This window comes from Actinobaculum massiliense (assembly GCF_001457435.1).
Taxonomy (GTDB): domain Bacteria; phylum Actinomycetota; class Actinomycetes; order Actinomycetales; family Actinomycetaceae; genus Actinobaculum; species Actinobaculum massiliense.
The window spans coordinates 288,358-403,700 of the sequence record NZ_LN881717.1 but is presented as its reverse complement, the minus strand read 5'-3'; the positions used below and the strand labels follow the sequence as shown (position 1 = coordinate 403,700).

Below are 115,343 nucleotides of genomic sequence, written 5' to 3'. Positions count from 1 at the left end.
CTGCGTACTGGGTTACGTGCTGACGGCAAGCTCGCCTATGCTGGGCGACGTCACCTGGCAGGATGCCGCCCGCCTGGCAGGATCGCTCTGGTTGCTCGCCTTTGGCACCCCGATTGTGGCCGGCGGGGCGCAGGTGAGCTTAGCTCCGCTTATTCTTACCGCAGTTATTTTTATAGCGACGGTGAAATTCCTCCGCTCGGCTCGCATTGATGATTGGCAGGATGTGCTGATTGCCGGGGGTACCGGGGTGGTAACGGCGGGACTGATCGGGACAGCGTCGTTCTCTTTCATACTCTGGGCACTGATTGCCGGTGGCGTGCTCGCCGTTCTCGCCGCGCAACTGGCCAGGACGGAGATTCTCGAAAACTGCTACATCGACTATTTGCGGCGGGGCTGGCAACGGGTGTGGCCGCTCGCGGCCGCTCTCGCCGGCTTGGCGCTAGTTTTGACGCTGGTGGCTTTCTTCGCCGGTTTCGACCGTATTAGCGCCATTCAGGCCGCCTACCTCACGAACTCTACCGGCACGGTGTTCATGACCCTTGCCCAGCTTCTCTTCCTCCCAGCGGCGGGAGCTTGGGCGCTGGCTTACGCAAGCGGAGCCGGCTTCACCGTAGGTGCGGGGAGCGTTTTTTCCGCACTGGGTGGGCAGGGCGCACCCATTCCTGCCATCCCGATTCTTGGCGCGCTTCCCGACCCGACCACCCGCCTTCCCTGGCTGGTGGCGATTGTTGTTGCCCTCGGGGTTTCCGGCGGCGTGTGGGTGTGGTTCCGTTTCCGGGCCCGCCTACGCGAGCCCGATACGTGGGTGGTGCTGGCGGTTGGTCTGGCGGAAGTGCTGGTGGCTGTCTCGGTGTTGGGTGCGCTGTCCAGCGGCGGGATCGGCCCGGGCCGCCTGGAAGCCGTCGGCGTGCGCGCTCCCGTGCTCACGGGTCTGATCTTCCTCGAGGTGGGGTTGCCTTTCCTGGGCGTGCCCGCTCTTATTGAGACGACGCGGTGGTGGTTGGCGCGGCGCGCGGAAAGGAAACAGGCGACGACGCCGGACGCCGGTGCGGCTGGTGAACAGGTGCCAGCTGGCCCAGAGTCGGCTGCTGAACTCGGACAGGTCGGCGCGAGCGAAGTATCACCCACCGCACCAACGGCGCCGTTGGCTTACAGCGCGATGAGCGCGCCCAGCGCGGCAAGCGCGGCCAGTGCACCTAGTGCAGTGAGTGCATCCAGCCCCGCGGGCGTGGCCAGTGCGCCCAGTGCACCCGGCACAGCAAGCGCGGACCACCCCGCCAGCGCGGTAAGCCCTGCGGAAGGCGAGGAGCAGGCCTAAGTCGCGGCCGGGCTTTCTTAGTCGCCCATTGCCGCAGCCAGAAAGCTACCTACGATCTTCCCGGGAAAAGTCTGGAAGTCATCTTCTGGGCGGAGAGCGACGATCGCCGGCGCGCGCTGAGACTTCATACAATCTCGAATCGTGATGAGACTCGATTCTTCTGCGACCCTGGTGATGGTCGCCGTTTTAGCGATCGTTTTGGCTGTGATCGCGGTGTGGGCCCTGCGCAAAAGACGCGGGCTGTGGGGAAGTATCCTCACTGTTTTCCTCCTTTTGTTAGTGCCGTTCACCGGAGCGCTAACCATTGGCACCGCCATGAACACGCATCGCCATTACGCACCCACCTGGCACGCACTCGCGTCGCTTATGGGAATCGCAAAGTCTGAAGACACCGGGCAAATCCCGACCGGTCAGCCAAGTTACGAAGATGAGGAGACCGCGGCCGCATCGACTCAGCAAGCCCTCACCCGTCCGGAGGGAGCGGAGTGGAAAACTAGCTTCCAGAAGGATCCGGCTAACGGCGCGCTTAAAACAGTTTTCCGCGGGCCGCACTCGGGAATTGAGATGCCCGTCTGGGTGTGGGTTCCACGCGACTACGATCCGGCTAAGGAATACAAAGTCGTGATGCTCCTGGAGGGGTACCCCTCCGATACGGAGCAGATCCTGCGCTACCTCGACCTCGATAACGAAATGGGGGCCTCGGGCGCCAATACCATCGTTGCCCTGCCCAAACTGGGGGTCGATAATGAGTCGCCCGACTGCGTGGATATCGAAGGTCGGCCGGCGGTAGGCACCTGGGTAACGCGCGACGTCGTCGGGATGCTTCGCGCTAATTTCAACACCTCCTCGCAACGTGAGGATTGGGCGATCGCCGGGGCGTCCTACGGAGGGTGGTGCGCGCCGGTGCTCGGGCTTACTCACCCTGAACTTTTTGGAAGCGTGATTTCACTTTCGGGCTACAATCGCCCCCTCACCGGGCGCTTGCAGACCAACCCGCAGGCGGCGAAGGACTTCTCCGTCCTCGAGCTGATGAAGAATGCTACCTGGCCGCAGCGTTTTTACCTCACCGCCACCGGGAACGACGGCGATGCGGTGGCCCTACTCAACGGGGCGCAACAGATTGGAAATCCGGATCTGCCGGTCGATATATATCGCGATGCGACGGGCTCGCATAACTGGAGAACCTGGCACGATCACTTCCCGCGAGCGATGTCCTGGTGGCGCGGGGAGCCGCAGCCGGCCGATCCTGAAGGGGTGACGGTTCCCCGTAGCCGGCCCATTTTCACCAGTCCCGTCACTCCGGCGGTGCTCGGGATTATGACACTTGGCGCGGCGATATGCGCGGCGTGCCTGGGGGAGCGGTGGCGCCGCCGTTTTCTCCTGCGCAGCGGCGCGGTGCTCGGTATAGCCATTGTGGGGATCTTGGCGCTTCTTTTCACCGTCAACTTGTTCTTTGGCACGGTATCGGATGCGCGCTCAATCGGGGCGTTCTTCGCCCTCTTCCACGGCTAGCCACGCGCGGCAATGCGAGGCGGGGTAGCGGTGCGCGGCAGGCGGCACCTTCACCATTGGCTAGGCGGACCATCCATCGGCTAGGTGGACCGGCTATTGGCCAGCCAAAACTTGCAGTTTGGTGACCTAACGATCGCGCTCCGCGGACGGTAGAAGAATGCGCATTTGCCGCCGGGTGCGGGAGACTTCGCGAGGCGAATCAACGGCCAGGAGGCCGGCGAGTTGCGCTTCAGAAGAATCCTCGCCGCGCGTTTCTTCGGCATACCAGCTGAGTGTGAAGCCGTTGTCGGTAGCTGTATAAACCGGCTCGGGGATTGGCTCGGAGGCCGGGCGCGGTGAGGCGGGGGAATTGGGGACCGAATTGAAGTGATTGCGGCAGGCGGCGGGGACCTTCCCGAAGAATGCAATGTGGTGGCCGAATTGTTCGGAAAAAACCTCGGGAGCCGGAATAAAAGACGGCGGCTCGGTGCCGGTTAGGCTTGCGGCAACGCGCTGGGCATCGGCGAGCGCGCCGGTCCAATGCCCACCGCTCAGAAGCTCCTTCGGGTGCCCCTCCCCGCCCAGGTCGATATCGCAACAGTCGCCGGCCGCGAAAAGGCCCTCGATGGGGGAAAGGTTGCGGTCGAGCACCTGGCCGGTAACATCGACCACCACCGCGCCGCGGGCCGAAAGCAATACAGGTTCGCGCAAATAACCTAAACCGGGTGCCGATCCAATGGCCTGGATGATGAGGTCGGGCTTTTCTCCGCGCAGGCCGCGCAATCCCGGATAGCGTTGCGGACGCAACCGGACCCCAGCTTCTTCCAGCCACTCTCCCCAAATGGAATCGACCGCTCCGCCAAATACCTTGCCGAGGATATGGCCCGACCGTGCCCAGAGCTCCACCCGGGCGCCGAACTTGCTCAGGGAGCTGGCTAGTTCGGTGCCCAGCCAGCCCGCGCCGACCACGTGAATGAGTGAGTTCGGCCTCACCACGGCGCGAAGATACTGGGCGTCGGCCGCGCTGTAGAGCGGGACGGCATCCGGGATGGAAAGGCGCGGTTGAGTTCCCGAGGCGAGAACGACGGCGTCGAGCGTTTTCTCCGGACCAGCCGATTCAACGTGCCAACCATTGGCCGCCGCAGGGCGGAATTTATCGTGGCGCCAGAGGCCGTCAACCGGTTCGTCAATCACCGTGACGTCGAGCTCGGAAAAGGAACCGTAACCGGCGTCCGCGAGCGGCTGTTCAAAATTCCCAAGGAGCTCTTTAGACAGTGGCGGGCGGTCGTAGGGGGCGCGCCGCTCCAGATCCCATGCCGTGATTTCACCGGCAAAGCCGCGTCCACGAAGCTCCGCGGCGGTGCGTAGCCCCGCAATTCCCGTACCTATAATCCCAATACCCATGCGCCTAGGGTAGCGTGCTCGGCTGAACCAGACGAACCGCGCGCAGAGCGCGATGGCGGCTTCCGAGTAAAGTTAGCCCCGTGAATACTCGTATGGCCCATCCCGCATATCATTTCGTAGCCGCTGTGTGGATCCTCGGTTGCGTGGGCGCGGCCTTCCTTTGGTCGGCGCGCTACGCGGTGTTTGGGCTGGTCATCGGCATGATTGTAGCGGGTATTTTGCGTCTGGTCGCGCCGGAGGGAACTGTTCCGCGGGTGCGCCACCGCTGGGTGGACGCGGGCACGCTTTTTGCTTTTGCCGCGGTGCTTTTGTTCCTTTCGCGATTCGCCGCAGCCCCGCCAATCGTCTAAGCGGCGGAGCTACGGCGTCGTCGAAAAAACCGCCCCTAATCGGCGAGGTACTCGCGGTTATACATCTCAATGGGGCGCTGCTCGCCGCGCCAGAAACGCTCACCCACGGTGTACAGAACCGGCAGAACGCTCAGCCACCACGGGTCGAAGGGCAGGCGAGTTTCCATATTCATTTGCTCGTCCATGTGGAGGATCGGCTGAGCCTCAAACGTCCCCTCAACCTGGCCCACGTAACGCGCGGCGAAACGGCCAGATTCGAACTGCCGATCGATCTCCTCGAATGCCGTATCCACCAGTTTGACGGCCAGGCTACGGTCGTAGGGGCTAGGCTCCCCGCCCTGCTGCTGGTGGCCAATAATATTCGAGCGGACGTCGAACAGGTCCCCACCCTCTTCCTCGAAAATGTTCTGCAAAAGCTCGGTGGTGTAGTACTGCGAGGCGTCCTCATTACGAATCACCAGGTAGAGGGTCCGGGTTCCCTGGAAGGAACGGATCATGCGCTGGCAATCATTGGTGAGTTGCTCGAGGGTAATCCCCAACTCGTTGAGGTACACCTGCTCGGCGCCGGTGGCGATACCGCTCATAAGCGCCAGGTAACCCGAGCGTCGGCCCATGGTTTCTACCACGAAGCATCGATTCGTTGCCGAGGCCGATTGGCGAATCGCGTCAATTGCGGTGACGTTTGTGTTGAGCGCGGTGTCGGTGCCGATGGTCAGATCCGCGCCCGGCAGGTTGTTGTCGATGGTGGCCGGCACGCACACGATCGGGATATCGAAAGCGGGGTAGCGGTGGCGCTCCTGGGTGAGGTTGAGCGTTGCCTCGTAGCCCGCCAAGCCGCCAATAATAATGATCGCGTCGATTTCGTTGGCCTCAATTGAGCGCGCCAGCGAGAAGTATTGGTCAATTGAGGGGGTGGCGCGGCGGGTGCCGAGTTCCGCTCCACCTAGGCCAGCCCAGGAATCGACGTCCATCCACTTCAGCTCGCGCACATCGCCATTGATAAGGCCCGGGAAGCCGCCCTCAATACCCAGCATGGTGTAGCCGCGGCTAATTCCTAGGCGCACCGCGGCGCGTGCTGCCGGGTTCATTCCCGGTGCCAGGCCGCCCACGTGCATAATCGCCACGCGCGGGCTTCGTCCATCGGGGCGCGCGGCCGGCTTGGGGAAGGGCGCAGAAAGAATCTCAAAGAGTTCAATCATGCGCTTGTAGCCGCTACCGCGGGCGCTGACGGCCGCCTCATAATCCCCGTTTTCCAGGTATTCGGCAACCTTCTGCGTTTTTGCCACCGACTCCACCAGGGGCAGGCGCTGCAGCCCGTTATTGCGGATCCCAATAATGCAGGATTCGTCTCCGGGATGCATTTCCATCAGTTCGACGGCGGCGGTGTACCCGAGCAGGGTGGGCATCCAGCGGTCGTACGCCGAGGGAGTGCCGCCGCGCTGCACGTGGCCGAGGGCGGTAATACGCGGAGATTCCTTTAGTCGCTCGTCAATGGCCTGCTGAATACGCTGGGCTGTAATGCGCTCGCCGTGGCGATCTTCGCAGCCCTCCGCCACAATAATGATCTGCGCGCGGCGCCCGGCTTTCCGCCCTTCCGTGATCTTCTTGCACATCTCGTCTTCCCAGCCATCTTCGGGCGGAAACTCCGGGATGATCACGTAGTCGGCGCCGCCGCCAATAGCGGCTTTCAGAGCCAGGTAGCCGCACCGGCGTCCCATTACTTCCACAATGAAGGTGCGCTGGTGGGAAGCGGCGGTGGAGGTGATGGCGTCAATTGCGTCGAGGATGCGGTGGAGGGCGGTGTCCGTGCCCACCGTCATATCCGAACCTACCAGGTCGTTGTCAATTGAGCCGACGACGCCGACCACCCGCAGTTCGGGATGGGCCGCCGCCTCTTCTTCCGTAATATCGCCGGATTCGACCAGCTCGGAAAGAAACTCGGGCCACCGCTCATGGAAGATATTTGCACCGGTGAGCGAGCCGTCTCCACCAATGCAAATGAGGCGGTCAATGCCGGCTTTGATGAAGTTCTTGGCCGCCTCGCGCTGGCCTTCGCGCTCGCGGAACTCCTTGGAGCGGGCCGAACCAATGACGGTGCCACCCTTATCGAGGATCGATGAAGCGTTTCCCCACACCACCGGTTCGATGAAATCTCCGCCGGCGATAGCGCCTTTCCAGCCCTCGTGGATCACGAACGGCTGCGCCTTCGCTTGTAGCGATGTGCGAATGGCGGAGCGGAGAACCGCGTTCATGCCCGGCGCGTCGCCACCCGAAGTGAGGATCGCCAGCTTGGGGCGATCCAGGTGAACGATCCCCGGCCCGGAGAGTTCTGCCACCGTAGGTACGTTTTCCTTGGACGAGTTGCTTTTCCGAATCGAATCCAGATCTGTCATGGCTCCACTCCTTGCTCTCTTCTTCTTTGATTCTCGCAAACAACCGCCCCGAATGGGAACGCGAATTATCGATGGAAAGCGAAGCGACGCCCGGCAGGCCCGGGAATCCGCCGCCTTTGCCTACTAAGATAGAAGCGATACATATCTTCAGTGTGGAGGAATGATGGAAAAACCAATCGATCCGACGAGCACGGCCGCCTGGTCCAAGCTCGTAGAGCTGTTTTCGAACTTCGACGCGGATTTCGCCGGCTGGTTCAGCGCGGATCCGAAACGCGTTGAGACCTTCACGTACACGGCTGGTAGCTTGCACGTTGATCTCTCAAAGTCCTACCTCACCCCCGAGGTTCGTGATGCGCTCCTCCAACTCGCGGAAGAAACGCAGGTCTTTGACCGGCGCGATGCCATGTACGCGGGCGAACACATTAATGTGACCGAGGATCGCGCGGTTCTCCACACCGCACTGCGCCGCCCAGCTGACGATGAGCTCACGGTGGATGGGCAGGACGTGGTTGGTGATGTACACGAGGTGAAGAACCGCATGTACGACTTCGCTCGGCGCGTGCGCTCGGGTGAGTGGAGGGGCGTGACAGGCAAGCCGATTCGTACCGTGATCAATATTGGTATTGGCGGTTCGGACCTGGGCCCGGTCATGGCCTACGAGGCGCTTAAGCCTTACGTGAAGGACGGCCTGGAATGCCGCTATATCTCCAATATCGATCCAACCGATGTGGGGGAGAAGCTACGCGGGGTGGACCCGGAAACGGCGCTCTTTATCGTTGCCTCCAAGACGTTCACCACGCTGGAAACCCTCACCAATGCCCGCCAGGCACGCGCGTGGTTGCTTCAGCAGCTCGCCGCCCGCGGAGTTGAGGATGCCACAGCCGTTGCCAAACATTTCGTGGCCGTTTCCACCAACCTGGAGAAGGTGGCGGAATTCGGGATCGAGCCGGAAAACGCCTTCGGTTTCTGGGATTGGGTAGGCGGCCGGTACTCGGTTGATTCTGCCGTGGGGCTTTCCCTTGCGATCGCCATTGGGCCGGATAACTTCGACGACTTCCTGCACGGCTTCCACCTCATCGACCAGCATTTTGCGAGCGCTGATCCCGCCGAGAACGTGCCGCTTCTGATGGGCCTGCTCAATATCTGGTACGTGAATTTCTTTGGAGCCAAGACCCACGCGGTTTTGCCCTACTCGCAGTACCTGCATCGTTTCCCGGCCTATCTGCAGCAGCTCACGATGGAATCCAACGGAAAGCGCGTGCGCTGGGACGGTACTCCGGTAACGACGGCGACCGGTGAAGTCTTCTGGGGCGAGCCGGGCACCAATGGCCAGCACGCCTTCTACCAGCTCATTCACCAGGGAACGCAGCTGATCCCGGCCGATTTCATTGCATTCGCGAATCCTACCTACGCCCTGCGCGACGGCGAAGCCGATCAGCACGAGCTTTTCCTCGGCAATTTCTTTGCTCAGACGAAGGCCTTGGCTTTTGGCAAGACGGCCGATGAGGTTCGTGCTGAAGGCACGCCGGAGGAAATCGTCTCGGCGCGGGTCTTCCCCGGCAATAAGCCCACGGCGTCGATTATGGCTCCGGCGCTTACCCCTTCGGTTCTTGGCCAGCTCATTGCCCTCTACGAACACATCACTTTCACTCAGGGTGCGGTGTGGGGAATTGATTCCTTCGACCAGTGGGGAGTGGAACTTGGCAAGCAGATGGCAAAGGATCTCGGACCGGCGATTGCCGGCGACGAGGCGGCCCTCGCCGAGCAAGATCCTTCCACCAAGGCGCTTATCACCTACTACCGCAAGCATCGCCAGTAAATAGGGAGCGCGCTGGCTTCAACCCTAAGGGCCTCGACGGGAAACCCTTTCCGTCGAGGCCCTTGCGTGTGCGTCCTTGCCGCGCGTCGAGAATTATCTAGTGCGAAGAGATGATTTCCCGAATTGAATCTACGTTCTGAATAAGGGTCTCCAGCGGGGTGCGAAATGCCAGCGCCGAGATGCTAATTGCGCCGGGGGTCCTATCGATACCACGTATTGCAAGCGGGACCGCGATGCAATTAATTCCCGGCTCGTTTTCCTCTCTATCGAGGGCGTACCCGAGGCGCTTGATTTCTTGGAGCTCATCCCACAGCGCGCTGACGGATGTGATCGTATGCTCCGTTCTTGCCTCAAAAGTACGCTGGCCCACGATCGCTTTGAGGTCTGCCAGCGTTTCTGCTTTTCTTGCTAGAAGCAGTTTTCCTACCGCGGTGCAGTGCGCGGGATTTGCTCCGCCAATCACGGAAGTGAGTTTGACGGAACGGCCGCGTGGATCGGCTTTCGCTCGATATATAACCTGGGTGCCTTCCAATATCGCATAGTGGGCTGTTTCCCCGAAGCGGGCTACTAGGTCTTCGAGGATGGGCTCCACCAGACGGTTGATGGGTCGAGCTTCCGCATAGGTGAAGGCTAGGCGTAAGAATTCATCGCTTAATTCGTATTTTCCGTATCTGGGACTGGTTGCGAGTCCAGCTTTGACCAGAGATGCAAGCGAACGGTGAACGGTAGAGCGAGGAGCATTTACGAGTTTGGCCAGCTGGTCGAGGGTGCTTCCTGCTGGCTCGTTCGCCAGCAGTATGAGGAGGGCAAGCACCCTCTCGGCGCCCTTGGGGGACTCGCCCAACCGGTCCGCTGAAAAAATACTTTGCGAGCTCATGCCACCAGGCGAATTTCCACCGTTAAGGACCATTATTTTCCTTTCGCTTTCGCAAACTCCATCGACAGTATCAATTATCGCTTGCCAGGTGGGGGAGTGGCCCAAATGAATCATATTTACGCAACACTCGGGTTGTTTAAATGTATTTCCGTTGCCACTCCGTTGTTCTCGTAATAATCTCAGGTTAAATTCCAATAGATGGTTACCGATTCCAATAATCGGAAACTAGCATTTCAATGGTGAAAGGAAAGAAATGGCTGGCGTAAGTCTCGGGGTTCTTCCCCTCACGGCCGCAGCGACCGCGGGTGCGGGTCAGCTTGTTTTGGCGGCATTGCTGGGTATTGCCCTCATTATTCTGCTCATTACCGTGCTCAAATTACACCCCTTCCTCTCCCTCCTTTTTGGTTCGTTTGTGATGGCCTTGGTGGCGGGAACTCCGCTGATTGACGCTTTTTCTTCGTTCACGAAGGGACTCGGGTCAACCGTGGGCGGTGTCGGCATTCTGATCGTCCTCGGATCCATGATTGGTGAGTTGCTTATCCGATCAGGCGGGGCGGACAGGATTGTAGAAACAATTATTTCTGCCGCCGGAGTTAAGCGTTTGCCATGGGCGATGGCTCTGATCGCGTTCATTATTGGAATTCCGCTCTTCTTCGAAGTCGGTGTGGTTCTTATGGTGCCCGTGATTATGATGGTGGCTCGCCGAACCAAGCAGCCGATTATGCTCCTTGCTCTTCCCGCGCTTTCCGGTCTGGTGGTGCTGCACTGCTTCGTGCCGCCACACCCCGGCCCGCTTATCGCAATTGATACTCTGGGCGCGAACCTGGGCCTCACACTTGGTATTGGCCTTCTCATTGCCATTCCGACCGTTATCATTACCGGTCCGCTTATCGCTCCGCGTATGGCGAAGATAGTTTCCAATCACGCGCTTAATGAATCTCGTGACGAAGAAGCTACCACGTATGAAAATCAGCCGGGCTTTGTTGCTTCGTTGCTTATCGTCCTCATTCCAGTTGCCCTCATGCTTCTTCACTCCATCTTCGAGATTGGCGGGTGGCAGATCGCAGGGCTAACAACCGTGGTGGCTTTCTTCGGTCAACCTTTGGTCGCGCTTTTGAGCGCGGTTATCTATGGAATGATTGTCCTGGGACTATTCCGCGGTAAGAGCTTCTCGGACGTTTCGAATATTATTGGCGGATCTTTTGCGCCGGTCGCATCTGTTCTACTCATTGTGGGCGCCGGCGGTGGATTTAAGCAGACTCTGGTCGATTCCGGAATTGCGGACGTCATTGGCGGATGGCTCGCTTCTCTGCCTATCTCTCCGCTTCTGGCGGCCTGGCTCGTTGCAGTCTTCATCCGCGTCGCCACTGGTTCTGCCACCGTAGCAACGATCACCGCGGCTGGAATTGCGGCACCGCTTGCCCTCGAAATGGGATCGGTTGAGCTTGCTCTCATGGCTCTAGCGATTGGTGCCGGCTCCACGTTCCTTTCCCATGTTAACGATGCTGGCTTCTGGCTTATCAAGGAGTACTTCGGATTGTCGGTTGGGCAGACCTTCAAGACGTGGTCCGTGCAGACTTGCCTGGTTTCGGTCCTTGGAATTATCTGGATTCTCCTTATTCACCTCGTTATCTAGTCGGTAGCGAAGAAAGGTATAAAAATGTCTGCAAAGTTTTTATCCCCCTCAATTACGGCTTTTACTGAGTCAAGGGATGTCGACGAGAAGGGGTGCCTCAGTCAGTGGCAACGCCTTATCGAAAACGGAGTTGACGGTCTTCTCATACTTGGTAGCATGGGCGAGTTTTTTGCTCTCACGAGCAAGCAAAAGCGCCAACTTATCGAGCTGGCAACGAGCCAATTGGCGGGAAAGACGCATCTTATGTTCGGTACCGGATGTAACGGCGTCGAGGAAACTGTGGAGCTTTCGAATTTCGCATTTCAAAAGGGGGCGGATAGCGTCATCCTGATCGCCCCGTATTATATGGCGCTCTCGGAGGACGATCTTTTTGCCCACTTCTCCTCGGTCGCTCATCGTGTGTCCGGTCCGATCTACCTCTATAATTTCCCGGCCCGCACGGGAAATCCGATCACTGCGAGCTTGCTCGTGCGGCTTCTGGCGGAGAACGAAAACATTGTGGGGATCAAGGACACCATTCCCGATGTTGCTGGCACGAGAGCGCTAATGGCCGCAATCAAGGAGGAACGCCCCGGGTTCGAGTTCTTCTCCGGTATGGATGAAAACTTCTTCCACAATGCTCTCTCGGAAGGAGCGGGTTGTATTGCTGGCCTCTCGAACGTATTCCCCGAATTGACGTCAGCGGCGGTAAGAGCTTTCGCAAACGCTGATTTCGGTGGAATGTCAGAGATTCAGCGAGCGATAAACGAGGCGTCGGGCCTCTATAACATCGTCAGTTTCTTCCCCATGGCAATCAAAGAGGCTACTCGCCTCAGGGGCGTGGCTATCGAGCCCTACAGCGCAGCAACGCCTACCGTACTTTCCTCGCGGGAACGCGAGCAGGTGGTCGCCGTTGTCCAACGGGTCGAAACTCTCCTGAACTCCATCAACTAGGAACGCATTAGGAAATCAACATAGGCAGGGATTTCAGTGTCTTTAGATCAAATCTACAAGCAGCAAGATGATGAGTTCTACCAAGTTCGAACTCATGTGAAAGGGCCGGAGGGGAAACTTCCGCTCTCCAGTGATCAGCTCCGTAACTCGCCGTCTGGTGAGCTATTCTCTCTTACCCAGGGTGTAGGAATGGGTTGGAGCCCGGAGGAGATCAATCGCGACGACGTCATGATTTTCTCGACCTTGGGCGGAATGCGCCGCGAAGACGGCACACCGACCGCTCTGGGTCTCCATACCGGCCATTTTGAACTTGGGATGCTCGTTGAGGCAGCCGCAAATCAACTGGCTGAGGAGGGCGATGTACCCTACGCCACCTACGTGTCTGATCCGTGTGACGGACGTTCGCAGGGAACCGTGGGTATGTTCGATTCGCTCCCGTATCGAAACGACGCGTCTATTGTGATGCGCCGCCTGATTCGTTCTTTGCCAACGCGTAAAGCGGTTATGGGGGTTGCCTCGTGTGACAAAGGGCTTCCCGCTACCATGATGGCTCTTGCGGCTCAGCACGATACGCCGACGATTTTGGTTCCTGGTGGTGCTACGCGCCAACCCACTAAGGGTGAGGATCTAGGGACGATTCAAACTATTGGTATTCGTTACGCGGCGGGTGAGATCGACCTCGACTATGCCTCGCTCGAAGGGTGCCGCGCCTGTGCATCTGGCGGGGGCGGATGCCAATTCCTCGGCACCGCGGCTACTTCGCAGGTGGTTGGGGAGTCGATGGGCCTCGCCCTGCCGCACTCGGCCCTCTGCGTTTCCGGAGAGCCGATCTGGAAGGACTTGGGAACCTCTTCGGGCCGTGCGCTTCATCTCCTGAAGGAGAAGGGGATCTGCACTCGTGATGTCATCACCGATAAGGCGATTGAGAACGCCATGATTATGCACGCCGCCTTTGGTGGCTCAACGAACCTCCTTCTTCATCTAACCGCTATCGCTTATGAGGCGGGTTGCAAGGTCCCGACCGTGGATGATTGGTCTCGCATTAATCAAATCGTGCCGCGCATTGTGTCTGTTATGCCCATCGGGCCGGCTATGTTCCCCACGGGTGTGGTGTTCATGGCGGGCGGTGTTCCCGAGGCAATGCTCAAGCTACGTAGCTTGGGGCTTCTCCATGAGGATGCTCTAACGGTTTCGGGTCAAACGCTAGGCGAGAACCTCGACTGGTGGGAGAAGTCTGATCGGCGCCGCCAGGTTCAAGAGCGTCTGCGGACCAAGAACCATATTGATCCGGGCGACGTTATTATGGATATCGAGGTTGCTAAGGAGAGGGGTCTGACCTCTACAGTTACCTTCCCGAAGGGCAATATTTCGCCCGAAGGGTCCGTGGTCAAGTCGACGGCTATCGATCCTTCGGTGGTTGATCCAGACGGCGTCTTCCGTCAGACGGGACCCGCGCGAGTATTTGCATCCGAGAAGGCCGCCATCAAGGCGCTGAAGGATGATCAGATCAAGGCGGGCGACGTGATGATTATTGCGGGTGTCGGACCGCGCGGAACAGGTATGGAGGAGACATATCAGCTCACCTCTGCCCTCAAGCAGTTACCGTACGGAAAGCATGTTTCACTAATCACCGATGCGCGTTTCTCCGGGGTGTCTACCGGGGCATGCTTCGGGCATGTTGGCCCGGAGGCTCTGGCTGGGGGACCAATTGGGAAGATCCAAGAGGGAGATCTTATTGAAATCGTGGTCGATACCGTGAATCTTGAGGGAAGCCTCAACTTCATCGGAAGTGAAGCGGAGCCGCTCACTTATGAAGAAGCGGCAGAAGCTCTTGCCAGCCGGCCCTCAAATCCGGATCTGCATCCGGACCCCGATCTGCCGGAGGACACCCGTCTTTGGGCGGTTCTGCAGGACGTTTCTGGTGGCATCTGGCGAGGATGCGTCTATGACGTAGACCGAATCGTGGAGACCCTGGAAGCGGGGAAGGCTGCATTGGAGGCTAAACAGTAAATTCCACTCTTCGGTTCTAGAAGTCGCGGCGGGTAGAGCAAAAGCTCTACCCGCCGCTTTTATTTGGGGCGTGCGGCAGGCATAGCGAGCCTGGCGCGGGCGGTCGGCATAGCGCGCGGGGAATGGTGGAATTAATGCGTTCCTAGATATCAGGGTTGATCTAGGGCGCGCGTTGGGCGTAGCCGCACCCGCGGCTTGCGCGAAAACTTGAATAGTTATGTACATAGTTTGAAGTCTGTCACAAAAAAGCGTGAAGGGTGTGTGCCTACGCTGAAGTAGGTTACGGTTGCGTAAAGTTACGGTCGGGTGACTAGTTAGGGGGAGCCATGAAAAACACTCCGATTCGCGAGGCGCAGGATGAATTCCCGCAACTCGCGGAAGTTAGCGGTGATGTGCTTTTCACCGAGCTCACGGGATCGACGCAAGATGACCTCGCGGAGTTGTGGACGCGCGCGGATTCGGGAGTGGGGCACGCGAGCGTGCTCATTGCCGATCACCAATCGGCCGGCCGCGGGCGGGTGGGACGCCATTGGTTCTCCCTGCCCGGCGGTTCCCTCCTCATCTCGGTCGTTATTGAAATCCCCGCCCGGCTGCGCGAGCAGGTGGGTTGGGTGACGCTGGCGGCGGCCGCCGCGGCGCGCCAAGCGCTAGCCGACTTCGATATTCCCGCGCTTATTTCCTGGCCGAATGACATCGTCCTGCATCCCGGAAAGCCGCTAAAGATGGCCGGAATCATTGGCGAAATCGCCGGGGAGCGCGAGGGCGTTCTGGGAACCGTGGTGGGAATGGGAATGAACTTGCGTATTCCCGCTCATCAGCTCCCCACCCCGGTTTCTACTTCGCTGGCTGCGGAAGGTCTCCCGGTACCGGAACGCGACGCGCTTGCGGCCGGGTATGTGTCCGGGCTGCTCTCCCGCATGGAGGGGTTAGTGAGCGCCGGAAATGCGCAGGAATCCGGGCTAGTGGGGGAAATTAACCGCTATTGCGAAACCCTGCGGGCGGGCGTCGTCGTCAATCGACCTCACTCCACCCCGGTCAACGGAACTGGCGTGCGGGTGACGGCAAACGGCGGGCTCACCCTGCAGACCGCAGACGGCACGGTGACAGTGACGGCGGGCGAAGTATCCATGATCGAAAGTATTTGATGACAATCTCAAAAATTCTTGTTGCGAACCGCGCCGAGATTGCCGAGCGAGTCATTCGCACGGCCAAGGATATGAATCTGAAATCGGTGGCGGTGTACGCGGATTCTGATCGCGAGGCGCGGTTTACCCAGATGGCAGACTCGGCCTACGCGCTACACGGCGCAACGTATGCCGAAACCTACATGAACAGCGAGAAGCTCATTGCGCTCGCGCTGCGCTCGCACGCTGATGCGATCCACCCGGGTTACGGTTTTCTTTCCGAGGACCCGGAGTTCGCGCAGGCGGTAGCCGAAGCGGGGCTGATTTGGATTGGCCCCAACCCGAGCGTGCTCAGCCGACTGGGCGATAAAATCCAGGCGCGCCGGCTAGCAGAGTCGGTGGACGTTTCCCCGGTGCCGGGCCTTTCCGAGCCGGTTTCGGGGCGCGCTGCGGTGGACGATTTCGTTTCCCGCTTCGGTTTCCCGATTGTGACGAAGCAGGCCGACGGCGGTGGCGGGCGCGGTATCACCGTGCACAATAATGCCGCGGACCTAGATCGCTTCTTCACAATTCACGGCGAGGACCTCGGGAACTTTTTCGTGGAGCGTTTTATTCGCACCGCCCGGCATATTGAAACCCAGTCGGCGCGCGATACGCACGGTAATTTCGAGGTGATTTCCACCCGCGACTGCTCGGTGCAACGCCGCAACCAGAAACTCATTGAAGAAGCCCCCGCGCCCGCGTTGCCCGGAGATTCCGAAGAAACGGTGCGCGAATGGTCGCGTCGGCTTTTCGAGGCCGTGGATTACACCGGGTTGGGGACCTGCGAGTTTTTGGTCGAGCCCGATGGGCGAGTGAATTTCCTCGAAGTCAATCCGCGCCTGCAGGTGGAACACACGGTCTCCGAGGAAGTCTCGGGGATTGACCTGGTACGCGAGCAAATCCGTATCGCCAACGGCGAGGATCTGACCCCGGTCGGCGTCCCGCGCGCCCATAGTTTCGAATTCCGCATTACCTGCGAGGATCCGGCCAACGGGATGGTCCCTTCCACCGGCGTGATTCGCCACCTGCGCTGGCCGGAGGGCCACGGGGTGCGAATCGAATCCGGGATTGAGGAAGGCGACGAGGTGACGGCCGGTTTTGACCCCATGCTCGCCAAGCTGATCGTCACCGCACCGGATCGCGAGCAGGCCATTTCCCGCGCCCACCGGGTGATTGCAGAAACCCAAATCCGCGGGGTTGCCACGCCTCTTTCCCTTTACGACGCCGTTATTGCCCGGCCAGAGTTCGCCGCGCACGCCCCCTCAACGCGCTGGTTTGAAGAAAGGATTTTGCCCGCGTATATGGAAAGCGCCGCGCGCGAAAGCGTCCCCTCCGAGCTCCGCACCGACGCGGGCGCCGAGGGTAGCGGAGCAGAGCCTAACGAGCTGGAAGATCTGCACAGTTTTGTGATCGAAGTGAATGGCAAGCGCATGCAGCTTTCGCTTCCCACCAGCCTGGTGCGCACCGGCGGGGTAGCCGCCCGGCGCGCTCTACAGCCGCGCCGCGCGGTGAGCGCAAATCGCCAGGTGCAAGCGGCAAATACTCATTTCGTGGATGCCAATGGCACCGTGAATTCGCCCATCCAGGCAATTGTGGTGCGCTGCGTCGTCGAACCTGGAAGCAGGGTTACGAAAGGCGACCTACTCGTGGTTCTCGAATCAATGAAAATGGAAAGTTACGTCAACGCGCCCGCCGACGGCACGGTGGCGGAAGTGCTGGTGGAAGGCGGCCAAAACGTGGCGGCCTTCCAACCGCTCCTCCGGATAGAGGCCGCACCAGCCAGCAATCAACAAACCAGTGAGGAGATTTAGTTGTCTCTGACTAATTTGCGATCCATGCACGAGTGGCAAACGCTTGATACCACCGCGCGGGAGATTGACCGCGGCTCCTTCGCGGAATTTGAAACCGACATTTCCCAGCGGGCCGAGGAAAAGGCGCGGACGCGCCAGCACAAGCTGGCGAAAAACACCGCCCGGGAGCGCATTGATATGCTCTGCGATCCCGGTTCGTTCCAAGAAATTGGGCGCTTCGCCGGCGGAAATATTGCGGACGGTTTTAGCGGCTGCGCGGTGGTGACCGGAATTGGCACCATCGACGGCGCGCACGTGGCCGTCTACGCCCAGGACTTCTCGGTCTCCGGCGGAACGCTGGGAGAGGCCGAAGGGGATAAAATCCTGGCGCTGATGGATAAAGCCCTAGCGCTGCGCATTCCGATCGTCTCCATGCTCGATTCGGGCGGCGCCCGGATTCAAGATGGCGTGGTGGCACTTTCCCAGTACGGTCGGATTTTCAAGAAGACCATTGAGGCGTCCGGCATCGTCCCGCAGATTTCCTGCATCCTCGGGCCGTGCGCGGGCGGAGCGGTGTACGGGCCAGCGCTCACCGATTTCGTGGTGATGACGAAAGACAACGCCCACATGTTCGTCACCGGCCCGGACGTGGTAAAAGCGACGACGGGGGAGGACGTCTCCTTCGATGATTTGGGCGGAGCCGAACTCCACTCCTTCCAGTCCGGTGTAGCGCATTACCTGGCCAGCGATGAGGAAGACGCGCTCGACTACACCCGAACCCTGCTGCGTTATCTTCCCCCGCATTGCGATGCTCCGGCGCCCGAATGGGATTATATTGAAGGCCCAGAAGATGCCGCGGCGGCACGCGAACTGCCCAGTCTGGTGCCCGAATCTTCCAAGCAGTCATACGACATGGTGAATGTGATTAGCCATATCGTCGACTATGGCGAGTTCGTGCAGGTGCAAGAGTTCTTTGCCCCCAATATTGTGGTGGGATTCGCGGCCCTGGATGGCCAGTCGGTAGGAATCGTCGCCAATCAACCGCTGTGCGACGCCGGCACGCTGGACGTTGACGCCTCGGAAAAGGCCGGCAGGTTTGTGCAGTTTTGCGATGCCTTCAACGTGCCGATAGTGACGCTGGTGGATGTGCCGGGATATCGGCCCGGAACCGCCCAGGAGCAATCCGGAATTATTCGCCGCGGCGCGAAGCTGATTTGGTCCTACGCCAATGCCACTACCCCTCTGGTGACGGTTATTTTGCGGAAGGCCTACGGCGGGGCATACATCGTCATGGGCTCGAAATCCCTGGGCGGAGACGCTAACTTTTCCTGGCCGGGTGCCGAGATCGCGGTGTTGGGTGCCGACGGCGCCGTCGCGATCACCGGACGCAAACGCCTGAAAGAAGCCGCCAGCAACGGGGAAGACGTGGCGAGCGTACGTAAGCAACTTGCCGATGAATACACCAGGAAGAACGTCAACCCCTACCTGTCCGTGGCGCGCGGAGAACTCGACGCAATTATTTGCCCGGAGGAAACCAGGGCCCGGTTAGTGACGTCATTGCGAGTGTTGCGTTCCAAGAACGCCGACCATCCCGGCGAGCGCCGGCACGGGAATATCCCCATGTAGTTGCGGGAATAACGCCGCGTAGCGCATAGAAACCCGCGCGCTCCGAAACTTCTCAAACTTCAAACCACTGACCCCAGTTGGGGACTAACAAAGAAAGAAAACTTATGCCTTCAGTTATCGATTCCCTTCGTTCTGGCGCCCGGTGGATTATGCAATTTTCCGGGCAAGGAACTCCGTGGCGCAGCGAATTGGACGCCACGATCGAAGACTCGCGCCTGCGCGAAAAACTACAAGAGCTGGACGCGGCGGCAGAGAAAATTCTAGCGCCGGTGCTACCTGAGCTCACGGTGATGAGCGCTGGGCGCCTCGACCTGCTCGGGACGCGCGGTCCGGCAAGTTTCGGGGTAGCTCCCCACACCTCGGTGCCGGGAATTCTCCTCAGCCAGTACGGTGCCGCCCTTGACGTGGATGCCCAGCCGACGGCGATTATTGGTCACTCCCAGGGAGTACTGGCAGCGGCGTTGCTCAGCGCTCCGGCCGAGCAGCGCCCGGCGGTGTTTGCCCTGGCGCGCCTCATTGGAGCCGCGGCCTCTAAAATCACCGCCGCGGCCCACATGAACCCGGACGGTCAGGCCACGCCTATGCTTTCCGTGCGGGGAATCCCGGTGGATCAGCTCCAGGCGCTGATCGCCCAGTTCGCCGATATTGACCTCAGCATTATTAATACGCGCCAGGCCTGCGTTGTTTCCGGCTCCCCGGCAGCGCTGTCCGGGCTGATCGTGACGATTAACCGGGCGGCGGAAAAGTCCGTGGCAGATCGCGAAGCCAAGCGAATGGGCGGCGAACCGCTGCGCCCGGTTACCGAGTTCCTCGAGGTGGCCGCTCCCTTCCACTCGCATTTGCTGGAGCCGGCCGTGGCTTTGGTGGACCAGTGGGCCGAAGCCTGTGAGTTGCGGGTAGCGCAGGCAGAAAAGCTCGCTCGCGCGGTTCTTACCGATCACCTGGATTGGACCGAAGAATTCTCCGCCGCGCTCGCGGATCTTTCCCAGTCCGGGAGCAACCAGAGCGAGGCGCACTACGTGGTGGACCTCGGTCCGGGAGTGGCCTTGAAGGCGATTACCCGCGCGAATCTTGCCGGAAGCGGGGCCGTCTACGTGGAGGCCGGTACCGCCTCCGCCCGCGACGATTTGGTGGCGGGCTCGGCGCGCGAATATCCGACCCACGACTGGTCGAGTTTTGCACCCAAGCTACGCAAAATTGACGGCAAAACCTATCTGGATACCGCGTTCTCGCGCCTGACCGGCCGTTCGCCGGTAATGCTCGGCGGCATGACGCCCACCACCGTAGATCCGGAAATTGTGGCCGCGGCGGCCAATGCCGGCTACTGGACCGAACTCGGCGGGGGCGGGCAAACCTCCGAGGCCGTGCTCACCGAGAATCTGCGCGGCCTGCGCCGCCAGCTGGCTCCGGGCCGCACCGCCCAGTTCAATGCCATGTTCCTGGATCGCTACCTGTGGGATCTCCAGTTTGGTGGGCGCCGGTTGGTATCCCGCCAGCGTCAGGGCGGGGCGCCGCTGGACGGCGTGACGATTTCCGCCGGTATCCCCGAGCGGGACGAAGCCCTGGAGTTGATTAACCGCTTGCGCGGGGAGGGCTTCGCCTACGTTGCTTTCAAACCGGGCACGGTGGCCCAGATTAAGCAGGTTGTCGATATTGCGCACCATGCCGAAGGTGCGCCGCTGATCGTGCAGGTGGAAGACGGCCACGCCGGCGGGCACCACTCGTGGGAGAACCTCGATGATCTGCTTTTGAGCACCTACGCGGATATGCGCGAAGCGGGCCTGGTTATTACCGTGGGCGGCGGCCTGGGAACCCCGGATCGGGCGGCAAAGTACCTGACGGGCGAATGGTCGCGAAGCTACGGCCTTCCCGCCATGCCGGTGGACGGAATCTTTATTGGAACCGCTGCCATGACGGCAAAGGAGGCCAAAACCAACCCCGACGTTAAACAACTGCTGGTGCATATTTCCGGCGTTGCCGCCGAAGAAAACGGCGGTTGGGTGGCTGCCGGTGAGGTGCGCGGAGGAATTACCTCCTCGCAGTCCTCCCTGCACGCTGATATGTACAACGTGGAAAATTCCGCGGCCCGCGCCGCGCGCCTGCTCCTGGAGCTGGACGGCAAGCCGGAGGAAATCCAGCGCCGCCGCGATGAAATTATCGAAGCTATTAACCGCACCGCCAAGCCGTACTTCGGCGACGTCGACAAGATGACCTACGCCCAGCAGCTGGACCGCTACCTCGAGCTTTCCTACCCGTGGGTGGACGATTCGGTGGCGATTCGCTACTTCGAAATGCTGCAGCGGGCCGAAGCGCGTCTCTCCGATACCGACGCGGGAGAAATCCCCACGATCTTCAGCGAAGAGGATGCGGCAGATGACCCGCACGGATGTCTGCAGCGCTTGCGCGAGTCTTATCCGCTGGCGGATGAGGAAAAGGTCTGCCCGCAAGACGCGGCCTGGTTCCATCACCTGTGCGATAAGTACCCGAAGCCGGTACCGTTCGTTTCCATCATTGACGAGTCGGTGCTTCGCAACTGGGGCCGCGATTCGCTGTGGCAGTCCCAAGATCCGCGCTACACCGCCGATCAGGTACGCATTATTCCCGGGCCGGTTTCCACCTGCGCGATCACCTCGGTGGATGAGCCGGTAGCCGATATTCTGGGCCGCTACGAAAATGCCGCGGTGGAGGATGTGGCCGCGCAGGGTACGCCTGCCGTCGAGGCCTTTTCCCGCAACGCCGCGGATCGCGATGCGTTCTTGCGCAATGCGCCGTTTATTCTCTGGCACGGCCACCTGGCCGCCAACCCGGCCGCGCTGATCGCCGAAACCGAGATTCGCGAAACCGAATCCGGCCTGGAGCTTTACGTTCCGCTCGACACCGCCTGGCAGGGGACCGGCGCCACTCAGCACGCGGTGACCGAAATGCGCGTGCCGCTGGTTTTGCCGGAGGACGTACACACCGGCGGCCTGCCGGTGGTCGACGACGCACGCCTGGCTGATTCAATGCGCGCGGTGCTCGCCGGAATGTCCGGCGTGGGTACTACCACGATTGGCGGCACGCCGATTATCGAGCAGCCGCGGATGGTCGACGGCGTTGCCAGTCTCACCTTCGCGGTTTCTCCCGAGATTGGCGAACTGCACTCGGGTATTACCGCGCCGGGCGGACGTGCCCCGGTGGCGGTTCCTTCCGCCCTGCTTGGTTCGTGCTGGCCCACGATTTACTCGGCCATGGGTTCGGGTGAGGCTGAGGGCTACCCGATTATTGAGGGGCTGCTGTCGGGTGTGCACCTTGACCACAGCGAAAAGATCAACGCGCCGATCGATGAAATCTTGCAGATGGGCGAACTGACGGCGCATTCGTGGGTGGAATCGGTGGAGGAATCCTCCGCCGGGCGCGTGCTTACCATCCGCACCAAAGTGACGGCTGAAGATCACAATGCCGGGAGCGGCGGCGTCGTGCTGGAATTCCAGGAACGCTTCGCCATGCGTGGGCGCGCTACCACCACCGCGCTTCCGGTGGACCCGGCCCCGCGCGGTGGAAACGAGGCCGAGGTCATCGATACGCCGCGCTCAGTGCTACGCAAGGTGACGCTTTCCGCGCCCTCCGATATGACGGCTTTCGCGATTGTTTCCGGGGACTTCAACCCGATTCACGTCTCCACCCGCGCCGCCCAGGTGGCCGGAATGGACGAGCCGCTGGTGCACGGAATGTGGCTGTGCGCCGCCGCCCAGCACGCGGTGGCGGATCCCGAACCGGGCAAGCCCGCGCTCCACATCACCGGTTGGACCTACCGCATGTTTGGGATGGTGTCGCTGAACGATCGGGTAGAGATTACCGTCGAGCGCACTGGCCGGCTGGCCGGGGGAGACCTGGCACTTGAGGTGACCTGCCGCGACGGCGAAGAAGTGGTGGCGCAAGCAACCGCAACTGTGGCCGCACCGCTTACGGCTTACGTCTACCCCGGGCAGGGAATCCAGGCGAAGGGCATGGCGCTCGAAGAACGCGCCGATTCGCCGGCCGCCCGTGACGTTTGGCAGCGCGCCGATCAGCACACTCGCGCCAAGCTCGGATTCTCGATTCTGGCGCTGGTGCGCGATAACCCCACCGAGCTGGTGGTGGGCGGGGAAACCTTCCGTCATCCGGAAGGTGTCCTCAACCTCACCCAGTTCACCCAGGTGGCGCTGGCAACCGTCGCCATGGCGCAAACCGCTCGCCTACGCGAGCAGGGCGCACTCATTAGTGGCGCTTACTTCGCCGGGCACTCGCTGGGTGAATACAATGCGCTGTCCGCTTATTCGGCGGTGTTTAGCCTCGAGGACGTGTTGGAAATCGTTTACCAGCGCGGAACCACCATGCACCACCTGGTGCCCCGCGATGCGGAGGGCCGCTCGAACTACCGGATGGGCGCGCTTCGCCCCAACCAGTTCGGCGTGACCGACGCAAACGTGCGCGAGTACGTGGAATCGGTTGCCCGCGAAAGCGGAGAGTTCCTGGAGATTGCCAACTACAACCTGGCCGGCCAACAGTACGCGATTGCCGGAACCGTGGCCGGGTTGGCGGCGCTGGAGGCGGACGCCGGCCGGCGTGCCAAGGAAGCGGGCGGCAAGCGCCCCTTCATGCTGGTACCGGGGATTGACGTTCCCTTCCACACCTCGCGCCTGCGCGAGGGCGTGCCGGAGTTCCGCCAGACGCTGGCGAATACTATCCCAGAGGACATCAACCTGCGGGTTCTCCAGAACCGCTATGTGCCGAATTTGGTGGCGCGTCCCTTCGAGGTAAGCGTCGAATTCTGCGACGCAATTCTGGACGTGGTGCCCTCCGAGGCGGTACGCGAGATCCGCGCCCAACTTGAGCGTGACCCGGATGCCGACCGCCTCCCCATTGCTCGCGATTTGCTTATTGAGCTTCTCGCTTGGCAGTTTGCCTCGCCGGTGCGTTGGATTGAAACTCAGGAGCTCCTTATTAGCCTGGGCGTTGAAGAGATCGTGGAGGTTGGGCTGGCCACCGCGCCGACCTTGGCAAATATGGCGGCCAAGACGCTCGCTTTGCCGGCTCACGCCAATGACGAGGTGACGGTCTTGAACGTCCAGCGCGATAGCAAACGCGTTTTGCGTGAGGATGTTTCCCGGGTGGAAGAGGTAACCGACGACGTCGCCGCTCCGGCCGGGCCCGCCGCGGGCGAAGCCGCGGTCGCCGGCCAAGCTGAAAGCGCGGGCGAAGCTGATAGCGCTGGCGAAGCTGAGAGCGCCGGCCAAGCCGATAGCGCTGGCGCGGCGCAGGGGGCCGGCGAACCGGCGGCGGATGCTAACGGAACCGCGGCGCCCGCGCGGGCATCCGTTCCGGCAACCGCTCCGGCGGGTGCCCCGGCCGGGAAGGCGGCAGATCTGCCCTTTAGCGCCTCGGATGCGCTCCGCGCGCTGCTCGCTTACGAAACCAAGATTGCCCCCGAACAGATGGGAAGCGCGGACTCGGTCGAAACGCTGACGAACGGCGTTTCTTCCAAGCGCAACCAGATCCTCATGGATATGACGGCCGAATTTGATTTGGCCTCCATGGATGGGGCAGCCGAAGCGCAGGTATCTGATTTGGCAATCCAGGTGGACCAAGCCGCGCATTCCTACAGAGCCTTCGGCCCGGTGTTGGGTGAAGCGGTGACCGACCGCCTGCGTTCGCTCACCGGCGCCGCGGGCGCGAAGCCGGCACATATCGCCGAGCGCGTGAGCGGAACCTGGCAACTCGGAGAGGGCTGGGTTTCCCACGTGCAGGTAGAGCTCCTGCTCGGTACCCGCGAGGGCAAATCCACTCGCGGCGGAGAACTAGCCACCCTGGGGAGCACCGGTGCAACCTCGGCCGGCGCGCTCGATGCCCTGATTGACGCCGCGGTGAGCGCGGTGGCGCAGGCGCGCGGTATCGCGGTTGCGATCCCGAGCGAAACCTCGGGTGGAGCGACTGTCGATTCGGCGGCGCTGGATGCCTTCGCGGAAGAACTCACCGGGGCGCTGGCGGAAAACGCCCGCGATTTGCTCAGCCGGCTCGGCCACGCGGCCAGTCCGGTGGAGAATCTCGCTCCGGATAATTCCCTACGCGAAGCGATGGAAGCCGAGCTCGGTTCGGGCTGGGAAAAGTTCGTTACCCCGGCCTTCGATCCCAATAAGGCAGTTCTTCTTGACGACCGCTGGGCCACCGCCCGCGAGGATGTTGCCAAGATTGCCTTCGGCAAGATCATCATCGGATGCTTTACCGCCACCGGGGCGGAAGTGGCTCGCCAGGCAAGCTGGCAGGCTGCCCGCAATCCCGAACTTCGCGCGCGCTTTGAGGAAATTGCGCGGGAAGCAACCCGCCAAGACGCCGGTATTTACAGCGGGAAGATCGCCGTCGTCACCGGCATGGCACCGGGATCCATTGCCGGTGCGATGGTGGCCGGGCTACTCGCCGGCGGCGCCACCGTGGTTGCCACCGCCTCGCATATTTCCCCGGCTCGCCTGCTGTTTGCGAAGAATCTTTACCGCGAAAATGCGCGCGGGGATGCCGCTCTCTGGCTGGTTCCGGCCAATCTCGCTTCCTTCCGCGATATTGACGCGCTGATTGAGTGGATTGGCTCCGAGCAGAAGGAAACCGTGGGGGCTACCACCAAGCTGATCAAGCCGGCGCTTCTTCCGGATCTGCTGGTTCCGTTCGCGGCCGGGAAGGTTTCCGGCTATGCCTCGGATGCCGGTCCGGAAGCCGAGAATCAGGCACGTATTTTGCTCTGGGGCGTGGAGCGCCTGCTCGGCGGTCTTGCCGCTATCGGCGAGGACTCCGCCGTCGGCCACCGTATGCACGTGATCCTTCCCGGTTCGCCTAACCGCGGGCTGTTTGGGGGCGACGGCGCCTACGGCGAGGTCAAGGCCGCGCTGGACGCGATTGCCAATAAGTGGCGCGTGGAGCCGTGGGGCCAGCGCACCACCATTGCGCACGCCAAGATCGGTTGGGTGGCCGGCACCGGGCTGATGGGTGGAAACGATCCGCTCGTCGCCGCGGCCCAAGCCAAGGGCGTACACGTGTGGAACACCGCCGAGGCGGCGCAAGAGCTCCTGACTTTGTACACTCCGCAGGCCCTCGCCGAAGCCGCGAACCGTCCGCTTGAGCACGATATGACGGGCGGCCTCGAAGATATCGACTTGGCCGCACTGCGCGGTGAAGTCACGGTGGAAGAATCGCCGGGTCACGCTGCTCAAGGCAAGACCATTAAGGCACTTCCGCTAGCTCGCGCGCCGCGTCAGGCCCGGGCGACGACGGCGGACTTTGCCGGAACCGTGCGGCCGGAGGAGACGATCGTCGTCGTCGGAATTGGGGAAATCGGACCGTGGGGATCCTCGCGCACCCGCTGGGAAGCGGAAGTCGGGGTGCAGCCGGACGGTAGCTTCGAGCTGACGCCCGCCGGCGTGCTCGAGCTCGCCTGGATGATGGACCTGCTCACCTGGCACGACACCCCGAACCCCGGGTGGTATGACGCCTCCGGGAACCTGGTGGAGGAAGCTGATATTTACGATCGCTACCGTGATGAAGTGGTGGCGCGTTCAGGAATCCGCGCCTTCGTGGACGACGGGCCGCTCGAGGATATTGGCACCGTGGATCTGGCGCCGGTTTACCTGGAAAAGGACGTTACGTTCTCTGCTAAGGATCACGCCGAGGCGCTCGATCACCTGAATGCGGACCCCGAATTCACGCGGATTTACGAGGAAAACGGGGAGTGGCGGGTAATCCGCCTGGCGGGCGCGCGCACCTATATGCCGCGGCGCACCACCCTGAGCCGGCGCGTGGGCGGGCAATTCCCCACGGATTTCGATCCGGCGAACTGGGGTATCCCGCAGCCGATGATTGAGGGCGCGGATCGCCTCGCGGTCTACAACCTCATGACGGCGGTGGACGCCTTTGTTTCCGCGGGATTCTCGCCGGCAGAACTGCTCGAGTACGTACATCCAGTGGAGGTGACCTCCACCCAAGGCACCGGCTTTGGCGGTATGACCTCCATGCGGCGCCTCTTCGTGGATCGGTTTACCAACGGGCAGATTCCGAGCGATATCTTGCAGGAAGTGCTTCCCAACGTGGTGGCGGCCCACACCATGCAGTCCTATGTGGGCGGCTACGGTTCCATGATTCACCCGGTGGGCGCCTGCGCCACCGCGGCGGTTTCCGTGGAAGAGGGCGTGGATAAGATTCGCACCAATAAGGCGCAGTTCGTGGTTGCCGGTGGTATCGACGACGTCCAGGTGGAATCCCTCATCGGCTTTGCCAACATGAACGCCACCGCTGATTCGAACGCCATGGCGGACAAGGGCATCAACCCGCGCTTCTTCTCCCGGCCCGGCGATCGGCGCCGCGGTGGCTTCGTGGAAGGCCAGGGCGGCGGAACCGTGCTGCTCGCGCGGGGTGACCTCGCCATGCAAATGGGTCTGCCGGTGCTCGCGGTGGTTGGCTACGTGCGCTCCTTCGCGGACGGGATCCAGACCTCGATCCCTGCTCCCGGCTTGGGCGCGCTCGCGGCCGGCCAGGGCGGAACGAATTCGCAGCTGGTGAAGGACCTCGCGGCTCTGGGCGTTACTCCCGACGATATTTCCGTCCTTTCCAAGCACGACACGTCCACCAACGCGAACGACCCGAATGAAGCTGAGCTTCATCACCGTCTTTTCAAGGCCATTGGGCGCCAGGAAGGAAACCCGCTCTACGTGGTTTCCCAAAAGTCGCTGACGGGCCACTCGAAGGGCGGAGCGGCGCTGTTCCAAATGGCGGGGCTGTCGGAAATCTTTAGCTCCGGAACCGTTCCGGCCAACCGGGCTCTGGACTGCCAGGATCCGGTGATGGAAAAGGACGAGTTCCTCGTGTGGCTACGCGACCCGCTCCAGGTGGGGACCGTCAAAGCCTCGATCCTCACCTCGCTCGGCTTTGGCCACGTTTCGGCGCTCATGGTGCTGGTGCACCCGGCAGCCTTCCAGGCCGCGATCGAGCGAGCACACGGAGGCGAGGCAGCGCGCGAATGGTTGGAGCAGGCGGATATTCGCCTGGCTGAAGGCGCCCGGCATCTGCAGGCCGGCATGATCGGCCACGCACCGCTCTATGTTGAGACGCCGGTTCGCTATTCCGAGCACGACGACGAAGCCGCGATGCTTCTGGATCCGGCGGCGCGCGTGAACTAGGGCGATTTGCGCACCGGCGGGCTACGGCGACGGTGCAAGTGGGCATCCCGGCGCGGGGCAGGCTTCGGCCCGCCCCGCGCCTTTTTGCGCGCGAAGCGGCTGGCGATCATTCCGCGATTGTTCCGCGGAGAGGCTAGCGCGATCGAAGCCCGATGATGATTGATGTGGCTTGGATTAGAGTAAAAGCGGCGAGTCGCGCATAAACGGAGCGATAGCTCCTTGGGGAGGCAGAAGATGATTCTTGGCATCGGCGTCGACAATGTAGCGATCAATGAATTTGGCGGACAACTAGGCCAACCTGGTTCGCGCCTGCGGGAGGTCTTCACCGCCCGGGAGATGCGCTACGCGCGCGAGCGTACGGAAAAACACCTGACCGGCGAGGCTTTAATGGCGGATATGGCGCCCAGCCTGGCAGCGCGATGGGCTGCAAAAGAAGCTTTTGTCAAGGCGTGGTCCACAGCCCTTTTCGGGCAACCGCCGGTAGCCGAAGAAAACCTCTGGTCGCAGATCGAGGTCATTAACGATCGCTGGGGGAGACCGGCGATACGGCTCATTGAACCCTTTGACGACGTCGTGCGCGCCTCGGTGGGCGATTTCCGCATTCTCGTCAGCCTCACCCACGACGCCGACCTCGCCACGGCTTTCGTCGTGATTGAACAGACGCCTACCGGATCTGCCCCGCGCGGCGAGGGCGCAATGCCCACCGATCTTGCCCTGGCCGGAGATCGCGATATACCCAGCGAACGCGGCCTGCCCAATGACAGCCTCACCAAAGAAGTGCGCCGGCACCGCCGCAGGCGCCTGCTTTTCTAACGTCGCGCCGCACTCCTTTCTAGCGGGCGGTGGCCCAGTATTGGCGGAAGAAGGGGCTGCCCGGAACACCGGAGCGCCCCGCGGCCCGGCCGGATTCGCTGGGAACTAGTTCTCTGCCGCCTCGATCCTTGCCAGGCAGTCCGCTACCGCAATAGCCGAAGCCGCTGCCCAGGCTTGCGGACGGCAGGAGGCGGGATAGGGAAGCGGGTGGCTAAGCGAACCGTCTCCGGAGAAAAGCTCGGGAAGGCGATACTCGAAGGCCTCGGCCGCGCGTAAAAGCGAATCGATGAGGGTCTTGGCGTGATGCTCGAAGCCGGCACGCATTAAACCGACAATCGCGATGGCGGTATCGTGGGTCCACACCGATCCGCCGTGATAACTCAACGGCCAGTACCCGCCGGCCGTAGTAGAAAGCGTGCGCAAGCCAAACCCGGAGTTCATATCCTCACCAATCAGCCGCTCCGCCACGATTCCCTCTTCCTCATGGGTGAGGATTCCGGTCCCGAGGAGATGCCCAATATTGGAAGTCAGCGAATCAACCGGCCGCTTGGACTTGTCCAGCGCAATCGCCGGGTAGGGGCCCACCTCGTCCTCAACCCAGAACTGCGCATGGAAATTGGCTTTAATTTCTTCGGCGCGGGCGCGATAGGCCTCACCGTCGCCGTCGAACTTTTCCAGTAGGCTCGCGCCCTTAAGCAGGGCCTCGTAGGCGTAAGCCTGCACCTCGCAGAGCGCAATCGGCCCTTCCGCTAAGTCTCCAGAATTCCACTGGATCGAATCGCCGGAATCCTTCCATCCCTGGTTAGCCAGCCCGTGGCCTGATTCGTCTATGTACTCGAGGAATGTATCGCCATCAGAGTCGGCGTCGTTCACGATCCAATCGAGAGCACGACGCAGGTTGGGTAAAAGAGCTTCGACGTCGGAAAGTGGCATGCCGGCCTTGTGGGCATCAAAAAGCGTGGATATCCAGAGCGGGGTGGCGTCAATCGTGCCGTAGTAGAGCGGAGGGAGGCGCACGCCCTCACCCGGGATATTGAAATCTTCGAAGCGTAGCTCGTGCATGATTTTTCCGGGTTGCTCAGCGGTGTCGGGGTTGTTTCGCGTGCCCTGGAATTTCGCCAGCACCGCCAGGGTGGTGGCGGCGACGCGCCAGGTGGCCGGCAAAACCAGGCGTGCGGCCCACAGGGAGTCACGCCCAAAGAGCGTAAAGAACCACGGCGCACCCGCGGCAAAGAAAGGCAACTCGGGTTCGGCTCTCACCGTCATCAGGAGATTTTCCAAATCCGGTTCGGCCTGTTCGAGCCATCGGATGGCGCGCGCGTCGGCAACCTGGGGACGGAAAGAAAGATTCGCAGTGATGCCCGCCGGCCCCACCGGCAACTCGCTGTCTACCAGCACGATTTCCCACTCGCTGGTCAGCGAAGAGTGGGCGGGGACCTTCACCTTCCAGACGAAGCTGACCTCACCACCCGAATGCTCAGCCTCAGCGCCCTCAGCCGTGATTTTTGCGGTGATTCCCGCTCCCGAGACCTCGCAGGAGGCGCCTCCAGCCAGGGTGATGCCGGGATCGTCGGTGGGGGAATTGCCGGCTTTAATAGCGGACATGGTGTCGAGGCTAACGTGGAGATTCACGCAGAGCTCAGTTTCCAGCGCTTCGGCCAGGCCGTTGTGGATCGTGATGCGCTCGCGGAACCCGGATTCGCTAACCGAGCGCCGGGTGCGAACGACCACGCGCGGGTCCGCTCCCGAGGTGTCGAGATAGCGCACGGCTCCGGAGAAGACGGCCTGGCTACCGCCAACGATCGCTGAGTCGAGGTGCTCGGGATGGCGGTCTGCCACCCGTAGTTCGCGCGCCGAAATAATTCGGGTGTCTCCAACAAAAACGCCGTCGGCGGGCCTCGTCATATTCCCGTCGTGACGGCTCCAGGCCTGGAACGGTGCTTTGAAAGTGCATACGCCGTCGTGCAGCAGAGGCTGGAGCGGGAGATCATGGGCGGAAGTAGGCATACTGAATCCTTTGCATGAGGTATGAGGTGAGAAAAGATGAGGGATTTCCCGGGAAGGCCGGGGCGGCGCTCCCCGGGAAACCATGCGCGGCGCCTTAGCCCTTGACCGCGCCTTCGGAGGTGTTCATTATCCGTCGCTGGAAAATGAAGAACAGCACGGCCACGGGAATCGTCATAATCAGAGCCGCGGCGAGCTTGATGGGGTACTGGGTCCCCTGGGAAAGCTGCCCGGATGCCAGGCTTGCCACGCCCTTGGTGAGGGTGGTGAGTGCGGGATCCTGGGTTGCCACAATGAAATGCGAGAGCTCATTCCACGAACCCTGGAAAGACATAATCGTGATCGTCACCAGGGCGGGCACAGCCATGGGAAGAACGATTTGCCAGAAGATTCGGAACGTTCCTGCCCCGTCGACCTTCGCCTGTTCCTCCACGCTTCGCGGAATTGATTCAAAGAAGTTCTTCATAATGAAAACGCCCGCGGCATCCACGAGAAGCGGGAAGATCATGCCCGCGTAGCTGTCGTAAATGCTCAGCTGATTGATCACCAGGAACTTCGGAATGAGGAGAACCACCGCGGGAACGCTCATTACCGCCACCAGGGCGGCGAAAATAACGTTGCGGCCACGGAAGTTCAGGCGCGCCAGAGCGTATCCGGCCAGCGAATCGAAGAAGACACGTCCCAGGGTGACGAAGAGCGTCACGATCACAGAGTTCTTGAACCAGATGGGGAAATCGGAGTTCATGAAGAGGCGCTCGTAGGCAGCCGCGGTGAAGGTTTGGGGTATCAGACTTATTGGGTTCGACGCCGCCTCTGCATCCGTCTTGAACGACGTAGCGATTTGAATGAGGAACGGCATGATGTACACCAGGGCGAGGCAGATGAGGAGCGCATAAAGAAGCGACTTCCCACCCAGCCGGCGCAAGCTAGCCGAGGAGACCCGCGGCTGGCTTTCCGCCGGGCTTACCTCGGTGGTTTTCCCGTGGACGACCGTTGAATTGGTGGTGCTCATGAGAGATTCCCCTTCACTCCAACTACTGCCTGGACTTGCGCCTGCGAGCCGGCGGTCGCCTGCGAGCCGGCGGTCGTCTGCGAGCCAACCTGGTCTTCGGCGCCTGCCGGTTCCGCCTTGGACTTGCAATTCCGGAGGCGGCTAAAGAGGCTCTTCTTCCCGGTGGTTGCATCACGCTCGGCAAGGGCTCGGCGCTGCAGCCAGTTCATGGCGATGATAATGACGAAAAGAATGAAGGCGATCGCGGCACCGCGGCCCCATTGCTGATTCCCGAATGCCGCTGAATATGAGAGGTATGCAGGGGTCAGAGTAGTCTTTGCCGGGCCGCCGGCCGTTCCGGTGTAGATCTGGTCGAAGACCTGCCAGCAACCAATAATGCCGAGGGTTACCACGGTGTAGATCGTTGGCTTGAGTTGCGGAACGGTGACGCGCCAGAAGCGCTTCCACGCATTTGCGCCGTCGACCATGGCCGCCTCATCGGTGGAGGGGTCGATAGCCTGGAGCGCAGACAGGAAGAGGAGCATAAAGGTGCCCGACGTCGTAAATACCGCCATAATCATGAAGGCGACCATGGCCGGTGAGGGCCCCGCTAGCCAGTCAGACCAGCTCAGATTGAGGAAACCGTGATTGGCGAGGGCAGAGGGTGGATTGCCGCCCTGCAGGAAGGCGAAGATCCCGGTGGGCTCGTTGAACCAGTTCGGTCCGTGAATTCCCAGCCACGAAAGCGCCTTGTTGACCGCACCCGTGGCGCTGAAAAGGAAGAGCCACAGTACGGTGATGGCCACACTCGAGGTGACCGAAGGGAAATAAAAAGCGGTTCTAAACAGGCCGCGGCCCTTGACCTCTCGATTTACCAAAACCGCTAGGAATAAAGCTAGAAGCGTTTGTACCGGCACCACGATAATCGTGTACCAGAAGCTGTTCTTGATGGAAATACCAAAGTCTCGCGCTGCCAGGCCTTCGTCGAGGAGTACGTCCGTGTAGTTCTCGAAGCCTACGAAGTTCACGCCGGGGGCGAAGGGTGATCCTCGCCCGCCCCAATCTGAAACGCTCACCCACAGGGCCATGAGCATGGGGATCACGAGGAAAATGCCGAGGATAATAATGACCGGGGAGATAAATAGCCACCCGGTTCTGGCCTCAGCGCGCTTTGCGGCGTTCTTCGGGAGCCGCTTGAGTCCCGCCTTTGTCGGTGTTGCATCACCGTCTGTCGTAGCCATATATCTTCCTCCCGACGGGGGCGAGGGCGGAACCCGCCCTCGCCCCACCGGGCATCGTCGTTACTTGACGATTGCCTCAAAGTTCGACTGAACCGTGGAGAGGATCTCCTTGGGATCCTTACCGGAGAGGCCTTCAATCTGAGCATTGAAGTCCTCAATCACCGCCGAGCTACCGTGCAGGGTAGGAACGGACTTGGCATAATCTGCACCCTTAAGGAAGGCTTCCTTATCAGGGTTGGCACTGGTCCAAGCATCGGCGGCCGATTCGACGGAGGGCATCACGCCGAAGGCCTTAGAGAATCCGAGTTGCTGATCCGTAGCCGTTAGATATTCGACCAAATCTAGCGACTGCTGCTGGGAGGGAGAATCGGTTGCGATGCCCCAGCAGTTGGAGAACTGAAGCGTTCCCTTTCCGCCCGGGCCGGCAGGCAATTCCACCACGGTGTACTCAAGATCGGGGTAATCGCTCGAGAGCGTGCCGGTAAGCCAGTTTCCTTCGATCACCATGGCCGCCTTGCCGGTGCCGAAGGCTTCGCCGCCCCAGCCGGCCCCGAGATCAGCCGCGTAGGCGGTGTTACCGGAAGCGAGGAGTTCCTTCACTTCCGTCAGAGCCGCTACATTCTCTTCGGAATCCGCGACGGCCTTGGTCTGATCGTCGGTCAGAAGCGTGCCGCCCGCCTGGGCCATAAAGGCCCCCAGGCGCTGGTATTCGGCGCCGAAGGAGAGGCCGGTGTGGCCGTTGCCGGTGAGCTTGGTGGCGACGGTCTCAAGCTCGTCCCAAGTGGTGGGGTAGTCCTGATCGGTCAGGCCGGCGGCGGCCCACTGTTCGTTATTAATGAACAGTGCGAGGGTGGAGAAGTCTTTGGGGGCGCAGTAGAAATCGCCATCGTAGGTGAAGTTACTGACCAGGGACGGGTAGAAATCGTCCTTATTGGAAAGGCGATCGCCGTAGGCGAGCACTGAACCGTTCTCCGCAAAACCGGCCAGCGAATCAGTGGAGAGGTAGAAAACATCTGGAGGAGTCGAGGCGGCAAATCCCTGGGAGAGCTGCTGGTTGAGGTCGGAGGCGGCAATAACCTCGGCCTTGACTCCGCTCTCTTGCGACCAAGCCGCGACCGCTTCTTGAACGGCCTTGGTCTCTGAATCGCCCGAGGATCCGATCATCACGGACAGTGACCGGCTGGAATCGTTGGTGAGCTCTCCGGAATCAGCCGATCCCTTGGAGTTATCCGAGAATCCCGAGCCGCCTGAGCAACCGGAAAGCGTGAGTGCGATGGCAGCCCCGAGGGCCATCGCGGATGTGATCGTGCGACGCTGCATGGAGTCCTCCCGTAAGTAGACACGTGGTCGTGGTTTTCACGGCCGGGTGGCCTCCTCGCCACCCGAATTTGAACGTTCAAACCGTTGCAACAATGGTGCCACCCCGCGCGAAATTTTGCAAGGAAAAAACTTAGGTATTTTTATCTAGATTATGCTGTTCTTTTTTCCGCGGCGTGAAATTAGCGTGCGGATCAGTGGGTGGGAGGCGAAATTTAACCAAAATGGCTGATCGTTGTGTTTGCCGGGTTCTGCTACATTCGTTTCAGACTGGTAAATCGATAGCGGTGAGGGAGGGGAGATGTCCAAACAGAGAGAAAAACGAGCATCGATCGTAGACGTAGCCAAGCGCGCGGAGGTTTCGCGCCAGACGGTCTCGAACGTTATTAATCGCCCCGAGACGGTTCTTCCCGCCACGCGCGAACGTGTTTATGCCGCCATTAGCGAACTCGGATATCGGGCCAACCAATCGGCCCGGCGCTTGCGCACCCAACAGACCGCGACGGTGGGGATCCGCGTGGATGACGCGCCGGATAATTTGGCCGGGATGATCTATGACAAATTCCTTCATCACCTCACCGTTTTCGCGGGCGAAAGCGGGCGCCGCATTCTTCTGTTCGCCTCCCGCGGCTACGGGGACGAGATCGCCGAGTACCGGGCTCTTACCTCCTCCGACGACGTCGATGCGTTCATCATCACGGACACCGCGGCCGGCGACCCGCGCGTGGACTGGTTCATTAAAAACAAAATCCCGTTCGTCTGCTTTGGGCGCCCGTGGGGGAGGGATTCGCTACTTGATGACGAGGTTCCCTGGGTCGACGTCGATGGAAAATACGGGGTTGCGCTAGGTACCAAGGAATTGCGCGATCGCGGTTGCAAGCGGATCGGGTACGTGGGGTGGCCGAGCCCTTCGGGCACTGGAGAAGACCGCCATTTAGGGTGGCGGGAAACAGTGACCGAGTGGGGCTACAGCGAAGCCGAAATGGAGAGCCTGTCCATTTTTACGTCCGAAAACATCGAAGGTGGAATCAAAGCCGTACAACAGTTTTGCACCTTGGACGCCGATCAGCGCCCCGACGGCGTCGTCTGTGCCTCAGATCTTCTGGCTGCCGGCGTTCTTCTTGGCAGTAACGGAACTATTCCCGCCATTGGATTTGATAATTCGGCGCTCGCCATGTCACTCGGGTTTGACAGTATTGAGCAACCACTGCAGCAGGTGGCGGATGCAACCGTCCGTATTTTGGACCGCGTGGCGCCCCTCAACTCTTCAAAGCGACCGGCGGATTCGGATCTGCACATTCTGCTTCGCCCCTGCCTAGCCTGCAATTCCGGGCTCCGCCCGCGCCTTTCCGCCCCCGCGCTGAAACCCCAAAACTGAGACGCAAAGCGGTGTTAAGGGAAAAGCGCTACTCTTTTGTCCAACAGTTGGGCGGGCTATCAATCGAGCATTGATACTCGCGCGCTGGGCAAATTATCTTTAACGCCGACCCGTACCGAAGCCAGGTCTCAAACGAAAGGAAAGATCATGGCGCGTTTGCTCGACGAACCCCTTCAAGCCGTAGATCCCGAAATTGCGGACATCCTTTCTGGGGAACTGTATCGCCAGCAAGAAGGCTTGGAAATGATTGCCTCCGAAAACCACGTGCCGCGCGCGGTAATGGAGGCGCAGGGCTCGGTACTCACCAATAAATACGCGGAAGGCTACCCGGGTCGGCGCTACTACGGCGGTTGCGAATGGGTAGACAAGGCGGAGGACCTAGCTCGGGAGCGAGCCAAGCAGCTTTTCGGGGCGCAATACGCCAATGTGCAACCGCATTCGGGCGCGCAGGCGAACCAGGCGGTTTATACCGCGCTTGTCCAGCCCGGAGACACCGTGATGGGCCTCGCCCTCGATCACGGCGGGCACCTCACCCACGGATCGAAAGTGAATTTCTCGGGTAAGTCCTACAATATCGCCGCCTACCACGTGGATCCCGAAACCTTCCTCCTCGATATGGACAAGGTCCGCGAGGAGGCCCGCGCCGCCCGCCCTAAGATGATTATCGCGGGCTGGTCCGCCTATCCGCGCCATCTCGATTTTGATGCTTTCCGCTCGATCGCGGACGAAGTGGGCGCGGTGCTATGGACGGATATGGCGCATTTTGCCGGGCTGGTGGCCGCCGGCTTGCATCCTAATCCTGTCCCCGCTTCCGATGTGGTGACGACGACGATCCACAAAACCCTTGGCGGCCCGCGCGGCGGAATGATTCTGGCGAAGGATAGCGAGCCGTATGGAAAGAAGCTGAACTCGGCGGTATTCCCGGGCACGCAGGGTGGCCCGCTCATGCACGTGATTGCGGCGAAGGCCGTGGCCCTGGGGATTGCGGCTAGCCCGCAGTTCAAGGAGCGCCAAGAGCGCACCCTGGCCGGAGCAAAGATCCTCGCCGAACGGCTGTGCGCCAAGGATGTGCAAGAAGCCGGAATCTCGGTGGTCTCGGGCGGAACTGATGTGCACCTCGTGCTGGTTGATTTGCGCCAGGCAGCTATTGACGGCCAGCAGGGTGAAGACCTCCTGGGCCAGATTGGGATAACCGTCAACCGCAACTCGGTTCCCTACGATCCGCGGCCCCCGCGGGTGACTTCCGGATTGCGCATTGGAACTCCCGCACTGGCTACTCGCGGTTTTGCCGAACCGGAGTTCCGCGAAGTGGCAGATATTATTGCGCAGGCACTCGTTGCGGGCCCGAGCGCGGATGTGGAAGCTCTCAGCCAGCGAGTAAAGGCGCTCGCCCATGCCTTCCCGCTGTACGAAAATCTATAAGGAGACAACTGCGTGGTCGCACAGATTCTGGACGGAAAGAAAATCGCCGCAGACATCAAGCAGGAGCTTCGCTCCCGGATTGAAACCCTCAAGCAGCACGGGATCGAGCCGGGCCTGGGCACAATTTTAGTGGGAGACGATCCTGGTTCCCGCGCTTATGTAGCTGGAAAGCACCGCGATTGCCAGGAAGTGGGGATCACCTCCTTGCGGATTGACCTCCCCGCGGACGCTCCGGCGCAGGCTGTGCGCGAAGCGATTCTGAGCTTTAACGCCGATCCGGCGTGTACGGGCTACATCGTGCAATTGCCGCTTCCGGCAGGAATGCCCTCGAACGAGCTGATTGAACTCATCGATCCGCAGAAGGATGCTGACGGCTTACATCCGGTGAATTTGGGGCGCTTGGTACTACGAGTTGGGGAGCCGCTTTCGACGTCGTTGCCTTGTACGCCCGCGGGAATTCTGGAACTTCTAGAACGCTACGGGCTCTCTTTGGAAGGTAAGCGGGTGGCGGTGCTCGGGCGCGGCGTAACGGTCGGGCGCCCCGCCGGGCTTCTGCTCACGCGCCGTGAAATTAACGCCACCGTAACTCTCTGTCATACCGGTACCCCGGACGTGCCGCAAATTGTGCGCGAATCCGACGTGGTGATTGCCTCGGTGGGACAACCGCATTTCGTGAAACCCGAGTGGATCAAGCCCGGGGCGATTGTGCTCGACGTCGGAGTAACGCGCGTGCCAAACCCGGAAACCGGGCGCTTCAAGACGATTGGAGATGTCGATCCGGGCGTGGCCGAGGTTGCCGGCTGGGTTTCCCCCAATCCGGGCGGCGTGGGGCCTATGACTCGAGTCATGCTCCTGCGCAATATTGTGGAGACCGCCGAGCGGCAATACTCCGCTTCTTAGCGGTAATCTGCCCCGGAGCCACCGCGTAGCGGAGAGGTTCCGGGGCAGATTTTTATTTCTACAAGCCTTACCTCTAGAAGCCGTCCGTCAGCAGGTAATCCGTGAGCAGATCAGCCTCAGCCGTCCAGCCTTGCTGGGTGGGGTGGACGTAGCCCAAGACATCAAAGGACGAGAAACTCGGAACGATCCACGAGTGATCCTGGCGCGCTCCCATCCGCGGGTCAAAGCCGTGCCCGGTAAATGCGGGTTGCACATCCACGAAGGTAAAGCGATTGGATTCGGTCCGCGCGTTCATTTCCTCAATAACGCCCCGCTGGAGCTCATTGGCGTGCTCTTGCATCCCGCGCAAAGTCTTTCCGGCGTCGTACCACCCCGCGGGCCCTTCGGGAAGAACGTAGGAGTCCTCGCTAATAAGTACCGGATAGCCCAGCAAATAAACGCGCGCGTGGCCCTGCGAGGCGCGATCAATTTCGGTGAGCACCGAGTCGATTCGCTGACGAAGCTGGGGGAAGATCGCGTTCGCCGTGGTGAGCCGGTTTTGGCAGGAATTGGCATTGCGGGCCACGAAGCAAGAGATAATAATGCCTACAAAATTGGCGTCATTTCCGCCAATTGTGAGGAAAACAGCGTCGGTGGCCGGGCTGACGGCTTCGATTTGCGGCTTGGCCCATAAGTAGCAGGCCACGCTAGCCGTGAAAATCGATCCGGCGGGGGCGGGGGCCACCATTCGGTATTCGTAGTACATATCGTCGGCCGGCGGAGCCCCACACACGCCCTCCGCCTCCACGCGCTTTTGCCATTCGGCGGCTTGATCGGGATACGCGTAGGTCGGTAACCAGTAGCTGCGGGTCGCTCCGCCCTTCCAGCCCAGGCTCCGCGGCTGGGTAATATCGCGCGTTACCGCGCCCGAGCACGCCACGTTCGTGTAGAGCGCTCCCACCGCTTCGGCCGCCCTCGCCCCGTAGTTGCGCGAGGAACGCATGCAGTTCGTTTCCTCGTAGGTTCCGGTGCCGTTTCCTGCCGAATACGAATCACCGAGTTGCACAATGTTTGCCGACGCCGTAGCGGGCAGATTCTGGGCGGAATCTTCATCCGCCACCGCCGTGAGTGAGATACTCACTAGGCTCAGGCACAGAGCGGCTAGAGCGCCGAGTATACGTCGCATAGTAGACCGGTTTCCCTTCGTAGCTTTATTCTCCGGCGTGGGCCGGCCCGGCGGTAGTATCCTAACCCGCTTCGGTTACGGCTTGCGCCAGGGCTTCGCCTTGCTTTTGCCAACCTTCACGCGTGGGATGCATGATCTCCCGGAAGTTTTCCATAGTTAGGTCAGAGACCTCAATGGTATCCAGGAGCAGGGAAAGATCGGTTACCTGCGCGTGGAACCACGCGTGGCTCTGATCGGCGTTATTGCGCGGGTCCACCTCGTGGCCGGCGAAAACCGGGCGGCTATCGAAGAAATGGAAACGCTCGCGCTCACCCGTAGCGCGAGCCTTGCTATTTGCGCGCTCTACCGCGGTCTGCATCACCTCCGCGCCGTTATCCACGCTGGATCGAATCGCGCTTCCGGCGTCGTAGTCATCTCCCAAGCGGCGCAAATGGTACGGAACGTCCGCTACCAAGTACGGGTAGCCAACCAGCCAAATATCTGCGTTCCCCGCTGCCGCGCCATCAATATCCGCCAGCAAGCCGTCGAGGCGTTGCCCGATTTTGGGGAACTCTTCATTAGCACTTTTAATGCTCGCCTCGCACAGCCGGCTCTGATCCAAAACCAGGCAGGTGGCGATGATCTTGGCAAATCCGGCGTCGTTACCGCCGATTGTTGTAAACACCAGGTCGGTTGCGGGGGTGACGGCAGAAACTTGCGGCCCGGTAACGAGCGTGCAGTCCACCTGGGCGCTCACAAACCAGGGATTAGCGGAAACCTTGCCGCTGGGGGTGTATTCCATACGGCTTCCGGCGGGAACTTCTCCGCATACCTGCGCCAAATTAGCCCAGGTTTGCCAGCGCGAGAATTGCTCCCCATCCACCAGTTCCGGCACCCAGAAGGTCGCCTCGGCTGAGCCGGCATCGCTGCTTTCAGAAACCGTGGTGAGGTCTTCCAGTGTGGCGGCGCTGCAGGAGGCATCGCGCACAGAGCCGCCCAATTCTTCCGCGGCGACGTGGGCGTAGTTGTGCGGGGAGCGGTAGCAATCATCGCGATAATCACCCGCCCCATTTCCGGAGGCAAAAGAATCACCGAGTTGCACAATACGGGGTTCTTCCGCAGCTACGGCGCCCGTTGAGGAAGCCAATAAAAATCCCGCCAAAAGAGTTGCCAATACCCCTCGCATCGCTACCTCCTTGCCTTTATTTGCCGCTGGCGCCTCGCGCTCGCGGTGCTGGTGCTCCGAGCGCGATCCGAATGCTCCTGCCGCGCGCGGTTCGGGTGCCCGCCGCTCGCGGTGCTGGTGCGTCCGGTGCTCGCCGTTCGCCACGATGCACAGATGCGCCCGGTTTTAGTGCCCCGGCGCCCTGGCTATGCTCCTGCGCGTTGCCCCCTTGCGTTTCGCTTTGGCGTCGTCCATTGGCGCAGAAAACGAAATCACTGTGACCATGGTAGCCGCCGCGGCACCGATCTTCGTCTACCCGCTAAGCTAGCTGGGCGAGGGAAAGGGAAGTATGCGAATTACAACCGTCAACGTCAACGGACTGCGGGCGGCGGCCCGCAAAGGAATGCTCGATTGGGTAAACGCCCAGCAACCAGATGTGCTCCTCATGCAGGAGGTGCGCGCGCCGGAAGAGGCGATCGAGGCTATTTTTGCCGATTCTTGCTACCTGGTGGTGAACGAGATTTCTGAGCTGAAGGGGCGGGCAGGGGTTTCCATCGCCATTCGGGACGGCCTGGAGATTGCCGAAGTTCGTCGCGGTCTGGTGCCGGAAGAAGAGCCGGTGGATACCGGACGCTGGATCGAGGTGGATCTGGTGGATCCCCCGCTGACGGTCATCTCGGCTTACCTTCACTCCGGTGTTGCCGATAAACCCGAGAAAATGGCGGCAAAATACGCGCATTTGCAGCGCGTGAGCGAACGGCTGGCGAGTGTCGATCCGGCCGGCCACACCCTGGTAGCGGGCGATTTCAATATCGTGCATACCGAGCGGGATATTAAAAACTGGAAATCGAACCACAATAAAACCTCCGGCGTGCTCGATCCGGAGATCGCCTATCTGGATCAGTGGTTTGGAGCCGGGTGGGTTGATGTGCAACGCCGGCTCCTCGACGGCGCGGGATTTGTGGGAAATGGGCCCTACACCTGGTGGTCTCAGCGTGGCAAAGCCTTCGATAACGACGCCGGCTGGCGCATCGACTACCAGATGGCGACCCCGGCCCTGGCCGAGCGGGCGGGGGAGTTCAGCATCGGGCGCGCGGCGAGCTACGGCGAGCGCTGGTCGGATCATGCCCCGCTTACGGTGACCTACGAGCTCTAGCGCCGCGGGCGCGAGGGCGGCTTTGGGGTTCCTCGAGGGCGGCTTGGAGTCCCAGGCGGGCGCGAACGAAAAAATGAAAAGTGCTTCTGCGCATCCTCGCAAACCGTTACTCTGGACGAGTGAGCGATAATAAAGAGCAGGTAACTGTCCCCACCGACGCCCTTTCCGCGGTGCTCGGGGTCGATCCGCAAGGGCGCGAAGCGGTGTACACGGTGAGGGAAGAGCGGGTATCCGATTCCCAACCGACGCCCAGCCTGGTGGAGCGAATTAAGGCCCTCGTTTCCTGGGTGCAAGGCACGCGGATTATGCGCGGGATGAGCCGCTACGGCAACGCGCGCGGCGGCCTGCTGGCAGGCGGTATCGCCTACTCGGCGCTGTTTTCGATTACCGCCGCGCTGACGGTGGCATGGACGATCTTCATGGCCACCCTCGGAAATAACCCGGAAATGCGCGAATCGGTGATCGGGGCGATCAACACCGCCCTCCCGGGAATTCTCGACGACGGATCCAATGGCGGTCTGATCGATCCGGATGCGCTGATATTGACAGGCGGGTTGAGCATAGCCAGCATTATCGCCGGTGGGGTTTTGCTGTGGACCGCGATCTCAATTATGACCGGACTATCGCGGTCAATTCGTGCCATGTTCGGCATAAACCAAGTGGTGGAAAACGGCGTCGTCAATATCCTCCGCAGCTTCGGAGGGTTCGTGGTTCTGGCCGCCGGGATCGTGGTCAGCGGCGTTTTCGCTGCCGGCGCCGGTGCGGCGGGGACCTGGCTCTTTGGGAAACTGGGAATCGAAAGCTCGATCTCGCAGTTCTTCATCAAACTCGCTGTTTGGGCGGTGGCGATTTGCCTCGATGGTTTGATTATCGCCTTCCTGGTGAGAGTAATGGCGGGAATGCGAGTGCCGCGGGCAGATCTTCTTCGCGGCGCGGTGCTGGGCGGCCTTATTATGACCGTCATCAAGATTGCCGGTACTTCCGTGGTTTCCAGCGTCTCATCTAATCCCTTGCTCGCACCTTTCGCGGCTCTGGCCACCCTGCTCCTGTGGCTCAACCTCACGGCCCGCATTATGTTGATGGTCAGTGCTTATATGGCCAATCCGCCGCGCGTATATACCCCGGAGGATGCGCGGGAGTTGCGCGGGCACACCACGCCCAACTTCGTGACACTCACGGTTCCAGAATCACTCGAATGGCCGCATGATCCCATCACTGGCGCGCTTCTTCCCGAGCCTAAGTTGCCGCTCCAAGAGGAAATCGAAGAGCTTCCCGAATGGGGAGGTTTGCAAGGTAACTGGGCCCGCAAGCGCGCCGAGAAATTGGAAGATAAGGCGCGCAAGGCCAGCGAAGATGCGCGCGCGGCGCGAGAGAGGTACCGCGACGGTCAGCGGCAAGTGCAAGCCCAGCAGGCCAACCGGGAAAAGAAGCACTAAGGGAGAAACAGCACCGTGGAATTTCACGTTATTATTCCCGCCGGTGGAGCGGGCACACGGCTCTGGCCACTTTCGCGGGCATCTCACCCGAAGTTCCTGGTGGATTTGCTGGGTACCGGGCGCACGCTTCTGCAATCGAGCGTTGATCGTTTGCGCCCGCTGGCCGATTCGGTCACCGTGGTAACGGGCCGTGCCCACGTGGAGGCGGTACGTGAGCAATTGGGATCTGATTTTTCCCGTCGGGCCGCCATTATTGAGCCCTCACCGCGCGGCACCATGGCCGCCATCGGCCTTGCCGCCGGGGTCCTCGAGCGTGAATTTGGGGACTGCCTGGTGGGATCCTTCGCCGCTGATCACGCCATTGCGGATAACGTAGCCTTCCATGCGGCGGTGGAGGCAGCCATGCGCGCCGCCGAGGCGGGCTATATTGCTACCCTCGGAATCACCCCGGACTATGCCGCCACCGGATTCGGCTATATTCGCGCCGGTGAAGACCTGGCGGATCTGCCCGCCGCGCGCGAGCGCGATCTGCCCGCCGGGAGCGGTTCTGATCTGCCCGCCGCGCGCGAAGTCAAAAAGTTCGTGGAAAAGCCTGACGCACCTACCGCGGAAAGCTACCTTGCGGATGGCGGGTACTTCTGGAATGCCGGTATTTTCATTATGCGGGCCAAGGTTTTGCGCGAAGCACTTGAGCGCTTCCGCCCCGATATCGCCGCCCCGCTTGCCCGCGCGGTTGCCGGCTGGAACCTGGACGCGGACAAGCAACGCGCTGAGGTGCTCCAAGCCTGGGAAGAGATTCCTCGCGAAGTTATTGATCGAGCAATTGCGGAACCGCTCGCCGCCGACGGTGGGGTAGCGGTGGTCCCGGCCTCCATAGGCTGGTCAGACATCGGCGATTTCCAATCCCTGGCGGAGCATATTCCGGCCGTTCAGCGTAGCCTTCAGCAGGTTGATGCCGCCGCCCCCGCCCAGCCGGTGATTGCCGTAGACAGCGAGGGGGCACTTGTTTATACCTCGAGCAAACCCATTGCTGTGGTGGGCCTGCCGGACGCCGTCGTCGTCGACGCGGGAGACGTGCTCCTGGTGACCACGCGCTCGCGGGCGCAGGGGGTCAAAAACGTTGTGGAGCGGCTCGGTGAGGTGGGTCGGGAAGATCTACGCTAGGTGAGCGGATGATCGTAATACTCCGGCGAGGGCTGGAATTTCTGCCCTCCGCCTGCGCTATCCGCGTGGCGAAATGAATGGGGAAGGCCCCTTCTGGCTGGAAAGATAGGTTTCATGACTCGAGAAGACTATAGGCGCGGTGCGCAAATTAGGCGGGGAAAGCAGATTCCCTCGATTACCGCGGATACCAAGCTATTCAACGAGCCCGAAAACGGGGATTGGACGCGTACCGATCCTTGGCGCGTGCTACGTATCCAGGCGGAGTTCGTGGAGGGATTTGGAGCCCTGGCTCATGTGCCGAAATGCGTCTCTGTGTTCGGTTCAGCCCGCATCCGCGAGGGCAATAAATACTACGACATCGCCCGCGAAGTGGGCCGGAAGGTCGTCGAGGCCGGATACGGCGTGATTACCGGGGGCGGCCCGGGCATTATGGAAGCGGCCAACCGCGGCGCAAAGGACGCGGACGGGCTTTCAATTGGCCTGGGAATTGAGCTCCCGCACGAGCAAGGCCTCAATAATTACGTGGACCTGGGTATCGAGTTCCGTTACTTCTTCGTCCGCAAAACCATGTTCGTCAAGTATTCCCATGGCTTCATTGTGATGCCGGGCGGATTTGGCACCATGGATGAGCTTTTCGAATCACTGACGCTTGTGCAGACCGGTAAGGCGATTGAATTCCCGGTGATTTTGGTGGGCTCGGAATTCTGGGGGCCGCTGGCGGACTGGATCAAGAACTCCCTCGAGGAGAACGGGCTCATTTCTCCCGGTGACGACGAGTTGTTCACCATCGTGGACACCGCGGAAGACGCGGTGCGAGTGCTACGCAAATGGGAGGGTCCGCGCGATGAAAAGCGAGCGACAGAAAGATCACGCCGGTCGAAAGCCTCGCATTCCTAGTAGAATAAGAGCAACTGAGTCGAAAACGCCGGGTTTTCGACAGGAAGGAATGCACAATGGCAGCTATGAAGCCTCGCACTGGCGATGGGCCGCTCGAAGTTGAACGTGAAGCCAAAGGCATTGTGGTTCGCATCCCTGTAGACGGGGGAGGTCGCCTGGTTTTGGAAATCAATGATGACGAAGCAAAGGCCCTAAGTGAAGCTCTTGCGGGTATAGAACGCTAAGTGCCCTCACTCTTTGTTCCCCGGATTTTCCGGGGAACATTTTTGTGTCTAAGTTGCGGGTTTTCGGCGGGCGCGGCGCGCTGGGTTTATAGGTGCCCGCCGCGCACTTGGTGGCGTCCGCTGCGCGCTGTGTGCGGCTCCCTCCCGCCGATGCTTGGCGCGTTGTTTATCGGCCGCCAACCCGGGCGATAAACAACCCGTCTCCCACCGGAAGGAGCGAGGTCTCAATACCTTCGGTCTGGGCGAGCCGCTTAATGAGGTTTCGGGTGGAGACGACGTCATCTTCACGCCGTGCCGGATCGGCGACTTTACCTCCCAGTAGCGCGTGTGCCACCACCAGCGTTCCGCCCGGGCGCAGCAGGCGAAGCGACTCGGCCGCGTCCCCCTCCGCTTCCAGGGGATTGCCGTCGAGCAGAACAAAATCGTATGAACCAGTGGCAAGGCGCGGGAGGATATCGGCGCTGGCGCCGTTAATAAGACGCACCTTTCCCGCGCGAGCACCGGCGGCCTTGAAGAAATCGCGGGCGTAATGCTGAGCCTCCGCATCGAGGTCAATCGTGGTGAGGGTGAGGTCGCCGTCGCCGATGAGGTAGAGTCCGGACACTCCGGTGCCGGTGCCAATTTCGACGGCGGATCTCACTCCGGCTGCACCAATGAACAGGCGCAGGAAATTTCCACTGGCTGGCGAGATCGTCTTAATTCCGAATTCGGAGGCGAGGTCGCGGGCGCGAGCAATTTCCTCGGGTTCGGCAACCGCTTCCTCCGCGTATGCCCACGCCTGTACAAAATCAGCCATTGTGAAAACTCCTCAATTACTCGTGCGCGCCTCTCGCCCGGTCCGCGATGCCCCCGCGAACACGTTCCTTATCTTATGCGAGAGTGCGCGCTCGCGCGGGCGGTTCAACGCGCTTGCTAGGTTACGGTGCCGACCTAGTCCCATTGCGAGTTGAGGCCAGTGCTAGCTGAGGCCCAGTGCTACCTGAGGCCCACTGCGAGCTGAGACACGGCGCAAGCCAAGGCACGGCGTCAGCCAAGCCTGCGTTTTAGCCAGACGGCCGCGCTAGCTGATCGTCCGCGCGATTTTCTGGAACTCCGCCTTTGCCGGAGAGTCAAGTAGCGAGAGGACGGCCGGAGCTCCGGCATCCGCACCTTCGCGGATAGCACTTTCGAAGGGGATTTGCCCCAAAAGCGGGACGCTATAACCCAGCCGCTCGGAAAGGACCGCCGCAACCGTCTGCCCGCCGCCGCTGCCGAAAAGGTAGTTGCGCTGGCCTCCGGGCAAATCCATCCAGGACATATTTTCGATAACGCCAATTACATGCTGGCCGGTTTGGCTGGCCATTGAACCGGCACGTTCTGCCACATCGGAGGCGGCGGGCTGCGGCGTCGTCGTCACCAAAAGCTGGGAATTGGGAAGCAGGGAGGCGACGGTCAGGGCGATATCTCCCGTTCCCGGTGGTAAGTCGAGCAGGAGCACGTCAAGGTCGCCCCAGTACACGTCTGCGAAGAACTGCTCGAGCGCCTTCGCGAGCATGGGACCGCGCCACATAATCGCCTGATTTCCCTTGACGAACATTCCAATGGACATGACTTTCACCCCGTGGGCGACGGGCGGAATGATCATGCCGTTGATTTGCTGGGCGGGGGTATCGACCCCGAGCATTGCGGGGATGGAAAAACCGTAAATATCGGCGTCCACCAAGCCGACCCGGACGCCCTGGGAGGCCATGGCGGCGGCGAGGTTGGCGGCGATAGAGGATTTGCCTACCCCGCCTTTTCCGGAGGCGACGGCAATAATCTTTGTGGGCGAATCGGGCGCGGCGAAGGGGATCTCGCGGCGCACCCGTTCGCCGCGCAACTTTCGCGTTAGTGCCTGGAGCTGGGCGGGGGTCATGGGGGAGAGCGTGACGTCGACGCCGTTGACCCCGGCCACGTCCGCTACCGCCTGCGTCACCTCGCGCTCAATGATGCTCTTGCGCGGGCAGTTCGGAGTGGTGAGAAGAATGGTGATGGCGAGGCGGCCGGATTCGGCAATATCGATCCGATCGACCATATTGAGTTCGGTAATGGGGTGGCGCAATTCCGGGTCGATAACCGCGGATAGAGCATCCATCACAGCCTCGCGCGTAACCATGTGGCTACCCTACCTGCAAGCGGGCCAGCCGCGGCGGCGACTAAGCCCACATCTGATGTAAGGAGGTGGCTATACGTGCGCGGCGCTGGGTGCGCCGCTGAGCGGGGTGAGGAGCAAGGCACAACAGGGGAGAAAAAGACTGGTTGAGAACTCATCCAAAAGGATGAAAAAGGGGCGTCAAGAGGCTTCAGCAGTATGGCAGATAACTTTGAAATAACGGGGAAATAACGCCGTCGTTATAACGAAAGTGATGTGCGACGAATCTAGTGAAAAAACGGTGTCGGGGCGGTTGAATATGTCTGCTACGAAGTACGCTAGCAACGCTCGAGAGGAGGCACGAGGTGCAAGTAAAGCAACGTACGCGAGTGCGCGGATTAGATGGACTGCGCGCAATTGCGGCGTTTATTGTCCTTTTCTTCCATATTTTGCCCGGAGGAATTGGATATATCGGAGTGGACGTGTTCTTTGTGCTCTCCGGCTTCTTGATCACTTCGTTGCTCCAGCGCGAATATCTGGAAACTAAGCGCATCAACCTCAAGCGATTCTGGGGGAAACGTGTGCGGCGTCTGACCCCGGCGGTTGTGGTCGCCACCGTTGGTACCCTCGGATTGGCGGCCCTGGTGGGCGGGGATGCGCTTGTGCAACTGCGCTGGCAGTCCTTCGGGGCGGTGACGGGAACCTACAACTGGTTCCAGATCGCTAATGGCTCCTCGTACTTCGAAGAGCAATCACCCAAGCTTCTCACCAATATGTGGTCTCTGGCCGTCGAGCAACAGTTCTATCTGCTCTGGCCATTCTTTGTCTGGCTGATTGTGATGCTTGCTTCGCGAAAGGTTTCGCCGTGGATCGCACTTTCCCTGGGCGGAGTATCCGCCATCTGGTACCAGATCCTGGCCGGCGGCGCCGCTGACCCCACGCGCGCCTACGTAGGAACCGATACCCACGCTTTCGGCCTGATGGTCGGTGCGGCGATTGCTTTCGCTCTGCCGCGCGCCATCGAGGGCGCGGCACCGCAAATGTCCAAGTCCGCCAAACGGTACGTGGGGATTGGTGCCTGGATCGCCCTCGCCACCCTGGTGGTGGCCGGAGTGAGCGTGGCTGATTCCCGCTTCATGTACCCCTGGGGCTCGGTGCTGGCGAGCCTGCTGGCGGGCTTCATTGTGGTGGCGCTACTGGGCGGGCAAGACGCGGCGGCTCCGCGCTTGGCGCGGGTGTTGGAGAGCAAGCCCATGGTGTGGCTAGGGCATCGCTCCTACGGGATCTACCTCTGGCACTGGCCGCTTATCGCCCTTTCCTTCTACGCTTTCCACCCCAATAGCTGGATCTCGGCACTGGTGGTTATCCCGCTTTCGGTGCTTTTCGCCCACCTTTCATTTACTTATATCGAAACCCCGATTCGTCGCGAAGGGTTCATAGCCTGGATTCGCACCCGCGGGCGGCAGTGGTTGCTCACCGGAGGCGTGCTGGCACGGGTGGTAGCAGCATTCGTAGCCGCGGTGCTTCTCCTTGCCGGGTGGTCCCTGGTGGCGTCCAAACCGCTTTCCACCGCGGAAGAATACGTGCAGGCCGGCGAGCAAGCGCTCGACGCGGGCACCGGCGGCGGGGCAAGCGGAGACGCCTCTCAAACCGGCGACGCCGAAAGCGAAGAAGGCGAAAACGCTCCGGGCGAAAACGACACCCCTACCGAGGGCGACGAGCCGGAAGCAGAGGCACCCGCGCCCGCGCAAACAGATAATGCCGACTCGCAGAGCTCGGCAGAGAATTCAGCAGGCGAAGCGGGCAATTCGCGCAATCCGGCCAACCCGGGTGCCCCGGATGCGCCCCAGCCCGCCACGGATTTTGAGCCGGTGGCTCCCGATGGTTCGAATGTTTTGGTGATTGGTGATTCGGTGACGGTGGCGGCAGCTCCGGCGCTGAAGGAAAAAATGCCGAATATGGCGGTGGACGGCGAGGTGTCGCGGTCGATTAAGCCCGCGCCCGGGATTATTAACGCCATGCGCAACTCTGGCACCCTGCGGCCCTACGTTGTATTGGCATTGGCCACCAACGGCACCATTACCGATGCGGATTGGCAGGCCGTGGAGGCCGCCCTGGGGGAGGGCCACCGCATCGTGCTGGTTACCGGCTACGGACCGGCGGGTAAGACGTGGATTGGCGCGGCCAACGAGAAAATCAAGCAGATTGCGCAGACGAATCCGAACGTGCGGGTGGCGGACTGGGCGTCAATCGCCGCCCAGCACACCGATATGTTGGCCGGCGACCACGTGCACCCGAACCGCACCGCGGCGGGAATGTACGCCGCGGAAGTCATCCGCGCGCTGGGAAGCTTCTAATCGCTTTCCCGTTCGCTAATGAGCTTGTCGAGCTCTTCTTGGAGTTCGGCAATGCGCGTCTCGCGTTCGGCCAGGCGAATCTCCCGGTTCTCATCCAATTCGTCACGCAAATCGTTGAGTTCTGAACGCACAAAATCACGGGTAGCGAGCTCGCCAATGGCGATGCGCAAGCCCACGATTTCGCGGATAAGGTACTCGGTATCGTGCAGATTTCGTTCCGCGCGCTGGCGATCCTGTTCATTGGCCACCTTGTCTCGCTCATCTTGGCGATTTTGTGCCAAAAGGATGAGGGGCGAGGCGTAGGAGGCCTGGAGTGAGAGCATCAGCGTTAGTGCGGTGAATCCGAAGGCCGCTGAATCGAAACGCAGGTGCTCGGGTGCGATCGTATTCCAAATAATCCAGGCGGCCACAAAAATCGACAGGTAGACCAGGAAACTCGGGGTCCCCTGGAAGCGGGCAATTGATTCGGCCAACCGCCCGGTGGCTTCGGGGTCGCGTTGCCGGCGCTTAAACCAGCGCTGGCGCCGTTCTAGTGGCTTATCGAATTCTTCACTCGACATCGTTCAACCCCTCCTTCTGGTTCGCCTCGCCCTCGCGGGCGCTGTCCTGAGACTTTTTAGCGGTGTTGTCCGGCCGCGCCGAGTCCTCGCGTGCGGAAGCCGTCGCCGGCGTTTCCGTTCCCGACGCCGTTATTCTCGACGACGCCAGTGCGGAGGCCGGGGCCGGATGCGGTTTGAGCAGGGCCCGGGCCCGCTCTATCCCCGAGGCGGGGATAGGAGGCGAGGACTGGCCCGCCGGTTGCGGGATGAGCCGCGATGGCGAGGAATGCGGCCCATCGTGATGGAGCTGTTCGGATTCGCGCCACTCGTCTTCATCCACTTCGCGCCAGTCCTCGGGCAGGAGGTGATCGAGCACGTCGTCGACGGAGACGGCGCCCAGAAGCGAGCCCGTGTCGGTGACGGGAATGGCCGTCATATTGTAGGTAGCCAGCTCGCGGGTCACGGCGCCAATGGACGCCTCGGGATCAATTCCGACCACATCGGTATCAAGGATCGCACCCAGCAGGGTGGTTGGAGGTTCGCGCAGGGCCTGCTGCAGGTGGATTGCTCCCAGGTAGCGGCCGGTGGGTGTTTCCAGCGGCGGTCGGCACACAAAAACAATGGCGGCCAGAGCGGGCGGAATATCGCGGCGGGAGGCCGAAGCGAGGGCCTGCGCCACGGTGGCATCGGGGCCGAGGATAATTGGGTTCGGCGTCATCAGACCACCGGCGGTGCGCTCGTCATAGCGAAGCAATCGCCGCACGTCAGCGGCTTCGTCGTCGCCCATGGATTCGAGCAGGAGTGCCGCGGTATCGGTGGGTAGGTCAGCCACCAGGTCGGCCGCGTCGTCGGGCTGCATCACGTCGAGCACGTCACCGGCGCGGGAAACATCCAAGCCCGCCAGCACCGCCACGCGGTCGTCGGTTCCCAATTCCTCCAGGACGTCCGCTAGGCGTTCGTCGGTGAGTTCGCGGGCAACCGCCTGCATACGCTGTTCGGGCAGGTCACGAAGTAAATCGGCAACGTCCGCTGGGCGCATATCGCCAATTTGCGCCACGATGGTGGCCGCCCCCTGCGAGCGGGTAGGGGAGGCGAGGCCGGCGACGTCGCGCACGTTCACAATTCGCGATTTGCGCGAGGCGGCGCCGGTTCCGCGCACGTACAAATGAGTGAGGCTCCATTCGCGCGGGCTGACTTTTTCAATCGCGGCGTCCACAACGCTTACCCGCTGGCCGGATTCGCGAATCGTCACCTCGCGATCCAGGAGCTGGGCCACCACCAGGGTTTCCATAGGACGCTGCTGGAAGCGCCGAATATTGAGGAAGCCGGTGGTAATGACTTGGCCGTTAGCGATGGAGGTGACGCGAGTGAGCGGAAGGAACACGCGCCGCCGCCCCACCACGTCCACAATGAGGCCGACGGCGGATGGTTCCCCGCGCACGCGGAACACCACCACCACATCCGCCACCGTCGCAACCGCATCGCCGGCGGGATCATACACTCTGGTTCCGGCCAGGCGCCCCACAAAGACGCGAGATGAGCTGGACATAAAGCCTCCTTCGTTGCGGTGCGGCGGGCGGGGCTGGCCACTGGGGCGCGAGCCCCGCCTATCCTTTCACGCGGCGCGCTTTAGGCGCCCAGAATTTCCTGCATCCAGTTTTCCACGCCCTCAATGGTGCGAGGAATTGATTCGGAGATCCGCTCCACACCGTGGTCGGTGACGAGCACATCGTCTTCAATTCGCACCCCGATACCGCGGAAGTGCTCGGGGACCTTCAAATCGTCGGAGCGGAAATACAGGCCCGGCTCAATCGTAAAGATCATGCCCGGCTCCAGCTTGGCGTCGACGTACATTTCGCGGCGCGCGGCAGCGCAGTCATGCACATCAATGCCCAGGTGATGCGAGGTGCCGTGGGGCATCCAGCGCCGGTGCCACTGCGGGCCGTCCTTCGCCAACGACTCGGCGGCCGTGCCGGGTAGCATTCCCCATTTCTCCAAGCGATCAGCCAAAACTTCCATCGCCGCCGCGTGCAAATCACGGAAACGTGCGCCGGGCTTATTGGCAATTTCCAGAGCGTAGTTCGCCGCGTCGAGAACGGCCTGGTACACCTCGGCTTGGTCGGCGGTGAACTTGCCAGAAACCGGCAGGGTGCGGGTGATATCCGCGGTGTAGAGGGAATCGAGTTCTACTCCGGCGTCCACCAAAATGAGGTCGCCGTCCTTCACCGGGCCGTTATTGTCCTGGAAGTGCAAGGTGTTGGCGTGGTTGCCGGAGGCGGCAATGGTTTCGTAACCGAGACCGTTTCCGGCTTCGCGGGCGCGCTGGAAGAAAGCGCCCTCAACCACCCGCTCACCGCGGGTATGCGCCACGGCCGCGGGAAGCGAAGCAATAATATTGTCGAAACCGGAACGCGTGGCCTCAACCGCGCGCCGCATTTGGTCAATTTCCCACGGGTCCTTGCGCAGGCGAATTTCCGCTAGACCCTGCGCGAGCTCGAGGTCGAGCTCAGCATTGTTCTGGGTTTGGCCAGCCTGGGCGCGCAGCTCCTCAACGAGGCCCTCGATTTCGACGCTGGATTGGGGGACCACTCGCATCTGGATTTGCCCCAGATCCTTGGACAGCGCATCCTTAAGGGTTCCCACGTCGGCGGTTTTAATCCCGGTTTCATTCTGCACGTCCTTGAGTGAGGGGCGCGCTCCCACCCAGAACTCGCCGTGCGCGGAATCGGCGTAGAACTCTTCCGAGCTACGCGAGGCGCGCGGATAAATATAAAGTGTTACCTCGTGACCGCCCTCTTCCAGCGGATTGAAAACCAAAACGGCGCCGGGTTCTTTTTCTTCACCCATTCCCGTCATATGCGCGAAGGCGCTGTGGGCGCGGAAGCGGTAGTCGTCGTCGTTAGAGCGCGTCTTGGTTTCGCCGGCGGGAATCACCAGTCGCTCACCGGGGAAAAGCTTTGACAGTGCGGCGTGACGCGCGGGCAGATAGTCAGCCACCTCAGCGCGCGAACGCGGCTCGGGCCGCGGGCCCCAGTCGCTTCCCATAAATTCGCGGAACTCCGCGGACGAAGGCTGTTGCGAGCGGTTATTACCGCGTGCCTTGAGTACCTGTTTTTCGTTTTCTTGTTCCTTGGCCATATTGCTGATTATCGCACTCCTGGGTGTTTTATGTTGCAGGTAAAAGGTGACCGGTAGCGAACACGCTAGGCTGAGCGCATGCCCGCGAACGTTTTTTCCCGCACCGATACCCACGCGCACACTACCGCCTCCGATTCGACGGTCACCCCCGCTCAGCTGATGGAGGAGGCGCGCGACGCCGGCCTCACCGCCATTGGCTTGACCGATCATGACACGATCTCCGGCTGGGAAGAAGCGGCAGTGCGCGTGGCGGATACCGGCGTGGCGCTGCTACGCGGCATGGAAATCTCCTCGCGTTTCGAGGGTATTACCGTCCATATCCTCGGTTATCTTTTCGACCCCAGCGCCCCTGCGCTGGTACAACATATCCGCGAAGTGCGCGATTCGCGTATTGAGCGCGCGAAAGAAATCGTGCGCCGGCTCGCTGTGGATTTCCCGATTTCCTGGGACGACGTCGTATCCGTCAGCGCGCCAGGCTCTACCATTGGCCGCCCGCATATTGCCGATGCGCTGGTGGAACTCGGGATTGTTCCGCATCGCTCGGCGGCGTTCGCTGAAATCCTGGCCCCCAAATCAAGTTACTACCTGCCCTATTACGCACCCGAGGTAACCCAGGCCATTGAGTGGATAGTAGAAGCGGGCGGGAAAGCCGTGATGGCTCATCCGGCGGCGCCCCAGCGCGGCCGAGTCATTCCGCCGCGGGCTTTGGACGTGTGCGCCGAGGCCGGCCTCTTCGGCGTCGAAATCGACCATTCGGAAAATAACGCCGAAATGGCGTCGGAACTGTGGCAACATGCTCACCGCCTCGGCTTGGCACGCTTTGGCGCCAGTGACTACCATGGAGCCGGTAAATTGAACCGGCTCGGTGAAAACACCACCGCTCCGACCATTGTGGAGGACCTCGTCGCCGGAACGTACCTGGAGGTCATTCGCCCGTGACATTTGATGTTGCCCTGTTCCTCACCACGTTTACAACGCTTTTTGTAATCGCGGATCCACTCGGAGCACTTCCCGTCTTTTTGGCGCTCACCCAGCGCAATACCCATGCCGAACGCAACCGAATTGGTTGGCAGGCGGTGCTCACCTCGGGAATAGTGCTCGCCACCTTCGGGCTTTTTGGCCGCTTTATTCTTGACCTGCTGGGAATCTCCGTGGAAGCCATGCAGATTTCCGGTGGACTCCTGCTCCTCATCGTGGCTCTAGAGCTCATGAATGGGAATAATGAGAAGGAACCAACGCCCGAGCAGATGAAAATCAACGTGGCGCTGGTGCCCCTTGCCGTTCCGCTTATGGCCGGGCCAGGAGCAATTGTGGCCATTATGATCGCGGTGGAAGACGCGCGAAATTCCAGTGCCGGGGTAGTGGGCGGAATGCTCGCGGTGGGCGCGGCCTTCCTGCTTCTTCATATCTGCGAGCTACTGGTCTTCCGCTTCGCCAACCCGGTGCGCCGGGTGCTCGGTGACGGCGGTACCGTCTTCCTCACCCGCATCGCCGGTATGCTTCTTTCCGCTATTTCCGTCCAACTCATCATTGTGGGCGTGACCGTGGTGGTCAATTCCTTCTAAATACCTCGATTATGAAGGGCCGGCCCCGAGGGTTTTCTCGGGGCCGGCCCTTTTGTTTGTGCCTCGGTAGCGAGGCGCCTAAATATCGTCGAAGGAGAGCCGGCGACGACGGCGGGTCGGTGCACCGCTCTTTGTTCCCTGGGCCTTCGCGTTCCGGGTTTGACCGCTTTGCCCCTTGGCTCCGCTGGTCTTTGCCTTGTGGCCGCCGGTGTTTTCGGACGCTGTGCGCCGCGCCGCGCGAGGCTCGGATCGTTTGCTATCGCGGGATTCACCGGCGCGCGAGGAGCGCTTTGGACTACCGGCGCGGGAGCGCGTCTTACCGGAGCTCGCCCGGCCTGAGCTTGCCCGGCCTGAGTGGCCGGATCGCGAACCCTTAGCCCGCGCTCCGTGGCGGGAACCCTTCGCGTTCCTGCGCTTATGCGGGCCTTCCAAATCCTCCACTTCTTCGGCATCCAGCCCGGCGGCGGTGCGTTGAGAAGCGGGTAGCCGCGGGCCGGCGGCCTCGGGAATATCCAGATCCGAATACAGATGCTCGGAGGTATGGTACGTTTCCACCGGCTCCGGCATTCCCAGCCCGAGTTGCTTATCAATCATCTTCCAGCGCGTAACGTCATCCCAATCGACGAACGTTACCGCGGTGCCCTTGTTTCCAGCGCGTCCGGTACGGCCAATTCGATGCACGTAAATCTTTTCGTCTTCGGGGCACTGGTAATTAATGACGTGGGTAACGTCGTCGACGTCGATGCCGCGCGCCGCCACGTCAGTGGCTACTAAAACGTCTACCTTCCCGTTCCGGAAGGCGTGCAACGCTTGCTCGCGGGCGCCTTGCCCCAGATCGCCGTGGAGGGCTCCGGTAGCAAAACCGCGCCGCTCCAGATCCTCCGCCAGACGCGCCGCCGAGCGCTTCGTGCGAGTGAAAATAAGGGTGCGACCGCGCCCGCGCGCTTGCAAAATTCGCGCAATAACCTCGTCCTTATTGAGGGCATGGGCACGGTAAACAATCTGGCGAATATTCTTCACCGTATGCGTATCGTCGCCGGGGGCGGAGGCGCGGATATGGGTTGGCTTCGACATATACCGGCGAGCCATGGAAATCACCGGCCCGGGCATAGTGGCGGAGAAAAGCATGGTGTGACGCCGCTCGGGAACGCGCGAGAGAATCGTCTCCACATCCTCAAGGAAGCCGAGATCAAGCATTTCGTCAGCTTCGTCCAGTACCAGCGTCTTGACGTGGTCCAGTCGCAGGGAGCCGTGGCGCATGAGGTCAATAATGCGGCCGGGAGTTCCCACCACAATCTCAGCCCCGCGGCGTAAGGCTTCCTGCTGGGGCTCGTAAGCGCGCCCGCCGTAAATATCGACGATGCGCACGCTGCGGTGAGCGGCGGCCATTCGTAGCTCGTTTGCCACCTGCTTCGCGAGTTCGCGAGTGGGCAGAATAGCAAGGCCCTGGGGTAGCCCTTGGTTCTTTTCCGGGATCTTCTCCCAACCCTCTTCGCCCGGGCCAATGGTGTTTTCAAGCATCGGGATACCAAAGCCCAGGGTTTTTCCGGTGCCGGTTTTTGCCTGGCCAATAATGTCGTGGCGATCAAGTGCCACCGGCAAAGTGAGAGCTTGGATGGGGAAGGGATGAATAATTCCTTCGTCGGCGAGTGCACGAGTCACTTCTTCCGAGACTCCAAAATCAGCAAAGGTACGAGTTTCTTCTTGCCCGGTGGCATTTTCGACGGCCACGGCGTCGTCGTCGACCTCGGTAAAGGACGCGGCAGATGATTCCTGAGACATATTTTCCTTCCTGGCGCGAGGCGCCTGCCGGCTGCGGTAGAGAAACGTGAATGTAGTTACCGCCGGGTAGCCGATCGTGGAAATTCGGAAAGTAAAGCTAAAAATCAATCGTCAAACGATCGGGCAACCGCTCTTAATAGTAGGGGATAGAAGCGCCCGCCCGGCAAAACGAGACACATTAGCCAGGCGGGCGCTGATGAGGGCGGAGCGTGCCGCCACTCAGATGAAATTATTTAGAGGCCAAAACCAACGCGGCGATTTTCGGCTTCGCGAATCTCCACGAAAGCGATCGCCTCGCCGGCGGCGATAATATCTCCGCCCTTCTTCGTCTTAAGGGTGAGGATCCCGCCCGGCTCCAATGCCTTGGCAATCTGGGCGCGAATTTCCTCGGCGCTCGCCTCGGTTTCTACATTAAGATCGCGCGTGCTCTGACGAAAACCAATAATGACTTCCATTGCTCCTCCAAGTGTTCGGAAACGGTTATGTCTTCGGAATCGGTAGCTGCTCCGAAACGGTAGCTACTCCGAAACGGAACCGATATGAATCTGCGTTCCTACGAGATTCGGACCATGCCGAGATCGTTCGTGGGAAATCTTTGACAGGAAAGCGCCGGGTTGCAAATCCCTTCACCAATCGCTGAACCGTTCCCTATCGTATCCGGAACTAAAACCCTCGCGGGAAGCCAAACTCGACTCCTCTTCAAAATAAACGGTCAACCAACGTGACGCCGAAACCCGAAAGCAATGCACCCAAAAGTGTGTCGGAGGTGAAGGCTATCCTTATACCGACGCCGAGGCAGACCGGCAATTGCCGGTGGCGGGCCGATTTTCCGGCCATTCGGCAGGCTGGAATTAACGGAGATTTTGAGTGAACGCGGGAGGACGAGGTGGACGCTAACCGGGCAGGGGGCCAGCTCGCGCATCTAGACGAGTCGCAGGCGGCGGCGTTTGCACTAGCACAGCGGAAAAACGCCAGCATTATTGGAGCGGCGGGCACCGGGAAAACGTACCTCCTTACGCAGTTGGCTATTGCCGCGGAAGAAGAACAGCGCCGAGTCGCCGTGATTACCCAGGATCGGGAATCGGCTTCCCTGTTGCGGAATTTGGTGACGGCACGCCTCGGCTACCGTAGCGAGTTGCTCTCGGTGCAGAGCTTGACGGCGTTTGCTTACTCACTTGTCCAAATGTACGCACAGGCCGTGGGTAGGCGGGATCCGGAGCTAATTTCCGGGCCGGATGAGGCCGCTCGGCTCCGGGAAATCTTATCGGTAGCTGGCGAAGAGATTAGCTTCCCCGCCTTTGTGAGTGCGGAAATCCGCGCGCTACCCGGTTTCCAGGAACAGATACGCAACCTCATGACGCGCGCGCGTGAACTAGGGATTTCCCCGCGTGAACTACGCGATCTTGCCGGTCGAGAGAATGTCTCTCCTTTACATGCGCAGATGTGGAAAGCGGTTGCGCAGATTATGGAACTATACGCCACGGTGTCAGAGATGTCTGATTCTGGAGGGCAATCGGATGCCCCAGATCGATTGGATCACGCTCAGCTTGTGCTGACGGCATCCGACAATCTCGCCCACTGGGAGAGCAATGTGCGGGCATCGTCGCGCTACCAGGGCGGCCGGCCAGAACGCCCGCGTTGGGACGTCATCATCGTTGACGACGTGCAAAACGCGCCGCGCTCAATTATTTTTCTGCTACGCCAACTCATGCGCGACGGCGCCCGCATCATTACCGCCGGGGATCCCGATTCGTGCGTTGAAGGTTTCCGCGGTGCGGTCTCCTCCCTGCCGGGTGACCTCACGAAGGCGAAAGAGTTCGGGGGCTTGGGCCTGGAACCGGTTTACTTGCGTCAACAGTGTCGAAGCGGGGGCCGCCTTCTCGCGGTGCAACAGCGCCTTGCCAGTGCCCTGAAGGTTTCGGGCGGCACATTTCGCCAGCGCCAAGCCGTTGTGGGCAGCGGGCAGGGTGAGAAGGCTGCGGGTGGTGCCCCGAGCGTTTCCCGCAACACCGAATCGGATGCTTCAGCCACGCGTGGAAAACTACGCGGCGCGAGCTTTAGACATGAGGAAGAAGAGAACGCCTACCTCGCTTCCTACGTGGAAACTTTGCATCGAACGGAAGGTTGCCAGTACTCCGACATCGCGATTATTACGCGGTCGCGGGCGAGTCACGAGGCAATACGCGATGCCCTGGTGCGGCGCGGAATTCCCATGCAGCAAATCGGATCGAATCTTCCGTTGCGCGCTAACCCCGCGGTGGCATCCCTTCTAGAGCTTGTTCGCGCAGCTTTCAGTAGTGGAGAGAACCAATTCGTTGATGCGGCAGAGGTGGATTTTGAGGCCCTCTTACGCTCACCAGTTCTTGGGGTGGACCCCTTGACCATAAAACGCGAAGGACGCAGATTACGTGCCTGGGCCCTGAATCGCGGCGAACATACTCCTGAATCTGACCTGCGGCGGGAAGTTCTGTTGGGTAGTCGCTCGCTGGGCGAGGAAACAGAGATCGTTCCGGAGATGTTACGAGTGGCGAAGATCCTCGCGCAGATCCGACAGTGTGGGGAAGATCAGAATATGAGCGCCGAACGGGTGCTCTGGACGGCGTGGGACAGCGCGAAAAGAGCTGAAGCCTGGCGGGCTGAGGCTTTACAGGGCGGTATTGAGGCCGAATCAGCGAATGAAAACTTGGATGCGATCATTCGGCTCTTTAGAATCGCGCAGCGACTTACAGACCGCGACCCAAATACTCGAATCGAGCGACTGCTTGACGAGGTGGAATCGCAGGACCTTCCGGAAGATTCCATTGCCCGTCTGGGTGTTACCACCGACGCCGTGGCTCTCAGCACTCCGTCATCAGCCCAGGGCCGGGAGTGGAAGCACGTGGTTATTCCGCGGCTCAATGAGGGTGCGTGGCCAAATCTTCGGCCGCGTGATGCCTTTACGGGCACCGATTTGCTGGCCAAGATCGTCACCGGGCGAATCCCGGAGAATCAATCCGCGGTGGCGCCGGCGTCGGAAGTGGATGATGTGCTTGACGATGAACTGCGTCAGCTTTACTTTGCGGTTTCTAGGGCGAGCGAATCTGTGCTCGTCACCGCGGTTGAAAATGAATCCGACCACGCATCTCGTTTTTTCCCGGTTCTCGGATTTTCTACTCGCGGGGCGGGAGCTTCTGCTCCGGCGCCCATTGGCCCAGCCGCGGGCGTAACCGGGCAACGCGCCGCCGTGGCGGGGGAGGAAAACCGCCGGCCCCACGTACGCGGGCGGGATCTCAACTCCGACGAGTGGGGTCTCACGCGACCCCTGGGTAGCGTGCCCGTGGTGGATCAGCCACACGGGCAACGCACGTTGGATGCAACGGCTACCGTGGCGCTTCTGCGTAGGATCATTGCAGAGGTGAGTGGAGAAGAATCGGAATTGGTACCGCGTAGCGAGTCTCGGGGCGGATCGGCAGCGGCGATTTTTCCCGCCGGCGAAGCCAAATCCGCGCGACGCGCAGATGCATCGGTGGAGGCGAGTCGGGCAAATCTTGAACGACTTCGGGAAGCACACGTTCGGGAAGCAGAAGAGAGCTTCTGGTTTGATTCACTGGACACCACTGCGGGCGCCGGTAAATCGGAGGGCGTAGCACCGCGCGACGGAAAACCGCGCACGGTGGAACCAAGCGACGGAAAACCGCGCACGGTGGAACCAAGCGACGGAAAACAGGGCGCTGGGGAATCAGGCACCGGAGATGCGCCTCTCGCAAAAGTCAGCGTCAGCCCATCGGCGGTGGAAGGCCTTCTCGAATCGCCACTGGGCGGCTTCATCTCGGAAATTGGTGCGCGCTCCGAGACGGACTTACGAGCGGCACACCTAGGCACCATCATTCACTCGATTGCCCAGGATTTTTCGAATAATCCCGATCTCACCTCGATGGAGGCGCGTCTAAAGGAGCTTTGGCCAAAAGATCCGGAGGGATATTTCGAGGAGCATGACTTTAAAATCGCGGAGGGCATGGTTGGTGTCTTGCAAAACATGCTTCAAGACGATTACGGAAAATCCGGTCTCGAAGTGCAAACCGAGGTGCCGCTTGATGCAGACGGGCCCGCAGGGAGTTATTGCAAGGTTTTCGGGAAAATCGATCGGCGACTAACCGAAGGTGGATCGACGGAAGTTGTTGATATCAAGACGGGGAAGACCCGACCGACGGCGGAAGCGGCAGCTGACAACCCACAGATGCAGATCTATCAGTGGCTACTGAAACAAGCCGGGAAAACTCTAGGCGGGGCGCGTCTTGTTTATCCGCGCTATACCGATCGAGAAGGCAAGATTTTCACTCGCGAGCAGGATCCATTGGATGAGAATGCACTCAAGCGTGCCGAAGAGCGGATTTCTATTGCCGCAAAACTGAAGCGCGAGACGTATGTGCCCGTGCGCGAGGAAGAAGACCATAGCAAAGGCGTGCTTCGTTTCATTAGCCCGCTGACCGACGAGGGAAGACTTTTTTCGTAATGGAATATCAGGAAAGTATGGCGGCTACTGATAATGACGGGCGCCGAGCCTCCGAGGACGAAACGTTGTGGAAAATCATAGCTAAGGGCCGGCCCGTGCCCTCGCCGAACCAACGTGATGCTGCGGCTCGGGCTGCGTATCGGTTCCCCACCGAGGAGCAGAGAAAGGTCATCGTTTCTGATAGCCCCGCAATTTTGGTGATTGCGGGTGCAGGTTCAGGAAAGACCACCACCATGACGCAACGCATTGCCTATCATGTGGCACGCGGAAACGTCGAGCCGGGCGAGGTTCTGGGTTTAACCTTCACTCGCAAAGCCGCGGGCAACCTCGCCAACCAAGTGGCGCAATCCCTGGTCTATCTGCCTTCGCTAGGTGCTGAGCGCGGCGGTTTTTCCGGCACTCTCAAGCAACCAACAATTTCTACCTACAATGCCTTCGCGGCGGAAATCGCCTCCACGTACGGAATTTTGGTGGGCGTGGACCCGATGACGCGTCTTATCACGGATGCGGAGCGTTTCCAGATTATGAGCGAGGTCGTGGCGGAAACCCCCGCGAATTCCCTCGCGGAGAATCTCGGTGATATGACGCCTCGAAGCGCGACCGAAAGCGCCCTTGCCCTGGCAAGCGCCATTATTGACAACGGCCTGAGTTTCGAAGCGGATGGCGTCTCGAAAGTTGGCGATTTCATCGCCGAAGAAAGCGCGGCTTTTGAGTTTGCAAAGGAACATGAGATTAGGTTCAAGGCTTCGCTGAAGAGGCATCGGAGAGCATCTGATAACGGTTGGTTGCAGCTCAAGAAGAGCGAAGAAACGCGCCGTAAGCAGCTGGCCCTTCTTGAGATTGTCGAGCGCTATTTCCAGCGGAAGCGAGAGCTGAAGGTGAGCGAATTTGCCGACCAGGTGGCGACCGCTTTCCAGATCGTCGCTGACTTCCCGGAAATTGCCCACGAATTGACCTCGCGGTACAAACTCGTTCTCCTCGACGAGTACCAAGACACCTCGGTGACGCAAGCTAATTTCCTTATGACCGCGCTCACCGCACATTTTGAGGGTTTTAGATCCATCACCGCGGTGGGAGATCCTAACCAGGCTATTTACGGGTGGCGAGGGGCAAGCGCCGCCGCCTTAAAGGACTTCGAGAATCTCACTAGGGAGGCACTTGATCGGTACGCGAGAGCATCTGGCGGTGGCGAACGCGACGTGGAGCGATTGACTCTTTCAACCGCCTTCCGAAACGATTTGGCCGTCCTCGCGGCCGGGAACGCGGTTGCCCAGCCCCTTGATGATATGCGATTCCACACCGGCCCGGCCCCCGACTATGACCCGGACTACTACCGCGATGCCGTGCTGGAAGAAAGGAAATCTCTAGCTCAGGTGGGACTACTGACGCCAGATGCCGTCACCGCAATACCGGGGCAGATCGCGCCGCTACGAAACGAAGAGATTCCACGGCTTGATAAGTCGTTCTTGCCGCACAGCGTCGACGTCGTCGAACTTAAACCTCGGCCGGCGAAGAAGGATAAGAACGGGAACGTGGAAGCCATGACCGGGCGAGTGACCGAGGTGCGGCCGCTGATGCGGGAAGATTCCTATCGCGCCATTGCCTGGAAGATCCTCGAGACCATCAAGGCAGTTGAAAAGGAGAATCTGGCACGTAAGGCGGCGGGTAAAGAAGAACGCGGCCCGGCTGAAATTGTGGTGCTGTGCCGGAAACGTCGCTACTTTGACGCGGTGATTCGGGCCCTCAGGAGCGCGGATCCCACGGGGAAAACGATTCGATATGAAACTGTTGGGGGTGACTCCCTCGTTGAACGGCCAGAAATCGTAACGCTCCGGGCCGCGCTCGGTGTGGTGGCTGATCCGCGTCGGGTTGATTTATTGGTGCGTTTGCTCGTGCACTGGAACATTGGCGTGGAAGATATGCGCGCCCTCGGAAACTGGGCAAGGCAATACGCCCAGTTTTCAATTTCGAAGTGGACGGATACGGAAGAGAAAGAAAAGAAGCTCTCGGCCCGCGATGAATCCAACCTCATCGAGGCGCTTGCCGTGCTTCCATCCTCGCGAAGTGAGGCGTTGCGCGCGACGTTTACGGCCGAGGGATGGTCGCGCTTGAGGCAACTCGAGGAGGTATTGGATCGCTTACGTAAGGCGGTGCACGCCCCACTGGGAGATGTGGTGGCGCTCGCGGCGAAACTCCTCGGTATTGATCTAGTAACCGCGACGCGAACAAAGGGCGGCCAGAGGGTTCGCACCTCGCTGGACCAGTTCATATCTGTGGCGCGAAATTACCAGAACGAACACGACGGAGCGGGACTTAGCGAGTTGGTGCAGTGGCTCGATGCGGTTGACGCGCACGAACACGGCGGCGAGGAAGAGGCCGGCGAGGATATAGCAATTGCCTCTGAGGATGTGGAAGTGGTACCCGGAGTCGTCCAAATAATGACGATTCACGCCGCGAAGGGTCTGGAGTGGAAAGACCTCGTGGTCGTTCCAGAACTCGTCAGCGGTGAGTTCTCTGCCAAGGAAACCAACGCGCGCGCCTGGCCGCAGAGTGCCGGAATATTTCCCTATCCAATGCGGGCTGATAGCGAGCATTTGCCGCAATTCAGGATTGCGGGAACGGGAGGCAATGTGGCGCTCGGCAACGCCTACGCGTTCTTTAAAGATGCTCTTCGCTACCACGAGAGTGAGGAGGAGCGCCGCTTGGCCTACGTTGCCTTCACGCGATCGGGAAGAGAGCTTTTGTTGGCGGGATACGCATTCCGAGACGAGGGCGATGTGGCTGCAGCGGTTCGGGAACTCGAAAAGCAGCCGGAGAAGATCAAACAGAAAATTGTTGAAATTGAAAAACAAGAAGCGCAGGTAGGTAAAAAGGCTCTCGCGAGCTCGGTGAAGAAGCTCGAGAGGTTAAAGGACGAACTTCCCGTTCTGATGCAAGAAGCGGCGGAGGGCGTCAAGGTGAAGGCGGCGTCGACCTTCCTCCAGCTTGTGCGGGATGCCGCGGCCGAAGGCAAGCTCGATCTGGTGACGGGCGAGGATCTTGCGCACTGGCCGGCAGAGTTGAAAGTAATGGCCAAGGAAAAGTACAAGATTGACGAGCTGGAAAAGATCTTCCCGGAGGACATCCTGCGCCCGCCGGCTCTGCCGCCGTTACCTGATTTCTGGGGAGAGGACGCGGGAATACAGTGGCCGCGCGATCTTGTGCGGGGGATTCCCATCGAGCACTACGCCCCTAGTGCAGAAGATATGGCGAATCTGCAGGCCTCCGTGGAGGAGCTCACCACCGAGGAAGAAGCCGAAAAAACCTTCTACCAGCCGTATTTCACCGCTACGGATCTCGTGCACTTGAGTTCCGATCCGCAAGGTTATGCCAAGGATCGGCTCCGGCCCATTCCGCAAGAACCGAGCGCCGCGGCCCGCTTGGGTACGCAGCTTCACGCGCGAATTGCGGCATCATACTCGGCGCAAGCCACGCTTGACGTTGACGAGCCCCATCTTTTTTCCGAAGTTGATGACGAGTTTTCGACGGCGGACGAAGATGAACTTTTCGCCGCTTTTGAGAATTCGCGCTGGGCTACCTGCCCGCCAATTGCGATTGAGCAGGCGGTCGAGATCGTCATAGACGGCCAGGTGATCCGCTGTGCAATTGACGCGGTTGTGGATTCCAGCGGGATTCCCGGAGAGCCTCCAATCACGATTATCGATTGGAAGTCCGGCAGGCGCCCAACGGGGAAGCAATTGGCAAGTAGGGAACTTCAGCTCGCGGTGTACCGATACGCCTGGTCTGTCATCCATAACGAGCCGCTCGGCAATATTGGGGCCCGATTCTTTTATTTGCGAGAAAAACCCGAAAAGCAGGAACTTGTAGCCGGCATGCTTGAGGAAAGCGAGATTGTTTCGATTCTGCGCAAAGCCTTAAAGGAAGCGAAGTTCTCCAGTAAACCGCTGAGTTTCTAAGAGTTTGCGCGGTTAAAACTACGCGGGTGGGGCGCCGCTCTGAGCGCTCCACCCGCAATGTTTACTGTTCTGAGCTTTCGCCTCGTGGCGGGGTATCCGCATCCTTCTCCGCGGCATCTGAATTCGCCTGGGCGGGCTCAGAGCTCTGCTGGGAATCATCGAGTGTCTTGCCGGAGCTGGGCTTTGATGCAGAGAAAGCTCCGCTCGCCGCCGGCTCCGAGGGTGCAGGGACTTGGCTTGCCGTCTCTTCGGCAACGAGCGGCGGCTCCCAACGGACCTGGTCCGCGAGATCACCGAGCATTTGCACGGCGTCGTTGCGAATTTCTTCGTTATGCGTGCGCACCCCGTAGAGGAGCCAGCGCACAATAGCCATTTCGGAGGCGAGCACAATCCGATTGAAGTCCGCGTCGGTGAGCTCCTGGCCGCGAGTGTTCTCATAGGACTCAATAAACACCGACCACGCGTCGTCGTCGAGCTCGAGAAGCTGCGAAAGATCGCGAGCGGGATCCCCCACGCCCGCTTCGCCAAAGCCCAGCACCGTGGAAAGTGAACCATTGGACCACAGGAAGCTTTCGGGTGCGACGTCCCCGTGAACCACGGTGGGAGTGAAGCTCCACATTTCCTCGTCTTTTAGGGCCGCTTCCCAGCGTCGGCGCAAAATCGAGGGAATCTCCACCTCGAGCACGGCTTTTGATAGCTCGGCCTGCAGGCGCTCAGCCCACTCGGGGCCCGTGTACATGGGGAGGCCCGCGCGGGCAATAACATCGGTGTCGAGATTATGGATCGAGGCCAAGCCGCGCCCGAGCGCGCGCACCTGCTCGAGGGGCAAAGTGACGAACTCCCGCGGGCGGCCCAGGGGCTCGGGGAATGCGACCGCGCGCCCGCCACCTTCAAGGTCAACGAAGCCGGCCGGCCGCATAATGTCAAAAGGCAGGGCGCCGCCGCGCAAAGCATCCAGAAGTTGCGGGGCCAGTGCCGCCTCGGCTTCCAAAATCGTTGCGGCCGCGGCGTTCTTTGGGGCTTTGATAATCCAGTGCCTGCCGCGCGAATCGAGCACCGCTCCCTGCGCAAAATCGTCCGTCTCTGAATATGGTTGCCGGGTTGAAACGACGTCGATGCCCAGGGCGCCAACTGCGAGGGCCGCGATATGCAAGGGAGAACTAGTCACGGATCAAACTTAGCCCAAAAGCGGGCAAACCGGGTGTTCACACACCGCGAGGCCGGTCTCAGGAGGTCGTCGCATCGGTGCGCGAGACATCCCATTTATCCACACCCTGTGGAAACGCAATTGTTAGGGGTGTTGCGAATCCGTATTCTGCATTCGTTGCCGGTGGCGGGCAGGGAAGCGAGGTGTGACTGTGTCAGGAGCGCGTGAACAGGTGGAAGCGGCGGTTCGCGATTACGTGCGCACCAGCGGGGTGGATCCCATTCGTGATGGCGGCTTCTTCGAAAAGATAATTGACGATGCGATCTCTGACTACGAGGAAAGCCAGGCCCGGGCTGGAGGGGAGAACATAACCGAGCCTGAGCAACTGCGCGCCGGGGTGCGCGCGGCAGTAGGGAGCTACGGACCTCTACAACCGTATTTTGATGATCCTGAGGTGGAAGAAATTTGGATTGATTCACCCTCCACCGTTTTCGTGTGCAGGGGAGGGAAAACAGAGCTCACCAATGTGGTGCTTTCCGCGCCGCAAGTGCGCGACCTCGTGGAGCGAATGCTCCGGGCATCCGGCCGGCGCCTCGATCTATCAACGCCTTTTGTTGATGCGCAACTGGCGAGCGGAGAGCGTTTGCACGTGGTAATCCCCGATATCACCCGCGAACACTGGGCCATCAACATTAGGAAATATGTGCTGCGGGCACGAAGCCTGAACGAACTAGTTGAGCGCGGATCGGTTACCCACCACGCGGCGGATTTCTTACGCGCCGCGGTACGCTCGGGGCTCAACATTATTGTTTCCGGCACAACCGGCGCCGGGAAAACCACTTTTCTCCGCGCCCTGCTCGGAGCAGTTGGACCAACCGAACGAATGGTTACCGCCGAAGAGGTGTTCGAGTTGGGCCTAGAGCATCGCGATGCGGTGGCCATGCAAACTCGCCCCGCATCGGTTGAGGGGCGCGGTGAAGTGACGTTGCGCCGCCTGGTGCGTGAGGCATTGCGAATGCGCCCCGGGCGTCTGGTGATCGGGGAGGTGCGCGGAGCGGAAGCCTTTGACCTGCTCATTGCCCTCAACTCCGGAATTCCCGGTGCCTGCACCATTCACGCGAACAGCGCCCGCGAGGCCCTACTGAAAATCTGCACCCTGCCGCTACTCTCAGGTGAAAACGTCACCTCTGACTTCGTTGTCCCCACGGTGGCGTCCGCGATCGACATCGTCGTCCACCTCGAAATTGACCGAGCCGGCAAACGTTACGTTGACGAAGTGATCGGGGTTCCCGGGCGGGAAGCGGGCGGGATTATCGAGACCACCACGCTTTTCAAGCGCGACGGCGTCTATCTGCGTCCGCGCGCCGGGGAAGTACCGCGCCCTGAGCTCTTCGAGCGGTGCGGATATAACGTTTCGCGGTTGCTCAACGGTGCTGGGCTTGGAGGCGCCGGGCAGGCGGCAAGCGGCCTTGAAATGACGGGGCGGTAAAAATGGGGATCGCGATCGGAATCGTCTTCGGCCTGGGCATTTTCTTGGTGGTTTTCTCCTTGACGGATCGAGCTCGAAGGGATGCGGAACCCCAAAGCCGAGCGGGCATAATATCCCTACCTTCCGCTCTTCGTTTGCGGCGCCTGGGAATCAGCGCGGGAGCGGGAGTTTTCGTCTTCGTCGTGGCGCTCGCGGTATTTAGCAATCTCTACGTCGCCCTGGCGATGGCGCTTTTGGGTTTCTTTTTGCCCGGCGTCATCAGATCTTCGCGCGAGCGCAAAGTGCGCGCCGAAGCGCGAGCTCACTGGCCCGATGCCCTGGACGCCGTCGTTTCCTCCCTCCGAGCTGGGCTATCGGTAGGCGAAGCGCTCGCTTGCCTGAGGACGCGCGGAGCCGGGCCACTCGAGCGGCATTTCGAGATCTTCGCTGAGGAGCTTCAGGCCACCGGTCGGCTCAATCCCGCGCTCGACCGGCTCAAAGAGTCCCTGGCAGATCCCATCGCGGATCGGGTGACCGAGGCCATGCGAGTATCTGCTCGGCTCGGCGGGCACGATCTGGCCCGGGTCCTCACCTCGCTCGCCACCTCGCTACGTGCCGAAAACCGTGCGCGCGGTGAGCTTCTGGCTCGCCAGTCTTGGACGGTCAATGGCGCCCGCATTGCGGTGGTCGCCCCCTGGTTCGTCCTCGCGCTCCTCATGACGCGGCCCGGCACCGCGCAGGCCTACGCTCAACCCACCGGAACCGCGATTCTGCTGGGCGGTTTCGCCGCGAGTTGCCTCGCCTACTGGTTAATGCTCCGCTTCGGCCGGCTTCCCGAAGAGCGCCGAGTCTTTGCCCCACAAAGCTCGGCGGAGGTCAAATCATGAGTGGTTATCTGGCCGGGGCAGTCTTCGGCGCGGGCGTAGCGGCCATCGGCTGGTGGGCAATGATTCCGGGGCCGCCGCTGAAAACGCGAGTGCTGCCCTACACCGATCAGGGATGGACGCCGCGGCGCGCTGCGCTACCCGCGGTACGGTTTTTCTTTCGGATTCTTGATGCTCTCGGCTCCTCGCGCGCCTCGGTGGAGCGGCGCACCACTGCTTTGGGCACTCTCACTCCGCGAGATTTCCGCGTGCGCCAAATCCGGAACGGAGCTTTGGGAGCGGCGATCGGAATTATCGTGGCCTCCCTCGGTGTGGTGCGCGGAATTCCGGTAGCGGTATCCGTGATGATCCCTCTTTTCGCCGTTTTTGTGGGTGTGCTGCTTTCCGACCAGCTCCTTTCCCGCCGGCTTGCGCGCCGCGATGCACAGGTGGGAGCCGAGCTACCCGATATTGCCCAGCTTCTCTCTCTGGCGGTGGGCGCCGGGCAATCCATGCTCAGCGCGCTCTCTTATGTATCAAGCATTGGCCGCGGTCCGCTCAGCCGAGAAATAGCCCGGACCGTTGGAGCAGTTCACGCCGGCGATCCGCTACCGGTGGCACTCAAAGCACTGGCGCGGCGCGTGAATAATCCCGCCCTGCACCGGTTCTGTGATGCACTCCTCATTAGTTTTGATCAGGGGACGGCGCTGGCGAGCACCTTGCAAACGCAGGCCGAGGACGCGCGGGAGTACCAGCGCCGCCAGCTCTTGGAAAAGGGCGGGAAGAAGGAAATCACCATGATGGTGCCGGTGGTGTTCCTGATCCTGCCGATCACCGTTATCTTCGCGCTCTATCCCGGCATCGCCTCGCTGACGTTTATATGACGGATTGTTGGGGCAGTGCCTTGCGCTCCCCGCACGTCGAATCTCGATTGACCCGCGTGCTGGCGGCCAATCGAGATTGTCTCGAGCTTGTCTTCACTCTCTTTGATATTTACCCTCGCTCGCGGCCCATCGCCAGAGCGCACTAACCCGAAATCGTAGAGGCCACGCGGCCTTCACCAGCGCACAGAAAGGAAAGAAAATGCGCCATACCCACACCCCAATTTTCCAGCCGTCTCTACGAGACCAGCTTGCGCGCCTGGAACGCTCGGCGCTGGGAAGCCTCCCAGGGCGGCCCGCGGTGGGAGGAGATTTTCTTCGCGACGACGCCGATGAGCGAGGCGACGTCCCCGGCTGGGTCATGGTCACGCTAATGACGGTGGCCCTAGTTATTGCGATCTGGGCAGTGGCCGGCCCAGCCCTCGTCGATCTGTTTAATACCGCCATTGAGCGGGTAAAGCAGGGCCTGCAATAAGGGATGTATCACTGCGTTCCGCGCGGGGCACGCGCCAATTGGGGAGGGCACAAGCGAATGAAATCCTCAAACCGGAACGCCTTCCGCAAGTGCGAGCAAGGTAGCGCGATTGTGGATTTCTCGCTTGTGGCGGCGGCCATCGTGCTGATGATGCTAGCGCTGTTTTATATCGGCGGGCGAATCTCCCTTCAGCGAAGCGCAAACGACGCCGCGCTACAAGCGGCGCGCATTCTCGCTACGGACGGGGGCCCGGCCGCGCTGAGCCGTGCCCACCAGGCGGCGCGCGCACAATTGCCCTCCTGCGATTGCACGCTGGACGTATCTACCCGGGCGCAACAATCGGGCACGCGCGTCGAGGTGCACTTGACGGGATCCGTTCCCGTGCTCGGACCAGCGGGAGTCGGGATTGAGGCGGTGGCACATGCACTGGTGGAAACCGAATAGGCGCATGCGCCCGCGGCTCGCGCGCCATGCAAGCGCTTGCGGCTGCGACGCGAGGTTAAGCTATCCGCACCGCGGCCGCGAGTATCCGCCGGAGCTCAGCGAGGCGGGAAATGCGATTGTCGAGGCGGTCGGAGTCATCATTGTCTTGGTTGTGCCGCTTTTACTGTTCGCGCTAGCGGGTGCCTCACTTCTGGCAACCTCAAGCGCTACCAGCTCAGCGGCGCGCGAAGCGGCTCGCTCCTTCGTGATGGCAGCGGATCCACACCTCGCACCCGAGCGCGCACAAAGCGCTGCTCGCTGGGCTTTGGCAGATCAAGGAGTGAAGCAACTTGGGAACGCCGAGATCATTTGCTCCGATCAGCCCTGCCTCACGCCGGGCGGTTCCGTCACCGTGACGGTTCGGTCCCTCGCCCAGATCCCATTCCTGGAGCAGGAGGTTCTGGTGGAAAAAACGAGCACCATGCTGGTTGACCGCTTCCGCGAGCAGATTCGGAGCGGCTAGGGAGGCACGATGAAATCACGCAATAACCCGGCGCGCGCGAGAAGTTCAAGCCCGGCCCGTGCGCTTCACTTTCCGCTTTACGCTCATGCGCTCCCGGCTCGGCGCCAGGGTGAAGCCGGCAACATAATGATTTTCGGGCTGGGAACCTGGCTCGTGGCAGCGGCGGCCATTATTGGCCTGGTGCTGGTGGGAATCTTGCATATCGCGCGTCAGGATTTGCTCGCCCAGGCGGATTCGATTGCGGTGAGTGCGGCGAATTTGGTGCCCGATGCCGTTTACTACGGGCGAGGCGCGCAAACGCGAGCGGACTCCGCATCTCCCAGCGTGCCCGAGGGCGGGCGCATAACAGACGCACCCTGGCCGGCCCGGCTGGCGCCCACTTCCCAGCAGGTCCGTCAACTGGCCGAGCAGAGCCTCGGGGCATCAAGCGGCACGAGCTCGAGCCGGACTGGCCGAAATAGACAGGTGGCCGATCCTACCGGCGTCGAAACCAACGGCGTCGTCGTCACCCTGGAAGAAGAGCGGTATTTGCCCTGGGTGGGGATGACGGTTGAGTTGCGGGTGACGGCGCGCGCTACCTTGGATTTGCGGTAAAACCCGCGCGGAGAGATTCGGCTGTGGCAAATCCCCGTGGGGAGGCGCCGGCCGGGTGCGGTAGCCTGGAGCGCGTGGCAAGTGAGTATTCAGAAAATATCGATCGGTTGCGCGCAACGCTCGGGCAGATTGAAGCCGTGCTCAACCCGGAGCAATTGCGCGCCCGGGTGGATGAGCTGACGGCTCAGTCCGCGGACCCGAATTTGTGGGATGACCAGGATCGCGCGCAAGAGGTAACCTCTCAACTTAGCCATGCGCAGGCCGAGCTCGATAAGCTCACCGGTTTGGAAGAGCGGCTGGATGATTTGGAAGCGCTGCTGGAGATTGCCGACGAAGAGGCCGAAACTGACGCGAGTTCGGCGAAGGATCTCTATGGCGAACTGCGCGAGGAAACCACGGCGGTAGAAAAGACGCTTGATGAGCTGCAGATTCGCACGCTCCTTTCGGGTAAGTACGACGAGCGTGAAGCGGTGGTGACGATTCGCTCCGGTGCGGGCGGCGTGGACGCTGCGGATTTCACCGAGATGTTGCAGCGAATGTATTTGCGGTGGGGGGCGCGGCGAGGCTATCCCACCAAGGTCCTCAACACCTCCTACGCGGAAGAGGCAGGAATTAAATCGACCACCTTTGAGGTCTCGGCGCCTTATGCCTACGGGACCCTGGCGGGGGAAGCCGGTACACACCGGCTAGTGCGCATCTCCCCGTTCGATAATCAGGCGCGGCGGCAGACGTCCTTTGCCGCGGTCGAGGTTATTCCGCTGATCGAGCAGACGGACCATATTGATATTCCCGAAACGGATATTCGGATCGATGTTTTCCGTTCTTCCGGTCCCGGTGGGCAGTCGGTGAATACCACTGATTCGGCGGTGCGGATCACCCACCTTCCCACCGGTATTGTGGTGTCGATGCAAGATGAAAAGTCCCAGATTCAGAACCGCGCTGCCGCGATGCGAGTGCTACAGTCGCGCCTGCTGGTGCTCAAGCAGGAAGAAGAGGAGCGGGAGAAAAAGGAGCTGCGCGGGGATGTGAAGGCCTCGTGGGGCGACCAAATGCGTTCCTATGTTCTTCAGCCCTACCAGATGGTGAAAGACCTGCGCACGGGGTACGAAACCGGAAATACCGACGCGGTGTTCGACGGCGATATCGACGGCTTCATTGACGCTGAGATTCGCTGGCGCGCAACCGGCGAGACGACGGCGGAGAACTAGCCGGGAAACACCGAGGCGGCAGACGCCGCCGGAGCCGATCTGCGGCGTCGCGCACGAAATCGGCGCGCCGCACACAAAACAAGAGCGGCGGGCCGTAAGGTGAAAGTCGAAACATTTCAAAATAGGGCAACTATATGATCACTTTTTCAAAAGTAACGAAGTTGTACCAGAAAGGCGCGAAACCCGCGCTCGATGGTGTGACCCTCGATATCGATCGCGGTGAGTTTATCTTCCTCGTCGGCCCCTCGGGTTCCGGGAAATCAACCATGCTCTCGCTGATTATTGCGCAGGAGCGCCCCACCTCCGGTCACGTCGAGGTGCTGGGCAAAGATCTGGCAACAGTCTCGCAGCGCCGGGTGCCGTTCCTGCGGCGCAAGATCGGCACGGTTTTTCAGGACTTCCGCTTGCTTATGGACAAGAACGTGTACGACAATGTGGCGCTTGCCCTGCAAGTGATTGGTGCTCCGCGGCACCGCATTAAAACCGAGGTGCCCGAAGTTCTTAATCTCGTGGGCCTAGACGGTAAGGAAAATCGCCGCATCCACGAGCTCTCGGGCGGCGAGCAACAGCGCGTGGCCATTGCGCGCGCGATGGTCAACCATCCGGAAATTCTCCTCGCGGACGAGCCGACCGGAAACCTCGATCAGAAAACCGGGTTGTCAATTATGCGGCTGCTAGATCGGATTAATCGGCAGGGAACCACCGTGGTAATGGCTACTCATGACGCCGCCATCGTCAACCAGATGCGCAAGCGCGTTATTGAACTATCGAACGGCGTGGTGGTGCGCGATCAGGACCGCGGCGGCTACGGGGGTGTGCAGAACTAATGCGTTTTCGTTTCGTACTTTCGCAGACTTTTAAGGGCCTCGTTCACAACAAGGCAATGACGGCATCGGTTATGCTCGTCACCTTCGTTTCTCTCCTTTTTGTGGGCGCGGCGGCGCTATTGCAGACCCAAATCTCGAACCTTAAAGACGAGTGGTATGACAAGGTCGAGGTCTCCGTCTTTATGTGCCCGCGTAACTCCGCTTCCGAGCAGTGCGCGAGCGGCGAGGCGACGCAGGAGCAAATCGACGCGATCGATTCCTACCTCAAGACGGACGATATGCAGACGTATATCGATGAGGTCATGTTTGAGACAAAGGAAGAGGCCCTAGAGAACTATCGCCAGCAAATGGGTGATACCTCCTGGGCTGATGCTCTGACCGCAGATCAAATGCAGGTTTCGTTCCGCATTAAGCTCAAGGATCCGCAGCAGTATCAGGTGGTGGCCGATCAGCTTTCGGGCCGGCCCGGAGTGGAAGTTGTGCGCGATCAGCGCGAACAGCTTGAACCGATTTTCGCGGTGATGAACCGCTTTACCGTGGTGGCCGGTGCTTTAGCGGGCGTTATGATCCTCACCGCGATGCTCCTTATCCCCACCACGATTCGCCTTTCCGCCATGTCACGCGCTACCGAAACCGGGATTATGCGCTACGTGGGAGCCTCAAACTTCTTTATTGAGTTGCCATTTATTTTGGAGGGCGCAATCGCTTCGCTTATTGGCTCGCTACTCTCTGTGGGCGGGTTGCTGGTGGTGGCGAAGTTCTTCCTCGAAGACTGGATCGGCGCCTCGCTACCGTGGATGAATATCGTAGGAATTGCCGACGTGTGGATCCTCGCGCCCTGGCTGATTTTGGGAGCGGTACTGGTTTCTGGTTTCGCTTCGTGGATTGCCCTGCGCCGTTACGTGCGGGTCTAGAAAGGGAAGACTTTTGCCGCATCAAAAACTCTCGGGTGGGAAGTTGTGGACCGCAGCCGCGTGCGTGGTGGCGCTTTTCGCCGCGCCAGCGGTGGCGAGCGCCGCGGACCGCGACGATTTGGTGCGCCAGCAGCAGGAAAAGTCACGCCAAATGGAGAACCTACAGTCTCAGCTCGAGGGCGTGGATGTGAATCTGCAGAACAGTTACCTGGAGTTGGAAGAAACCCGCGGCAAACTTCCGGCGGCACAGGACGAGGTGGCCGATGCGCAGGCCCAGCTCGCGGCGGCTCAGCGCGAGCAGGAAGCCGTGGGGGCGCGCTTGGATGCGGCGCATGGCGAATTGGCAACGATTCAGGACGAGATCAAGAACGGGGAATCGAAGCTCGAGCAAACCCGTGACCAGCTGGGCGAGATTGCGCGAGCGCAGTACCGCGGCGAATCCGCGCCTTCCACGGTGGAGTTGCTGGTGGGATCGCAGTCCGCGGAGGATTTTTTAAGCGCTTTTGCCGCCAACTCGACGGCGGAGCGCGTGCAGAGCCAAACCTTGACAGAGGTTTCCCAGACGACGGCGACTAACCGGACCCGTGAACAACGCCAAGAGGCGGTGCGCGGGGAAATCGGGGAGCTGAAGACCCAGGCTGATGCCGCGGTTTCGGAGACGGAGGAGAAAGAGCGCCAGGCTTCGGAAAAGAAGAAGGAGCTGGAGAACCTGGAGGCCGCGATTTCGGCACAATCCAAGGAGCTGGAGTCGCAGAAATCCTCCTTCCAAGATTCGCTGACGCAGATGACCGCCGAACGCGATGAGACCGCGGCGCAGATTGCCGCGATTGATGCGGAAAATGCGCGGCGCGCGGCCGAGGCAGCCGAGCGCCAGCGCCGCGCCCAGCAGCAGGCCGCAGCCAATCGCGGAAGCGGTGGGGGAACGTCGAACGCCGGTAGCGCGCCGAATACCGGGGCGGCGATTATTCCGCCTATTTCGGGCCCGCTTTACGTCACTTCGCCCTTCGGTTGGCGCATTTATCCCTTCGATGGGCAACGCTGGTTCCATAACGGCGTGGATTTGCGTTCGGCCTGCGGCAACCCGCAGTTCGCCGTCGCGAATGGAACGGTTGCATCGGTACGCGCGGCCGCCGGCAATTCCACTCACGGTAACCAGATCTTCCTCAACTTGGGGATGATCAATGGTTCAAGCTACGTTGCGGTCTACAACCACCTGTCGGGCTTTAATGTGAGCGCGGGCCAGTCGGTTTCCCAAGGAGCAGTGATCGGGTGGACGGGCCAGACCGGTATGGTGACCGGGTGCCACGTGCACTTTGAAATATGGCGCGACGGTTCGGTTATCAACCCAATGAGCCTGCCGGGTTTCTAGGACTCACTTCGTAGCTCGCGGGGGGCGAGAGCCATTTGCGGCCTGGCGAAGCGAACTCGCGATACCATGGAGCGGGATTCGTATCCGGAGATTTCCGCGCTCGCGCAAAGCGAGCGCGGTCAGAACCTGAAGGGGAGAAAATGAACACCAACGCACCGAAGGCACAGGGGAGCGACGATTCCGCAACTTCGTTCGAGTTTTCCTCGCAGGTTGAGAAGGCCTCGGCGGCTGGAGCCCGGCCCGATGCCAGGGACGGAGGGCAATCCGGCGCCAGCGCCTCGCGCGGTGATGCTGAGCTCGCTACCGGATCGGAGGCAGGCTCGTGGATCGATTCGGAGAAAGCCTCCACCGAAAAAGCACGGGCCGGACAGGCCGGCGCGGCGAGGGAGGCTTATATGGGTGAGCTTTCTAAGGAAGAGCCCTCCAATAAGGAAGAGCCCTCCGCTAAGGAAACGGGTAGCGCAGAGAAGGAAACTAAGCAGGCGAAGGGGACCAAGCCGTCTAATGGCTGGTGGGAGATCCTCACTGGCGTCCTCGCCATCGTGTTGGCCTGGTTTATCTGGGACCGCGCAACTTTGACGGCGTCGCCCTACGCGTCCGGCACCATGGTATTTTCGATCGGCCTTGCCGCGGGGGTGGTGTTGCTCTTGATTCGGCGCATGTTCGATTCGCGCCAAACTCGGAAGATCTTGGCCCTGGTAGGTTTGGCAACTTCGGTGGTGACCTTCGTGGTGGGCTTGATCTTGTCCTTCACGGTTTCTACCGACCAAGACGCTTCGCAGAACTTCTTCTCGGCGCATCTATTGGACGTTACGGCCCCTGGAATTACGGTTCTGATTTTTGCGTTCGTCTTCCTGTGGTTCTCATTCCGAGACGCCAACGCAACAACTGATTAGAGCGGAGTATCGACGCGCCCGGGGGCGCGGGAAAGCAGAGCCAGGTGGCTAGAAAGAACAAAACGCTCAGCCCCGAGCAAGCAAAAGCCAAGGCTGATGCCAAGCAGGTGGTGGCGCGCAATAAGAAGGCGCGGCACGACTACTTCATTGAGGACGTTTTCGAGGCGGGCCTTTCACTTTCGGGCACCGAGGTGAAGGCGCTTCGAATGGGGCGGGCGTCGCTCGCTGAGTCCTGGGTTGAGGTGGACGACCATCTGCAGGCGTGGGCGCACGGAATCAATATCCCGATCTACGCCATGGGGTCATGGACCAACCATGCTCCTACCCGAAAGCGCCGGCTCTTGCTCCACAAACGCGAGATCGAAAAGCTTGCCCGCGCGGTCGATCGCAAGGGCTACACCATTGTGGCGCTTGAGCTGTACTTTGTACGCGGGCTAGCGAAGCTGGAGATCGCCGTTGCACGCGGCAAGCAAGAGTGGGATAAGCGCGAAACTTTGCGACGCCGTGAGGCGGATCGGGAAGCTGAGCGGGCCATGAGTGCAGTTCGGCGTCGTGAAGGGTTGGTCTAGGCGCAGGCCCGGGCAAGATTTTGCGCCCGGAATAGATTTCTCGCGTCGGCCGTTATAGAATATTGAATCCGTTGCTTCGCTTTGTGAGCGAGGTTTCGGTTGGTTTTTCATAACCGCATAGGGGATGATCGGTTTCGACGACGATGGGTAGTTGAAGAGAAGCGGGTCGAGGACGCAGAGTCCGCTCGATAACGATCTCTGCAAACCAATAGGTGCCAAGAACAAGAGCACCGATTTCGCCCTCGCTGCCTAATTAACCAGCGAGCTTCGAAATCTGTCGGCCCTAGCGTTGCTTTCCGCTAGGGACTCGGCATCGTTAAGAAAGCCACTGGTTGTTACGCCCGCTACAGGCGTAACTGCGACATTTTTGTAGATAAGTTCGTCAGGGCCTAGTTCGCGTGGATCCCTGGAGCTGAGAATAACTATGAGCGAACTGCACCCGGAGAAGTCTTCTTTATACATCGCCGGACCGGGGTTCGATTCCCCGCATCTCCACTTCATAGTTGACTCGCATAGCGATGAGACAACCTGAATATCCCGTGGGCTTTTACCTTCGGGATTTTCTTTTAGGAAAAACAAATTCGAATACGTAATCGTCCGGATCGGGCTAAACACTCGTGCAGCAACCACCGGTATAACAAAATGTCCCTGCGCCCTCTGCTAAATGCTGGGGTAAAGCTTCAATTTAGTGGAGGAAAATGAGTTGCGATCACGAATACTTTGTTAATCTTGTCCGATCGGTAGATTTCTTGAGCTCTCACGATTTACGCGAAGAGATTCTTTCACGTCCTGTAGATTTTTGGAATGCTAGCCATTGTTGGGAATGGAAACAAACGAATTCCAAGATTTTTGCGCATTTCATCGTTTTAGCTACTCGTAGTTTGGACGGCACGGAAAGTGATGAGATTGCTACTACGTTGGTGGACAATCTCCATTTAACAATTCCGTGGTGCGTTGAAAATGTCGCCGAGCTTAGCCTGCTTCTATTAGAAGAATTTATCGAAAAGAAGGTTGCTCAAGTTGGATTATTGCTTGAATATGTGGAAAACCAGTTTCGTGAGCATCCTGATTTTAGCGACAGAAAACAAGTGCTCTTCGATGAGTTTGCGCGCTACCGTGATGTCCTCAACGAACTCAAGTTTAAGCATCTTCCTACACGCTGGATCGATGAACTGCTTGAATGAGCTGCAACCAAAATTCTATTTTTCGGCCTTTGAGGCGTCCTCTCAACGTAACCCATAAGATGAGACCGCTTTCACTTCCGTGACTAAGTCTCGGGTGGGGGACACCTATTGAGTTGGAAAATTCCTTTCGCGGAGTTCCTCCAACAGCCAATCCCTGATGTCAGCGACAATTTCGGCGTCGGGTCTCGGCGGGGATTTCCCGTCCGAGCGGTTGGCGTAAAGGGCAGAATAACCCGAGGGATAGCCCTCGTCTGGTCGATCGAGCCATTCTACTTCATAGTCTGATTTGTGTTTGGAGACCTCGAAGCGAAAACCTTCAAGATCAATTTTCATTGACTTCATGGTGAGCCTTCCATATAGGAAAGAATGTCGAAAATAGCGTTTCGAGGGGAACCCGTCAGATGGGCACACAAGGAGAGCCAAACCCGAGAACGTGGTGCCTACCGCGAGTTCAGAGTTTGCACTAGTAGAACAGGGCGTATACGGCGAGGAATAACGCGGCAGAAGCGATTGTACCGAGGAGGGTTGCGGTCAGGAGTAGGCCCGGACGGGTACGACGGAGCGAGAAGAGGATGCCCGCGCAGGGGATAAAAGCGGTAACTAATACCACCGTAAGTAGTTCTGGGCTCCGTAGATCTGTACCCCAGAAGGGGAGCGCGGCCACCGGGCCGAGGATGAGGCCAAGCGGAAAACCGGTGGCGATGGATCGTTGAGCCAGATTCCCTTGCCGAGCGAAGAATGCCGTCGGCCCGACGACGATCCCGCAACCAGTACCGAGAACTGTCCATACAACGGCGATTTTAGCGAGGTCGGCCGTACCGGCGCTCGGGCGTAGGTTAAACAGAATGGTTGCCCCGTAATAAATCGTTAGAGCGCACAGAATCGAAGCGCTCGCGACACCCGCAGCGACTCTCCACGACTTCGCGAACCAGCCGACGATAACCGCGATCATAACGAAGCCCAGGCCGGAGCTGGCCAGGAGTGATAAAACTTTTACTGGTGTTCTGGCAAACGGAAAGGCATCTAACGCCACTGAACCGCAACCGATTAGCGCAGCCAGACACAATCCGATCGTCACAGTGACACCGATGGTAGGACGGTGAGAGGGAAGGGTCACGGGTTCTCGCTCATCTTCTGAATTCGACCGTGTATTAGCCACATGTTCCGTGCGCACGAGGCTCATTATCTCACAGGCCACCGTTCGTCCTCGCGGGATGGAGGTAAAAGAGATCGTTTCGATCAGAGCCAAATACTGTGTGTACGGCGCAGAGAATGTGTAAGGGAAAGCTACGGCGCGTGCTAAAGAGAAAAGAGTGGGGCCCGATCGCTCGGGCCCCACTCTTTATCTAATCCTGATTAGATTTTCTTTCGACGAAGGATCACAATTCCAGTTCCCAATGTGATCAGTGCCGTTATGCCAGCTCCAAGGACACCCTGAGCACCGCTGTGAGCAAGCTTGGGCTTACTTGCCTCTTGCTGCTTCTTCACCGTGCCTTTAGGGCCCGCTGGAGAATTACTGCCAGAGCTGGTGTTAGTCGGGTCGGGGCAAACACATTCGAGTTTTTCACTTTCAGGCCGCGGCTTGACGATCAATGTCGCGGTCTTGGTTGTGGTGGCACCGTTTTCGCCGGTGACGGTGAACTCGATTGTATACTCGCCGGGCTTATTGGCATCGAACTTCGAGTCCGGGTTAGCTAGAGCCTTACCGCCTTCGGCCTTCGTCACCATCGAGGACAGATCAACCGGATCACCTTCCCAGATCTCCAGGTCCTTGACTTCGAGGACCGGGGCAGGGGTCAACGGCGTGAGCCGCTTCTTGACGATCAGGTTCGCGGACTTGGTCGTCTTAGCACCGTTTTCACCGGTGACGGTGAACTCGATTGTATACTCGCCGGGCTTATTGGCATCGAACTTCGAGTCCGGGTTAGCTAGAGCCTTACCGCCTTCGGCCTTCGTCACCATCGAGGACAGATCAACCGGATCACCTTCCCAGATCTCCAGGTCCTTGACTTCGAGGACCGGGGCAGGGGTTCAACGGCGTGAGCCGCTTCTTGACGATCAGGTTCGCGGACTTGGTCGTCTTAGCACCGTTTTCACCGGTGACGGTGAACTCGATCGGGTAGGTGCCGGCCTTGTTGGCGTCGAACTTCGAGTCCGGGTTAGCTAGAGCCTTACCGCCTTCGGCCTTCGTCACCATCGAGGACAGATCAACCGGATCACCTTCCCAGATCTCCAGGTCCTTGACTTCGAGGACCGGGGCAGGGGTCAACGGCGTGAGCCGCTTCTTGACGATCAATTTTGCAGTCTCGGTGGTCTCTACTCCGTCAGGGTTGGTAACAGTGAAATTAATCGGGTATTCCCCGGCAACTGCGGTATTGAATGGAGCGTTCAGGTCAGGAACCGCGACGCCGTTTGTTTTTTCAGCGTCAATCATGTCGGCTAGCTTGAAGCTCTCGCCTTCCCAGATCTCAACATCGTGCACAGCCAGGGCGGGCTTGGGGTGCTTGACGGTTACATTCGCTGTCTTCACGATCGGCGTGCCGTCCTCGCCAATCACAGTGAATGTGATCTGGTAGGTACCAGCCTTGTTGGGATTAAACGATCCCTTGTCGATCTTCACTTCCTTACCTGGCTCGTTGGTGATCATGCTGGACAGATCGAAATTCTCATCGCCAAACTCAATCTCCTTGTCGGTCACCTCCAACTTCGGATTTACATAAAGGGTAACCTTGACGGGATCGCCGTTTTTGGCGTCTTTGTACCTCAGGGAAAGCTCATAGGTACCAACTGTGTCGGTCTTGTAATCGCCCTCTACTACGACGTCGTCCTTGCTCAGGGCATTTCCGGATTGGTCAACAACAGTCGCGATAAGGTCCTTAGGGTCGAAACTATCGCCAACGGAGATGACCTTGTTCTGGCCCACAATCTTTGCCCAGTTGGCATAAACGTGAACCAGCTTCCCTCTTACTTTGAAGTCAGCCTTTGCAGTCTCATCGAACTTGTATTCATCAATCCCAAATACCTTAGGATTTTTGCTGTCCTGCGCCTCATCACTCAGCTGGCTGATAGCGCTCCAGCCGCGGAAAAAGAAGCCATCGCGCACGGGATCCGTGGGTTTGTAAACCGTTTCCCCGGGCACCAAGTGCATCTGCTTTTCGGTGTCGGTCTGGCCAAGGCCGTAGTTGCTAGTAGGAACTCGTTTGACGTCGGTCCAGGTACCGCCATTTAGGTGGTATGAAACGGTGTCAATCGGGACGGTAATCATCTCATACATGCTGATATCGCCACGTGGTTTGAAGTGCTTCAGCGTGTAGATGTAGTTAATCTTTTCGAAATCATCAGGATCGACCGTGGCGGTGATTTCGAAATCGCTCACTTTGATGTTGACCTCGTCGCCTGTGTGATCTAGCCGCATATTAGGCACCATCTTAATTGTGCCGTTGATTTCCCATCCCTTAGGGATGTTGTACTCCTTGCCCGGGTCGTTTAGGACCATGTTTTCCGAGGGATTGTTCGGGTTGGAAGCAACCAGGTTGAACTCTTCGAAACTCTCATTTTTTGGGCGAACGAACTTAGTGGTGTTGTTTTCCTTCTCCCACTTAGCTCGCAATGTGAAGCTACGTCCCAGGTTCTGTAACATCTTGGCGTAATCCGTGGGATTGTCAGGGGCAGACTCGCTGAAGTCATAGGGTTTATCCGCTTTAGTTCCCGCGAGCGTTTTATCATCGACTTCTTCCCAGCCGAGGAACTTGTGCCCCGCGTGGACGGGGTCGGACGGCTTGTAGACGGTCTCGCCGGGAGCGACAGCTATGTCGGTATTGCTGGGATAGTTTTTATCCGTCCAATTTCCACCGTTGAGTGCGTACCGGACGTTGAGGTATGACTCCGAATTGCCGCACTGGATGATGTCAGAATCATCTTGTTTCAGCTCATAGTCCGCGATGGAGTACACCAGGCTGGCGTTCTCCCTCTCTCCGTCTAACGTCACGGTGAAGTTATTGAGTGGCAACCCTCTGTCACATTCACGAAACTGACCCGGCATTAAGGTAAGGCTACCAGTCACTTTCCAGCCAGGATACAAGTATTTAGAGGTAAGTCCGCCCTTTTTGAGGACTACATCAGGTTGCTGACCCGAGGGGTCCTTCAACGTGAATTCGAAGTCCTTCACATCTAAGGAGGAGGGTACCTGGTAAAAACGCGGGTAAGGCTTCGATTCCGCTTGTGCGGGCGTCGTCAACCCTGATGCTAGTAACGGTACCGCAAGCGCGGCCGCTAATATCTTCGTTAATAATTTCCTTGCCATTCAATGCTCCCTTAAGCGTGCACTTTGGCCGGCGTGAACTAGACAAAGCCTTGGTTACGCATGTTTCGAGGTTTAAAAAGGGCGCCTCGCACCTAGAGATACTACGGCGCTCGGTGCAGATTATCCCACACAGTTGTTCTTATTCCTAGGCTTAAAGAATAAAACCTCTTGCCGGCTAGCAGGTGTCGTGCCATAGGTGTGGTGGAAGCCGATTCAGCTGACTTTTTCGCTAGCCATCTCTATTGCTGGAGTCGGGCTTTTCTGCTTCATTACGGGCGCAAGTTGCGTTTAAAAATAGGGTGAATTAATGAAACTTTCTTGCCTCATGTGACCGGTCGGTGCAGATATGTGGATATGCCCGGTCAGGGCCGGACGACGCGCCCGAAGTTTGCGCCGTTGTGGAACCAATGGCCGCTAGCCCCGCTCGTTGACGAGGTTCATAACGTGGTGTGCATCGACGGGATTTGGTTCTCGGGCAAGCTTGTTCTTTTCATTGCGTGTGATTGCGTGGACGAAAACTCATGTGTTGGGCTGGTCGGGGGCTCGCATGAAAACAGTGCCGTGTGGCGAGCGTTTTTGACCTGATCGCAACCTCGGATGTGATGATGAGCTCAGGAGGTAGCGATATAGCCTTGGTCGTGTCGAAATCCTGGCCATGCAAATATATTCAGCATTACACGTTTCATGCCCCAGCGTGGTTGTATGCTATACAACAAGCCAGCTACTTACACCGGCAGGTATCGATATCTACAGTATTGCCAAAGCCTCCCTCCGCGTATCAATATGTGAGGAAACCCTAGCCTGGTGTGCAGAGCTCGTCACGTGGAATGACCATCGAGTTTCTCGAGCCGCCGGCGCAACTGCTCGAAGCCCCGGTCACTGATGACCAGATCGGTGAACTCCTCCGTAGGTCAGCCACCCTTCACCACGCTCAACAAGAAATCCAACGATGGGGAACCGCAGTCAACTGGACCGACTTCCATCGCTCCGGACAATGGCGGCACGTCTACCAGCCAGCAACACGTTTTGTTCCACAAGCCTATTGCTATGCTTCGTATTTCGATATTGCTTACTTGTGTTATCTCCGCTGCCACGCCGGCGGAACGAAAAACTCTTCGGAGGGAATGATACGGCCGGTTGGAGTGTCGACGACGCTGATCCTCTTGGCATCGCGCACGATCTGCAGATCCGAGCCGACCGGGAAATTCCAGATCCCAATAAGGGCGGGCTCAATCATGCACACGGTGTTGAAATTGCACACCTTCGAGTTGGCCGGATTGTCCAGGTACTCGGAGGTATCCAGCGAACTCATGATTAGCCATCCGGTGTCACCCGGCGCGTGCGGATTTTCCCGCACCATCCAACGCACTCCTCCGGCCTCAGTCAAAACGTTGACGGTCGCCAGGCAAGCGCCGGCATTCGGAATAAATTCCACGTAATCGTCCATGATTTCTTCTCTCGGCTCTTGGAAAACCCGTTGAAAAATATCGTCCTTGAAATCTTTTTCGAGGGCAATGCTACGCGCTGTTTCCACGCGGCCTAGAGCTTCTCAGTGCTCTTCCACGGGGTTCGCACCGCTTGTCCGCGCAGTTCTCAACGCACGTCCGCGCAGCTCTTTGCGCGTGGCCTAGATGTTCCTAGCGCCCACCTCCGGGAAGTGTCCGCGAGGCGCGGCGGTAGTCGGCGTCGTCGACCGTGAATTCTTTGGTTGTCGGGTCGACGTCGACCTTTCGCGCCCTCACCCCGGCGCGCGAAACGTGATCGAGCAAAACGGCGGCCTCACGTTCCACGAGGTAGTAGGCGTCAAACCGGCGTATTTTCGTCAGCGCCAGCGCCTCTAAGGGGAGATCAAAGCGGCCGTCCGTAATCACATCGCGGACGTCGCGGACCAGGCCGCTGTCCCTCGAGCGAGAGAGGCACCAAATCTTCGCGCCGGGAAAAGCCTGCCGAATCGCGGTGTGTGCGGCTTTTGGTGAACGGCGCACCCGCGTTCGACACCGGTAGCGAGGCCACGTCCATCGGGATATTAATGCAATCAGGACCGGGGAAGTCCTGTGATTCTTGGATGCGCATGGCGCCGCCCTTCCTCCGCGAGGAACGGCGAGTTTGCCGCAATGGATGTCGCCCTCGGCAACTCGATATGTTGCCTCGAAGACCTGGTGCAGAAGTAGTTTCAGTTTTAATTGACACTGTTTTGGCCGGGTTATAATGTTGCCATTTGTAGGTAAGGTTACCCGTACCAAGCTGAAAGTGTTTGTTGCATGGCAGATCAAAGCGCGCAGGTGGCTGAGGGCAAGCCAGCCGATCGGGATAAAGAAAAAGCCGTTGCCGGGCAAGCCGCAATTCGGCGGCTCACAAAACCAATTCGGGGCCGAATCCTCGTAGCGCAAATCCTTACCATTATTTCCGGGATCCTCGCGATTGCCCCTTATATTGCGTTGGTTGAACTCGGCCGCGTCCTCACCGATGCGGGAAGCCTGAGCGCGGTGGACACCGACCAAGTGTGGACGATCATCGCGATCCTCACCGGCGCTTTCTCGCTCCGACTTCTGCTGTACTTCATTGCCCTGCTCGTGACGCATTTCTCTGACCTCAAGCTCCGCGATATTCTGCGCCGCGGCATTATCGAGCGGCTGGCTAAAGCCCCGCTTTCCTGGTTTACGGAGTCGAACTCGGGGATTGTGCGCAAGGCGGTGCAAGACGATACGACGACGGTCCACACCGTCATCGCCCATGGCCCCATAGACAAGCTCAACGCCGTGGTTTCCCCGGTGGCCCTGGTGATTTATGCCTTCGTTATCGACTGGCGCCTCGGGCTTCTCTCCATCGCCACGATTCCGCTCTACGTTGGCACCTACGCCGTCACCATGCGCGATATGCCGGAAAAAACCGCGGAGATGGATACGAAACTCCAGAAGGTCTCCGCCACCATGGTCGAGTTCGTCTCCGGCATTAGCGTGGTCAAGGCCTTCGGCCGCGTTGGCGAGGCGCACGGCAACTATATTAAGGCCGCCAATGAGTTCTCCCAGTTCTACCGCGCTTGGTGTATGCCGCTGGTGACGATCTCCTGCCTGTCCTTCACCTGGGTGTCTATCCCTATCCTCCTACTGGTGAACCTTGGCGGCGGTGCCTTGCTTGTGAGCACCGGAGCCGTCACCGTCGCGGAAGTTCTCACGACGACGTTGATCGCAATTGTGGTACCCGGGACGATCCAAACCGTTTCCGCCATTGCTTGGTCCTATCAGCTCGCCGGGGGCGCGGCCATGCGCATTTGTTCAATTCTCGACGTCGAAAATCTGGAAACCCCGGCCCGCGGGAAGAAGCCCAACGGCACCGGCGTCGAAATTGAAAACGTCCACTTCTCCTACGGTGATACCCACGCGCTCCGCGGCGTTTCCCTTCAGCTCCAGCCGCGCACGATCACCGCTCTGCTCGGCCCATCGGGCTCCGGCAAATCAACCCTCGCCACCCTGATTGCCCGCTTCCAGGATCCAGACCAGGGAAGCGTAAAAATCGGCGGGGTGGACGTGCGCGAGATGGACCAGGAAACCCTCTACCGCACGGTCTCTTTTGTGCTCCAGGATGCGCAACTGCTCTCCACCTCCGTACGCGCCAATATTGCCCTCGGGAAACCCGAGGCGAGCCTGGAGGAGGTGCGCGCTGCCGCCCGCGCCGCGCAAATTGATGACTACATTATGAGCCTGCCGGATGGATACGACACCGTACTCGGCCAAGACACCGGCCTTTCTGGCGGCCAGCAACAGCGTATTGCGATTGCCCGCGCGCTCCTCATTGATGCCCCGATTCTCCTGCTCGATGAGGCCACCGCTTTCGCCGATCCGGAATCCGAAACCGAGATCCAAGAAGCGCTCAACGTATTGGTCAAAGGCCGCACCGTTCTGGTTATTGCGCATCGCCCGCGCTCCATTCGCGGGGTTGATCAAATCGCCGTAATGGATCACGGCGAGGTCACCGCGGTGGGTACCCACAAACAACTTCTCGATGAACCGCACTACCGAGCTTTGCTGGCCCAATCGGGCGCGCTCGCGGAGAAGGCAGAGAACTAATGGCGAAGAAAACCCCGCTGATTTTGCACTATCGGCGCCTGATGGACGATGCCTCCTGGCGTAACTTCCGCACCGGCGCCCTCCTCGGCTCCTTTGCCGGCGCCCTCATGGGCCTCGGCCTGCTCATTCTCCTCCCCGCCTCGATGGCGCTCGGCACCGGCGCACCCGTGTGGAGCCTGAGTTTCTGGCAATGGATGATCGTCCTCGCCGTCGATGCGGCAGCCTCGGTGCTGATTGACTTCTTCGGCACCCGCACCGGATATATGGGCGCGCTCGGATTCTTGAAGCACGTGCACTACGCTGTCGGCTCGAAGGTTGCCTCCCTCCCGCTGGGCTGGTTCAAGGGTTCCAGCGCGGGGTCGATGTCTCGCATGGTTACCCAGGAAATGATGAGCCTGGGCGAATCCGCGGCGCACTTCCTCTACAAATTTATCCAAACTACGGTGGCTGCTGGCGTTATCTGCATTGGCTCGTGGTTCTGGGCCTGGGAATTGGGTGCGCTACTCACCGTAGCAATCCCGTTCCTGCTGATTTTCCTCACCCTCGCCCGGCATTTCATCAATAAAGGCAAGAAGATCTCCGAACCGAGCGAAAACGAGCTCGCCGCCCGAGTTATCGAATTTTCGCGATGCCAGGGCGCTCTGCGCTCGTGCAATGCCTCGGGGAGCTACCGGGAAATCGAAGAAGCCTTCGAAAAGAGCCGGCGCGAAGGCCGGCGCGGGCTCGCCTGGGAAACCGTGGGGCAGATCTTCAACGGGGTTTTCCTTCAGATCATCATTATTTCGATGATTACCCTGGCCACGTACCTGATGCTCGGCGCGCGAATTGGGATCCTAGAAGGCGTCGTCACCATCGGTATGGCGTTGCGCTTCACCTCCATGCTGGAAGAGCTGGGCGCCAGCGCCGTCGGGCTCGAAGAGCGCCGCCAGCTTATGGAGCATGTCGACAGCGTGCTCGACGCCCCATCCCTGCCCGAACCGGAAGTCTCCGCGCCGCTGAGCGCGCCCGGCAGCGTGGAGTTGCGCGAGGTGGAGTTCGGGTACGTTCCCGAGCGGCAGGTGTTGCGCGGAGTGTCCTTCCGCGTTCCCGCCCGCTCGATGTGCGCGCTCGTTGGCCCTTCCGGTTGCGGGAAAACCACCGTGGCGCGGTTGGTGTCGCGTTTTTACGACGTCGATGCCGGCGCGGTGCTGGTGGGCGGAGTAGATGTGCGCTCCCAACGCACGGAAGACCTAATGAAGCAACTCTCGATGGTTTTCCAGGACGTCTACCTCTTTGATGAAACCCTGCTTGCCAATATCCGGGTGGGCAATCCCGCCGCCAGTGAGGAAGAAATCCGCTGGGCGGCCGATATGGCCGGAGTTTCCGAAATTGCCCAGCGCCTTCCCGATGGTTGGGAGGCGCGCGTGGGGGAGGGCGGCACCGCGCTCTCGGGCGGTGAGCGCCAGCGCGTCTCCATCGCCCGCGCGCTCGTCAAACGCGCCCCAATCGTCCTCTTCGATGAGGCCACTAGCGCCCTGGACGCCGAGAACGAAGCGAATATCGTGGCGGCGATGGAGCAGCTTCGCCAAGACTCCACCTTGATCGTCATCGCCCACAAGCTCGAAACCATCCGCTCTGCTGATCAGGTGGTGGTGTTCGACGCCGAAGGGCGCGTGGCCCAGCTGGGCAACCACGAGGCGCTGATCGATATCCCCGGCCCCTATCAGGACTTCTGGCATCACCAAGACCGCAGCGTCGGCTGGTCGCTGGCCGCGGGCGGGAATTAGGCGCGATGCCGCGGGCGGGGACTAGGCACGTCGGACGCGAAGACTTGTCAGAACATAGCTGCAAACCAAACCAGTAAAGGAAAATCTATGACGAAGAAATTCGGGCGGGCATTGGCCGCCCTCGGCGCAAGCCTCGCGCTTGCCCTGACGAGTTGCTCTGGCACGGCAAATAAGCCGGCCGCCGAAACCACCGGCGCCAGCGAAAGCGCGGCGGCCCAGGCAGAATCCTCACCGATCCGGATGGGTGCAATGTTCGCTCCCACGGATACCTTCGATCCAAATGTGGCCACCACCCCCGGCTCGATGTTACTGCTGTTCTACCTCTACGATTCGCTGGCTTACGTGACCGAGGACGGCGCCCAGCTCTCCTTGGCCAAGTCCATTGAACCGAACGCGGATGCTACCGAGTGGACGATTACCCTGCGCGATAACCTCGCCTTCTTTGATGGCACCGCCGTCACCGGCCAGGACGTCATCGATTCCCTAAAGCACCTGTCTGAGTCGCAGAACTTTGCCGCGATGTACGGCGTCGTCGACTATGGCGCCTCCACCGCAACCGAAAACACTGCCACTCTCAAGCTCAAGGCTCCGAAGTCGGACTTCCTGGAGTCCTCGCTGGGTATGATGTCGCCGATCGCCCCCAAGGGGAAGTTCGACGGCGTCGGCGCGGGAACCTACAAGGTGACCGAAGGCGATTCGAGCACCGGCTACACCATGGCCGCTAACGAAAAGTACTGGTCGGGCAAGCCCGCGATTCCGACCGTCACCCTGGTGCCGGTTGCCGATTCGGAAGCGCAGGCTAAGGCCCTGCAGAGCGGCGAAATTGATTATGCCTGGGGCCTGGATATGGCTTCCATGCGCACCCTCAGTGCCAATAAGGACATCGTGATTCCCGAGCCGTCGCTTGAATCGGCCACGGTGAAGGAGCTCGTGCTCAACACCCGCGTGGCACCCTTCAACGATCCGGAGGTTCGCCAGGCGGCGAAGCTGACCCTCGACCGCGACAAGATGGTCAAGACGCTTATTGGTGAGGAAGCCGGCGAGGTCGGAAACGACATGAGCGGCAAGGGCTACGTCACCTACCCCGAGGATTTGGCCCAGACCACCGCGGATAAGGATAAGGCGCGTGAGATTTTCGCTCGCAAGGGCGTCACGAGCTTCAACATTATCGCTTCGGATATTGTGCCCGGTCAGACCGCGGCCGCCGAGCTGATGGTGCAGGAATTTGCCGAGGTGGGCGTGACCGTCACCGTGGAAACGCTGGACGCGCAAACCTTCTTTGCGCAGATGGAGAAGGTGTACCAGGCCCCGGCCTTCACCTTCTACTGGATTAACCGCTTGCCGATCAGCAACCTACAAAGCCAGGTCTCCGCCGAGTCGCCCTACAACGTTTCGGGCTACAGCTCCCCGGAAATTTCCGCGGCTCTGCAGACCGCGATGACCTCCACGGACGCGAAAATACAGGAAGAAAACGTGCAGAAGGTTCTCAAGGATCAGCACGATAACGGCGGCGACCTCATTTGGGGCTACCAGAAGCAGCTGAGCGCTAGCCGCGCTGGCCTCAATGGTGTGGTTACCACCCAGTCCGTGCCGCTCCTGGCCAACGCCACCTTCACCCCGGCCAAGTAGCGAATTCTATGACGTCTACTGCCGAAAATACCCGCCACGCGGGCCAGTCCCTCGGGGCGTGGCTCGCGTGGCGGGTGCTCCGCGGAATTGGCCTTTTTGCTTGCGCCACGCTGGCCCTTTTCGCGCTCGTCCAGGCGCTACCGGGCGATGCCGCCACGGTAAGCGCCGGCCGCCACGGCGAGGCCGCGGTGGAAGCCGCGCGCGAGGCTATGGGCCTGGATGCCCCGGTGCTCGCGCGCTATTTCGACTGGCTGAGCGGCTTTGTGCGCGGGGACCTGGGGACAACTCTTGTTACCGGGGTGCCGGTCTCCCAAACTCTTATTACCCCGGTTATCTCTACCCTGACGGTAGCAGCGATTGTTTTTGCCGGATTGTTTCTTATCGCCCTGCCGGTCTCCATTTACGCCGGCGCCCGTCCCTCGCGTTTTACCCGCGTTTCCCACGGCCTGGCGACAATCGTCACGGCAATGCCGGAGTTCGTGGTGGGGATCCTTGCCGTATTCGTCCTGGCGCAGGTTCTGGGCTGGCTCCCGGTGCTCTCGGTGCCCGGGCCGGGCCGCACCGTCTGGCAGGCTCCGACGGCGCTGATTATGCCCTCATTGTGCCTCTGGATCCTCTGCGCCGCCTCGCTTTTCCGCCGCGTGCGGGCGCTGGTGTCCACCTACGCGAATACGGCCTACGTCAAAGACGCCTACCTTTCCGGCCTTCCTCCCCGCACCGTGCTTTTCCACCATCTGCTTCCCACCGCGAGTTACCCCATCTGCCAGCTCTTCGTACAGATGATTCCCTACCTCCTGGGCGGGACGGTCGTGATCGAAACCGTCACGTCTTTCCCCGGCGTCGGTTATTCCCTGATCGGGGCTATCAATAATCGCGATGTACCCGTGGTGATGGGCATCGGGGGAGCGCTTATCGCCGTCACCACCATCGCCTACATCCTCGCTGACTTCATTGGTAAGCGTTTTGAGCGAATCGCGGCGGTGATCTAGATGCGACGCAAATTCTCTTGGAGCGCCAAGCTGTGGGGCGCGATGGTAATCCTGGTGCTACTCGCAACGCTCGCGGGCCCGCTCTTTGCCACCCGGCTGGGCGATCCACTCACCACCGAGGCCATAGCATACGAAACCGGCGGGCCGTGGGGCCTCGGCTACGACTATCTGGGCCGCCCCCTCGCCCCGCAACTTTTGCTAGGCGGGCGGCGCCTCCTCTTCGCGTCGGTGGTCACGGCCTTTTGTTGCCAAGCCCTGAGCTTGGCTCTCGGAATGTGGATGGCCACGCGCGCTCGCGGCAGTGGCGTTGCCCGCTTCGCCCTGGACGCCGCCCTCATTATCCCCATGATGGTGATGAGCCTGGTGGCCTACTCCGCCTCGGGCGGCTCGCTCTGGGCCACGGTCCCCATTGCCACTGTTCTCACGGCGCCGTTCTCCTCGCGTTACTACCAAACCACGGTAGCGCCGCTGCTCCGCTCTGGGTTCTACGAGGAAGCGCGGGTGGCCGGCGACAGCACTCCGGTCGCCCTGGTACGCGAGGTAGTCCCGCTGCTCGCCCGCCCGATTGCTACCGAGTTTGGGTTTTCCGTCATCACCGCGATTTACCTGCTCTCCACGGTTTCCTTCCTCGGCTCGACCAGCTCGTCAACCGGGTTTTTGTGGCCGAATATGGTTTCCCAAAACCTCCTCGGCCTCTCGCTCAACCCGTGGGCTTGCGGCGCACCCATGCTCGCGATTATCGCCCTCACCGTGCCGCTCAACCTGTTTATTGACGCCGCGAACCGGGAGGCAAAATGATTGCAATTACCGATCTCACGATTACCTCCGCCGCCGGCGCTGTCCTCGACGCCATTAATCTTCAGGTGCGCGGCGGCGAGCGCGTGGCCATCGTCGGCCCCTCGGGTTCTGGAAAATCCACCCTCGCCCTCTCGGTGCTGGGTTACATTGCCCCCGGCTTGCACCTCGCCTCCGGTAGCGTGCGGCTTTCCGGGGAGCTCTCCGGTGGTTTTCCCGACGCCGTCGCGGTGGTCGACGCCGCCCATCATCGCCCCAAGTATTCGACTCTGCGAAAGGTGCGCCGAGGGATCGGCCGCGTGGACCAAGATCCGGCAGCTTCTCTGACTCCGACCTTCCGCGTGCGCCGTTTGGTGACCGAATTTGCCGGGCCGGACGTGGACGACGCCGCTGTGCAGGCCGCTATGGAGACGTTTGGACTGCCCGCTACCGAAGAATTCTTGCGCCGCTTTCCGGCGGAACTTTCGGGCGGGCAGCGCCGCCGCGTTGCCCTGGCCCGCACCCTCATGAAGCGTCCGCAGCTACTCATTTTGGACGAACCCACCTCCGGGCTCGACCCGCAAACCACCGCCAAGGTTTTGGAGTTGGTGCAGATTTTGGTCGCGCGACTCAATTGCACCGTTCTAACGATTACCCACCAGCTAGAAATCATTCCGGCCGTGGCGGACAGGGTGGTACGGCTTGAGGCAGGGCGGATCACCTCCGATGTGTTGGTGCCCGCGGGCGGCGGGCTTGGCGTGGGGCCGGACGAGGTGCCTGGAAATGAGCCGGGCGAAGCGCAGGGCAGAGCGGCGGGCGGCGATGTGCCGGGCGGCGATGTGGCGGTGAGTTCAGGGTCGGCCGAGGGGGTGAAGGCCACGCGGCAGGGGAGCGGTTCGCAGAGGGGAAGTGGTTCGCGGAAGGCTAGCTCGTCGAGTAAAACACCGCTTCTTACCGTGCGGTCTCTGAGCGCGGGTGCGCCAACGCTGGCTGAGCCGGTAGTGCGCGATCTGAGCTTTGAGCTCAGCGCGCACGAAGCCCTGGCAATTACCGGGCGTTCGGGAGCGGGTAAAACAACGATCGCCCGCACTCTGCTGGGGCTGTGGCCGCGCTTTGGCGGCGAGGTAGTTTTCGATGGAACGGCCCTCCCGGCCCGCTTGGAAGCCTGGCCGCGCTCCTTACGCGGGGCGCTGGGCTGGGTCACCCAAGATCCGGTGACCGCGGTCAATCCCGCCCTTACCCTCGGGGTGAGCATGCATCGCGCCGAAGCTCGAGCTCGGGGCATATTTGCTCGGGCTAATGGCCACGCCGATCAGCGCGGCAAAGACGGCGTCGAAAACGACGGTGCTTCGCTTAGTGCGGATGAGGCGGCGCGGCTAGTTGGCTTGCCCGAGGACTGGTCCCAGCGCTACCCGCGCCAGCTTTCGGGCGGGCAGATTCAGCGCTTTGCCCTCGCCCGCGCGTTGGCGGTCAACCGGAGGCTCATTATCTTGGACGAAGTCACCTCGAGCCTTGACCCCGCCACTCGCGATTCCCTCTGCGAAGTTCTACTACGGATTAAGGACCATGCCGCGCTCCTGGTAATCACCCACGATCCCGAAGTGGTGCGCGCGGTATGCGAGCGGGAGATTATCCTCGCGCCATAGCAGGCGAGGCGCGCCTGCGGATCACGGCGCGATGAGGCGCGGGCACGGCGTTGCAAATTAACTAAGGGTCTGTGGGGCTATCGGCAATCCCGAGGTGGTACGTTTGTACTAAAATATCTATGTAGGTATGCACAGCCAGGAGCACATCGGAGTGCGGTTGGTTGCCGATCCAGAGGAGCCAGAAGGCAATGGAGCAAAGAATGGCCGCGAATGCCGTCATCGCTTCGCGTCATGTATTTCTCAATCACGATTTTCCGGACGTTCCCGCGGCGCTGGTGGTGCGCGCGGGCCGCGTCGTCGCCCGCGTACCCTATGAACAGGCGAAACAATACGAGTGCGAGGGGGCTCCGCTGTTCGATTTCGGCGGATCCTTCATTTGCCCGGGATTCCATGACGCACACCAACACGTTTTCCATACGGCGCTTTTCCCGTCTGAAATAGCCACCAGCTACTGCGGCAAAAACGAGCAGGACTGCGTGAGGCACCTACAGGAATTCTCTGCCCGTGCGCCCAACGATGGATGGCTTATTGGGCAAGGATATCGGTATGCCTTGTGGGATCCGCCGCGAGTTCCTACGAAGGATTCTCTCGACGCCGCCTTCCCCGACCGCCCGGTGGCCATGTACTCGGGCGATTGCCATAATCTTTGGCTCAATAGCGCCGGCCTGCGAATCCTCGGCATCGATCGCGAAACTCGTCCACCGCATGGCGGAATTATTGAACGTGACGTCCAGGGCATCCCCACCGGGGTACTACGTGAGGCCGCCGCGATGCTCTACGCATCCCGGATTTTCAAATCGATCCCAAGCCAGATGGTTAAAAGCGCCTACGAAGGGCACTTCCAGCGCATGCTTTCGCAAGGGCTCACCAGCCTCTGCGATATGGCGCTGTGTCCTCTGCCGGGCGCGGACTGCGTAAATGAGGGAATTTACGAGGAACTTGAAAGCGAAGGGAAACTTGCCATGCGAGTTCACCTCTTCCCGCAGCTTATCGGTGACCTCGATCGAATCCTTGCCCTGCGCGCGCGTTTGCGCGGGTCGCTGTTGCGCGCTCCGGGAATGAAGCAATTTTTCGACGGCGTCTCCAGCGCTCATACTGCCTGGCTCCTCGAGCCTTACAGCAATCCGTACTTTGCCGGCGATAGCGGACGGCCCACGATTGAACCGGAAAAAATGCGCGAACTCATTATGAATGCGGCGGAGCATCATATTCCGGTACGCATCCACGCCATTGGAGACCGCTCGGTCAGCGAAGCCCTTGAGATCATTCGCGATGCTCAGGTGCGATTTGGAGTGCCGGAGCAAGGCCGCAACTCCCTAGAACATATTGAAAACCTCACCCGCGAAGACGCTCAGCTCTTTTCTCAGTTGGGAGTCGTTGCCTCGGTACAACCCCAGCACCTGGCCATCGATACCGAGCAACCGGCTCGCGATTTGGGGGAGGCGCGGGCGGCATTCATGTGGCCCTTCGCCACCTATGCAGAAACGGGAGCGGTTATGGCGTTCGGAACCGATGCTCCGTGCTCGCCCGCGAACTGGCGCGAGGTTCTCTCGTGTGCGGTCTGGCGCCAGAACCCCCAAACTCGCAGGCCTACCGAGGGGTGGCTTCCGGAGCAAAAGATTAGTATGCGGCAAGCACTGAGCGCCTATTCGCACGGTAGCGCCTACGTGGTAGGACGTGAGGGAGAGCTAGGGACTCTCGATGTGGGAAAGTATGCCGATATAGCCGTATGCAATGAAAACCTACTGACTTGCGGGCCTGAAGCGCTCCTCGAAGCCAGTATGCGTGCCACCTTTGTGGGCGGCGAACTGGTGTGGGAGCAGTGATACGCCCGCGGCCTGTTTTCCCCTTATCCCGCCACGCTTAGGAGTTTTGCGCCTGCGCGGAGGGAGCATTCTCCGGGTGCGTTTCCTGTTGCGCTGCGAGAGCGGCGGGGCAGTCAATGGCAATGGCGGATTCGGGGTGGGAGTCCGTGAGCGGAATCGCGCCGTGGGTGCGGTCCGGATGTTGCACCGCGCTGAGAAGAGCCAGTAGGGTCGGCACTAGCGAGGATGCACCGGAGTAAATGAGGTACCGCGAAATCCACTTCGGCTTGAACTTTTCCTTATAGGAGCGCAAACCGCGGAAGTTATAGACGCGATTACCGAAGTCGTAAACGTAGCGCACGATCTTTTCCTGGGCACGCGAATGCCGGCTAGAACCGGTATTGGAAAGCGGGGCCATGCCCAAATTGAAGGCGTGATAGCCAGCTTCTTTCGCCCATTCGATCAGCGAAACGAACAATCCGTCCATCGTGCCACCCGGGGCATCGGGCCGAATGCGCATAAGATCCACCGAAGCAACGCCCTCTTCCATGGGCATAAGGTTCGCGAAGCCCTCCACCCGGGCCTCGCTACGCACCACCGCCACCGGGGCCCGCCCGAGGTAGTCGGGGTCAAAGAAGCCAAGCGAGAAGCCCATCTCATCGCGGCCGCGCAACCAGGAATCGGAAACATCGCGGATTTCGCTGAGGAACTCCGGGCTGAAGGGCGGATGAACCATCTCGAAATGCGTTCCCTTTTCGCCCATGCGATTGCGCATGCGCCGGAACACCTTGCCCTTGTTGCCAACGTTCGAATAATCCTCCAGCACAACCGTGGCGTCTTCGCCGATTTTGAGGAAGCTGTAGCCGGTGTTGGCCGCCGCCGCCAAATATTTGGCGGATATTTCGTAAATGGAGGCCTTGCAGCCGTGGGTATCCGCGAAGGAGACGAATTCGTCGAGGAGTTCCTCGAAGGCATCCTCGTCACCAATTGGGTCACCCAGCGCAAGTAACAAATTACGCCAGGGCCGGTACATGAGTGCGGCAGTTCCGGCTTCGTTATAAAACACGGATTTATCGCCGAGGTAGAAAAGATGGGTGTACGGCGTCGCCCCGTATTTCGCCACGAAATCCTCGAAACGCCGCGTTTCCTCCGGCGTCGGATACTCGAATCCGGGAGCGCGCGAGCGCGAGAAAAGCAGGCCCAGAGCCACGATCGTCACCAGGAGCAAATAGAAAATTCCGGTGCGCCATCCGGCATGCGGATAGACCTGTACGCCGTCGGGAATCTTCGACCATCGCCACGCGAAAATCGCCAGCGGTACGCCGATCGCGATCACCAGCGAAACGGTGAACGACTTCCACTCGAAGTCGAGCGGCCCGCGCACGAAGGCGCCGCGGGAAAGATAGAGCAGGGCCGCGAAAATCACCAGCACCACAATCATTTGCGTGTCAAAACCGCGCGCGGTACCGGCCACGATCGCCACGATAAGAAGCACCAGGCAGGCGGTGTGAACGCGCTGGATTTTTTGGCGAATGCCGCGTGAGAGGATGACCAGCATTAACCCCACCATCAGGCAGGCGGCGCGAGAAGCACGGGCTACCTCAATGGGTACCAAATAGTGCAGGAAGCCAGGCAGGCGCGTGAAACCGGGCGCCACCGCCGAAACAATCAGCGCCACACCGGTGAAGAACATGGCCACCCAGAGCACCGTGACCAGCACAGCTTCGCGCCTCTCGCGGTTGACCAAGCCGATCTTCGGCGCAATGAATTCGTAGAGCCACGCGCCTACGGCCGCCAGCCAGGGGAAGAGGTAGTAGGTGACGCGATAGGCTACCAGCGCCAGGGCAAGCTCGGAAGGGTCGGCGCCCATTTGGCTAAAGAATGCGAAAACGGTGACGTCGAAGGTTCCCAAGCCGGCCGGCACGAAGGAGAGCAAGCCCACCAGGGTGGCGGTGGCGTAAACGAAGATTGCTTGGAGCAGGCCGACGCCGGGGGAGAATACGTGCACGCAGAGCCAGAAGAAGAGCGCGGCGGCAAGCCAGTCCGCAAGCGAGGCAATGAACATTCCCACCTTGGTGCGCCAGTCCTGCTGGCCGAGCACCGTAGAGCGCAGGTCAATTTTCCAGAAGTGGATTTTCCCCGCAATGAAGTAGATCGGGATATAGAGGCAGGCGATAACCGGGACGATGAGGAAGCGCCCGTCGTACCGTGAGGCGAAAGGCAGCGTGACGAGGAGGAGCGCGAACAGGCCGAGGAGGTTCGCGGCCCACACCGCCACCGAAACGCCCACCGCTTTCTTCGGGTCGGCGCCGGCTTTGGAGTAATAGCGGGCACGGATGGTTCCGCCGGTGAGGCCGCCGAGGCCGGCGAAGTTATTGAAGGCCTGGGCAATCCAGCCAATGCGCAGGGCGTGTGCGGCGGGCAGGTCCACGCCTACCGAGCGGGCGGCAAAAACGTCGTAGAGGCCGGTGGCGGAGAACGCCACGAAGGCGAGGATTACCAGCTCCATGAGGAGCGGCTTGGGAGTACCCGAGAGCACGGCGTGCATGCGCTCGCCGGAAAGTTCGGCAATTTGCCCCTTCGCGATGAAGACGACGGCGACGGCGATGAGCGCGTAAAAAACTAGCTTGAGTACTTTCGCGTGCTCTTTGATGAATTGCTTCACATCATTCCTTACCGTTGGTGGGCCATCGCTGGCGCTAACGGGAGTGCATGGCGGAGAGGCGCGCCGCTACGGTGTGTGGGCGCTTCGAAAAACCTCGCGCGATGCGCCGCCGCGTATGAGCGCGGGAGCCCCGCCTGCCCGGCGGCGGCCCCGATACTTTCGATGCTCATTATAGGCCGGTGGTCGGCGCGATGGGCCGGATGATGTTCACACTCCAGGGGTGCGAATCTCCATCTCAGGTAGGAGAATTGGGGATTTTGTGACAAAAGTGCCTCATGTTCTCCACGTTTGGCGAAGACACGCGGCAATTCGTCTCGAAATTCCGCAAGTGGCCCGATATTCCGCTACATTTCTGCCTAGTGGTTCGAATTCGAGCCATGGAAGTTAGATCAATAAGACGAGAGGTATTCATATGTCCCTCAACCGCACTGAGCTTATCGCGGCCATCGCCGAAGAAGCCGGCCTGTCCAAGTCCGACGCCGACAAGGCGATCGCCGCGCTGCAGAAGGTCCTCGTTGACTCGCTCTCCAAGGGCGAGCAGGTGAAGATCACCGGTCTGATGTCCTTCGAGCGCACCGAGCGCGCTGCTCGCAAGGGTCGCAATCCGCGCACCGGCGAAGAGATCGAGATCCCCGCTGGCTACGGCGTAAAGATTTCGGCTGGTTCCAACCTCAAGAACGCCGTCCAGAAGTAACTTTCTAACGGCTTCAAAAGGTCCCGCAAAATGCGGGGCCTTTTTCTTTTGGCCGGCCTGGCTTGTGCGCGCTTCGCCGTCGTGCACGCTTCGCGCGCGAGGCGAGTAGACATTCTCACGCGTGCGGACTTCTGGACTACGCGAGGTGGGGCAGTAGAATTCCCACATGATCACTTGTTCTTCTCAGCCGCTTGATGCTCCGCAGAGTCCGCAAACCGAAGGCGCTTCCTCTGTTGACGTTTTAGAGCGCACGCGAGAAGAGCAGTCGCCGGGTGATGAAGAGCGCTACGCGCATTACGTGCGCAAGGAACGCCAACTTGAGTCCGCTTTTACCGGCCGCCCGGTGGTGGCACTGTGCGGGAAAGTTTGGGTGCCCACCCGCAACCCGGAGAGCTTCCCTGTCTGCCCGGTGTGTAAAGAAATTTTCGAGCAAATGGGCAAACAGGGTAGTGGCTGGCCATTTGGCCCGGACGTTCCGGGAAGTGGGAAGTGAGGCTGGGTAGCAGCCAGCCACGTAATACCCCGCAAACACCTTCGCTTCGCGCCGCCGAGAGCCTCCCTCCGGCGTTTCCTGAGCGCGCGGCGTGGGGAACGACGTCGTCGCTACGTGCCTGGCAGGCGGAAGCACTCAACCTCTACATGAACTCCCACGAGCGGGACTTCCTCGCCGTGGCGACCCCGGGAGCTGGGAAAACAACGTTCGCTCTGCGGGTGGCGGTGGAACTTTTGGCGCGCGGGGAGGCGCAGACCATCACCGTGGTTTGCCCCACCGAACACCTGAAGACTCAGTGGGCGAACGCGGCGGCACGCGTGGGAATCCAACTCGACCCCGATTTCACTAACGCGCAGCGCCAGGAGGGTGACTTCTTCAACGGCGTATGCGTCACCTACGCGCAGGTCGCGGCCAACCCTGAGCTTCATCGGCGCCGCACCGGCGCGCGTCAAACCTTCGTGATCCTGGACGAAGTCCACCACGGCGGTGACGCGCTTTCCTGGGGTGCCGGCATTCGCGCCGCCTTCGAACACGCCGCGCGCCGACTTTCCTTGACGGGTACGCCCTTCCGCTCGGACACCGCGCTGATTCCGTTCGTGGACTACGAAAAGGACGGCTACGGGAACCTCACTTCGCGGGCGGACTACACCTACGGTTACGAGGAGGCCCTACGCGACGGCGTTGTGCGTCCGGTGATTTTCCTGTCTTATTCAGGCCAAATGCGGTGGCAGACCAAGCAGGGTGACGTGCTGGAGGCAACCCTCGGCGAGCCGCTTACGAAGGACATGACCTCGCAGGCGTGGCGCACCGCCCTCAACCCCAAGGGGGAGTGGATTCCCGCGGTGATGGCCGCCGCTGACGAGCGCCTCACCGTGGTGCGTCGCTCCATTCCCGATTCGGGTGGGTTGGTCATTGCCTCGAACCAGTCTGACGCGCGCGCTTACGCGGATGTGTTGCGCGAGGTGAGCGGGGAGGAACCCACCGTCGTTCTTTCCGACGACGCCGGAGCATCGGACAAAATCCAGGAATTCTCGGACGGGACCGGGCGCTGGATGGTCGCGGTGCGGATGGTATCCGAAGGCGTGGACGTGCCGCGCTTGGCCGTGGGCGTTTACGCCACCAGCGCTTCCACACCGCTGTTCTTTGCCCAGGCCATTGGGCGTTTTGTGCGTGCCCGACGGCGCGGTGAGACGGCCACCGTTTTCCTCCCCTCGGTGCCGCAGCTGCTAGGGCTGGCGTCCGAATTGGAAAAGCAGCGCGACCACGTGGTATCCGTGCGACGCGGCGAAACTGGCTGGGACGACGCCGCCCTCGAGGAAGCCAATCGGGAGGAGCGAGCTGAAGAAGACCTCATGCTTCCCGGTTTCGAGGCCCTCGAATCCGGCGCCGCTTTTGACCGTGCGCTGTTCGACGGTGGTGAGTTTGGCCTGGGCGCGGCGGTCGGCTCGGATGAAGAAGCCGATTTCTTAGGGATTCCGGGGCTTTTGGAGCCTGATCAGGTGACCACTCTGCTTCGCCAGCACCAGGCTGAGCAGGCGAAAAGCCGGCGCTCTGCGGCGGGGGCGGCTGGCGCACAGGGGATGTCCGAGACTCAGCGCCGGCGAAAAGCACGCAAGGAACTCTCCCAGCTTGTTTCCGCTTGGGCGCAGAAGTCCGGCGACCCGCACGCGCTGATTCATACCGAGCTTCGCCGCGCGTGTGGTGGGCCGGAAGTCGCGCGTGCCTCTGCCGACCAGATCGAGGCCCGCGTCAACAAAATTCGTCACTGGTTTGTTGGGCGGCGCTAGGGCTGGTGTTGGGCTGGTTGGCGCGGGCTGGCGCTGGCGCGGGCGGCGGCGTCGAAAACGATACCCCCGGAGCTGGAGCCGGCGCTGACGATTCACGCCATTCCGATGATCCGGTGCAATTCGAGGACCCGCGGATTTTTTAGAAACCGTTGGCGAAACCTCGACGAGTGCGCGCCAGGTGTTGGCGCGGGCGCGGACGAGCACCGCTTATCCGCTTTTCGGGCAGGCCATCGGTGAAGGTCGCCTTTCCGCGAACTATCTGGATATGCTCACGCGGCGGGGTAGTGCCGGCCACATTAGGGATTACGTGTTCTCTCACCCCGAATCCGAGCAGGATTTACTCGATCTGGCTCGGAAATCATCCAGCCCGAGTGAATTTGGTAAAAGCTGAGGGCCTGGGCGATGAAAACCATGCCCACAACGGTAGAACGTAAGACGAAGTCAAGTCGGAAGGCGTCACGCCTGTATTTTGCCGCCGCGAAGGACGAATCCGGATGGAAGATCTTCGGCGATTTTGACGATATTGATGGCCAGCACATCGCGACCTGGATGAAAATGATTACCGGGCGGAAGGCCCTCAGCGATCATCGGAGCTTGCCCGACAGGCGGTCCGTAGCGTTCACCAGCGCCGTTCTCAACGGCACCAGTAGCGAGCCAACTCGGGCGCCCAGGCAAGCAATCACCTGGCCCCGCGATTCCCTCGTACGAGTTCCTTATCCGACGCTGAGCGCTACGCGCAACTCACGGTTTTGCCGCCTTGCGCGGGAAACGACCGCGGTCCGGTTTGCCCAAGATGTTTGACACCCATTCCGAGCGAATATCTCGCTAGCTGCGCGGGTGCTTTTGGGCCTGTCATAACATCTCCGACATCGGAAGAGCGTCGGGGAGGTGTCCGTCGCCAGCGGATATCTCGGAAGATGCTCCGATTTCATCTGGAACCATGTTGCCCGTGCATCCATTAGACATATCTGGAGGGGCAGGCGAGACGCCGTGCGAGACCGGGGCTCCAAACCCAGGTGGGCCCCGAAGCTCAGTGCGCGCGTTCAACGCAAGATGGAGATTCTCAACGCTGGCTACGACAAGGGCAGGCGCTCGCTCTTGCGCATTTCTGCCTCGAATCCAGGCAATGAGTTTGGGTTAGATGGAGCAACTGTGCCCTGCGGGCATTCGCGTCCGCTAGCCGGAATGCCCGAGTGTCCCTACTGCCTCCAGGCCGCACCTCCGCGGCCAGAAGAGCGCGTTCCGAGGAGGAGTGTGCCCGCCGAACGGCCGAGCACGTCCAAGATCTCGATAATCGATACCTTCAGGCTGATGCCTGAAGTGTGCATGACAGCCTGCGGGCTGATGTCGCTGGTGCCGGCTATCATGGGGCCGGCGTGCTCGATGCGGCTTGCGGGGCCGGCGCGTCGTGCGAACCGTGTTCGACGGCGCCAGCACGGTACTCGACACGGGTCGAGAAACCCGGCTCTACTCGCCATCTTAGAAGAATGCGGTCATTGCGCGCGACGGCGGATGTATTTTCCCTGGCTGTGACGATACCTACCGCACCTGCGAGATCCATCACGCCCAAGAGTGGAGTAGCGGCAAGGGCAGCACAGATATCAGCAACGCTGTCTGTCTGTGCTGGCGCCATCACCGCTACGTCCACGAGGGGCACGTCCGGATCCACATCCATGACCTCGCGTCCTCTTTGAAAACGACGCCCAAGGCCTGATCGGAACACACCGGTGGCACGGCTAAGGCGAGGCAAAGCTCAACCGCCGGGCCGGCCTTGGTCGGGCGGTTGGACTTTGCCCGAAAGTCGGGTGCTGGCTTAGCGCCCGCCGGCTAGGCGATGGCCTTAGCGGGAGGCGAAGGGATTGCCCTTCTCTGTGGCCTGGCTGGGGGCGTCGTCGTCGGAGAAGATATCGACGTACGTGGTGGGGATCGCCGGATCACCGCCGGAGAGGCGCCAGCCGTCGTAGGGGAGGTCGCGGCGAGAGCTGATATGGCGGTCGCGGGCCTCGGGCAGGACGTTGCGGGCGCGGTAGCGGTCGTCGATCTTGCCCTCGCTAATGAGCTTCACCTGCACCGGGCGGGCGCCGCGGGAGCGGATGTACTCCAGGCCCTCCTCGAAGGTCTGCGCCGAGACGATGAGCTCCTCGGAGGCGTGGCCGTCCTCGCTCAGTCGCCCGGCCACCTTGAGACCGCCGACGGAAGCCTTATTCTCGGAACGCTTGCCAACTTCATGCATCTTGCCGTCCGAGCCTTCGCGCTCGACGATCTTGTAAACGAGCTGGGCGGTGGGGTAGCCGGAGCCAGTCACGAGGCGGGTACCAATTCCGTAGCCATCCACCGGGGCGGCCTGCAGGCCGGCCAGAGCATATTCATCCAGATCCGAGGTCACCGTAATCTTCGTCTTCGTGGCGCCGAGCTTGTCGAGCTGTTCGCGCACCTTGAAAGCGCCGGCAATGAGGTCGCCTGAATCAATGCGCACCGCGCCGAGCTCGCCGCCAGCATCACGCGCGGCCTTGACGGCATTCTCGACGCCGCTCGGGATCGAGTAAGTATCCACCAGAAGCGTGGTACCAACGCCCATATTCTCAATTTGCGCGGCGAAAGCGTCCGGCTCGGAATCGTGTACCAGCGTGAACGAGTGGGCGGAGGTACCCGAAACCGGGATGCCGTAGCGGCGGCCGGCTTCGAGGTCCGACGTCGACGAGAAGCCAGCAATATATGCGGCGCGAGCAGCGGCGACTGCCGCAGACTCGTGAGCGCGGCGAGCGCCGAAATCAGCGCAGGGCCGGCCGTGGGCGGCAATGGTCATGCGCGAGGCCGCGGTTGCCACCGCCGAGTCGTAATTCATAATCGACAGGGCCACCGTTTCGAGCACACAGCACTCGGCAAACGAACCAACCGCGGTGATGACCGGGGAACCCGGGAAATAAAGCTCGCCTTCTGCGTAGCCGTAAAGATCGCCGGTGAACTTGTAATCCGCCAGCCACTCCAGCGCCCGCTCGGAGACGACGTGGTTGTCTCGCAGGTAGGTGAGCTCTTCGTCACCGAAACGGAACTTTTCGATGGCATCGAGAACGCGGCCCGTGCCGGCGACAACCCCATATCGGCGGTTGCCTGGCAGGCGCCGCCCGAAAAGCTCGAAAACCGAACGGCGAGAAGCAGTTCCAGACTGGAGAGCCGCGTCGATCATGGTCAGCTCGTACATGTCCGTCATTAAAGCTGTGCTTTGCGTCATGCGCATAAGCATAGCCCCACGATTACCTAATGGGCGCAAGTAATGCGTGCTTGGAGCCTGGCCTGATAAGAATCGCGCGACATCCTAGAATGGAAAGCATGACCCAAGGATCTGACCCAAGCACGGCCGCGCGGCAAGGCGAGGAAACCGCGGCGGGAGAAGCCGGGCGCTGGCAAACGGTGGTCCACAATGACCCCGTGAACTTAATGAGCTATGTGGAATGGGTGTTCGAGTCATACTTTGGCATGCCGCTGGAGCGCGCGCACGCGCTCATGTTGCGCGTCCACCACACCGGCCGGGCGGTGGTTTCCCGCGGAATGCGCGAAACGATGGAGGCGGATGCGCGCGCGATGCACACCTTCGGCCTGATGGCGACCATCGAGGAGGAGTCGGCGTGATTGGATTCAAACCTTGGCGTGGCGGCTATATGGGCGGTGCGGACGAGAACGAGCGGCGCCTGCTGGCGGGGGTGGCGCGCGACGTCGCCCAGCTCCTCGGCTACCACATTGATGAAGAGGCCGACCCGATCGGTCCGCCCGACCCCGAGCGCGACCCGCTGGAGGACTACGAGGCGGAGTTCGCCGATGTGGAGGCGGCGCTGGAGGAGGACGACGCCGTTGCCGCCCACCATGCGCTCGCACCCATGGATAATGCCTTGCTACGTTTGTTCCCCGATATGGCCGAGGACCCGCAACTGGCCGGGGAACTGCGGGATATGACCGAAGAGTCGATCTCGCAGCAGAAGGTTGAGAACCTGCGCTTCTTTGTGAACTCGCTCCGCCAAGAATCGGTGTGGGTGGGAAACGAGGATGTGGGCAAATGGGCCGCGGCCGCTAACGACATTCGAATTGTGCTCGCCTCGCGCCTGGAAATCCATGACGAGGACAGCGCGCGGGCGGTCGACGACGATGCCTGGGCAATCCTGCAGGGCGAGGGCGGCGGGGTGCAAAACTCCGAAGACTTGATGAAGGTGCTCTACATCATGCTTGCCTGGTGGCAAGATTCACTGGTCCAGGCCGTCCGAAATAAGCAATTACGCGGTTAAATTGATTTCGTGGATACGCGACCAATTGGTATTTTCGACTCCGGTGTTGGAGGTCTAACGGTCGCACGCGCGATCCTAGATCAGCTCCCGGGTGAGCCCGTCACTTACATTGGCGATACAGCCAACAGCCCGTACGGCACCAAGTCGATTTCGCAGGTGCGAGGCTTTGCGCTCGACATTATGGATCAGCTGGTCGCTTCGGGCGTGAAAATGCTGGTCATCGCCTGCAACTCCGCGACGAGCGCCGCTCTGGCGGATGCTCGCCAGCGCTATCAGGTGGAACTCGGAATCCCCGTTCTTGAAGTGATCCGCCCCGCCGTGCGCCGCGCGGTCAGCGCGACTCGCAACAAGAAAGTGGGCGTGATTGCCACCCAGGCGACGATCGCCTCTGGTTCGTACCCGGACGCGTTTGCCGCCGCGCCGGAAATTGAGCTCACCACCCAGGCCTGCCCGCGCTTTGTGGAGCTGGTGGAGTCCGGAATCACCGCCGGGCCAGATGCCCAGCAGGTGGCGGAAGAATACTTGGCGCCTATTCGTGAGGCGGGGGTGGATACGCTGGTGCTTGGTTGCACGCACTATCCGCTCTTGGCGGGAGTTATCTCCTACACCATGGGTGAGAGCGTTTCGATTGTCTCCTCCGCGGATGAAACCGCTCGGGATGTTTACCGTGCCCTCGCCGAGGCCGACCTCTTCGCGGGCATGGATAATCCGCAGCACAAGTTTTACGCGACGGGTGACCCGGAATCCTTCGGGCATCTAGCGCGCCGTTTCCTCGGTCCTGAGGTCGGAGCCCCACTATCCACGAAGGAGCTACCACAGTGAGACTTACCATCATCGGGTGCTCAGGTTCGATGTCTGGGCCCGAATCCCCGGCATCGTCGTATCTGGTTCAGGCAGATGGGCCTTCGGATACGCAAGGGGTGAAAACCTACACCATGGTGCTGGATTTCGGCCCCGGCGCGATGGGGCACCTGTTGCGCTACACGGATCCGGCGATGCTGGATGCCATTGCGATTTCGCACCTGCACGCCGACCACTGCGCGGATTTGGTGGGAATGCAGGTGTATCGGCGCTGGATTCCCTCGGGCCCGCTTCCCGCGATTCCGGTGTACTCGCCGGGCGATGGACGCCGGCGGATGCTCCAACTGTCAGACGACGATCCTTCCGATACCTACGAAACGGAATATGACTTCCGCCGGGTAGCGGCGGGGGATAGCTTCACCGTGGGGCCAATGAGGATTGAGGCATTCGCGGCCGAGCACACGGTGGAGGCCCTGGCCTACCGAATTACCGGCCCGTCGGATATTCGCGAGGGCAAGATGGCGGTGCTGACTTTCACCGGAGATACCGACCTGTGCGAAACCGAGGTGCAGGCAGCGGTGGGCGCGGACTTGCTACTTTCGGAAGCCGCCTACGAGGAAAATCGAGAGGACGTGCGCGGGGTGCATATGACGGGTGCCCGCGCCGGCCAGCTCGCCCAGCGCGCGGGGGCCAAGCAACTCGCGCTCACACACCTGCAGCCGTGGACGGATCCGAAGGAAGTGGCCCGCGAGGCGCGCGGCGAATTTGAAGGCCCGATCTCCTGCGTCAAGGCCGGGGAAGCCTTCAAACTATAGGCACGGTGTTGCCCGGCGCGATAACCTCGACGCATGGTGTTTCAACGTGCAGATGGGCGAGCAATTGATGAGCTACGCCCGGTAAGAATTCAACGTCACTATTTCGATGCGGGCGAGGGTAGCGTTTTGGTTTCCTACGGGAAGACCACCGTGCTGTGCGTAGCCTCGTTTGTTGAGGGCGTGCCGCGCTGGCTGAAGGGCCAGGGCCGCGGCTGGGTTACTGCCGAATATGCCATGCTTCCGCGCGCCACCAATGAGCGCTCGGCGCGCGAATCCGTGAAGGGGAAAGTCGGCGGGCGCACGCATGAGATTTCGCGCCTGATTGGGCGTAGCCTGCGCACCGTCGTCGACCTGGAAGCGTTGGGAGAAAATACGATTACGCTCGACTGTGATGTTTTGCAGGCCGACGGCGGAACTCGCACTGCCTCTATTACCGGCGCTTTCGTGGCGCTTGCGGACGCTGTGAGCTGGGGGATTCACTCCAAGGCTATGCCGCACCGAGCAATTTTGCGCGATAGTGTAAGCGCCGTGTCTGTTGGGTTCGTTGGCGGCCAGGCCGTGCTCGATTTGCCTTACGAAGAAGATTCGCGCGCGCAGACGGATATGAACGTGGTCGCGGTTGGCGCCGGCGACTACATCGAAATCCAGGGGACCGCTGAGCATAAGCCGTTCTCACGGGAGGATTTGGGGCAGTTGCTTGATCTTGCCGACGCCGGTAATCGGCGCCTGGCTGAGCTCCAGCGCGAGGTGCTGTTCGGCGATGATCCGATCGAGGAAGGGATTATCGCGCGATGACTGCGACTAAGGTTGCGCTGGCAACACACAATGCCCATAAAGTCGAGGAACTACGAGCAATTCTGGCGCCGTATCTGCCCGGCATTACGCTCCTTTCGGCCGCGGATTTTGATCTGCCCGAGCCGGTGGAAGACGAGGTCACCTTTGCCGGCAATGCGCTTATTAAGGCCCGTCAACTCGCTGCGCAGGGAGTAATTGCGCTCGCTGACGATTCGGGGATTTGCGTTGACGCCCTGGGCGGGGCGCCGGGCGTTTTCTCCGCGCGTTGGAGTGGCAAGCACGGGGACGACGCCGCTAACCGGCAGCTACTTTTAGCTCAGTTGGCAGATGTCCCCGATCGCCATCGCGGCGCGCGTTTTCACGCCGCGGCGGTGATGGTAACGCCAGAGGGCGAGGAAATCGTCTGCGAAGCGGATATGCCCGGTGTGTTGCTTTATGGGGAACGCGGTGAGGGCGGCTTTGGCTACGACCCGATCTTTATGGCCGAGGGCCAGGATCGCTCAAACGCCGAGCTGACCATGGAAGAAAAGGACGCGATCTCCCATCGCGGCAAGGCATTTCGCCAGCTCGCGCCGCATGTCGCGCGGGCGCTAGGCGCGCGCTAGCAGCCCCGCGCTAGAGCAAACCAAGATGCGCCAGGGCGCGCCGCAAAAGCGCGGCGTGCCCGGGTGACATCTCGGCCTGTAAATCGGGGGTGCGAGCCTCACCCGGGGTGAACCAAGAGAACTCGAGGGCGTCGTCACCGGGCTTGCAGTCACCCTGAATTGGGACGATATAACACAGGTCGATTCGATGCTGGCGTTCGTCAAATAAAACGTCGTCGCCGGCGGGGGTGGGGAAGTACTCTTGCACGGCGAATGGCGTAATTGAGGCGGGAATCTGCGGGAGCGCCATCGGACCGAAGTCTTTTTCAATATGGCGAACCAGTGCCTCGCGCAGCGGCTCGTGGAAAAGCACTCGCCCGGCCGGGAACTCGCGGGTGATCCCCACCGAGTCGAGGCGTAGCAGCATACCAATCGCCACGACCCGGCCCTGATCATCGAGCCGCACCGGCACCACGTCCACGTAGGGAATGGGCGTTTTGGCTCGGACAAAAGTGAGTTCATCGGGCCCCAGCCACGGCCCCATATCTGCCGAATCAATTTCGCTCATGCGCTTAATACTGCCACGCGAATTCCTCCTGCCAGCCGAAATGGCACTGGCGCGGCGCTAGTTTTCTCGTGCGGTGGAACGCCGGGCGCGCCGGGTGCGGGTAACCTAGATCCATGCGTTCCACACAAGCGGCTCGAATTCTCAGCATTGTACTGCTCGTTTATGGCCTCGCGCTGTGCGTTTTCGGCTGGGTCTGCGTCGCCCGCTCCGGCTTCTTCGCCGGATTCCTCGCGCCGATCGTTCTCGCCTCGCTCGGCCTGATCGGCGCCGCAGTTGGCTACAAAATCAACAATGCTTGGGTTTTCGCCGGGGGCCTCCTTTTTGCCCTCTGGTTTTCGCCCGGCACCGTCGGATTCTGGCCAAATGGCATCGGTCTCCTCGTTTTCTTGGCATGGATCGTCGTTATAGCGAAAGGACAGCTCAATGAACCACTCGGCTGAAGCACATCGCCTGGAGGTTGGCGACGTCGCACCAGACTTCACCCTTCCCGCAACAGCCTTGCCGGGCGAAGAAGGCCCTGGCGCGCAGCAGTTCCACCTGCACGACGAAATCGCGACGGCGGAAAGCGGCGTCGTCGTCTACTTCTATCCCAAGGCGGAGACGCCGGGATGTACGAAGGAAGCTTGCGATTTTCGCGATAATCTCAACTCGCTACGGGCGGCCGGTTACACGGTGATTGGAATTTCTGCCGACCCGCTGGCCAAGCTTGAGAAGTTCCAGGACAATCACGGCCTGAACTTCCGGCTCGCTTCCGACCCGGACCACGAGGTGCATCGGGCCTATGGCGCGTGGGGCGAGAAGAACTCCTATGGCCGCAAGAGTGTAGGTACGATTCGCTCGACGTTCGTGGCGGATCGAAGCGGGAAAATTGTGCGGGCCATGTACAACGTGCGCGCGACCGGGCACGTGGCTCGGCTACGGCGAGAGCTCGGCATCGATGCTTAGCGCGGCGCGGCATCGCCTGTGCCGCACGGCGCCGCGTGCCAATAGCGAGAGGCCTAACAAAGCTCGGCATGGCGATCTACTTGCCAAATAGGTTAGACTTCCACAGTTGCGCGCGAGTGGCGGAATTGGCAGACGCGCTGGATTTAGGTTCCAGTGCCCTCGGGCGTGGGGGTTCAAGTCCCCCCTCGCGCACGTAGTAGCGCTTCGCCGTAGCGCTTAGCGCACGGAGTAGCGCTACGCCACGGGGAATCACCCGGCGCGGCGCGCGCCGCTAAGTGCCTCGCGCATGGCGGCGACGGGGATGTCGCTACGTTCAAGCCAAATTTCTTCGGCCAGCACCGCCTGCCACAAAAGCATTTCCAGCCCGCAAATCGTGGTGGCACCGGCGGCGGCCGCCTCGCGTAGCAGACGGGTTTCCAGCGGATTGTAGACCGCGTCAAAAACCGCGTGTTGCGGGCCCAAAAGGTCTGTATCTAGCACGGTTTCCTCTTCGCGCGGAGCCATTCCCACATTCGTGCCATTGATAATTACCTGGGCCGCGGCAACGGCTTCGGCAAGGTGCGCGGGATCGTCGAGCCGATGGAGTTCAAGCCTCGCCGAGGTGCGCTCATTGAGCATCGCAATGCGCCGGCGAGTAGCCTCCCAGTTTTTCGAACCGGGCCGAGCGAAGACGCTGACACGGGGGACCGCCTCCATCGCGGCCTGCGTATAAATAGCCGAGCTTGCTCCGCCCGAACCGAGAACAAGAATATCTTCGACGGCGTCTAGCTCCACTCCGGCGGCCCGAATGGCTCGCAGTGCCCCCGCGCCATCGGTATTGAAACCAATGAGGCGCTCGCCGCGCCGGGCAACGGTGTTTACCGCGCCCATAAGTTCGGCCTCGGGGGAGAGCTCATCGAGGCTGGCCATTACCGCCTGCTTGCACGGCATGGTGACGTTGAAGCCGGCATACCCGAGCTCGCGCAGGGCGCGGACCGCCGCGTCCGCTCGCTCGGCCGTCACCTCGTGAGCGAGGTAGGTCCCGTTGATGCCCAGCGCCCGGAAAGAGGTGGTGTGCAAAAGCGGGGAGAGCGAGTGACGAATGGGCGAGCCAATAACGGCGAAGGCTAGACCCGCGGCACCGAGCGCGGCGCCTTGCAGCGCGGGGCCGGGCACAGCGCCGCGCTGCGCGCTACTTCTTCTTGCGGTCATCGTGGGCGTAAATATCCTCAATGACGTCCGCGAAGCGATCGAGCACGATCTCGCGGCGGACCTTGAGCGAAGGGGTGAGCATGCCGTTTTCCAGAGTGAAATCGCCGGGCAGAATCTTGAACTTGCGGATTGATTCCGCGCGCGAGACTTGCCTATTCGTGCGGTCAATGGCGCGCTGCAGGGATTCTTGCACCGCTTCGGACTGGATTGCCTGGGCCGGCGTCATCTCCGGCTGGCCGTGCGAGCGTAGCCAGGAGGGAAGCATTTGCTGGTCGAGCGTAATAAGCGCGGAGACGAAGGGGCGCTTGTCGCCAACTGCTACCACCTGGGAAATCAGCGGATGGGATGAGAGTCGATCCTCGAGCACGGCCGGGGCCACGTTCTTGCCGCCGGCGGTCACAATGAGGTGCTTCTTGCGCCCGGTAATCGTGAGATTGCCCTGCTTATCGATGGTCCCAATATCACCGGTCCGGTACCAGCCGTCCTTGAGGGAGCGAGCGGTTTCCTCCGGATCATTGTGGTAGCCGCGGAAGACGATTGCACCCTTGACCAGCACTTCGCCGTCGTCCTCCAACTTGATCATGTTCCCGGGCATGGGATGGCCCACGCTACCGAGCACCGGCTTCGGCGGGCGAGTGGCGGTGGCGGCGCCGGTGGTTTCGGTGAGCCCCCAGCCTTCCACCACCGTGATGCCAGCTCCCTTATAGAAACGCCCCAGCCGGGTTCCCAGTGGCGCACCGGCGCATACCGCCCAGCGCACGCGTCCGCCCACCGCGGCCCGCAACTTATTGAGCACGGCCTTTCGCGCCACGCCCATCTGCAGGCGATGCAAAGGACCGCGCACGCGCTTGGTGGCGTCCCGCACGGCCATATTCGCGGCCCAGCGGAAAATCTTGCGCTTAAATCCAGCGCCGGCCTTAGCTTCGGCGGCGTTGTAAACCTTCTCCAGCACGCGCGGGACCACCAGTAGGATCGTCGGCTTGAACGTCGCCAAATCCGCCAGCAGGTTGTGAATATTCGGCACGTAGCCGAGGGTAACGCCGGTGGTTAGCGCGGTGTAGTTGATAATTCGCGCCATAATGTGGGCGAGGGGGAGGAAAAGCAGGAGGGAAGCGTCGTCGGGATTGACCAGCGGGCCTTCCGCTTCCTGCAGGGAGAGCGCGGCTCGCGCGAAGTTGCCGTGCGTGAGTTCCACGCCCTTCGGCTTGCCGGTGGTGCCCGAGGTGTAAACAATGGTTGCCAGGCAGTCCGCGGTCACCTGATCCATGGCGGCCTGAAGCTGTTCTTCGGAGATTTTCTCCGCGTACTCGTCCAGCTTGGCGCGCGCGGCGCGGTCCATAAGGATCGCCGGCCCGGTTCCCTTCGGCGCTACCGAAGCCACCAGCTCGGCGTGCGCGGTGGAATCGGTGAAGACCGTGGTCACGTTGGAGTTCGTAATCATCCACTCGATTTGCTCGGCGGAGCTGGTTTCGTAAATCGGCACGACGACGACGCCGATGCTCATCGCCGCCGCATCAATAACCGCCCACTCGAACGAGGTGGAGCCGAGGATCGAGATGGTATCGCCCTTCTTTAGCCCAAAGCCGAGCAGTCCCCGCGAGGCCCGGCGCACCAGCGCCAGATAATCCGCCATGGAGTAGCCACGCCAAGATTTACCCAGCTCGTCTTTCACGCGCACGGCAATGTGCTCCGGATCCTTCTCGAATTGGCGCTGCAGTAGCCACGCAATGGTCTGGTTCTGATCGGCCACCGAGAAATGCGGTTTCTCGTAAAGCGAGCCATTGCGTAGCTTCTTCATCTGTTTCCTCCAAGCGTGGGCGGCGTGGCTAATTGCTCGGCCCGGGATTTTGCCGGGCAAAAAAGCGATCTTGCCGATAAAATTCTTTCTATATATTAACTGAGTGTCGGAGCGAACGGCACCCTTGCCGCGAACTCGCGCCGGCGCGGGCTACCTCCGGGTAGTCTAAAGACCATGAAAATTGCTCGTCTTTCACTTGATCAAGGCCCGCGTTACGCGATTTACGACGCCGATGCTCGCGACTACATTGTGCTCGCTGACGATCCGCTCTTTGCCCACGATATCCGCCCCACCGGCCAGCGGGTGCCCGAATCAGAGGCAAATTTGGTGGCGCCCATGATTCCGCGTTCCAAAGCCTTCGGATTTGGCGGCACTTACGTAGCCGGAAATACCGCGAAGGACTTCTCAACTTTCTTGAAGCCCAATACGGCCGTGGTGGGCCCGTACTCGCGGGTGATTTTGCCGTCCTGGGCCCCCGGCCTGGCTCACGAGGCAGAAATCGCGGTGGTGCTAGCCCGCGCCGCAACGAATGTCAGCGCAGAGGACGCCCTCAAGTACGTCTACGGCTACACCGTTATTAACGACTTCTCGGCCACGGGAGTGGGGCCGGCCCAGGCGAAATACTGGGACACGGCCCTTCCCATGGGCCCGGTGATCGAAACCGAGCTAGATACGGCTGATCTGCGTATTACCTCCCGCGTCAACGGCGAGGTATGCACGGATGCGTCCACCGCGGATATGTGCGTTTCCATCGCGGAACTGGTCTCCATTGCCTCCCACCACAGCACGCTGTTGCCGGGAGACGTGATCCTCACCGGCACTCCCACCGCAAAGCCGGAAGTCAGTCACGGTGACGTCGTCGAGGTGGAAGTCGAGGGAATCGGAACGATCCGCAACGAGGTCTTCGCCCCGCATTTGGCCTAGGCGCGGCTACAGTATCGCCTCCATCCGGTCGAGGGCTTCTTCGACGATCGCCCGCGGGGTGGCCAGGATCATGCGAGTGAACTGGCCATACCCCGCGCCGCAGGCGATGCCGGAGGTAAGCGCAACCTTCGCGCGCTCGCGGATGGTCTGCGCCGGATCGTCGCCCAGCCCGGCCTGGCTGAAATCGATAAAGGCGATATAGGTACCTTCTACATGGGCCATGCGCGCGCCCGGCCACTTAGCTACCCGCTCTTCCAGGAGCGCCAGGTTCTCGGCCAGATACGTGCACACTTCGCGATTCCAGTCGCCGGCTTCCTCGAAGGCAATGCGCGCGGCCCGCGCCCCGACTGTGCTGGTAGGGCTGGAAATTGCCGAAGCTCGCGGGGCGATAGCGGCGGCGTCGTCAGGATTATGGAAAATGAGCTGAGCGGCTTTCAAGCCGGGGATGTTCCAGCCCTTGGAAGCGGCGAAAGCCGTGATTGTATGCGCCTTCGTGGTGGGGGTGAGGGTGCCGTAGGGGATGTAGGCGCCGTCGATAATAATGCTGGAGTGGATGGCGTCCTCGAAAACTCGCGCGCCTTTTCGCTCCACAATTTCGCTGATGCGTAGAAGCTCCTCGCGGGTGAGGGTGCGCCCCACCGGATTCCACGGATTACACAAAACGAAGAGCGAACCTTCGGAGAGGGCCGCCTCGATCGCGTCAAAATCGAGGCTCCAATGTGCGCCGTCGAACAAGGAAGGCACCTGAATGACTTCCCGTCCGAACTCACCGGGAATAGTGAGAAACGGCATATAGGCGGGGGTGGGGACTACCACCGGCGCGCCGGGCGCGGTGAAATCGCTGATCGCCAGGCGCAAACCGCTGAGGACCTCGGGGATAAGAAGCATCTGTTCCGGGTCGGGCCGCTCGCCGAACTGCCCGATCCAGTTCGCGGCGGAGGCGAGGATTTTGGCGCTATCTTGCGGCGGAAGGTAGCCGAGGGTACCGCGTTGCGCCTCGCCAATGAGGTAATCGCGGATCTCCGGGGCGATGCCCAGGTCCATTTCCGCCACCCACATGCCTATGCAATCGGGGTACTCGGACCACTTACGTGAGCCCTCGGAGAGTAGAACGTCAAGTGTTTTTGAATCGAAGCTGTATGTCATGAACCTAGCGTATCCTTGAGACCATCATGGCTACGACTACCGCTGCGGGCAAAGATATCCGCGTACGTTTCTGTCCGTCTCCGACCGGCACTCCCCACGTGGGAATGGTTCGCACCTGCCTGTTTAACTGGGCATACGCGCGCCACACCGGCGGGACTTTTGTTTTCCGCATCGAAGATACCGATGCGCAACGCGATTCCGAGGAGTCCTACCAGGCGATCCTCGAATCCCTCAAATGGCTGGGCCTGGACTGGGATGAAGGCATTGGCGTGGGCGGCCCCCACGGTCCGTACCGCCAGTCCGAGCGCGGCGAGATCTACCAGGAAGTAGCGAAGAAGCTTTTTGAGGCCGGCTACGCTT

The 115,343-nt window shown here is 60.6% G+C and carries 90 protein-coding genes, 1 tRNA gene, 1 other RNA gene and 1 pseudogene (2 of these 93 only partly in view); 63 read left to right on the top strand and 30 right to left on the bottom strand.

Translation table 11 applies throughout. From position 1 onward, the window contains the following. On the top strand, positions 1 to 1,318 hold the 3' portion of the coding sequence (locus tag BN2664_RS03690) for a cell division protein PerM (protein ID WP_058120620.1). The gene continues 83 nt to the left of window position 1, outside the view; the window shows 1,318 of its 1,401 coding nt (coding positions 84-1,401); its start codon lies beyond the left edge, outside the window; it ends in the stop codon at positions 1,316 to 1,318. A 144-nt stretch (positions 1,319 to 1,462) separates the two neighbouring features. Further along, positions 1,463 to 2,830, top strand: coding sequence for an alpha/beta hydrolase (locus BN2664_RS03680; RefSeq protein WP_007001558.1), 1,368 nt, complete (start codon positions 1,463 to 1,465; stop codon positions 2,828 to 2,830). A gap of 126 nt (positions 2,831 to 2,956) precedes the next feature. Here BN2664_RS03680 and BN2664_RS03675 read toward each other — a convergent pair whose 3' ends face one another. Further along, positions 2,957 to 4,213, bottom strand: coding sequence for an FAD-dependent oxidoreductase (locus BN2664_RS03675; protein WP_007001559.1), 1,257 nt, complete (start codon positions 4,211 to 4,213; stop codon positions 2,957 to 2,959). An 80-nt stretch (positions 4,214 to 4,293) separates the two neighbouring features. On the opposite strand from BN2664_RS03675, the gene BN2664_RS03670 reads away from it, so the two are divergent. After that, positions 4,294 to 4,563 carry a DUF3017 domain-containing protein gene (locus BN2664_RS03670; RefSeq protein WP_155856511.1) on the top strand — a complete coding sequence of 90 codons (270 nt, stop codon included), beginning with the start codon at positions 4,294 to 4,296 and terminating at the stop codon, positions 4,561 to 4,563. Between the two features lie 35 nt (positions 4,564 to 4,598). Here BN2664_RS03670 and BN2664_RS03665 read toward each other — a convergent pair whose 3' ends face one another. Next, entirely contained in the window at positions 4,599 to 6,956 is a 2,358-nt protein-coding gene (locus BN2664_RS03665) for a 6-phosphofructokinase (protein ID WP_007001561.1), read from the bottom strand. 163 nt (positions 6,957 to 7,119) lie between these two features. Here BN2664_RS03665 and pgi point away from each other — a divergent pair, with 163 nt between their 5' ends. Beyond that, positions 7,120 to 8,775 (top strand): glucose-6-phosphate isomerase, encoded by a 1,656-nt coding sequence (gene pgi / locus BN2664_RS03660; protein WP_007001562.1) that lies wholly within the window; start codon positions 7,120 to 7,122, stop codon positions 8,773 to 8,775. Positions 8,776 to 8,872: 97 nt separating this feature from the next. On the opposite strand, the gene BN2664_RS03655 is transcribed toward pgi, so the two are convergent. After that, positions 8,873 to 9,652, bottom strand: coding sequence for an IclR family transcriptional regulator (locus tag BN2664_RS03655; RefSeq protein ID WP_051014176.1), 780 nt, complete (start codon positions 9,650 to 9,652; stop codon positions 8,873 to 8,875). A gap of 253 nt (positions 9,653 to 9,905) precedes the next feature. On the opposite strand from BN2664_RS03655, the gene BN2664_RS03650 reads away from it, so the two are divergent. The 8 genes from BN2664_RS03650 to acpS all read left to right on the top strand — a co-directional run bounded on the left by BN2664_RS03650 (position 9,906) and on the right by acpS (position 28,802). Then, positions 9,906 to 11,288 (top strand): GntP family permease, encoded by a 1,383-nt coding sequence (locus BN2664_RS03650; RefSeq protein WP_007001564.1) that lies wholly within the window; start codon positions 9,906 to 9,908, stop codon positions 11,286 to 11,288. Positions 11,289 to 11,312: 24 nt separating this feature from the next. Next, the gene (locus BN2664_RS03645; RefSeq protein WP_007001565.1) at positions 11,313 to 12,221 is read left to right on the top strand and encodes a dihydrodipicolinate synthase family protein; all 909 of its coding nucleotides are present in this window, start codon (positions 11,313 to 11,315) and stop codon (positions 12,219 to 12,221) included. Between the two features lie 36 nt (positions 12,222 to 12,257). After that, a complete protein-coding gene (locus tag BN2664_RS03640) occupies positions 12,258 to 14,231 on the top strand; it encodes a YjhG/YagF family D-xylonate dehydratase (protein WP_007001566.1) in 1,974 nt (657 codons plus the stop codon). A 326-nt stretch (positions 14,232 to 14,557) separates the two neighbouring features. Next, on the top strand, positions 14,558 to 15,376 hold the full coding sequence (locus BN2664_RS03635) for a biotin--[acetyl-CoA-carboxylase] ligase (protein ID WP_007001567.1): 819 nt from the start codon (positions 14,558 to 14,560) through the stop codon (positions 15,374 to 15,376). Further along, a complete protein-coding gene (locus BN2664_RS03630; protein WP_007001568.1) occupies positions 15,376 to 17,208 on the top strand; it encodes an ATP-binding protein in 1,833 nt (610 codons plus the stop codon). The genes BN2664_RS03635 and BN2664_RS03630 overlap by 1 nt, the downstream gene beginning before the upstream one ends. Positions 17,209 to 17,232: 24 nt before the next feature. Beyond that, positions 17,233 to 18,813 (top strand): acyl-CoA carboxylase subunit beta, encoded by a 1,581-nt coding sequence (locus BN2664_RS03625; RefSeq protein ID WP_040317019.1) that lies wholly within the window; start codon positions 17,233 to 17,235, stop codon positions 18,811 to 18,813. Positions 18,814 to 18,917: 104 nt separating this feature from the next. After that, positions 18,918 to 27,989: a type I polyketide synthase gene (locus BN2664_RS03620; RefSeq protein WP_051014134.1), complete on the top strand. Its 9,072-nt coding sequence runs from the start codon at positions 18,918 to 18,920 to the stop codon at positions 27,987 to 27,989. A gap of 234 nt (positions 27,990 to 28,223) precedes the next feature. Continuing rightward, complete coding sequence (acpS, locus tag BN2664_RS03615) at positions 28,224 to 28,802, top strand: holo-ACP synthase AcpS (RefSeq protein WP_007001571.1); 579 nt, start codon at positions 28,224 to 28,226, stop codon at positions 28,800 to 28,802. Between the two features lie 105 nt (positions 28,803 to 28,907). Here acpS and BN2664_RS03610 read toward each other — a convergent pair whose 3' ends face one another. The 4 genes from BN2664_RS03610 to BN2664_RS03595 all read right to left on the bottom strand — a co-directional run bounded on the left by BN2664_RS03610 (position 28,908) and on the right by BN2664_RS03595 (position 34,358). Then, positions 28,908 to 30,809: a glycogen debranching N-terminal domain-containing protein gene (locus BN2664_RS03610; protein WP_007001572.1), complete on the bottom strand. Its 1,902-nt coding sequence runs from the start codon at positions 30,807 to 30,809 to the stop codon at positions 28,908 to 28,910. 94 nt (positions 30,810 to 30,903) lie between these two features. Continuing rightward, positions 30,904 to 31,818, bottom strand: a complete 915-nt coding sequence (locus BN2664_RS03605) for a carbohydrate ABC transporter permease (RefSeq protein ID WP_007001573.1) — start codon at positions 31,816 to 31,818, stop codon at positions 30,904 to 30,906. Continuing rightward, positions 31,815 to 33,038, bottom strand: a complete 1,224-nt coding sequence (locus tag BN2664_RS03600; protein ID WP_007001574.1) for a carbohydrate ABC transporter permease — start codon at positions 33,036 to 33,038, stop codon at positions 31,815 to 31,817. The genes BN2664_RS03605 and BN2664_RS03600 overlap by 4 nt, the downstream gene beginning before the upstream one ends. A gap of 60 nt (positions 33,039 to 33,098) precedes the next feature. Further along, positions 33,099 to 34,358, bottom strand: coding sequence for a sugar ABC transporter substrate-binding protein (locus BN2664_RS03595; protein WP_007001575.1), 1,260 nt, complete (start codon positions 34,356 to 34,358; stop codon positions 33,099 to 33,101). Between the two features lie 298 nt (positions 34,359 to 34,656). Between BN2664_RS03595 and BN2664_RS03590 the strand changes: the two genes are divergently transcribed. From BN2664_RS03590 to BN2664_RS03580, 3 genes are all read left to right on the top strand, one after another. Beyond that, a complete protein-coding gene (locus tag BN2664_RS03590; RefSeq protein WP_007001576.1) occupies positions 34,657 to 35,733 on the top strand; it encodes a LacI family DNA-binding transcriptional regulator in 1,077 nt (358 codons plus the stop codon). 147 nt (positions 35,734 to 35,880) lie between these two features. After that, positions 35,881 to 37,155 (top strand): serine hydroxymethyltransferase, encoded by a 1,275-nt coding sequence (gene glyA / locus BN2664_RS03585; protein ID WP_007001577.1) that lies wholly within the window; start codon positions 35,881 to 35,883, stop codon positions 37,153 to 37,155. A gap of 12 nt (positions 37,156 to 37,167) precedes the next feature. Further along, positions 37,168 to 38,055, top strand: coding sequence for a bifunctional methylenetetrahydrofolate dehydrogenase/methenyltetrahydrofolate cyclohydrolase (locus BN2664_RS03580; RefSeq protein ID WP_007001578.1), 888 nt, complete (start codon positions 37,168 to 37,170; stop codon positions 38,053 to 38,055). Positions 38,056 to 38,128: 73 nt separating this feature from the next. Here the strand turns inward: BN2664_RS03580 and BN2664_RS03575 are convergent, their stop codons facing one another. Next, positions 38,129 to 39,220: an SGNH/GDSL hydrolase family protein gene (locus tag BN2664_RS03575; RefSeq protein ID WP_007001579.1), complete on the bottom strand. Its 1,092-nt coding sequence runs from the start codon at positions 39,218 to 39,220 to the stop codon at positions 38,129 to 38,131. Between the two features lie 61 nt (positions 39,221 to 39,281). Further along, on the bottom strand, positions 39,282 to 40,385 hold the full coding sequence (locus tag BN2664_RS03570) for an SGNH/GDSL hydrolase family protein (RefSeq protein ID WP_007001580.1): 1,104 nt from the start codon (positions 40,383 to 40,385) through the stop codon (positions 39,282 to 39,284). A gap of 328 nt (positions 40,386 to 40,713) precedes the next feature. On the opposite strand from BN2664_RS03570, the gene BN2664_RS03565 reads away from it, so the two are divergent. From BN2664_RS03565 to BN2664_RS08980, 5 genes are all read left to right on the top strand, one after another. Then, complete coding sequence (locus tag BN2664_RS03565) at positions 40,714 to 41,520, top strand: exodeoxyribonuclease III (protein WP_007001581.1); 807 nt, start codon at positions 40,714 to 40,716, stop codon at positions 41,518 to 41,520. A 119-nt stretch (positions 41,521 to 41,639) separates the two neighbouring features. Further along, positions 41,640 to 42,956, top strand: coding sequence for a YihY/virulence factor BrkB family protein (locus BN2664_RS03560; protein ID WP_231723440.1), 1,317 nt, complete (start codon positions 41,640 to 41,642; stop codon positions 42,954 to 42,956). 15 nt (positions 42,957 to 42,971) lie between these two features. Next, positions 42,972 to 44,120: a mannose-1-phosphate guanylyltransferase gene (locus BN2664_RS03555; RefSeq protein WP_007001583.1), complete on the top strand. Its 1,149-nt coding sequence runs from the start codon at positions 42,972 to 42,974 to the stop codon at positions 44,118 to 44,120. A 114-nt stretch (positions 44,121 to 44,234) separates the two neighbouring features. Further along, complete coding sequence (locus tag BN2664_RS03550; RefSeq protein ID WP_007001584.1) at positions 44,235 to 45,017, top strand: LOG family protein; 783 nt, start codon at positions 44,235 to 44,237, stop codon at positions 45,015 to 45,017. A gap of 56 nt (positions 45,018 to 45,073) precedes the next feature. Further along, the gene (locus BN2664_RS08980) at positions 45,074 to 45,241 is read left to right on the top strand and encodes a DUF3117 domain-containing protein (protein ID WP_007001585.1); all 168 of its coding nucleotides are present in this window, start codon (positions 45,074 to 45,076) and stop codon (positions 45,239 to 45,241) included. 166 nt (positions 45,242 to 45,407) lie between these two features. On the opposite strand, the gene BN2664_RS03545 is transcribed toward BN2664_RS08980, so the two are convergent. Both BN2664_RS03545 and BN2664_RS03540 read right to left on the bottom strand, forming a co-directional pair. After that, positions 45,408 to 46,037, bottom strand: a complete 630-nt coding sequence (locus BN2664_RS03545; RefSeq protein WP_007001586.1) for an O-methyltransferase — start codon at positions 46,035 to 46,037, stop codon at positions 45,408 to 45,410. 264 nt (positions 46,038 to 46,301) lie between these two features. After that, entirely contained in the window at positions 46,302 to 47,375 is a 1,074-nt protein-coding gene (locus BN2664_RS03540) for an Mrp/NBP35 family ATP-binding protein (RefSeq protein WP_007001587.1), read from the bottom strand. A gap of 341 nt (positions 47,376 to 47,716) precedes the next feature. Between BN2664_RS03540 and BN2664_RS03535 the strand changes: the two genes are divergently transcribed. Then, the gene (locus BN2664_RS03535; protein WP_007001588.1) at positions 47,717 to 49,708 is read left to right on the top strand and encodes an acyltransferase family protein; all 1,992 of its coding nucleotides are present in this window, start codon (positions 47,717 to 47,719) and stop codon (positions 49,706 to 49,708) included. Here BN2664_RS03535 and BN2664_RS03530 read toward each other — a convergent pair. The 3 genes and pseudogenes from BN2664_RS03530 to BN2664_RS03520 form a co-directional block, all read right to left on the bottom strand. Continuing rightward, positions 49,705 to 50,268: a DUF1003 domain-containing protein gene (locus BN2664_RS03530; RefSeq protein WP_007001589.1), complete on the bottom strand. Its 564-nt coding sequence runs from the start codon at positions 50,266 to 50,268 to the stop codon at positions 49,705 to 49,707. The two genes, BN2664_RS03535 and BN2664_RS03530, sit on opposite strands and share 4 nt — an antisense overlap. Positions 50,269 to 50,578: 310 nt before the next feature. Then, positions 50,579 to 51,796: pseudogene (locus BN2664_RS03525) on the bottom strand (magnesium transporter MgtE N-terminal domain-containing protein); the annotation flags it as partial. 80 nt (positions 51,797 to 51,876) lie between these two features. Continuing rightward, positions 51,877 to 53,385 (bottom strand): aminopeptidase P family protein, encoded by a 1,509-nt coding sequence (locus BN2664_RS03520; protein ID WP_007001591.1) that lies wholly within the window; start codon positions 53,383 to 53,385, stop codon positions 51,877 to 51,879. Between the two features lie 78 nt (positions 53,386 to 53,463). Here BN2664_RS03520 and BN2664_RS03515 point away from each other — a divergent pair, with 78 nt between their 5' ends. Both BN2664_RS03515 and BN2664_RS03510 read left to right on the top strand, forming a co-directional pair. Next, on the top strand, positions 53,464 to 54,324 hold the full coding sequence (locus BN2664_RS03515) for a PHP domain-containing protein (RefSeq protein WP_007001592.1): 861 nt from the start codon (positions 53,464 to 53,466) through the stop codon (positions 54,322 to 54,324). Continuing rightward, a complete protein-coding gene (locus BN2664_RS03510) occupies positions 54,321 to 54,950 on the top strand; it encodes a MarC family protein (RefSeq protein WP_007001593.1) in 630 nt (209 codons plus the stop codon). Before BN2664_RS03515 ends, BN2664_RS03510 begins: the two co-directional genes overlap by 4 nt. Positions 54,951 to 55,028: 78 nt before the next feature. On the opposite strand, the gene BN2664_RS03505 is transcribed toward BN2664_RS03510, so the two are convergent. After that, a complete protein-coding gene (locus BN2664_RS03505; protein ID WP_007001594.1) occupies positions 55,029 to 56,732 on the bottom strand; it encodes a DEAD/DEAH box helicase in 1,704 nt (567 codons plus the stop codon). A gap of 233 nt (positions 56,733 to 56,965) precedes the next feature. Continuing rightward, positions 56,966 to 57,187 (bottom strand): DUF3107 domain-containing protein, encoded by a 222-nt coding sequence (locus BN2664_RS03500; protein ID WP_007001595.1) that lies wholly within the window; start codon positions 57,185 to 57,187, stop codon positions 56,966 to 56,968. A gap of 431 nt (positions 57,188 to 57,618) precedes the next feature. Here BN2664_RS03500 and BN2664_RS03495 point away from each other — a divergent pair, with 431 nt between their 5' ends. Next, positions 57,619 to 61,224: an ATP-dependent DNA helicase gene (locus tag BN2664_RS03495; RefSeq protein WP_007001596.1), complete on the top strand. Its 3,606-nt coding sequence runs from the start codon at positions 57,619 to 57,621 to the stop codon at positions 61,222 to 61,224. Beyond that, positions 61,224 to 65,180, top strand: coding sequence for a UvrD-helicase domain-containing protein (locus BN2664_RS03490; RefSeq protein WP_007001597.1), 3,957 nt, complete (start codon positions 61,224 to 61,226; stop codon positions 65,178 to 65,180). The genes BN2664_RS03495 and BN2664_RS03490 overlap by 1 nt, the downstream gene beginning before the upstream one ends. Positions 65,181 to 65,241: 61 nt before the next feature. Here the strand turns inward: BN2664_RS03490 and BN2664_RS03485 are convergent, their stop codons facing one another. Beyond that, complete coding sequence (locus BN2664_RS03485; RefSeq protein WP_007001598.1) at positions 65,242 to 66,348, bottom strand: phosphotransferase; 1,107 nt, start codon at positions 66,346 to 66,348, stop codon at positions 65,242 to 65,244. A 190-nt stretch (positions 66,349 to 66,538) separates the two neighbouring features. Here BN2664_RS03485 and BN2664_RS03480 point away from each other — a divergent pair, with 190 nt between their 5' ends. The 15 genes from BN2664_RS03480 (at position 66,539) to BN2664_RS03415 (ending at position 78,521) form a co-directional block, all read left to right on the top strand. Then, positions 66,539 to 67,816: a CpaF family protein gene (locus BN2664_RS03480; RefSeq protein ID WP_007001599.1), complete on the top strand. Its 1,278-nt coding sequence runs from the start codon at positions 66,539 to 66,541 to the stop codon at positions 67,814 to 67,816. Between the two features lie 2 nt (positions 67,817 to 67,818). Continuing rightward, complete coding sequence (locus BN2664_RS03475; protein WP_007001600.1) at positions 67,819 to 68,682, top strand: type II secretion system F family protein; 864 nt, start codon at positions 67,819 to 67,821, stop codon at positions 68,680 to 68,682. Continuing rightward, positions 68,679 to 69,542, top strand: a complete 864-nt coding sequence (locus tag BN2664_RS03470) for a type II secretion system F family protein (RefSeq protein WP_007001601.1) — start codon at positions 68,679 to 68,681, stop codon at positions 69,540 to 69,542. The genes BN2664_RS03475 and BN2664_RS03470 overlap by 4 nt, the downstream gene beginning before the upstream one ends. Positions 69,543 to 69,741: 199 nt before the next feature. Then, a complete protein-coding gene (locus BN2664_RS03465) occupies positions 69,742 to 70,014 on the top strand; it encodes a hypothetical protein (protein ID WP_007001602.1) in 273 nt (90 codons plus the stop codon). A gap of 57 nt (positions 70,015 to 70,071) precedes the next feature. Next, on the top strand, positions 70,072 to 70,458 hold the full coding sequence (locus BN2664_RS03460) for a TadE family protein (RefSeq protein WP_007001603.1): 387 nt from the start codon (positions 70,072 to 70,074) through the stop codon (positions 70,456 to 70,458). Then, positions 70,436 to 70,960, top strand: a complete 525-nt coding sequence (locus BN2664_RS03455; RefSeq protein ID WP_007001604.1) for a hypothetical protein — start codon at positions 70,436 to 70,438, stop codon at positions 70,958 to 70,960. The genes BN2664_RS03460 and BN2664_RS03455 overlap by 23 nt, the downstream gene beginning before the upstream one ends. Positions 70,961 to 70,969: 9 nt before the next feature. Then, entirely contained in the window at positions 70,970 to 71,554 is a 585-nt protein-coding gene (locus tag BN2664_RS03450; RefSeq protein ID WP_007001605.1) for a hypothetical protein, read from the top strand. Positions 71,555 to 71,628: 74 nt separating this feature from the next. Beyond that, positions 71,629 to 72,762 carry a peptide chain release factor 2 gene (prfB, locus tag BN2664_RS03445; RefSeq protein ID WP_040317356.1) on the top strand — a complete coding sequence of 378 codons (1,134 nt, stop codon included), beginning with the start codon at positions 71,629 to 71,631 and terminating at the stop codon, positions 72,760 to 72,762. Positions 72,763 to 72,896: 134 nt separating this feature from the next. Then, positions 72,897 to 73,589 (top strand): cell division ATP-binding protein FtsE, encoded by a 693-nt coding sequence (gene ftsE, locus BN2664_RS03440; RefSeq protein WP_007001607.1) that lies wholly within the window; start codon positions 72,897 to 72,899, stop codon positions 73,587 to 73,589. Beyond that, entirely contained in the window at positions 73,589 to 74,503 is a 915-nt protein-coding gene (ftsX, locus tag BN2664_RS03435) for a permease-like cell division protein FtsX (RefSeq protein WP_007001608.1), read from the top strand. The genes ftsE and ftsX overlap by 1 nt, the downstream gene beginning before the upstream one ends. A 13-nt stretch (positions 74,504 to 74,516) precedes the next feature. Beyond that, positions 74,517 to 75,872: a M23 family metallopeptidase gene (locus BN2664_RS03430; RefSeq protein WP_007001609.1), complete on the top strand. Its 1,356-nt coding sequence runs from the start codon at positions 74,517 to 74,519 to the stop codon at positions 75,870 to 75,872. Between the two features lie 140 nt (positions 75,873 to 76,012). Next, positions 76,013 to 76,768 (top strand): hypothetical protein, encoded by a 756-nt coding sequence (locus BN2664_RS03425; protein ID WP_007001610.1) that lies wholly within the window; start codon positions 76,013 to 76,015, stop codon positions 76,766 to 76,768. A 44-nt stretch (positions 76,769 to 76,812) separates the two neighbouring features. Continuing rightward, entirely contained in the window at positions 76,813 to 77,337 is a 525-nt protein-coding gene (smpB, locus tag BN2664_RS03420; RefSeq protein WP_007001611.1) for an SsrA-binding protein SmpB, read from the top strand. A gap of 120 nt (positions 77,338 to 77,457) precedes the next feature. Further along, positions 77,458 to 77,835: a transfer-messenger RNA gene (ssrA, locus tag BN2664_RS08975) on the top strand. Between the two features lie 200 nt (positions 77,836 to 78,035). Continuing rightward, positions 78,036 to 78,521 carry a hypothetical protein gene (locus BN2664_RS03415; RefSeq protein ID WP_007001613.1) on the top strand — a complete coding sequence of 162 codons (486 nt, stop codon included), beginning with the start codon at positions 78,036 to 78,038 and terminating at the stop codon, positions 78,519 to 78,521. Between the two features lie 105 nt (positions 78,522 to 78,626). Here the strand turns inward: BN2664_RS03415 and BN2664_RS03410 are convergent, their stop codons facing one another. The 6 genes from BN2664_RS03410 to BN2664_RS03385 form a co-directional block, all read right to left on the bottom strand. Beyond that, the gene (locus BN2664_RS03410; RefSeq protein ID WP_007001614.1) at positions 78,627 to 78,863 is read right to left on the bottom strand and encodes a hypothetical protein; all 237 of its coding nucleotides are present in this window, start codon (positions 78,861 to 78,863) and stop codon (positions 78,627 to 78,629) included. A gap of 121 nt (positions 78,864 to 78,984) precedes the next feature. Next, positions 78,985 to 79,554 (bottom strand): DUF6518 family protein, encoded by a 570-nt coding sequence (locus BN2664_RS03405; RefSeq protein WP_058120616.1) that lies wholly within the window; start codon positions 79,552 to 79,554, stop codon positions 78,985 to 78,987. Between the two features lie 323 nt (positions 79,555 to 79,877). Beyond that, positions 79,878 to 80,483, bottom strand: coding sequence for a DUF5011/hyalin repeat domain-containing protein (locus tag BN2664_RS03400; protein WP_058120615.1), 606 nt, complete (start codon positions 80,481 to 80,483; stop codon positions 79,878 to 79,880). A gap of 19 nt (positions 80,484 to 80,502) precedes the next feature. After that, positions 80,503 to 82,689 (bottom strand): bacterial Ig-like domain-containing protein, encoded by a 2,187-nt coding sequence (locus BN2664_RS03395; protein ID WP_197408640.1) that lies wholly within the window; start codon positions 82,687 to 82,689, stop codon positions 80,503 to 80,505. Between the two features lie 1,213 nt (positions 82,690 to 83,902). Then, entirely contained in the window at positions 83,903 to 84,358 is a 456-nt protein-coding gene (locus BN2664_RS03390) for a DUF2185 domain-containing protein (RefSeq protein WP_007001620.1), read from the bottom strand. A gap of 103 nt (positions 84,359 to 84,461) precedes the next feature. Continuing rightward, the gene (locus tag BN2664_RS03385) at positions 84,462 to 84,695 is read right to left on the bottom strand and encodes a hypothetical protein (protein WP_155856632.1); all 234 of its coding nucleotides are present in this window, start codon (positions 84,693 to 84,695) and stop codon (positions 84,462 to 84,464) included. A 390-nt stretch (positions 84,696 to 85,085) separates the two neighbouring features. Here BN2664_RS03385 and BN2664_RS09470 point away from each other — a divergent pair, with 390 nt between their 5' ends. From BN2664_RS09470 to BN2664_RS03350, 7 genes are all read left to right on the top strand, one after another. Further along, positions 85,086 to 86,891, top strand: coding sequence for an ABC transporter ATP-binding protein (locus BN2664_RS09470; protein WP_007001621.1), 1,806 nt, complete (start codon positions 85,086 to 85,088; stop codon positions 86,889 to 86,891). Next, positions 86,891 to 88,657, top strand: coding sequence for an ABC transporter ATP-binding protein (locus tag BN2664_RS09465; RefSeq protein ID WP_007001622.1), 1,767 nt, complete (start codon positions 86,891 to 86,893; stop codon positions 88,655 to 88,657). Before BN2664_RS09470 ends, BN2664_RS09465 begins: the two co-directional genes overlap by 1 nt. Before the next feature lie 87 nt (positions 88,658 to 88,744). Further along, positions 88,745 to 90,286 carry an ABC transporter substrate-binding protein gene (locus tag BN2664_RS03370; protein ID WP_007001623.1) on the top strand — a complete coding sequence of 514 codons (1,542 nt, stop codon included), beginning with the start codon at positions 88,745 to 88,747 and terminating at the stop codon, positions 90,284 to 90,286. 8 nt (positions 90,287 to 90,294) lie between these two features. Continuing rightward, positions 90,295 to 91,275: an ABC transporter permease gene (locus tag BN2664_RS03365; RefSeq protein WP_007001624.1), complete on the top strand. Its 981-nt coding sequence runs from the start codon at positions 90,295 to 90,297 to the stop codon at positions 91,273 to 91,275. Beyond that, positions 91,276 to 92,073: an ABC transporter permease subunit gene (locus tag BN2664_RS03360; protein ID WP_007001625.1), complete on the top strand. Its 798-nt coding sequence runs from the start codon at positions 91,276 to 91,278 to the stop codon at positions 92,071 to 92,073. Next, on the top strand, positions 92,070 to 93,695 hold the full coding sequence (locus tag BN2664_RS03355; protein WP_007001626.1) for an ABC transporter ATP-binding protein: 1,626 nt from the start codon (positions 92,070 to 92,072) through the stop codon (positions 93,693 to 93,695). Before BN2664_RS03360 ends, BN2664_RS03355 begins: the two co-directional genes overlap by 4 nt. 188 nt (positions 93,696 to 93,883) lie before the next feature. After that, a complete protein-coding gene (locus BN2664_RS03350) occupies positions 93,884 to 95,521 on the top strand; it encodes an amidohydrolase (RefSeq protein ID WP_007001627.1) in 1,638 nt (545 codons plus the stop codon). A 37-nt stretch (positions 95,522 to 95,558) separates the two neighbouring features. Here the strand turns inward: BN2664_RS03350 and mprF are convergent, their stop codons facing one another. Beyond that, on the bottom strand, positions 95,559 to 98,165 hold the full coding sequence (mprF, locus tag BN2664_RS03345; RefSeq protein ID WP_007001628.1) for a bifunctional lysylphosphatidylglycerol flippase/synthetase MprF: 2,607 nt from the start codon (positions 98,163 to 98,165) through the stop codon (positions 95,559 to 95,561). A 412-nt stretch (positions 98,166 to 98,577) separates the two neighbouring features. On the opposite strand from mprF, the gene BN2664_RS03340 reads away from it, so the two are divergent. From BN2664_RS03340 to BN2664_RS03320, 4 genes are all read left to right on the top strand, one after another. Beyond that, the gene (locus tag BN2664_RS03340; protein ID WP_007001629.1) at positions 98,578 to 98,859 is read left to right on the top strand and encodes an HU family DNA-binding protein; all 282 of its coding nucleotides are present in this window, start codon (positions 98,578 to 98,580) and stop codon (positions 98,857 to 98,859) included. A gap of 166 nt (positions 98,860 to 99,025) precedes the next feature. Beyond that, entirely contained in the window at positions 99,026 to 99,352 is a 327-nt protein-coding gene (locus BN2664_RS03335; protein ID WP_007001630.1) for a DUF3039 domain-containing protein, read from the top strand. Further along, positions 99,349 to 101,139, top strand: a complete 1,791-nt coding sequence (locus BN2664_RS03330) for a DEAD/DEAH box helicase (RefSeq protein WP_007001631.1) — start codon at positions 99,349 to 99,351, stop codon at positions 101,137 to 101,139. The genes BN2664_RS03335 and BN2664_RS03330 overlap by 4 nt, the downstream gene beginning before the upstream one ends. Positions 101,140 to 101,541: 402 nt before the next feature. After that, on the top strand, positions 101,542 to 101,940 hold the full coding sequence (locus BN2664_RS03320; RefSeq protein WP_007001633.1) for a hypothetical protein: 399 nt from the start codon (positions 101,542 to 101,544) through the stop codon (positions 101,938 to 101,940). A gap of 398 nt (positions 101,941 to 102,338) precedes the next feature. Here the strand turns inward: BN2664_RS03320 and BN2664_RS09430 are convergent, their stop codons facing one another. Continuing rightward, complete coding sequence (locus BN2664_RS09430; RefSeq protein WP_269431465.1) at positions 102,339 to 102,467, bottom strand: hypothetical protein; 129 nt, start codon at positions 102,465 to 102,467, stop codon at positions 102,339 to 102,341. 167 nt (positions 102,468 to 102,634) lie between these two features. On the opposite strand from BN2664_RS09430, the gene BN2664_RS09335 reads away from it, so the two are divergent. Then, the gene (locus BN2664_RS09335; protein WP_308663185.1) at positions 102,635 to 102,853 is read left to right on the top strand and encodes an HNH endonuclease signature motif containing protein; all 219 of its coding nucleotides are present in this window, start codon (positions 102,635 to 102,637) and stop codon (positions 102,851 to 102,853) included. A gap of 126 nt (positions 102,854 to 102,979) precedes the next feature. Here the strand turns inward: BN2664_RS09335 and BN2664_RS03310 are convergent, their stop codons facing one another. Continuing rightward, entirely contained in the window at positions 102,980 to 104,377 is a 1,398-nt protein-coding gene (locus BN2664_RS03310) for a nicotinate phosphoribosyltransferase (RefSeq protein WP_051014186.1), read from the bottom strand. A gap of 83 nt (positions 104,378 to 104,460) precedes the next feature. Between BN2664_RS03310 and clpS the strand changes: the two genes are divergently transcribed. The 6 genes from clpS to rdgB are packed head-to-tail and all read left to right on the top strand — an operon-like array spanning position 104,461 to position 108,432. Then, positions 104,461 to 104,769, top strand: coding sequence for an ATP-dependent Clp protease adapter ClpS (clpS, locus tag BN2664_RS03305; protein WP_007001637.1), 309 nt, complete (start codon positions 104,461 to 104,463; stop codon positions 104,767 to 104,769). After that, entirely contained in the window at positions 104,766 to 105,416 is a 651-nt protein-coding gene (locus tag BN2664_RS03300; protein WP_007001638.1) for a DUF2017 family protein, read from the top strand. The genes clpS and BN2664_RS03300 overlap by 4 nt, the downstream gene beginning before the upstream one ends. 9 nt (positions 105,417 to 105,425) lie before the next feature. Then, the gene (murI, locus tag BN2664_RS03295) at positions 105,426 to 106,238 is read left to right on the top strand and encodes a glutamate racemase (protein WP_007001639.1); all 813 of its coding nucleotides are present in this window, start codon (positions 105,426 to 105,428) and stop codon (positions 106,236 to 106,238) included. Further along, on the top strand, positions 106,235 to 107,032 hold the full coding sequence (locus BN2664_RS03290) for an MBL fold metallo-hydrolase (protein ID WP_007001640.1): 798 nt from the start codon (positions 106,235 to 106,237) through the stop codon (positions 107,030 to 107,032). The genes murI and BN2664_RS03290 overlap by 4 nt, the downstream gene beginning before the upstream one ends. A gap of 33 nt (positions 107,033 to 107,065) precedes the next feature. Next, positions 107,066 to 107,827, top strand: coding sequence for a ribonuclease PH (rph, locus tag BN2664_RS03285; protein ID WP_007001641.1), 762 nt, complete (start codon positions 107,066 to 107,068; stop codon positions 107,825 to 107,827). Then, a complete protein-coding gene (rdgB, locus tag BN2664_RS03280; protein WP_007001642.1) occupies positions 107,824 to 108,432 on the top strand; it encodes an RdgB/HAM1 family non-canonical purine NTP pyrophosphatase in 609 nt (202 codons plus the stop codon). Before rph ends, rdgB begins: the two co-directional genes overlap by 4 nt. Before the next feature lie 10 nt (positions 108,433 to 108,442). Here the strand turns inward: rdgB and BN2664_RS03275 are convergent, their stop codons facing one another. Further along, positions 108,443 to 108,979 carry a DUF4916 domain-containing protein gene (locus BN2664_RS03275; protein WP_007001643.1) on the bottom strand — a complete coding sequence of 179 codons (537 nt, stop codon included), beginning with the start codon at positions 108,977 to 108,979 and terminating at the stop codon, positions 108,443 to 108,445. Between the two features lie 113 nt (positions 108,980 to 109,092). Here BN2664_RS03275 and BN2664_RS03270 point away from each other — a divergent pair, with 113 nt between their 5' ends. The 3 genes from BN2664_RS03270 (at position 109,093) to BN2664_RS03260 (ending at position 110,116) form a co-directional block, all read left to right on the top strand. Then, complete coding sequence (locus BN2664_RS03270; RefSeq protein ID WP_007001644.1) at positions 109,093 to 109,419, top strand: hypothetical protein; 327 nt, start codon at positions 109,093 to 109,095, stop codon at positions 109,417 to 109,419. Then, a complete protein-coding gene (locus BN2664_RS03265) occupies positions 109,403 to 109,924 on the top strand; it encodes a peroxiredoxin (protein WP_007001645.1) in 522 nt (173 codons plus the stop codon). The genes BN2664_RS03270 and BN2664_RS03265 overlap by 17 nt, the downstream gene beginning before the upstream one ends. A gap of 110 nt (positions 109,925 to 110,034) precedes the next feature. Next, positions 110,035 to 110,116, top strand: a tRNA-Leu gene (locus BN2664_RS03260). Between the two features lie 57 nt (positions 110,117 to 110,173). On the opposite strand, the gene BN2664_RS03255 is transcribed toward BN2664_RS03260, so the two are convergent. Both BN2664_RS03255 and BN2664_RS03250 read right to left on the bottom strand, forming a co-directional pair. Next, the gene (locus BN2664_RS03255) at positions 110,174 to 111,115 is read right to left on the bottom strand and encodes a shikimate dehydrogenase family protein (protein ID WP_007001646.1); all 942 of its coding nucleotides are present in this window, start codon (positions 111,113 to 111,115) and stop codon (positions 110,174 to 110,176) included. Further along, positions 111,096 to 112,913 (bottom strand): AMP-dependent synthetase/ligase, encoded by a 1,818-nt coding sequence (locus BN2664_RS03250; protein WP_007001647.1) that lies wholly within the window; start codon positions 112,911 to 112,913, stop codon positions 111,096 to 111,098. The genes BN2664_RS03255 and BN2664_RS03250 overlap by 20 nt, the downstream gene beginning before the upstream one ends. Positions 112,914 to 113,087: 174 nt before the next feature. Here BN2664_RS03250 and BN2664_RS03245 point away from each other — a divergent pair, with 174 nt between their 5' ends. Then, positions 113,088 to 113,837, top strand: a complete 750-nt coding sequence (locus BN2664_RS03245; protein ID WP_007001648.1) for a fumarylacetoacetate hydrolase family protein — start codon at positions 113,088 to 113,090, stop codon at positions 113,835 to 113,837. A 6-nt stretch (positions 113,838 to 113,843) separates the two neighbouring features. On the opposite strand, the gene BN2664_RS03240 is transcribed toward BN2664_RS03245, so the two are convergent. Next, positions 113,844 to 114,983 (bottom strand): MalY/PatB family protein, encoded by a 1,140-nt coding sequence (locus tag BN2664_RS03240; protein WP_007001649.1) that lies wholly within the window; start codon positions 114,981 to 114,983, stop codon positions 113,844 to 113,846. Positions 114,984 to 115,009: 26 nt separating this feature from the next. Between BN2664_RS03240 and gltX the strand changes: the two genes are divergently transcribed. Then, positions 115,010 to 115,343: the beginning of a glutamate--tRNA ligase gene (gltX, locus tag BN2664_RS03235; RefSeq protein ID WP_007001650.1), read on the top strand. 1,184 nt of this gene lie beyond the right edge of the window; the window shows 334 of its 1,518 coding nt (coding positions 1-334); the start codon lies at positions 115,010 to 115,012; its stop codon lies beyond the right edge, outside the window.

Coding starts and splice junctions, on each gene's coding strand:
- BN2664_RS03240 (WP_007001649.1), bottom strand. CDS start 114,983: ATGACATACAGCTTCGATTCAAAAACACTTGACGTTCTACTCTCCGAG.
- BN2664_RS03630 (WP_007001568.1), top strand. CDS start 15,376: ATGACAATCTCAAAAATTCTTGTTGCGAACCGCGCCGAGATTGCCGAG.
- BN2664_RS03610 (WP_007001572.1), bottom strand. CDS start 30,809: ATGCCTACTTCCGCCCATGATCTCCCGCTCCAGCCTCTGCTGCACGAC.
- BN2664_RS03425 (WP_007001610.1), top strand. CDS start 76,013: ATGAACACCAACGCACCGAAGGCACAGGGGAGCGACGATTCCGCAACT.
- BN2664_RS03645 (WP_007001565.1), top strand. CDS start 11,313: ATGTCTGCAAAGTTTTTATCCCCCTCAATTACGGCTTTTACTGAGTCA.
- BN2664_RS03465 (WP_007001602.1), top strand. CDS start 69,742: ATGCGCCATACCCACACCCCAATTTTCCAGCCGTCTCTACGAGACCAG.
- BN2664_RS03600 (WP_007001574.1), bottom strand. CDS start 33,038: ATGGCTACGACAGACGGTGATGCAACACCGACAAAGGCGGGACTCAAG.
- BN2664_RS03450 (WP_007001605.1), top strand. CDS start 70,970: ATGAAATCACGCAATAACCCGGCGCGCGCGAGAAGTTCAAGCCCGGCC.
- BN2664_RS03475 (WP_007001600.1), top strand. CDS start 67,819: ATGGGGATCGCGATCGGAATCGTCTTCGGCCTGGGCATTTTCTTGGTG.
- BN2664_RS03605 (WP_007001573.1), bottom strand. CDS start 31,818: ATGAGCACCACCAATTCAACGGTCGTCCACGGGAAAACCACCGAGGTA.
- BN2664_RS03335 (WP_007001630.1), top strand. CDS start 99,026: ATGATCACTTGTTCTTCTCAGCCGCTTGATGCTCCGCAGAGTCCGCAA.
- BN2664_RS03620 (WP_051014134.1), top strand. CDS start 18,918: ATGCCTTCAGTTATCGATTCCCTTCGTTCTGGCGCCCGGTGGATTATG.
- BN2664_RS03470 (WP_007001601.1), top strand. CDS start 68,679: ATGAGTGGTTATCTGGCCGGGGCAGTCTTCGGCGCGGGCGTAGCGGCC.
- BN2664_RS03360 (WP_007001625.1), top strand. CDS start 91,276: ATGCGACGCAAATTCTCTTGGAGCGCCAAGCTGTGGGGCGCGATGGTA.
- rph (WP_007001641.1), top strand. CDS start 107,066: ATGGTGTTTCAACGTGCAGATGGGCGAGCAATTGATGAGCTACGCCCG.
- BN2664_RS03530 (WP_007001589.1), bottom strand. CDS start 50,268: ATGTCGAGTGAAGAATTCGATAAGCCACTAGAACGGCGCCAGCGCTGG.
- acpS (WP_007001571.1), top strand. CDS start 28,224: ATGATTCTTGGCATCGGCGTCGACAATGTAGCGATCAATGAATTTGGC.
- BN2664_RS09470 (WP_007001621.1), top strand. CDS start 85,086: ATGGCAGATCAAAGCGCGCAGGTGGCTGAGGGCAAGCCAGCCGATCGG.
- BN2664_RS09430 (WP_269431465.1), bottom strand. CDS start 102,467: ATGCACACTTCAGGCATCAGCCTGAAGGTATCGATTATCGAGATCTTG.
- BN2664_RS03455 (WP_007001604.1), top strand. CDS start 70,436: ATGCACTGGTGGAAACCGAATAGGCGCATGCGCCCGCGGCTCGCGCGC.
- BN2664_RS03460 (WP_007001603.1), top strand. CDS start 70,072: ATGAAATCCTCAAACCGGAACGCCTTCCGCAAGTGCGAGCAAGGTAGC.
- BN2664_RS03650 (WP_007001564.1), top strand. CDS start 9,906: ATGGCTGGCGTAAGTCTCGGGGTTCTTCCCCTCACGGCCGCAGCGACC.
- BN2664_RS03350 (WP_007001627.1), top strand. CDS start 93,884: ATGGAGCAAAGAATGGCCGCGAATGCCGTCATCGCTTCGCGTCATGTA.
- ftsX (WP_007001608.1), top strand. CDS start 73,589: ATGCGTTTTCGTTTCGTACTTTCGCAGACTTTTAAGGGCCTCGTTCAC.
- BN2664_RS03540 (WP_007001587.1), bottom strand. CDS start 47,375: ATGGTTACGCGCGAGGCTGTGATGGATGCTCTATCCGCGGTTATCGAC.
- BN2664_RS03595 (WP_007001575.1), bottom strand. CDS start 34,358: ATGCAGCGTCGCACGATCACATCCGCGATGGCCCTCGGGGCTGCCATC.
- BN2664_RS03575 (WP_007001579.1), bottom strand. CDS start 39,220: ATGCGACGTATACTCGGCGCTCTAGCCGCTCTGTGCCTGAGCCTAGTG.
- BN2664_RS03505 (WP_007001594.1), bottom strand. CDS start 56,732: ATGTCTCAGGAATCATCTGCCGCGTCCTTTACCGAGGTCGACGACGAC.
- BN2664_RS03255 (WP_007001646.1), bottom strand. CDS start 111,115: ATGACCGCAAGAAGAAGTAGCGCGCAGCGCGGCGCTGTGCCCGGCCCC.
- BN2664_RS03355 (WP_007001626.1), top strand. CDS start 92,070: ATGATTGCAATTACCGATCTCACGATTACCTCCGCCGCCGGCGCTGTC.
- BN2664_RS03520 (WP_007001591.1), bottom strand. CDS start 53,385: ATGGCCAAGGAACAAGAAAACGAAAAACAGGTACTCAAGGCACGCGGT.
- BN2664_RS03310 (WP_051014186.1), bottom strand. CDS start 104,377: ATGCGCATGACGCAAAGCACAGCTTTAATGACGGACATGTACGAGCTG.
- BN2664_RS03570 (WP_007001580.1), bottom strand. CDS start 40,385: ATGCGAGGGGTATTGGCAACTCTTTTGGCGGGATTTTTATTGGCTTCC.
- BN2664_RS03545 (WP_007001586.1), bottom strand. CDS start 46,037: ATGGCTGATTTTGTACAGGCGTGGGCATACGCGGAGGAAGCGGTTGCC.
- BN2664_RS03270 (WP_007001644.1), top strand. CDS start 109,093: ATGCGTTCCACACAAGCGGCTCGAATTCTCAGCATTGTACTGCTCGTT.
- BN2664_RS03340 (WP_007001629.1), top strand. CDS start 98,578: ATGTCCCTCAACCGCACTGAGCTTATCGCGGCCATCGCCGAAGAAGCC.
- BN2664_RS03625 (WP_040317019.1), top strand. CDS start 17,233: ATGCACGAGTGGCAAACGCTTGATACCACCGCGCGGGAGATTGACCGC.
- BN2664_RS03365 (WP_007001624.1), top strand. CDS start 90,295: ATGACGTCTACTGCCGAAAATACCCGCCACGCGGGCCAGTCCCTCGGG.
- BN2664_RS03635 (WP_007001567.1), top strand. CDS start 14,558: ATGAAAAACACTCCGATTCGCGAGGCGCAGGATGAATTCCCGCAACTC.
- BN2664_RS03265 (WP_007001645.1), top strand. CDS start 109,403: ATGAACCACTCGGCTGAAGCACATCGCCTGGAGGTTGGCGACGTCGCA.
- BN2664_RS03515 (WP_007001592.1), top strand. CDS start 53,464: ATGCCCGCGAACGTTTTTTCCCGCACCGATACCCACGCGCACACTACC.
- BN2664_RS03565 (WP_007001581.1), top strand. CDS start 40,714: ATGCGAATTACAACCGTCAACGTCAACGGACTGCGGGCGGCGGCCCGC.
- BN2664_RS03370 (WP_007001623.1), top strand. CDS start 88,745: ATGACGAAGAAATTCGGGCGGGCATTGGCCGCCCTCGGCGCAAGCCTC.
- BN2664_RS03550 (WP_007001584.1), top strand. CDS start 44,235: ATGACTCGAGAAGACTATAGGCGCGGTGCGCAAATTAGGCGGGGAAAG.
- BN2664_RS03680 (WP_007001558.1), top strand. CDS start 1,463: ATGAGACTCGATTCTTCTGCGACCCTGGTGATGGTCGCCGTTTTAGCG.
- BN2664_RS03415 (WP_007001613.1), top strand. CDS start 78,036: ATGAGTTGCGATCACGAATACTTTGTTAATCTTGTCCGATCGGTAGAT.
- BN2664_RS03655 (WP_051014176.1), bottom strand. CDS start 9,652: ATGAGCTCGCAAAGTATTTTTTCAGCGGACCGGTTGGGCGAGTCCCCC.
- BN2664_RS03490 (WP_007001597.1), top strand. CDS start 61,224: ATGGAATATCAGGAAAGTATGGCGGCTACTGATAATGACGGGCGCCGA.
- BN2664_RS03245 (WP_007001648.1), top strand. CDS start 113,088: ATGAAAATTGCTCGTCTTTCACTTGATCAAGGCCCGCGTTACGCGATT.
- BN2664_RS03400 (WP_058120615.1), bottom strand. CDS start 80,483: ATGGTGACGAAGGCCGAAGGCGGTAAGGCTCTAGCTAACCCGGACTCG.
- BN2664_RS03250 (WP_007001647.1), bottom strand. CDS start 112,913: ATGAAGAAGCTACGCAATGGCTCGCTTTACGAGAAACCGCATTTCTCG.
- pgi (WP_007001562.1), top strand. CDS start 7,120: ATGGAAAAACCAATCGATCCGACGAGCACGGCCGCCTGGTCCAAGCTC.
- BN2664_RS03675 (WP_007001559.1), bottom strand. CDS start 4,213: ATGGGTATTGGGATTATAGGTACGGGAATTGCGGGGCTACGCACCGCC.
- BN2664_RS03275 (WP_007001643.1), bottom strand. CDS start 108,979: ATGAGCGAAATTGATTCGGCAGATATGGGGCCGTGGCTGGGGCCCGAT.
- BN2664_RS03665 (WP_007001561.1), bottom strand. CDS start 6,956: ATGACAGATCTGGATTCGATTCGGAAAAGCAACTCGTCCAAGGAAAAC.
- rdgB (WP_007001642.1), top strand. CDS start 107,824: ATGACTGCGACTAAGGTTGCGCTGGCAACACACAATGCCCATAAAGTC.
- BN2664_RS03590 (WP_007001576.1), top strand. CDS start 34,657: ATGTCCAAACAGAGAGAAAAACGAGCATCGATCGTAGACGTAGCCAAG.
- glyA (WP_007001577.1), top strand. CDS start 35,881: ATGGCGCGTTTGCTCGACGAACCCCTTCAAGCCGTAGATCCCGAAATT.
- BN2664_RS03500 (WP_007001595.1), bottom strand. CDS start 57,187: ATGGAAGTCATTATTGGTTTTCGTCAGAGCACGCGCGATCTTAATGTA.
- clpS (WP_007001637.1), top strand. CDS start 104,461: ATGGAAAGCATGACCCAAGGATCTGACCCAAGCACGGCCGCGCGGCAA.
- BN2664_RS08980 (WP_007001585.1), top strand. CDS start 45,074: ATGGCAGCTATGAAGCCTCGCACTGGCGATGGGCCGCTCGAAGTTGAA.
- BN2664_RS03410 (WP_007001614.1), bottom strand. CDS start 78,863: ATGAAGTCAATGAAAATTGATCTTGAAGGTTTTCGCTTCGAGGTCTCC.
- BN2664_RS03320 (WP_007001633.1), top strand. CDS start 101,542: ATGAAAACCATGCCCACAACGGTAGAACGTAAGACGAAGTCAAGTCGG.
- ftsE (WP_007001607.1), top strand. CDS start 72,897: ATGATCACTTTTTCAAAAGTAACGAAGTTGTACCAGAAAGGCGCGAAA.
- BN2664_RS09465 (WP_007001622.1), top strand. CDS start 86,891: ATGGCGAAGAAAACCCCGCTGATTTTGCACTATCGGCGCCTGATGGAC.